The organism is Pseudomonas sp. MF4836, assembly GCF_002018875.1.
Taxonomy (GTDB): Bacteria; Pseudomonadota; Gammaproteobacteria; order Pseudomonadales; family Pseudomonadaceae; genus Aquipseudomonas.
Window position 1 is genome coordinate 1 of record NZ_MVOL01000021.1, and the last position, 81,437, is coordinate 81,437.

At 66.0% G+C, this 81,437-nt stretch carries 50 protein-coding genes and 1 tRNA gene; 29 read left to right on the top strand and 22 right to left on the bottom strand.

The annotated features are described in order from the left end of the window. The 3 genes from MF4836_RS32120 to MF4836_RS32130 all read left to right on the top strand — a co-directional run. Positions 1-12,054: non-ribosomal peptide synthetase (locus MF4836_RS32120; RefSeq protein ID WP_102047964.1), on the top strand; the 12,054-nt coding region annotated here is incomplete at its 5' end. 120 nt (positions 12,055-12,174) lie between these two features. Beyond that, on the top strand, positions 12,175-13,323 hold the full coding sequence (gene macA / locus MF4836_RS32125) for a macrolide transporter subunit MacA (protein WP_078473738.1): 1,149 nt from the start codon (positions 12,175-12,177) through the stop codon (positions 13,321-13,323). Position 13,324: 1 nt separating this feature from the next. After that, positions 13,325-15,283 carry a MacB family efflux pump subunit gene (locus tag MF4836_RS32130; protein WP_078473739.1) on the top strand — a complete coding sequence of 653 codons (1,959 nt, stop codon included), beginning with the start codon at positions 13,325-13,327 and terminating at the stop codon, positions 15,281-15,283. 22 nt (positions 15,284-15,305) lie between these two features. Here the strand turns inward: MF4836_RS32130 and MF4836_RS32135 are convergent, their stop codons facing one another. Together MF4836_RS32135 and MF4836_RS32140 are read right to left on the bottom strand one after the other, a co-directional pair. After that, on the bottom strand, positions 15,306-16,109 hold the full coding sequence (locus tag MF4836_RS32135) for a helix-turn-helix transcriptional regulator (protein ID WP_078473740.1): 804 nt from the start codon (positions 16,107-16,109) through the stop codon (positions 15,306-15,308). Between the two features lie 244 nt (positions 16,110-16,353). Further along, positions 16,354-17,304, bottom strand: coding sequence for a DUF1853 family protein (locus MF4836_RS32140; protein WP_078473741.1), 951 nt, complete (start codon positions 17,302-17,304; stop codon positions 16,354-16,356). Between the two features lie 104 nt (positions 17,305-17,408). Here MF4836_RS32140 and MF4836_RS32145 point away from each other — a divergent pair, with 104 nt between their 5' ends. From MF4836_RS32145 to MF4836_RS36005, 12 genes are all read left to right on the top strand, one after another. Next, entirely contained in the window at positions 17,409-18,299 is an 891-nt protein-coding gene (locus MF4836_RS32145; protein WP_020296082.1) for an NAD(+) kinase, read from the top strand. Then, on the top strand, positions 18,296-19,270 hold the full coding sequence (locus MF4836_RS32150; RefSeq protein WP_178103002.1) for a metallophosphoesterase: 975 nt from the start codon (positions 18,296-18,298) through the stop codon (positions 19,268-19,270). Before MF4836_RS32145 ends, MF4836_RS32150 begins: the two co-directional genes overlap by 4 nt. Beyond that, complete coding sequence (locus tag MF4836_RS32155) at positions 19,267-20,139, top strand: rhomboid family intramembrane serine protease (protein WP_078473743.1); 873 nt, start codon at positions 19,267-19,269, stop codon at positions 20,137-20,139. The genes MF4836_RS32150 and MF4836_RS32155 overlap by 4 nt, the downstream gene beginning before the upstream one ends. A gap of 16 nt (positions 20,140-20,155) precedes the next feature. Further along, positions 20,156-20,416, top strand: a complete 261-nt coding sequence (locus tag MF4836_RS32160; RefSeq protein ID WP_020296079.1) for a YeaC family protein — start codon at positions 20,156-20,158, stop codon at positions 20,414-20,416. Further along, entirely contained in the window at positions 20,413-21,243 is an 831-nt protein-coding gene (locus MF4836_RS32165; protein WP_078473744.1) for a DUF2797 domain-containing protein, read from the top strand. Before MF4836_RS32160 ends, MF4836_RS32165 begins: the two co-directional genes overlap by 4 nt. Before the next feature lie 13 nt (positions 21,244-21,256). After that, positions 21,257-23,920, top strand: a complete 2,664-nt coding sequence (gene pepN, locus MF4836_RS32170) for an aminopeptidase N (protein WP_078473745.1) — start codon at positions 21,257-21,259, stop codon at positions 23,918-23,920. 467 nt (positions 23,921-24,387) lie between these two features. Next, a complete protein-coding gene (locus MF4836_RS32175) occupies positions 24,388-25,467 on the top strand; it encodes a WD40/YVTN/BNR-like repeat-containing protein (protein WP_078473746.1) in 1,080 nt (359 codons plus the stop codon). A gap of 31 nt (positions 25,468-25,498) precedes the next feature. Continuing rightward, entirely contained in the window at positions 25,499-27,874 is a 2,376-nt protein-coding gene (locus tag MF4836_RS32180; RefSeq protein WP_078473747.1) for an efflux RND transporter permease subunit, read from the top strand. Positions 27,875-28,072: 198 nt separating this feature from the next. Continuing rightward, the gene (locus MF4836_RS32185) at positions 28,073-28,366 is read left to right on the top strand and encodes a DUF5629 family protein (RefSeq protein ID WP_078473748.1); all 294 of its coding nucleotides are present in this window, start codon (positions 28,073-28,075) and stop codon (positions 28,364-28,366) included. Then, complete coding sequence (locus MF4836_RS32190) at positions 28,353-29,528, top strand: lactonase family protein (RefSeq protein WP_078473749.1); 1,176 nt, start codon at positions 28,353-28,355, stop codon at positions 29,526-29,528. Before MF4836_RS32185 ends, MF4836_RS32190 begins: the two co-directional genes overlap by 14 nt. Positions 29,529-29,695: 167 nt before the next feature. Further along, positions 29,696-29,875: a hypothetical protein gene (locus MF4836_RS32195; RefSeq protein WP_078473750.1), complete on the top strand. Its 180-nt coding sequence runs from the start codon at positions 29,696-29,698 to the stop codon at positions 29,873-29,875. A 216-nt stretch (positions 29,876-30,091) separates the two neighbouring features. Continuing rightward, positions 30,092-30,217, top strand: coding sequence for a hypothetical protein (locus MF4836_RS36005; RefSeq protein WP_020296071.1), 126 nt, complete (start codon positions 30,092-30,094; stop codon positions 30,215-30,217). 52 nt (positions 30,218-30,269) lie between these two features. Here the strand turns inward: MF4836_RS36005 and MF4836_RS32200 are convergent, their stop codons facing one another. From MF4836_RS32200 to MF4836_RS32245, 10 genes are all read right to left on the bottom strand, one after another. After that, the gene (locus tag MF4836_RS32200) at positions 30,270-30,884 is read right to left on the bottom strand and encodes a glutathione S-transferase (protein WP_078473751.1); all 615 of its coding nucleotides are present in this window, start codon (positions 30,882-30,884) and stop codon (positions 30,270-30,272) included. Then, on the bottom strand, positions 30,881-34,525 hold the full coding sequence (locus tag MF4836_RS32205; RefSeq protein ID WP_078473752.1) for an AAA family ATPase: 3,645 nt from the start codon (positions 34,523-34,525) through the stop codon (positions 30,881-30,883). The genes MF4836_RS32200 and MF4836_RS32205 overlap by 4 nt, the downstream gene beginning before the upstream one ends. Further along, entirely contained in the window at positions 34,522-35,766 is a 1,245-nt protein-coding gene (locus tag MF4836_RS32210) for an exonuclease SbcCD subunit D C-terminal domain-containing protein (protein WP_078473753.1), read from the bottom strand. Before MF4836_RS32210 ends, MF4836_RS32205 begins: the two co-directional genes overlap by 4 nt. A 59-nt stretch (positions 35,767-35,825) precedes the next feature. Next, positions 35,826-37,469: a BatD family protein gene (locus tag MF4836_RS32215; protein WP_078473754.1), complete on the bottom strand. Its 1,644-nt coding sequence runs from the start codon at positions 37,467-37,469 to the stop codon at positions 35,826-35,828. Further along, positions 37,466-39,223, bottom strand: a complete 1,758-nt coding sequence (locus MF4836_RS32220; protein WP_078473779.1) for a tetratricopeptide repeat protein — start codon at positions 39,221-39,223, stop codon at positions 37,466-37,468. Before MF4836_RS32220 ends, MF4836_RS32215 begins: the two co-directional genes overlap by 4 nt. Then, positions 39,223-40,299 (bottom strand): vWA domain-containing protein, encoded by a 1,077-nt coding sequence (locus MF4836_RS32225; RefSeq protein ID WP_078473755.1) that lies wholly within the window; start codon positions 40,297-40,299, stop codon positions 39,223-39,225. The genes MF4836_RS32220 and MF4836_RS32225 overlap by 1 nt, the downstream gene beginning before the upstream one ends. Continuing rightward, positions 40,292-40,786: a DUF4381 domain-containing protein gene (locus MF4836_RS32230; protein WP_078473756.1), complete on the bottom strand. Its 495-nt coding sequence runs from the start codon at positions 40,784-40,786 to the stop codon at positions 40,292-40,294. Before MF4836_RS32230 ends, MF4836_RS32225 begins: the two co-directional genes overlap by 8 nt. Then, positions 40,783-41,730, bottom strand: coding sequence for a DUF58 domain-containing protein (locus tag MF4836_RS32235; RefSeq protein WP_020296063.1), 948 nt, complete (start codon positions 41,728-41,730; stop codon positions 40,783-40,785). The genes MF4836_RS32230 and MF4836_RS32235 overlap by 4 nt, the downstream gene beginning before the upstream one ends. Before the next feature lie 5 nt (positions 41,731-41,735). Then, on the bottom strand, positions 41,736-42,695 hold the full coding sequence (locus MF4836_RS32240) for an AAA family ATPase (RefSeq protein ID WP_003218556.1): 960 nt from the start codon (positions 42,693-42,695) through the stop codon (positions 41,736-41,738). Between the two features lie 221 nt (positions 42,696-42,916). Further along, positions 42,917-43,270, bottom strand: coding sequence for a hypothetical protein (locus MF4836_RS32245; RefSeq protein ID WP_078473757.1), 354 nt, complete (start codon positions 43,268-43,270; stop codon positions 42,917-42,919). 512 nt (positions 43,271-43,782) lie between these two features. On the opposite strand from MF4836_RS32245, the gene MF4836_RS32250 reads away from it, so the two are divergent. Further along, the gene (locus MF4836_RS32250) at positions 43,783-48,642 is read left to right on the top strand and encodes an NAD-glutamate dehydrogenase (protein ID WP_078473758.1); all 4,860 of its coding nucleotides are present in this window, start codon (positions 43,783-43,785) and stop codon (positions 48,640-48,642) included. Between the two features lie 101 nt (positions 48,643-48,743). On the opposite strand, the gene MF4836_RS32255 is transcribed toward MF4836_RS32250, so the two are convergent. The 3 genes from MF4836_RS32255 to MF4836_RS32265 form a co-directional block, all read right to left on the bottom strand. Then, on the bottom strand, positions 48,744-49,154 hold the full coding sequence (locus tag MF4836_RS32255) for a cupin domain-containing protein (RefSeq protein WP_078473759.1): 411 nt from the start codon (positions 49,152-49,154) through the stop codon (positions 48,744-48,746). Positions 49,155-49,252: 98 nt separating this feature from the next. Next, on the bottom strand, positions 49,253-50,686 hold the full coding sequence (pdxR, locus tag MF4836_RS32260) for a MocR-like pyridoxine biosynthesis transcription factor PdxR (protein WP_078473760.1): 1,434 nt from the start codon (positions 50,684-50,686) through the stop codon (positions 49,253-49,255). Positions 50,687-50,792: 106 nt separating this feature from the next. Beyond that, positions 50,793-51,104: a hypothetical protein gene (locus MF4836_RS32265; protein WP_078473761.1), complete on the bottom strand. Its 312-nt coding sequence runs from the start codon at positions 51,102-51,104 to the stop codon at positions 50,793-50,795. 244 nt (positions 51,105-51,348) lie between these two features. Between MF4836_RS32265 and MF4836_RS32270 the strand changes: the two genes are divergently transcribed. Genes MF4836_RS32270 through MF4836_RS32280 form a run of 3 tightly spaced genes read left to right on the top strand, consistent with a single transcriptional unit; the run spans position 51,349 to position 53,524 of the window. Then, on the top strand, positions 51,349-51,993 hold the full coding sequence (locus tag MF4836_RS32270) for a secretin and TonB N-terminal domain-containing protein (protein WP_078473780.1): 645 nt from the start codon (positions 51,349-51,351) through the stop codon (positions 51,991-51,993). Beyond that, positions 51,990-52,535: a sigma-70 family RNA polymerase sigma factor gene (locus MF4836_RS32275; RefSeq protein WP_020296056.1), complete on the top strand. Its 546-nt coding sequence runs from the start codon at positions 51,990-51,992 to the stop codon at positions 52,533-52,535. Before MF4836_RS32270 ends, MF4836_RS32275 begins: the two co-directional genes overlap by 4 nt. Positions 52,536-52,573: 38 nt before the next feature. Further along, on the top strand, positions 52,574-53,524 hold the full coding sequence (locus tag MF4836_RS32280; RefSeq protein WP_078473762.1) for a FecR family protein: 951 nt from the start codon (positions 52,574-52,576) through the stop codon (positions 53,522-53,524). A gap of 123 nt (positions 53,525-53,647) precedes the next feature. Here MF4836_RS32280 and MF4836_RS32285 read toward each other — a convergent pair whose 3' ends face one another. Then, the gene (locus tag MF4836_RS32285; RefSeq protein WP_078473763.1) at positions 53,648-54,271 is read right to left on the bottom strand and encodes a type II secretion system protein GspJ; all 624 of its coding nucleotides are present in this window, start codon (positions 54,269-54,271) and stop codon (positions 53,648-53,650) included. Then, complete coding sequence (gene gspH, locus MF4836_RS32290) at positions 54,268-54,729, bottom strand: type II secretion system minor pseudopilin GspH (RefSeq protein WP_078473764.1); 462 nt, start codon at positions 54,727-54,729, stop codon at positions 54,268-54,270. Before gspH ends, MF4836_RS32285 begins: the two co-directional genes overlap by 4 nt. Before the next feature lie 116 nt (positions 54,730-54,845). Between gspH and MF4836_RS32295 the strand changes: the two genes are divergently transcribed. After that, positions 54,846-55,277, top strand: a complete 432-nt coding sequence (locus tag MF4836_RS32295; protein WP_078473765.1) for a type II secretion system protein N — start codon at positions 54,846-54,848, stop codon at positions 55,275-55,277. Between the two features lie 6 nt (positions 55,278-55,283). Here MF4836_RS32295 and gspI read toward each other — a convergent pair whose 3' ends face one another. Continuing rightward, complete coding sequence (gene gspI, locus MF4836_RS32300) at positions 55,284-55,673, bottom strand: type II secretion system minor pseudopilin GspI (protein ID WP_078473766.1); 390 nt, start codon at positions 55,671-55,673, stop codon at positions 55,284-55,286. 148 nt (positions 55,674-55,821) lie between these two features. On the opposite strand from gspI, the gene gspG reads away from it, so the two are divergent. The 9 genes from gspG (at position 55,822) to MF4836_RS32345 (ending at position 78,497) form a co-directional block, all read left to right on the top strand. Further along, positions 55,822-56,271 carry a type II secretion system major pseudopilin GspG gene (gspG, locus tag MF4836_RS32305; RefSeq protein WP_078473767.1) on the top strand — a complete coding sequence of 150 codons (450 nt, stop codon included), beginning with the start codon at positions 55,822-55,824 and terminating at the stop codon, positions 56,269-56,271. Between the two features lie 8 nt (positions 56,272-56,279). Beyond that, positions 56,280-57,260, top strand: a complete 981-nt coding sequence (gene gspK, locus MF4836_RS32310; RefSeq protein WP_078473768.1) for a type II secretion system minor pseudopilin GspK — start codon at positions 56,280-56,282, stop codon at positions 57,258-57,260. Beyond that, a complete protein-coding gene (gspL, locus tag MF4836_RS32315; RefSeq protein ID WP_078473769.1) occupies positions 57,257-58,423 on the top strand; it encodes a type II secretion system protein GspL in 1,167 nt (388 codons plus the stop codon). The genes gspK and gspL overlap by 4 nt, the downstream gene beginning before the upstream one ends. Then, positions 58,416-58,982 carry a type II secretion system protein GspM gene (gene gspM / locus MF4836_RS32320; protein WP_078473770.1) on the top strand — a complete coding sequence of 189 codons (567 nt, stop codon included), beginning with the start codon at positions 58,416-58,418 and terminating at the stop codon, positions 58,980-58,982. Before gspL ends, gspM begins: the two co-directional genes overlap by 8 nt. Beyond that, complete coding sequence (gene gspD, locus MF4836_RS32325; protein ID WP_078473771.1) at positions 58,979-61,345, top strand: type II secretion system secretin GspD; 2,367 nt, start codon at positions 58,979-58,981, stop codon at positions 61,343-61,345. Before gspM ends, gspD begins: the two co-directional genes overlap by 4 nt. A 333-nt stretch (positions 61,346-61,678) precedes the next feature. Continuing rightward, positions 61,679-63,097: a type II secretion system ATPase GspE gene (gene gspE / locus MF4836_RS32330; RefSeq protein ID WP_078473772.1), complete on the top strand. Its 1,419-nt coding sequence runs from the start codon at positions 61,679-61,681 to the stop codon at positions 63,095-63,097. Next, complete coding sequence (gene gspF / locus MF4836_RS32335; protein ID WP_078473773.1) at positions 63,097-64,308, top strand: type II secretion system inner membrane protein GspF; 1,212 nt, start codon at positions 63,097-63,099, stop codon at positions 64,306-64,308. Before gspE ends, gspF begins: the two co-directional genes overlap by 1 nt. Positions 64,309-64,714: 406 nt before the next feature. Then, positions 64,715-65,932 carry a substrate-binding domain-containing protein gene (locus MF4836_RS32340; protein ID WP_078473774.1) on the top strand — a complete coding sequence of 406 codons (1,218 nt, stop codon included), beginning with the start codon at positions 64,715-64,717 and terminating at the stop codon, positions 65,930-65,932. Between the two features lie 187 nt (positions 65,933-66,119). Further along, positions 66,120-78,497: a filamentous hemagglutinin family protein gene (locus tag MF4836_RS32345; protein ID WP_078473775.1), complete on the top strand. Its 12,378-nt coding sequence runs from the start codon at positions 66,120-66,122 to the stop codon at positions 78,495-78,497. A 126-nt stretch (positions 78,498-78,623) separates the two neighbouring features. On the opposite strand, the gene MF4836_RS32350 is transcribed toward MF4836_RS32345, so the two are convergent. From MF4836_RS32350 to MF4836_RS32365, 4 genes are all read right to left on the bottom strand, one after another. Next, positions 78,624-79,070, bottom strand: a complete 447-nt coding sequence (locus tag MF4836_RS32350) for a DUF3806 domain-containing protein (protein ID WP_161955778.1) — start codon at positions 79,068-79,070, stop codon at positions 78,624-78,626. 199 nt (positions 79,071-79,269) lie between these two features. Further along, a tRNA-Gln gene (locus MF4836_RS32355) sits at positions 79,270-79,344 on the bottom strand. A gap of 131 nt (positions 79,345-79,475) precedes the next feature. Further along, positions 79,476-80,180: a hypothetical protein gene (locus MF4836_RS32360; RefSeq protein WP_078473777.1), complete on the bottom strand. Its 705-nt coding sequence runs from the start codon at positions 80,178-80,180 to the stop codon at positions 79,476-79,478. Then, the gene (locus MF4836_RS32365; RefSeq protein WP_078473778.1) at positions 80,177-81,319 is read right to left on the bottom strand and encodes an SGNH/GDSL hydrolase family protein; all 1,143 of its coding nucleotides are present in this window, start codon (positions 81,317-81,319) and stop codon (positions 80,177-80,179) included. The genes MF4836_RS32360 and MF4836_RS32365 overlap by 4 nt, the downstream gene beginning before the upstream one ends. Between the last annotated feature and the right edge of the window lie 118 nt (positions 81,320-81,437).

Below are 81,437 nucleotides of genomic sequence, written 5' to 3' on the forward strand. Positions count from 1 at the left end.
TGTGTTAGTGTCGTGGTCTGTTTCTTTGTTTTTTTTTTTTATGGTGCCGGCTGCGCGCGAGAGCTGGGGGGGGGGGAGGGTGGGCAGGGTCAGAGGTGTATAAGGGACAGCTTTATGCACGACCCCTTCAGCCGCGAGCCCCAGGCGCGCATGTACCGCAGCGGCGACCTGGCGCGCTGGCTGGCGGATGGCAGCCTGGAGTACCTGGGGCGTAATGACGATCAGGTCAAGGTGCGCGGCATGCGCATCGAGCTGGGGGAAATCGAAAACCGCCTCAACCAATTGCCCGGGGTACGCGAAGCGGTGGTGCTGGCCCGGGAAGATGAACCCGGCCAGCCACGGCTGGTGGCCTACTTCACCGAACAGCTGGCGGTCGAGGCGCTGGTGCCGGCCGAGTTGCGCAGCCACCTGCTGGCGCACCTGCCGGAGTACATGGTGCCGGTGGCCTATGTCAGGCTCGACGCATTGCCGCTGACCGCCAACGGCAAGCTGGACCGTCGGGCTCTGCCCAAACCCGACCGGGCGGCGACCTTCAGCCGCGGGTATGAGGCGCCCCAGGGCGAGCTCGAAAGCACCCTGGCGCAGATCTGGGCCGAGGTGCTGCAGGTGGAGCAGGTGGGACGCGGCGATCACTTTTTCGAGCTGGGCGGCCATTCATTGCTGGCGATGCGCATGGTGTCCCAGGTGCGCCTGCAACTGGGCGTGGAGCTGGCCCTGGGCGAGCTGTTTGCCAACCCCGAACTGGCGGCCGTGGCCCAGGTCCTGGCCCGGGCCGGACGCAGCGCGCTGCCACCGATACTGGCGGTGCCTCGGGACGCACCGCTGCCGCTGTCCTTTGCCCAGCAACGGCTGTGGTTTATCGGGCAGATGCAGGGGCTGGCGAGCGCCTACAACATTCCGGTGGCCCTGGGCCTGCGTGGGCGCCTGGATGCCGATGCGCTGCAACGGGCCCTGGCGCGGATCGTTGCGCGCCATGAAAGCCTGCGCAGCCGCTTTATCCTGGAACACGATGAGCCCCGGGTGCAGATCACCCCGGCCGAGGCCGGTTTCCAGTTGCATTACCAGGACCTGCGCGGCCAGCCGGCGGCGTTGCAGGAGCAGGTGCGGGGCCACGGCGCGCACGCCTTCGACCTGCAGCAGGGGCCACTGATTCGTGGGCAACTGCTGCACCTGGCAGACGAGCATCACGTGCTGCTGTTGGCCCTGCACCATATCGTCGCCGATGGCTGGTCGATGGGCGTGCTGACCCGGGAGCTGGTGGCGCTGTATGCGGCCTTCAGCCAGGGCCGGGACGACCCGTTGCCGCCCCTGGCCTTGCAGTACGGCGATTTTGCCCTGTGGCAACGGCGCTGGCTCAGCGGCGAGTTGCTGCTCAGGCAAAGTGCCTACTGGCAGCAGGCCCTGGCCGGCGCCCCGGCCTTGTTGCTGCTGCCCACCGACCGGCCCCGTCCGCCGCAGCAGGCGTATGCCGGGGGCTGTGTCGAGGTCGCGCTGGACCCGCAGTTGAGCGCCGGGCTGCAAGCCCTGAGCCAGCGCCATGGCTGCACCCTGTACATGACCCTGCTGGCAGGCTGGAGCCTGCTGCTGAGCAAGCTCTCGGGGCAGGACGACCTGGTGATCGGTTCGCCGGTGGCCAACCGCACACGGGCCGAGGTCGAAGGCCTGATCGGCCTGTTCGTCAACACCCTGGCGCTGCGCATCGAGGTGGCGCCGGAGCACAGCGTCGAGACGCTGCTGGCCCAGGTCAGGGATGTGACCCTGCAGGCCCAGGCCCATCAGGACCTGCCGTTCGAACAGGTGGTGGAGTTGACCCGGCCGCAGCGCAGCCTGTCCCACAGCCCGTTGTTCCAGAACATGCTGGCCTGGGACAGCGGCTCGGGCCCGGGCCTGGCCCAGGCCATGAGTGAATTGCATCTGCAGCTGGAAGCGGTCAGCGGCGGCGAGCACGTGGCCAAGTTCGACCTGAGCCTGACCCTGGGCCTGAGCGAGGGGCGGATTTGCGGTTCCCTGGTGTACGCCACGGCCTTGTTCGAGCACCGGACCCTTGAGCGTTACCTGGGGTATTTCGAGGTCGTGTTGCAGGCCATGGTGGCCAACGACCAGCGCCCCCTCGGGCAGATCAGCCTGCTCGACCCCGAGGCCCGGGCGCAGGTGCTGCACGGGTTCAACCCGGCACCGGTGGCGTTTGCCCAGGGGCAGACCCTGCATGGGCGGTTCGAGGCCCAGGCGGCACGCACCCCGCAAGCGCTGGCGTTGCAGGTCGGCGAGCAGCAACTGAGCTACCGCGAACTCAACGAGCGCGCCAACCAGTTGGCCCATCACCTGCGCGAACAGGGCGTGGGGCCGGATTCGCGGGTGGCGATCTGCGTCGAACGCGGGCTGGGCATGGTCGTCGGCCTGTTGGCGATCCTCAAGGCTGGTGGCGCTTACGTGCCCCTCGACCCGAGCCTCCCCGGGCAACGCCTGGCCTGGCTGCTGGAGGATTGCGCGCCGGCGGCGGTGCTGGTCGAGCCCGCCACGCTCGGCTTGCTGGGTGAGAGGGCGCTGCCGCTGATCAATCTCGATCAGCGCTGGCTGCAACCCTCGACCAACCCCCAGGTGCCCGGGCTGACCGCGCAGCACCTGGTGTATGTGATCTACACCTCGGGTTCCACCGGCTTGCCCAAGGGCGTGATGCTTGAGCACCACAGCCTGCTCAACCTGGTGGACTGGCATAACCAGGCTTTCGCCCAGGGCCCGGGCAGCCACACCAGCAGCGTCGCCGGTTTCGGCTTTGACGCCATGGCCTGGGAGGTCTGGCCGGCGCTGTGCGTCGGCGCCACCCTGCACCTGCCGCCGGCCGAGATCGGCAGCGGCAACCTCGATCAACTGCTGGACTGGTGGCGCGGGCAGCCGCTGGACGTCAGCTTCCTGCCGACCCCGGTGGCGGAATACGCCTTCGCCCAGGCGCTGGGCCACCCGACCCTGCGCACCCTGTTGATCGGCGGTGACCGCCTGCGCCAGTTCACCCGGGACCAGCGCTTCAAGGTGATCAACAACTACGGGCCGACCGAAGCCGCGGTGGTGGCGACCTCCGGTCCGATCGAGGCCGGAGGGCCGCTACACATCGGCACGCCCATCGCCAACGCCCGGGTGTACCTGCTGGATGAACAGCGGCGGCCGGTGCCGGTCGGCGTGGCCGGTGAGCTGTACGTCGGCGGGGCCGGGGTGGCGCGGGGTTACCTGCACCGTCCCGAGTTGACGGCCGAGCGCTTTGTCGACGACCCGTTCACGGCCACGACCGGCGCGCGCATGTACCGCAGCGGTGACCTGGCGCGCTGGCTGGCCGATGGCAGCCTCGACTACCTGGGGCGCAACGACGATCAGGTGAAGATCCGCGGGGTGCGCATCGAACTGGGCGAGATCGAAACCCGCCTCAACGCTTACCCGGGGATCAAGGAAGCGCTGCTGCTGGCCCGTGAAGACCAGCCCGGGCAGGCCCGGCTGGTGGCGTATTTCACCGCCCTTGACCCCAGCGCCGCGCCGCAGCCGGGCGAATTGCGCGGCCACCTGCTAAGCCATTTGCCGGAGTACATGGTGCCGGTGGCCTATGTGCGCCTGGACGCACTGCCGCTGACCGCCAACGGCAAGCTCGACCGGCGGGCCTTGCCGGCGCCGGACCTGGCGGCGCTGTTCAGCCGCGACTACGAGGCGCCGCAAGGCCCCCTGGAAATCGGGCTGGCGCAGATCTGGGCCGACTTGCTGCAGGTCGAGCGGGTCGGACGTCGCGATCACTTCTTCGAGCTGGGCGGGCATTCGCTGCTGGCGATGCGCATGGTGTCCCAGGTGCGCCTGCAACTGGGCCTGGAACTGGCCCTGAGCGACCTGTTTGCCAACCCGGAACTGGCCGCCGTGGCCCAGGCCCTGGCCCAGGCACAGCCCGACAGCCTGCCGCCGATTGTGGCGCAGAGCGCCGAGGGGCATTTGCCGTTGTCGTTCGCTCAGCAGCGCCTGTGGTTTCTGGCCCAGATCGAGGGCGCCGGCAGCGCCTACAACATTCCCCTGGGCCTGAGGCTGCGCGGGCCGCTGGACGTGGCCGCGCTGACTCAGGCCCTGGAAGGCATCGTGCGGCGCCACGAGGTCCTGCGCAGTCGCTTTGTGCAGGTCGAGGATCAGCCGCAGGTGTTGATTGCCGCCGCCGAGGGCCTGTTGAGCCTCGGCCGGCACGACTTGACGGCGGATCCCCAGGCCTTACAGGCCCTGGTGCAAGGCGAGGCGGCACAGCCATTTGACCTGGCCCGGGGGCCGCTGATTCGCGGGCACCTGGCGCAGCTCGGCGCCGAGCACCATGTGCTGCTGCTGACCCTGCACCACAGCGTCGCCGATGGCTGGTCGATGGGGGTGCTGACCCGTGAGCTGATGGCGTTGTACGCGGCCTTCAGCCAGGGCCAGGGCGACCCGTTGCCGCCTCTGGCGGTGCAGTACAGCGACTTTGCGCTCTGGCAGCGGCGCTGGCTCGGCGGTGAGCGCCTGCAGCAACAAAGCGCCTATTGGCAGCAGGCCCTGGCCGGTGCCCCGGCCTTGCTCAGCCTGCCCACTGACCGCCCGCGCCCTGCGCAGCAAAACTATGCCGGGGGCAGTGTCGAGCTGCGCCTCGACCCGGGCCTGACCGAGCAACTCAAGGCCCTGAGCCGACGCCACGGCAGCACCCTGTACATGACCTTGCTGGCCGGCTGGGGCGCCTTGCTCGGTCGCCTGGCCGGGCAGGCCGAGGTGGTGATCGGGTCCCCGGTGGCCAACCGCACGCGGGCCGAGGTCGAGGGGCTGATCGGCCTGTTCGTCAACACCCTGGCCCTGCGCATCGAGCTGCCGCCCGGGTTGAGCGTCGCGACCTTGCTGGCCCAGGTCAGGGACCGGGTCGTGCAAGCCCAGGAACACCAGGACCTGCCGTTCGAGCAGGTGGTGGAGATCACCCGGCCGCAGCGCAGCCTGTCCCACAGCCCGCTGTTCCAGAGCATGTTGTCCTGGGACGGCCAGCCCGGTGCCGCCCTGGCGCTGGATGCCCTGCAACTGGAGGTGCTGGAGGGCGGCGAGACCTTCGCCAAGTTCGACCTGGCCTTGCACCTGGGTGAAGCCCAGGGGCAGATTGTCGGCTCCCTGGTGTATGCCTCGGCCTTGTTCGATGGGAGCACCATCGAGCGCTATGCCGGTTACTTCCAGCGCCTGCTGCGGGCCATGGTCGCCGATGACCAGGGGCTGCTGGAGCAATTGCCGCTGCTTGAGCCGCACCAGCGCGAGCAATTGCTGGTGGGGTTCAACGCGACCCAGGTAGCGTTCGACCTGGAACAGAGCATCCACGGCCTGTTCGAGGCCCAGGTGCAACGCAGCCCCGATGCGCCGGCCCTGGTGGCCGAGGGCGGGCAGCTGAGCTATCGCCAGCTCAATGCCCGGGCCAACCAGTTGGCCCGGCACCTGCGCGAGCAAGGTGTGGGCCCGGATACGCGGGTGGCGATCTGCGTCGAGCGTGGGCTGGAGATGGTCATCGGTCTGCTGGCAATCCTTAAGGCCGGCGGCGGTTACGTGCCGATCGACCCAGGCTACCCGGCGGAACGCATCGCCTACATGCTTGCAGACAGCGCGCCGGTGGCCCTGTTGCTGCACGGCGCGACTAGGCACCTGCTGCCTGAGGTGGCGGCGCCGCTGATCGACCTCGATCAGCCGCTGTGGCATCACCAACCGCACGATGATCTAGCGGTGCCCGGGTCGAGCCCGCGCAACCTGGCGTACGTGATCTACACCTCCGGCTCTACCGGCCAACCCAAGGGCGTGATCAACGAACACCGGGCCCTGGTCAACCGCCTGCTGTGGATGCAGCAGGCCTACGGCCTGACGGCGGCGGACGCGGTGTTGCAGAAAACCCCGTTCAGCTTCGACGTCTCGGTGTGGGAGTTTTTCTGGCCGCTGATGACCGGTGCGCGGCTGGTCATGGCGCGCCCGGACGGGCACAAGGATCCGCTGTACCTGAGCCAGGTGATCCAGGCCGAGGGCATCAGCACCGTGCATTTTGTGCCGTCGATGCTCGATGTGTTCCTGGCCCAGGGCCAGGCCGCCCGTTGCACTGGACTGCTGCGGGTGATCTGCAGTGGCGAGGCGCTGCCGGGGAGCCTGGTGCGACGCTTCAAGGGCCAGTTGCCGGGCAGTGAGTTGCATAACCTGTATGGCCCGACCGAGGCTGCGGTAGACGTTAGCGCCTGGAACTGCGCCGGCCCCCTGGAGCAGACCCCGGACAACACGCCGATCGGCAAGCCGATCGCCAACACCTGCCTGTATGTGCTCGATGGGCAGTTGCAGCCGGTGCCGCTGGGGGTTACCGGTGAGCTGTATATCGGCGGGGTGCAGGTGGCGCGGGGTTACCTGAATCGGCCGCAACTCAACGCCGAGCGCTTTGTGCACGATCCTTTCAGCCGCGAACCCGAGGCGCGCCTGTACCGCACTGGGGATGTGGCCCGTTACCTGGCCGACGGCAACCTGGAGTACCTGGGGCGTAACGATGACCAGGTGAAAATCCGCGGCCTGCGCATCGAACTGGGGGAAATCCAGGCGCGCCTGACCCAGTTGCCCGGGATCAAGGAGGCGGTGGTCCTGGCCCGGGAGGACGCGCCGGGGGACAAGCGCCTGGTGGCTTATTGCACCACCGCTGACGCCAGCCAGCGGCTGGACATCGAACAACTGCGCAGCCAGTTGCTGCTGCACCTGCCGGAGTACATGGTGCCGGCGCTGTTCGTGCACCTGCAGGCCTTGCCCCTGAGCCCCAACGGCAAGCTTGAGCGCAAGGCCCTGCCGGCGCCGGGCCTGGAGTCGATGCAGGCGCGGCCTTATGAAGCGCCCATCGGCGCTACCGAAACCCTGTTGGCCGGGCTCTGGGCCGAGCTGCTGAATGTGCAGCGGGTCGGGCGCCATGACCACTTCTTCGAACTGGGCGGGCATTCGCTGCTGGCGATCACCCTGATCGGGCGCATGCGCCGGGCCGGGCTGACGGCGGATGTGCGGGTGCTGTTCGGCCAGCCGACCCTGGCGGCCCTGGCCGCGGCCGTGGGCGAAGGCCGCGAAGTCGAGGTGCCGGCCAACCTGATTGGCCCCGATTGCCCACGCATCACTCCACAATTGCTGCCGCTGTTGAACCTGGAGCAGGAGGCGATTGACCGGATCGTCGCCAACATCCCGGGCGGCGTGGCCAACGTGCAGGACATCTACCCCCTGGCGCCGCTCCAGGCGGGGATCCTGTATCACCATATCCTCTCCAGCCAGGGTGATCCGTACCTGCTCCAGGCGCAGTTCGCCTTTGACAGTCAGGAGCGGCTGCAGGCCTTTACCCAGGCCTTGCAGGCGGTGATCGAGCGCAACGATATCCTGCGCACCGTGGTGTTCTGGGACGGGCTCGAAGAGCCGGTGCAAGTGGTGCTGCGCCAGGCCGCGCTGCAGGTGCAGGAACTGCGGGTCAGGGCCAGCGGCGGCGAGGTGCTGGAGCAATTGCTGACCCGCTTCGACCCGCGGCATTTCCGCCTGGACCTGGCCCAGGCGCCGCTGCTGCGCCTGTACCACGCCTGGGACAAGCGTCAGCAGCGGGTGGTGGCCTTGCTGCTGTTTCATCACTTGGTCATGGACCATGTGGGCCTTGAGGTGTTGCAGCAGGAAGTCCAGGCCTGCCTGCTGGACCAGCGCGAGCAACTGGCGCCGGCGGTGCCGTACCGCAACTACGTGGCCCAGACCCGCCTGGGCATGGGCGAGCAGGAACACGAGGCGTTCTTTCGCGACATGCTCGGCGATATCGACGAACCGACCCTGCCGTTCGGCCTGGCCCAGGTCCAGGGTGACGGCCGGGATATCGAAGAAGCCCGCCTGGCATTGGGCGCACCCTTGAACCAGCGCCTGCGCAACCAGGCCCGGCAGTTGGGGGTGAGCGCCGCGAGCCTGGTGCACCTGGCCTGGGCCCAGGTGCTGGGCGCGGTCTCGGGCCAGGAGCACGCGGTGTTCGGCAGCGTGCTGTTTGGCCGGATGCAGGGCGGCGAGGGCGCCGAGCGGGCCCTGGGGGTGTTTATCAATACCTTGCCGCTGCGGGTCGACCTTGGCGAGCAAGGCGTCCGTGCCGCGGTGCTGGCGACCCATGCCCGGCTCGCCCGGTTGCTGGCCCATGAGCACGCGCCCCTGGCCCTGGCCCAGCGTTGCAGCGGGGTGGCGCCGCCGACCCCGTTGTTCAGCGCGCTGCTCAACTACCGCCACAGCGCGGTGGCGACGGCGCCATCGGCGGCGGCCGGGGCGGCCTGGCACGGCATGCATCTGCTCAAGGCCGAGGAGCGCAGCAACTACCTGCTGACCCTGAGCGTGGACGACCTGGGCAGTGACTTTGTACTCAGTGCCATGGCGGCTGCCGGCATCGGCGCGCAGCGGGTCTGCACCTATATGCAGACCGCCCTGGACAACCTGGTGCAGGCCCTGGAGCAGACGCCGCAGCAGGCCATCGGCCAGCTGTCGATTCTCTCGGCGCAGGAGCGCCAACAATTGCTGGTGCAGTTCAACGCCAGCGACCGCGACGTGCACCACGAACAGACCGTGCACCGGCTGTTCGAGGCCCAGGCCCAGACCAGTCCGCAGGCAGTGGCGGCGGTGCAGGGCGGGCAATCCATGAGCTACCACGAGCTCAACCGGCGGGCCAACCAGTTGGCGCACCGCTTGCTCGACCTGGGTGTGCAGCCGGGGGACAACGTGGCGCTGCTGCTGCCGCGTTCGTTTGAACTGTTGCTTGGCCAACTGGCGATCAACAAGTGCGCGGCGGTCTATGTGCCGCTGGACATCAACGCTCCGGCCGAGCGCCTGGGTTTTATGCTCGACGACTGCCAGGCGGTGCTGTTGCTGACCCGGGGCGAGCCGCTGCTGCAACACCCGGTGCCGCGCCTGGACCTGCTGCAAGCGGGCCTCGATGGCTGGCCGAGCCAGGACCCGCAGTTGCCGCAATCGTCCGAAGCGGTGGCGTACATCATGTACACCTCCGGCTCCACTGGCACCCCCAAGGGCGTGCTGGTGCCGCACCGCGCCATCGTGCGCCTGGTGCGCGACAACGGTTACGCCGATTTCAACCCCCTGGACCGGCTGGCGTTTGTCTCCAACCCGGCGTTCGACGCCAGCACCATGGAGGTCTGGGGCGCCTTGCTCAACGGTGGCCAGGTGCTGGTGATCGAGCATCAGACCCTGCTCGAACCCGAGGTCTTCGGCCGGGCCCTGGTGGACTCGGGGGCGACCGTGCTGTTTCTCACCACGTCGTTGTTCAACCAGTATGTGCAACTGATTCCCGAGGCCCTCAAGGGCCTGCGCATGCTGTTGTGCGGCGGTGAGCGCGCCGACCCGGGGGCCTTTCGCCGCTTGCTGGAGCAGGCCCCGGACCTGCGTCTGGTGCACTGCTACGGTCCTACCGAAACCACCACTTTTGCCACCACCTTTGAGGTTCGGGCGCTGGCGGCGGATGCCGACAGCGTGGCCGTGGGCGTGCCGATCGCCAACACCCGGGTGTATGTCCTGGATCGCAGCCGACAACCGGTGCCGCTGGGGGCGGTAGGGGAGATCTACATCGGCGGCCAGGGCGTGGCCAGGGGTTACCTGAACCGCCCGCAACTGACCGCCGAAAAGTTTGTGCACGACCCTTTTGTCGAGCAGCCCGGGCGCCTGATGTACCGCACCGGCGACCTGGGTCGCTGGCTGGGCGAGGGGCGGCTGGAGTGCATCGGTCGCAACGACGATCAGGTCAAGCTGCGGGGTTTCCGCATCGAACTGGGCGAAATCGAAACCCGGCTCGCCGCATGCCCCGGGGTCAGGGAAGCGGCGGTGCTGGTGCGCGAGGTCGGCCCGGGGGACAAGCGCCTGGTGGCCTATTACACCCGTCACGCCACGGCCGCCACGGCGGACAGCGAAGGGTTGCGCGTCGCATTGCAGAGCCAGTTGCCGGACTACATGGTGCCCGCGGCCTATGTGCTGCTCGAGCACCTGCCGCTGACCGCCAACGGCAAGCTGGACCGCAAGGCCCTGCCTGCGCCCGAGCTGCAAGCCCTGGCCGGACGGGCCTATGAGGCGCCGATCACGGCCCTGGAGCAGAGCCTGGCGCGGGTCTGGGCCGAGGTCCTGCACGTGCCGCAGGTCGGTCGCCATGACAGCTTTTTCGAGCTGGGCGGGCACTCGCTGCTGGCGATCCGCCTGCTCAACCGCATGCAGCAGGAAGGGTTGAAAGTGACCCTGGCCGAGTTGTTCCAGCATGCCAGCGTCGAGTCGATTGCCACCTTGCTCGGCCAGCGCACGGCAGTGCCGGACGACCAGCAGAGCGTGATCGAAGTGCGTGCCGGTGGCAGCCAGCCGCCGTTGTTCCTGGTGCATGAGTTCAGCGGCATGGACCTGTACTTCCCGGTGCTGGGGCGGCATATCGAGGGCGATTTCCCGATCTACGGCTTGCCCGGGATCGCCTTGCAGTACCCGCAATTGCACACCCTGGAGGGCCTGGCCGCGCGCCTGGTACGGCTGATCCGCTCGGTGCAGGCCGAGGGGCCGTACCGCCTGGCCGGTTGGTCGTTTGGCGGGGTGCTGGCGTATGAGGTCGCCCTGCAATTGCAGGGGCAGGACCAGGTGGTGCAGTTCCTTGGCCTGATCGACAGCTACATGCCGCGCCTGACCGATCAGGGCAAGGCCCGCTGGAATGGGCCGCACGCCCTCAAGCGTCACCTGCTGCTGCAATGCGAAAGCCACTGGACGGTCCAGGGTGTGCCCGGCGAGGCGGCCCTGGAGCGGGTCCGGCAGTTGGGCATGGAGCTTGAACAGCATGACTTTGCTTCACTGCTCCAGGCCTGCCGTGAGCGCCAGGTGCTCAACCCGCAGTTGCTGGAAACCCCGGCCAGCGACCTGGAACGCTTCCTGGCGCGGGAAGTGGCCCACGGGCATGCCATGGCCCATTACGCCCTGCATCCGATCGCGCTGCCGGTGCATCTGTTCTGTGCCCGGGAACGCCCGACCGAGCTGGCGCGGCGCAGTACCAGCCTGGGCTGGGGCGACGTCCTGGGGCCGCGCTTGCAGGCGGTCAGTGTGCCGGGAGATCACCTGAGCATGATGCAGGCGCCCCATGTCCAGACCCTGGGGCAGGCGATCAGTGCGGCCATGGCGGCCGCGGCCCCCGAGGCTTTGGCGCCGCACCAGCCGCTGCTGAGTATCCAGACCGGTCGCCCCGGGCAGGCACCGATTTTCTGCGTGCCGGGGGCAGGCGATAGCGTGACCGGATTTATCGGCCTGACCGATGCCCTGGGGCCGGACTGGCCGCTGTTCGGCCTGCAGCCACGGGGCCTGGATGGGCAATGGCCGCCCCACAGTCAGGTGGAGAGCGCTGCCGAGCACGGGCTGTCGGCGCTGGAGCAAGTGTGTCCGGAGGGGCCGCTGCATCTGGTCGGCCATTCCTTCGGCGGCTGGGTGGCCTATGCCCTGGCCGCCCGCCTGCAGGCCCGCGGGCGCACGGTGGCGTCCCTGACCCTGATCGACAGCGAAGCGCCCGGCGGCAATGGCGGGGTGGCCAGGCCGTACACCGCGACGGCGGTCCTGGAGCGCCTGATCGAGGCCTTGCAGCTGGCGTCGGGCAAATCCCTGGGCATCGAGCCGGTGGCGTTTGCCGCCGCAGACGACCCGACCCAACTGCGCCTGCTGCACGCGGGCATGGTGCGGGTCGGCCAGCTGTCGCCCCGTTCAACCCCCGAGGCGATCTACGGCACGGTGCGCACCTTTGGCGCGGCGCTGCGCACGGTCTATCAGCCGCACCTGCTGTACCGGGGGCCGGTGCGCCTGGTGCTGGCCGAGGACCCGGCCCTGGACAGCGCCAGCAACCTGCTGGAGCAGGAGGCGATGATCCGCGGCTGGCGCCAGTACGTCGAACCGCTGTCGGTGTGGCATGGCCCGGGCAACCATTTCAGCATCCTCAAGGCGCCCGACGTCTACAGCCTTGCGGCCTGGTGGCATGAAGGGCTGGCGCTGGCGGTGGGCGAGGGGGTGTCGTGAGGCGCTGACCCGGGACCGGCGCGGAGCCGGTTGATTGATCGGGGGCGGCACGCAGGGTCGCCCCCTTGGACAAGGCCCCGGCTACGGCCGGATCTGCCCTCAACGCATTTGTGGTCATCTATGGAAAAGTCGAAGTTGCGTAACGTGGGCCTGGGACTGGCGCTGGTGGTGGCGGCCGGGTTGGTGTTCTACACCGTGCAGGCGCCGGCCGAACCGCCGCAGTACCTGGTGGCCAAGGTCGAGCGCGGGGATATTGAAAACGCGGTGCTGGCCACCGGGTTGCTCGAAGGCATCAAGCAGGTGGATGTCGGGGCCCAGGTCTCCGGGCAGTTGAAGTCGCTCAAGGTCAAGCTCGGGGACAAGGTGAAAAAGGGCCAGTGGCTGGCAGAAATCGACCCGCTGGTGTTGCAGAACACCCTGCGCCAGGCCCTGGTCGACGAGGAGAACCTGCAAGCCCAGCGTCGGGCCACGGCGGCCCAGCTCAAGCAGACCAAGTCGATCTACGAGCGCTACAACGACTTGCAGGCCGACGCCTCGATCTCGCGCCAGGACTTCGAGACCGCCGAGTCCAACTACGAGGTCCAGCGCGCCAACCTGCTGTCGCTGGACGCGCAGATCAAGAGTGCGCATATCCAGATCGATACGGCCCGGGTCAACCTGGCCTATACCCGGATCGTCGCGCCCATCGACGGCGACGTGGTGGGCATCGTCACCCAGGAAGGCCAGACCGTGATCGCCCAGCAACTGGCGCCGGTCCTGCTCAAACTGGCGGACCTGGACACCATGACGGTCAAGGCCCAGGTCTCGGAAGCCGATGTGATCCACATCACCCCGGGGCAAAAGGTCTACTTCACCATCCTCGGTGAAGATCGGCGTTACTACGGCGAGCTGCGCGGCACGGAACCGGCGCCGCAGAACTTCCTCGACACCCAGGCCGCGGGCACCGCGAAGCAGAGCAGCGCGGTGTTCTACAACGCACTGTTCGATGTGCCCAACCCCGACCACCGCCTGCGCATTGCGATGACCGCCCAGGTGCGCATCGTGCTCGACACTGCCCAGGCGGTGCTGATGGTGCCGGTGGCGGCCCTCGGCCCGCGCAACGCCGATGGCAGCTTTCCGGTACGGGTGCTGGACGCCAAGGGCCATGCCCAGCAACGCAACGTGCAGACCGGGATCAACAACAACGTCAAGGTGCAGATCAGGGACGGGCTGGTCGAAGGTGACAAGGTGGTGATCGGCGATCCGGTATCCGCTGTGGCGGGGGCCTGACATGAGCCAGCCACTGTTGCAGCTCAAGGGCATCACCCGCAGTTTCGTGGCCGGTGAAAAAGCCTTTGTCGCCCTGAAGAACATCGACCTGACCATCAACGCCGGGGAAATGGTGGCCATTACCGGCGCCTCGGGCTCGGGCAAGTCGACCCTGATGAATATCCTCGGCTGCCTGGACTACGCCACGGCCGGCAGCTACCAGGTCAACGGCCGGGAAACCCGCGACCTGGACAACCAGGAACTGGCCGAACTGCGGCGTGACTACTTCGGCTTTATCTTCCAGCGCTACCACCTGCTGCCGCACCTGAGCGCCCTGCACAACGTCGAGATGCCGGCGATCTACGCCGGCACCCCGGAGAGCCAGCGCCATCAGCGGGCCACCGAGTTGCTCGGGCGCCTGGGCCTGTCGGGGCATTTGCTGCATCGCCCCAACCAGCTGTCCGGCGGCCAGCAACAGCGGGTGAGTATTGCCCGGGCCCTGATGAATGGCGGCGAGGTCATCCTGGCCGACGAACCCACCGGTGCCCTCGATACCACCAGCGGCAAGGAGGTGATGAACATCCTGCTGGAACTGCATGCCGCCGGGCACACGGTGATCATCGTCACCCATGACCCGAAGGTGGCGGCCAACGCCGAGCGCATCATCGAGGTCCGCGATGGCGAGATCATCAGCGATTGCAGGCACCCGCGCCCCGGGCCGGAGCTGCCGGAAGTACCGGCATTGCGCCTCAAGCCGGCGGGCACCCGGCGCCTGGTGGCCAGCCTCGGCCTGTTCAAGGAAGCCTTCGGCATGGCCTGGGTGGCGCTGGTGTCGCACCGCATGCGGACCTTGCTGACCATGCTCGGGATCATCATCGGCATCACCTCGGTGGTCTCAATCGTGGCCATCGGTGAAGGCGCCAAGCGCTATGTGCTCAAGGACATCCAGGCCATCGGCAGCAACACCATCGATGTGTTTCCCGGGGCCAGTTTCGGCGACAGCCGCGCCGCCGCCATCGAAACCCTGATGCCGGCCGATGCGACGGCCCTCAACCAGTTGTATTACGTCGACAGCGCGACCCCGGTGGTGGGGCGCAACCTGCTGCTGCGCTATCGCAATGTGGATGTCAACGCCACGGTCAATGGCGTCAGCGACCGCTACTTCCAGGTGCGTGGCCTGAAGATGCAGGCCGGCATCGCCTTCAGCGAAAGCGATGCGCGGCGCCAGGCCCAGGTGGTGGTGATCGACGACAACACCCGCAGCCGCCTGTTCGGCGCCGGGGTCGACCCCCTGGGTCAGGTGATCCTGGTGGGTTCGCTGCCGTGCACGGTGATCGGGGTGACGGCGGCGACCAAGAACATCTTCTCCGCGGCCAACACCCTGAGCGTCTGGGTGCCCTATGAAACCGCCGCCGGACGCCTGCTGGGCCAGCGCCACCTGGACAGCATCAGCGTGCGGATCAAGGACGGCCAGCCGAGCAAAGTTGTGGAGGACAACGTGACTCAGGTCATGTTGCAGCGCCACGGCACCAAGGACTTCTTCACCAACAACCTGGACAGCATCATGAAAACCGTGGACAAGACCAGCCGCTCCCTGGCCTTGCTGCTGTCGCTGATTGCCTTGATTTCGCTGCTGGTGGGCGGCATCGGGGTGATGAACATCATGCTGGTATCGGTGACCGAACGGACCCGGGAAATCGGCATTCGCATGGCGGTGGGGGCGCGGCAGTCGGACATTCGCCAGCAGTTCCTGGTGGAGGCGGTGATGGTCTGCCTGATAGGCGGGGCGATCGGCATCGGTCTGTCGTTCGCCATCGGCTACCTGTTTTCACTGTTGGTCAAGGAATGGCAGATGGTGTTTTCCCTGGGCTCGATCGTCACCGCGTTTGCCTGTTCCACGCTGATCGGCATCGTCTTCGGCTTTGTGCCGGCCCGTAATGCCGCGCGCCTGGACCCCATCGAGGCCCTGGCGCGGGATTGAGCCGAAGCGGCCCGGCCTGATCCTAGGCCAGGCCGCGAGCGGCGCAGGGGGGCGTGGCCTCATCGCCGGAGTACATCCAGCGCAGCAGCGAATTGCGGCCACTGATGCCCATCTTGATCGAGGCGCGCTTGAGGTAGCTTTCCACGGTGTTGACCTTGAGCCGGAACTGTTCCGCCAACTCCGGCGCGGTACGTCCGGCGAGCAGGCCGATGCAGACTTCCGTCTCCCGGTTCGACAGGCTCAGGCCCGATTGCTCCAGGCGTTCGGCAAAGCGCTGGCGCAGGTTTTCCAGGCCCTGGACCTTGGTCGTCGTTACCGGGCCCGCCTGGGAGGTGCTGCTGACGGGTTGCAGGGCGCTGATATGGGTTTCCACCATGGGCAGCAGCAGTGACGAGAAATCCTGGAGGATGATGCGTTCCTGGGCGGAAAAGTTCGGTGCGTGGGCGCAGCGGTACACCGAGATCACGTAGCGGTAGGCGTCGCGGTGACTGCTCAGGTGCATCTGTGCACTGGCCACCCCGGGCCGGGCAGGCGTGGCCTCGCGGTGCGCCGCTGCGGCGAAGCTGTCGCAGAGAGGCTGGTGGCTGCGTCGGTCGTACACCGTCGCGGCCAGCCATCCGGGCTCGCAGGTGTCGCCGGCGTCATTGGCGGCGCTGGCGTTGCGGCCGTGGGAAGGCGCTTCAGAGGCCACCGGTAGGCGCCGGATGTGGGTCGCGTCGACCGCCAGCTGAGTCAATATCAGGGCATGCAGCATGCGGGGGAAGTTGCGGCTGCCGGTGCTGGCGATGACCTTGCCAATGTGGGGGAACAGCAGTTGTGAGTTCATTGGTTCATCCATGAGTCCAGGTGGCGGCGTCATTGCCTTTATAACCATGAGTTTTAAGAGGATGTCCTGACCCCTTGATCGAGCACGATAGTGAGTGCAGCCCTCGTATCCTAGTACAGGGTTTCGCGGTCGTTTGCTGCTGCAGCATAAATATGGACGAATGACCTGAGGCGGGCGTTAAGCCCCACTCAGCCGGGGGCGGGCGTGGGCCAAAGGGGGTGATCAATGGACGGGTGGCCGCCGCTCAAGCCTGCCCCGGCACGTTTGGCCACAGGTCGGCCACCAGGAACAGGCGCTCGGCTTCTTCCCAATGGGCCGGGGCTTTCTGCGTCAGGCGCACCAGCAATTGCGCCGGAGCATGGGGGTCGAGCTCGGCCAGCCAGTGTTCGAGCTGGGCCGGGCTCCAGGTCTGCTCGTCGGGGTAATGGGCCGGCGCCAGCCAGGCATGGCGCGGCAAGGGTTGCCAGCGCCCGGGTGGGCTCTGGGCCAGGAATGCCGGCCAGTCATGTTGGTGCAGCCAGCGCCCGTGCAGGTGCCGGGGGTGGGCGCCCAGCGGCGGATGGGCATGGCCGGGCCAGGGGTAGAGCAGGTAGCCGCCCAGCCACAGGTGGGCGCTGAAATGGGTGATGTCCAGGGCGGTCAGTACATCGAGGCTTTCCGGGCGGGCTGAAATCGGCAACTGGTGTTCGCACAAATGGGCCAGCTTGCGGTCCAGGCGGTCATGGCAGCCCGGGCCCAGCCACTGGGCGCTGTCTTCGCCGTTGCCGGCCTGCGGCCCGAGGTACAGCTTGATCGCCAGTTCCAGGTGATGCACGCCATCGCGGTCGCGCAGCAGCATGTCCAGCTCGCCCAGGGTGTGCCCGGCACGGCGGATCGGCAGGTTGGCCGCGAGCAGCTCGACCCCCGGGGCATGGCGCACCGCGAATTGCCACAAGCGTTCGTAGTACAGGCCCAGGCGCCGGGTGGTGGCCAGGGCCAGCCAATGTTCCAGGGCGCGGTGGTCCTGGTCGAGTTGGCGCAGCCAGTGGGCCAGCAGTTCGGGCGCCTGCACCCAGTCGCTGCCGGCCAGTGGATGACGCTGGGGCCAGGGCGTGTGTTCGAGCATGGGCGGGGCGAGGATGACCCAGGCCAGGTCGCGCACCGCGGGGTGGCGCAACTGGCGGGGGAGGTCGAGCAAGCCGGGAAACAGGATCATTCTGCGAGCATAGCTCCTCGGAGGGTGGCTGAAAGGATTTTGTCTATGGCCGGCTTTCGCCCATAATCCCTCTTTTGCCCGCCCCAGAACCCTGCAGGAGCCCCATGGAGCAATTTCGCAATATCGGCATTATCGGTCGCCTGGGCAGTTCGCAGGTGCTTGACACAGTTCGCCGACTGAAAAGGTTTCTGCTCGAACGCCACCTGCACGTGATCCTCGAGGACACCATCGCCGACGTGCTGCCAGGCCACGGCCTGCAGACCTCGTCGCGCAAAATGCTCGGTGAAGTCTGCGACATGGTGATCGTGGTCGGCGGCGACGGCAGCCTGCTTGGCGCCGCCCGCGCCCTGGCCCGGCACAACACGCCGGTGCTGGGGATCAACCGCGGCAGCCTGGGCTTTTTGACCGATATTCGCCCGGACGAGCTGGAGATCAAGGTCGCCGAGGTGCTGGACGGCCACTACCTGGTGGAGAACCGCTTCCTGCTTCAGGCCGAAGTCCGCCGTCACGCCGAGGCCATCGGTCAGGGCGACGCGCTGAATGACGTGGTGCTGCACCCGGGCAAGTCGACGCGGATGATCGAATTCGAAATCTACATCGATGGCCAGTTCGTCTGCAGTCAGAAGGCCGACGGCCTGATCGTCGCCACGCCGACCGGTTCCACGGCCTATGCGCTGTCGGCCGGCGGGCCGATCATGCATCCCAAGCTCGATGCCATTGTGATTGTGCCGATGTACCCCCATACCTTGTCAGGCCGGCCAATTGTGGTCGATGGCAACAGTGAGCTGAAAATCGTCGTGTCCAAAGATATGCAGATCTATCCGCAAGTCTCCTGTGACGGGCAGAACCACTTTACCTGTGCGCCCGGCGACACCGTCACGGTCAGCAAGAAGGCGCAGAAGCTGCGCCTGATCCATCCGCTGGACCACAACTACTACGAGGTTTGCCGGACCAAACTCGGCTGGGGCAGCCGGCTGGGTGGTGGAGGCGACTGATGCTCGATCCCGCGCGAAGTTACGACCTGATCGGCGACGTGCACGGGTGCGCCCTGACCCTTGAGCACTTGCTCGACCGGCTCGGTTACCACAGGCAGGGTGGCGTCTGGCGGCACCCGTCACGCATGGCGGTGTTCCTCGGCGACATCATCGACCGCGGCCCGCGAATCCGCGAAGCGCTGCATATCGTCCACGACATGGTCGAGGCCGGCCAGGCGCTGTGCATCATGGGCAACCATGAATTCAACGCCCTGGGCTGGAGCACCCCGGCGCCTGCGGGCAGCGGCAAGCAGTTCGTGCGCGAGCACACGCCGCGCCACGCGCGCCTGCTCAGCGAGACCCTGAACCAGTTCGAGCAGCACCCCGGCGACTGGCATGACTTCCTCGGCTGGTTTTACAAGCTGCCGCTGTTCGTCGATGCCGGGCGTTTTCGCGTGGTGCACGCCTGCTGGGATGCGGGGCTGATTGCGCCCCTGCGCGCGCAGTACCCCAACGGCTGCATCGACGAGGTGTTCCTCCAGGCCTCGGCGCTCCCCGACAGCTTCGCCAGCCTGGCCTTCGACCGCCTGCTGCGTGGCACCGACATGCGCCTGCCCCATGGCCAGACCATGACCAGCGGCGATGGCCTGACCCGTTCGTTCTTTCGCACCAAGTTCTGGGAAGACGACCCGCAGACCTACGGCGACATCGTGTTTCAGCCCGATGCGCTGCCGGAGCCGGTGGCCTGCATGCCGCTGTCCTCCAGTGAAAAAAGCAACCTGTTGCGCTACGCCAGCGACGAGCCGTTGCTGTTCGTCGGCCACTACTGGCGCAGCGGCAAACCGGCGCCGTTGCGCGCCAACCTGGCGTGCCTGGACTACAGTGCCGTGCTCTACGGCAAGCTGGTGGCCTATCGCCTGGACCAGGAAACCCGCCTGGATCCACATAAATTCGTCTGGGTCGATGTTGAGCGGCCGGAGGCTCTGGGATGAGTGCTGTTGCAGTATTGCGTCTGCCGCTGGCGGTGGATTTGAGCGGTTTTGTCACCTTGCTTCAGCGTATGCAGGTGCCGCACCGGGTCAGCGAAGAGGCGGGCGAGCAGGTACTGTGGGTGCCGGATTCGATCAGTGCCGATGTGCGTGCGTTGTACGAGCGCTTTCCCGGCGGCGACCCCGAGCAGCAGCTGGACCTGCCGCAAGTGCCGACCGCTGGCGCGCGCCCGGGCTTCAAGGAACAGTTGCGCCGCAGCCCGATGACCGCCCTGGTGCTGCTGGCGAGCCTGATCGTGTGCGCGGTGACCCTGTTGGGCGACAACCTGGACACCCTGCGCTGGCTGACCTTTCTCGAGTTTCGCGTCACCGGCGACTACATCCAGTTCACGCCTCTGGCCGACAGCCTGGCAGCGGGGCAGTGGTGGCGTCTGGTGACGCCGATGCTGATCCACTTCGGTTTCCTGCACATCGCCATGAACGGCATGTGGTACTGGGAGCTGGGGCGGCGCATCGAGTTGCGCCAGGGCAGCATCAACCTGCTGGGCCTGACCCTGCTGTTCAGCCTGGTGTCGAACTTCGCCCAATACTATTTCAGCGGCCCGACCCTGTTCGGCGGCCTGTCCGGGGTCCTGTACGGTCTGCTCGGGCATTGCTGGATCTATCAATTGCTGGCGCCCAACCCGATCTATCGCCTGCCGCGCGGCGTGCTGGTGATGATGCTGGTGTGGTTGCTGCTGTGCCTGTCCGGGCTGGTCTCGATGATCGGTTTCGGGGAAATCGCCAATGCCGCCCACGTCGGCGGGTTGCTCGTCGGATGCCTCACAGGTTTGTTGGGTGGCTTGTATGGCCGCCGTAAACTGGCCCTTTAATGCTGGAGACCGTTGCATGTCCTCTTTTGTAGAAATGATCGAAAACATCACCCCGGAGATCTACCAGAGCCTCAAGCTCGCGGTGGAAATCGGCAAATGGTCCGACGGCCGCAAGCTCACCGCCGAGCAGCGTGAACTGTCGTTGCAGGCGGTCATCGCCTGGGAAATGCAGAACCTGCCCGAGGAAGAGCGGACCGGCTACATGGGGCCGCAGGAATGCTCCTCGAAGTCGGCGCCGGTGCCGAACATCCTGTTCAAGTCGGATGCCATCCATTGATTGAGATTGGCCGCGGTGCAATCAGCAAGATGTCGGCGCGCCTTGACGGGCCGAACGTTCAATACGCCTTTCGCCTGGGCGAGCAGGAGGTGCCGGTCAACCCGATGATCGGCACCCAGGTCCGCCTGGAGTTCCTCGGGGCGATCCACTGCTCCCATTGCGGACGCAAGACCAAGACCAGTTTCAGCCAGGGTTACTGCTACCCGTGCATGACCAAGCTGGCCCAGTGCGACCTGTGCATCATGAGCCCGGAGCGTTGCCACTACGACGCCGGCACGTGCCGCGATCCGTCCTGGGGCGAGCAATTCTGCATGACCGACCACGTGGTCTATCTGGCCAACTCCTCGGGGGTCAAGGTCGGCATCACCCGCGCCACCCAGCTGCCGACCCGCTGGCTGGACCAGGGCGCGAGCCAGGCGCTGCCGATCATGCGCGTAGCCACCCGCCAGCAATCGGGCTTCGTCGAAGACCTGCTGCGCAGCCAGGTGGCCGACAAGACCAACTGGCGCGCCCTGCTCAAGGGCGACGCACCCGCCGTCGACCTGGTGGCCGTGCGCGAACAGTTATTCGCCTCCTGCGCCGAGGGCCTGCAAGGTTTGCAGGAACGCTTCGGGCTGCAGGCGATCCAAGCGCTGAGCGATGTACAGCCGTTGGAAATCCGTTACCCGGTCGAGCAGTACCCGGCCAAGATCGTCAGCTTCAACCTGGACAAGAACCCGATTGCCGAAGGCACGTTGCTGGGGATCAAGGGCCAATACCTGATCTTCGACACCGGCGTGATCAATATTCGTAAATACACGGCCTATCAGCTCGCCGTGCATCAGTAGAAGGATTCGAACCATGCGCACCGATCAACCGAAGATGATTTACCTGAAGGACTATCAGGCGCCCGAGTACCTGATCGACGAGACGCACCTGACCTTCGAGTTGTTCGAGGACCACAGCCTGGTCCATGCGCAACTGGTGATGCGGCGCAACCCGGCACGCGGCGCCGGTCTGCCGCCGCTGGTGCTGGACGGCCAGTTGCTGGAGTTGCTGTCGGTCAGCCTGGGCGATCGCGAACTGAGCGCCGCCGACTACCAGCTCGACGACAGCCACCTGACCCTGCAACCGACGGCCGAGCGCTTCACTGTCGACACCAGCGTGCGCATTCATCCGGAAACCAACACTGCCCTGGAAGGCCTGTACAAATCCGGCGGCATGTTCTGCACCCAGTGCGAGGCCGAAGGCTTTCGCAAGATCACCTATTACCTCGATCGCCCGGACGTGATGAGCACGTTCACCACCACCGTGTCGGCCGAGCAGCACAGCTACCCGGTGCTGCTGTCCAACGGCAACCCGATTGCCAGTGGCCCCGGCGAAGACGGCCGGCACTGGGCGACCTGGGAAGACCCGTTCATGAAGCCGGCCTACCTGTTCGCCCTGGTGGCCGGTGACCTGTGGTGCGTCGAAGACAGCTTCACCACCATGAGCCAGCGCAACGTGGCGCTGCGCATTTATGTCGAGCCGGAAAACATCGACAAGTGCCAGCACGCCATGAACAGCCTGAAGAAATCCATGCGCTGGGATGAAGAGACCTACGGTCGCGAGTACGACCTCGACATCTTCATGATCGTGGCGGTCAATGACTTCAACATGGGTGCCATGGAGAACAAGGGCCTCAATATCTTCAACTCCAGCGCCGTGCTGGCCCGCGCCGAAACCGCGACCGACGCTGCGCACCAGCGGGTCGAGGCGATCGTCGCCCACGAATACTTCCACAACTGGTCGGGCAACCGCGTGACCTGCCGCGACTGGTTCCAGCTGTCGCTCAAGGAAGGTTTTACCGTGTTCCGCGATGCCGGGTTCTCCTCGGACATGAACTCGCCGACAGTCAAGCGCATCCAGGATGTGGCGTACCTGCGGACCCACCAGTTCGCCGAAGACGGCGGCCCCATGGCCCATGCCGTGCGTCCGGAAAGCTTTATCGAGATTTCCAACTTCTACACCCTGACCGTGTACGAGAAGGGCTCGGAAGTCGTCGGCATGATCCGCACCCTGGTGGGCGCCGAGGGCTTTCGCAAGGGCAGCGACCTGTATTTCGAGCGCCACGATGGCCAAGCCGTGACCTGCGATGACTTCATCAAGGCCATGGAAGATGCCAACGCCGTCGACCTGACCCAGTTCAAGCGCTGGTACAGCCAGGCCGGCACACCACGCCTGGCCGTCAGCGAAGCCTATGACCCGGCGGCCAAGACCTACAGCCTGACCTTCCGCCAGAGCTGCCCGGCGACCCCGGACAAGGTCGAGAAACTGCCGTTTGTGATTCCCGTGGCCCTGGGCCTGCTCGATAGCACCGGTGCCGACATCGCCCTGCGCCTGGTCGGTGAAGCCACCGCCCAGGGCACGTCCCGTGTGTTGTCGGTGACCGAGGCCGAGCAGACTTTTACCTTCGTCGACATCGCCGAACAGCCGTTGCCGTCGCTGCTGCGGGGCTTCTCGGCCCCGGTGAAGCTGAGCTTCCCCTACAGCCGCGACCAGTTGATGTTCCTCATGCAACACGACAGCGACGGTTTCAACCGTTGGGACGCCGGCCAGCAATTGTCGGTGCAGGTGTTGCAGGAGCTGATCGCTCAGCAGCAGAAGGGCGAAGCCCTGGCGATGGACCCGCGCCTGGTCACGGCGCTGCGCAGCGTATTGACCGACGACAGCCTGGATCAGGCCATGGTCGCGGAAATGCTCTCGCTGCCGGGCGAGGCCTACCTCACCGAAATCAGCGAAGTGGCCGACGTCGAGGCCATCCACGCCGCCCGCGAATTTGCCCGCCGGCAGTTGGCCGATGAGCTGTTCGAGCCTTTGTGGCAGCGTTATCAGACCAATCGCGAAGTGTCCAAACGCACGCCTTATGTGGCCGAGGCGGAACATTTCGCCCGACGTGCTTTGCAGAACATTGCCCTGTCGTACGTGATGGTCAGCCGCAAGCCGGAATTCCTGGTGCCGGCGGCGGCCAAGGAGCAGTTCGAGCACGCCGATAACATGACCGAACGCCTGACCGCACTGGCGGTGCTGGTCAATTCCCCTTACGAGGAAGAAAAGGCCTGGGCCCTGGAACTGTTCGCCGAGAACTTCAAGGACAACCCGCTGGTCATGGATCAATGGTTCAGCGTCCAGGCCGCCAGCGGTCTGCCGGGTGGCCTGGCGCGGGTCAAGGCGCTGATGCAGCACCCGGCGTTCAACATCAAGAACCCGAACAAGGTGCGGGCGCTGATCGGTGCTTTCGCCGGGCAGAACCTGATCAACTTCCATGCGGCGGATGGTTCCGGCTACCGCTTCCTGGCGGACCTGGTGATCGAGCTCAACGCCTTCAACCCGCAGATCGCCTCGCGCCAGCTGGCGCCGCTGACCCGCTGGCGCAAATACGACAGTGCCCGCCAGGCACTGATGAAAGCCGAACTGGAGCGCATCCGCGCCTCGGGCGAACTGTCCAGCGACGTGTTTGAAGTCGTGAGCAAAAGCCTGGCCTGATCGGTTGACACCGCAAGCCCCGCCCGGTCGCCCCGGGCGGGGCTTTTTCATGCCGCAAGATCCAAGCCCGCCGTCGCCGCTGCCGAGGCACGAGGCTGCGCTGGCCCTGATGAGCGCCGCTGTTCACCAGGCATATCAACAGTGCTGCAGATGACCAGCGTCCGAACGCGGCCCGAGCCTGGCGACAGCGGCTACAGATAACCTCTGCAAATTATCCGGCGGCTTGTGTTTATCAGGGCGACGAATGGCAGGCCATTCAGCTATCGTCTCATCGCCTCGAGTTAACAAAAGATAACGCGGTGTCGATTGTCAGACCTTTCCAAAGCCCGATAGGATAGATCTGCTTCCGAAGGGGCTCTAGATTGCAGGTTTCAGGACGGTATCCGGGATCAGTCAATCGTCAGGCACGCCCTGCGCGGCGCCCTTAAAGGTTGAATGACCTAACAATAATAATGGGGGAAAGGTCTATGAGTGAGCCTGTCATGGGTGTGGGTTGTTGCCGCCCGCCGGCCTTACGCAGATTCGCGTTGCTGGCTACAGCGCTCTCGCTGTTGGGGGTTGCCGCGTTGTCGGTCCCCGTCCAGGCTGCCGATACGGCGGCAGTCGCTGTTGCGACAACCGATGCCGCCGCTGCTGCGGTCTATTCCACCGAGTCGGCCAAGGCTGCCAAAAGCCTGATGCTCGACGTCGTGCACGCCGGCAAACGCCTGGTGGCGGTCGGCGATCGTGGGCACATTCTCTATTCCGACGACCAGGGCCAGACCTGGACCCAGGCCAAGGTGCCGACCCGGCAACTGCTGACGGCGGTGTACTTCGTCGACGACAAGCTGGGCTGGGCCGTCGGCCACGATGCGCAGATCCTCGCCAGCACAGACGGTGGCGCCACCTGGATCAAACAATTCGAAGACCTCAAGCGTGAAGCGCCGTTGCTCGACGTCTGGTTCAAGGACGCCAGCACCGGCTTTGCCGTGGGTGCCTACGGCGCCTTGCTGGAAACCACCGATGGCGGCCAGCACTGGGAAGACGCCAGCGAGCGCCTGGACAACGAAGACCAGTACCACCTCAACGCGATTGCCGCGGTGAAGGACGCGGGGCTGGTGATTGTCGGCGAGCAGGGCAGCCTGTTTCGTTCCGCCGACTGGGGCCAGACCTGGGAGCGCCTCGAAGGCCCGTACCACGGCTCGCTGTTCGGCGTGATCGGCACCGCCGAAGCCAATACCCTGCTGATCTACGGCTTGCGCGGCAACCTGTACCGTTCCACCGACTTCGGCAGCACCTGGGACCAGGTCGAGCTCAACGCCGCCCGTGGCGCCCTGGAGTTCGGCCTGTCGGGCGCGACCCTGCTCGACGACGGCACCCTGGTGATCGTCGGCAACGGCGGCAGTGTGGTGCAAAGCCATGACCACGGCCTGACCTTCAGCGTCTTCAACCGTCCCGACCGCATCTCCTTGTCGGCGGTGACGGCCGCGGGCGACGGCAATTTGATTCTGGTGGGGCAGGGTGGCGTACGCACGACCTCGCCGACAGGCGCTGAGCTGAGCAAATGAGCCGGGCACATAATAAGAAGGCGGGGACATCATGAGCAGTCATCATCAAGACAAGGCGACGTTTCTCGAGCGCCTGATTTTCAACAACCGCCCGGCAGTGATCCTGATTTGCCTGGTGGTGAGTATTTTCCTGTTCTGGCAGGCGACGCTGATCCGGCCGTCCACCAGCTTTGAAAAAATGATCCCGCTCAAGCATCCCTTCATTGAAAAAATGATGGAGCACCGCAACGACCTGGCGAACCTGGGCAACACCGTGCGCATTTCGGTGGAGGCCAAGGACGGTGACATCTTCAGCAAGGAGTACATGGAGACCCTGCGGCAAATCAACGACGAGGTGTTCTACATCTCCGGCGTCGATCGCTCGGGCCTCAAGTCGCTGTGGAGCCCCAGCGTGCGCTGGACCGAAGTCACCGAAGAGGGGTTTGCCGGCGGTGAGGTGATCCCGCAGAGCTACGACGGTTCGGCCGACAGCCTGGAGCAGTTGCGCAATAACGTGCTCAAGTCCGGGCAGGTCGGGCGCCTGGTGTCCAACGACTTCAAGTCGAGCATCGTCGACATTCCGCTTCTGGAGTCCTACCCGGACCCGCAGGACCAGGGCAAGTTGCTGGCCCTGGACTACCAGAAGTTCTCCCACGAGCTGGAAGACAAGATCCGCAACAAGTTCGAGGCGCAGAACCCCAATGTGAAGATCCACATCGTCGGTTTCGCCAAGAAAGTCGGCGACCTGATCGATGGCCTGATCATGGTGGTGATGTTCTTCGGCATCGCCTTCGTCATCACCCTGGTGCTGCTGTACTGGTTCACCTGGTGCATCCGCAGCACCATCGCGGTACTGATCACCACCCTGGTGGCGGTGGTCTGGCAGTTGGGGTTGATGCACGCCTTCGGTTTCGGGCTGGACCCGTATTCGATGCTGGTGCCGTTCCTGATCTTCGCCATCGGCATTTCCCACGGGGTGCAGAAGATCAACGGCATCGCCCTGCAATCCAGCGGGGCGGATAACGCCCTGACGGCGGCCAGGCGAACGTTCCGCCAACTGTTCCTGCCGGGGATGATCGCGATCCTGGCCGACGCGGTGGGCTTTATCACGTTGCTGATCATCGATATCGGGGTGATCCGCGAGCTGGCCATCGGCGCGTCGATCGGCGTGGCGGTGATTGTGTTCACCAACCTGATTCTGTTGCCGGTGGCGATTTCCTATGTCGGCATCAGCAAGCGGGCGATCGAACGCAGCAAGAAAGACGCGACCCGCGAGCATTCGTTCTGGCGCCTGCTGTCGAACTTCGCCAGCCCGAAAGTCGCACCGGTGTCCATCGCCCTGGCCCTGGTGGCCTTCGGTGGCGGCCTCTGGTACAGCCAGAACCTGAAGATCGGCGATCTCGACCAGGGCGCGCCGGAGCTGCGTCCGGACTCGCGCTACAACAAAGACAACAGCTTCATCATCAATAATTACTCCACCAGCTCCGACGTCCTGGTGGTGATGGTCAAGACTGCCGCCGAAGGCTGTTCGCGCTACGAGGCCATGGCGCCGATCGACGAGCTGATGTGGAAGATGCAGAACACCGAGGGCGTGCAGTCGGCGATCTCCCTGGTGACCGTGTCCAAGCAGATGATCAAGGGCATGAACGAAGGCAACCTGAAATGGGAAACCCTGTCGCGCAACCCGGACGTACTCAACAACTCCATCTCCCGTGCCGATGGTCTGTACAACAACAACTGCTCATTGGCGCCGGTCCTGATCTTCCTCAATGACCACAAGGCCGCGACCCTCGACCGGGCGGTGCATGCGGTGCAGGAGTTCGCCAACGAGCACAACAAGGACGGCCTGGAGTTCCTGCTGGCTGCGGGGAACGCCGGTATCGAAGCCGCGACCAACGAAGTGATCAAGGAGTCGGAGCTGATCATCCTGATCCTGGTGTACATCTGCGTCGCCACCATGTGCATGATCACCTTCCGCTCTTGGGCGGCGACCCTGTGCATTGTGCTGCCACTGGTGCTGACCTCGGTGCTGGGCAACGCGCTGATGGCGTTCATGGGCATCGGGGTCAAGGTGGCGACCCTGCCGGTGGTAGCGCTCGGGGTGGGGATCGGGGTCGACTACGGCATCTATATCTACAGCCGCCTGGAAAGCTTCCTGCGCGCCGGCCTGCCGCTGCAAGAGGCCTACTACCAGACGCTGAAATCCACCGGCAAGGCCGTGCTCTTCACCGGCCTGTGCCTGGCCATTGGCGTGGCGACCTGGATCTTCTCGGCAATCAAGTTCCAGGCCGACATGGGCTTGATGCTGACCTTCATGCTGCTGTGGAACATGTTCGGCGCGCTGTGGCTGCTGCCGGCGCTGGCACGCTTCCTGATCAAACCGGAGAAACTGGCCGGGCAGAAGGGCAACTCGCTGTTCGCCCACTGACGGCCCGCCGTCCAACAAGCCGCAACCCAGGTTGCGGCTTTTTTATGCCTCTAGTGCGGCCCATGTCCACCTGACACGCCACGGCGTTCATTCCAGCCAGCGCAGCCTCGCGGGCTCGGCAGCGGCTACAGCTTCGCGCGACTCTTTTAGGTCGGCCGGGGTCTGAGCAGCTATCATTGCGGCTTTCCCTTTTGATGATTGACTGCCATGACCGCTACCTTGCTCACCGCCCTTGAAACCTGCGACATGCTGGAGATCGACGGCCTGCATGCCTTTGATTTCTCCCTCGACGACCAGCAGTTGCTGATCGAATGCATGGACGGCCGGGCGGCCAAGCGCTGGAACTTCAGCCTGGCCCAGGTGCAGGCCGCAACCTTCGATGAGACCTTGCAAAGCTGGACCATCCTTGGCGATTCCGGCGAGCACCGCCTGGTGTGCATGAGCGCGTTCACTGCCCGCGATGATGAGGAAGAGCACGATGAAGATGCGTAATTTCTGGCCTCTGCTGATGGCCGGCAGTGTCGGCGCCATGGGCGTCCAGGCGGCGCCTGTGGACAGCCACGAACTGTTGGTCGGTTCCTACACCCAGGGCACCAGCGAAGGGATCTACCGCCTGCAGTTCGACAGCAGCACCGGGCAGATCGCGGCCAAGGCGCTGCAAGTGGTGAAGAGCGCCAACCCGTCCTGGCTGACACTGTCCCGGGACCAGAAACTGCTGTTTGCGGTCAATGAAAACGGCCCCGGCCAGGCCGATCCGGTGGGCCGGGTCAGCAGCTTTCGCCTCGACCCCAAGAGCCACCAGCTGCACCTGATCAATCAGGTGCAAAGCCTGGGCAATGAACCCACCCATTCCAGCCTCAGCGCCGATGGCCGTTACCTGTTCGTCGGCAACTACTCGGTGAGCGAAGACCCGGGCGGCAGCCTGGCGGTATTGCCGGTCAGCCCCGAGGGCAAGCTGTCGCCGCCGGTGCAACTGAGCAGCCACCCGGCGAGTCGGGTCAATCCGGAGCGTCAGGTTTCGGCCCACGTGCATTCCGTGGTGTCAGCCCCTGACGGGCAATTTGTCTTCGCCAATGACCTGGGCGCCGACAAGATCTTCGTCTACCGCTACGACCCCAAGGCCAACCCCGAGCTACCGCTGACCGCCGCCAAGCCGGCCTTCGTCAGCCTGCCGCCGGGCAGCGGCCCGCGCCATCTGCTATTCAGCGCCGATGGCAAGCACGCTTACCTGAGCATGGAAATGAGTGCCCAGGTCGCGGTGTTCGATTACCAGGCCGGGCAGTTGACCCAGCGCCAACTGGTCGACCTGGCCGCCGAGCAGCCGCCTGAGAAGCGCGCCGGTGCAGCCCTGCATGCCTCGGCGGACGGCAAGTTCCTGTATGTCAGCAATCGCGGCACCGCCAATGAGTTGCTGGTATTCGCCATCGACCCGGCCAGCGGCCAGCTCAAGGAGCTGCAACGGCGCTCGGTCGAGGGCGACCATCCACGGGAGTTCAGCCTCGATCCCAGTGGCAAGTTCGTCTTGATCGCCAACCAGAAAAGCAACCAGATCGTGGTCGTCGAGCGCGACCCGAACACCGGCCTGCTGGGTAAAACCGTGCAGAAACTGGCGTTCGATGCCCCCAGCGACATCAAGTTCCTGGTGCGTCAATAGGCCGCAGGCCCCGGTTTACGGGGCCTGCCTCCTTGTATTAATCCCACTGATATCCGCTACTTGTGCAATGAATTTCAACGCGCCCACCCTCGGGCGTAGTTTTGCTTCACCGCCCGGGCTCAACCGCCATACGGGAAGTCAACCAACTGCATCCGAGGGTTACCGCCATGAACTTCAATCTCTTCTCCGTGATCGCCGCTTCCGCCATCTCCGCCACCGTGGCCTTGCCTGCCAGCGCCAGCTCCGAGGTCAGCAGCAAACAGTCGCGCACCAACACCTACACCCAGAAATACCTGCAACAGAGCGCCAACTTCTACGCCGCCCTGGACCACAAGACCCAGCACTGAGCGTTCAACCACCCCTGTTTTCAAGCAGCGTATGCAGGAGCGAAGTCATTGGCTCCCCCTCGGTCACTCGGCGGGGTCAGCAGTGATGTCGCTCTTGCATCACGTGTTTGCGACACGCGAGCCTGGGGCCGGGAAATAGTCTTGGTAATGTCATATCGCCATATGTTTAAATTTGACGCTAACTTTTTGACTCTTTCCCAGCAAAGGATCGACAGCATGGTCATGCGTCTGGCAGTGGTACTTCTGTTTCTCTATTCCACCCCGATCGTCTCGGCGGCGCAGCCGGTCGAAGGCGAACCGGAAGCCTCACGCGAGCGCATGCTGAGTCTGTTGCAGGACTGAGTCTGCGCCGGACCTGCCAGGGCGCCCGTGATATCACCGGCGCCGGGGTCAATCAGCTTGGCTTGGCCATCGCCGCCACGAACAGTTCCGAGTCCAGGATCCGCCGCAGCCAATCCTGCAGGCGCGGGTAGGGCGCCTGGGCAAACCATTCGCGGTCGACATGGGCGAACTGGCGCACAAAAGGCACCAGGGCTGCGTCTGCCAGGCTCATGTGCTCGGCCAGCAGGTAGTCGCGCTCGCTCAATAACCGTTCCAGCCGCTGCAAAAACAGTTCGCCCTGAGCGCGGTAGTGCGCCATGGACTCCTGCGGATGGCGCTCGGGGTATTTGTAGCGATTGAGCCAGTGCTTGAAGCCCTGATCGTTGTCGCTGATCAGCGCCGCCATGGCCTCCTGTGCCGCCGGGTCCTGGCGCAGCAACCAATCCTGCGGGTCGTGCCGGGCCAGGGCCCAGCGCATGATGTCCAGGCTCTCATCGATCACCTGGCCTTGCACCTCCAGCACCGGCACCGTGCCTTTGCTCGACAGCGCGAGCATCTGCGCCGGCTTGGCCTTGAGGCTGACTTCGACGATGTCCACTGTCACTGCGCAGTAGCGCAGCGCCAGGCGGGCACGCATGGCGTAGGGGCAGCGGCGAAAGGAGTAGAGGGTCGCGGCGGCCTGACTCATTTGACCTCCAGGGTGCTCAGGCCGTTGCCTTGTCGGCGGACCTGGATCTGCACCGGAATTCGTTCGTGCATTTCCTGCACGTGGGAAATCACCGCCACCTTGCGCCCCTGGGCCTGCAAGCCATCCAGGGCGTCCATCGCCAGTTGCAGGGATTCCGGGTCGAGGCTGCCGAAGCCCTCGTCGATAAACAGCGATTCGATCTTCAGCGTGCTCGATGCCATGGACGCCAGGCCCAGGGCCAGTGCCAGGGACACGAGGAAGGTCTCGCCACCGGACAGCGAGTGCACCGAGCGCAGTTCATCGCCCATTTCCGTGTCCAGCACCAGCAGGCCAAGCATGCTGCCACCGCGTTTCAGGCGGTAGCGGCGCACCAGTTGCCGCAGCTGGGCATTGGCGTGGTGCACCAGCAGGTCGAGGTTGTAGGCCTGGGCGATCTTGCGGAAGGTGTCGCCGGTGGCCGAGCCGATCAGGGCGTTGAGGCGCGCCCAGCGCTGCCATTCGTTGTAGGCGTCGCTGATGCGCTGGCCCAGGGCCTGGTTGGCATCCTGGCGGCGTTGGTCTTCGCTCTGCTGCGCGCGCAGTTCCGCCACCTGCTGTTCGCTGGCCAGGGCCTCCTGCTGCAAGGCCTCCAGGGCCTGGGTCAATTCCTCGGCCGCGAGGTTGCCGTTGTGCTGGGCCTGATGCTGTTCCAGGCGCTGCTGACGTTCCTGCAGCAATACCCTGGCCTGCTCGATGGCCTTGTCATTGGCTTGCAGGCGCTGACGCAACTGCTGGACCTGTGGTTCATCCAGAGCCAGCAGTTGCTGTAACCCCTCGTCATCGAGTTCGGGATGCCCGGCGCGCCAGTGTTGGATGCTGGCAGCCAGTTGTTGCTGTTCATCCTCCAGAGCCAGTCGCCGTTCTTCGCGGGCCTTGAGTTCGGCGCCGAGCTGGATCAGTTGCTGATGCAGGTCCTGGAGTTGCTGCTGGGCTGTGGCCTGGGCGCTGCGAGCCTGCTCCACGGCCTGATCCACGTGTTGTTGCCAGTGCTCGGCGCTGCTGTGTTGCCCCAGCAGCTCAGCGAGTTTGTGCTGGCAAGCCTGCTGCTGGGCGCTGAGCCCGGCGAACTGCTGCTGGGCGTCTGCCAGTTGCTGCTGACGGGTCAACTGGCGGTCCTGTTCTTTCTCCAGGGTCAGTTGGCGCTGTTGCTGTTCCTCGGCCTCGTCCTTGTGCTCGCGCAACTGCTCGATGCGTTGCAGCACCTGCTGGTCCAGCTGCACAAAGGTGTTGGCCGGGTCGCGGCGCAGGCCGTCGAGGACCTCGGCCGGCAGCAACTGATTGAAACTGGCCAGTTCTTCTTCCAGGCGCTGTTGGTCGGCGCCCAGTTGCTCCTGCTGTTTGTGCAGGTGCTGGGTCGCCTGCTGGCTGGCTTCGACGGCGAGCTGCAATTGCTGTTGCAGGCGTGCTGCGTCTTTTTGCAGGGTCAGCAGGGCACCCTGGCGGCTTTCATCCTGGGTGATGCTCTGCTGTAACTGCTCCAGTTGCTGATGCAGCCAGGCGTCCCGTCTGGCCGGGTCCTGGTCCAGCAGGCTGGCGCTCTGCGGGTGGGCTTGCAGGCTTGGGGCCAGGGCCTGTTGCTGGACCGCCAGTTGCTCCTGCTGTTGCAGAAACTCTTTCTGCTGGGCGATCAGGCCCTGGACCTGGGCCCGCAGTTCGTTGAGTTGCTCCTTGAGGCCATCCACGGTCTTGCGCGCGTTGGCCTCTTCGCTTTCGTCGTGGCGGCCGAGGCTCTGCAACAGGGCTTCGGGCTGGTGATAGGGGTGTTCGGCGCTGCCGCACACCGGGCACGGCTGGTCATCCTGCAACTGCCCGCGCAGCTCTTCGACACTGGCGCTGCGGGCCAGCCGCTGGCGCTCGAGCAGGGCCTGAGTGACGCTCAGGGTCTGCTCAGCCACCGTCAGCTCGGCCTTGGCCTGCAAGCCGACCTTGTTCAGTTCTTCGCGCTGGGTGGCCACTGTCTGCTGCTTGTCCAGCAGGGCCTGGCCGCGCTGGTCCAGTTCCTGCTGCTGGGCCCAAAGCCGTGCCAGGTCCTCGATGGCGCGCTGTTGCTTGCGGTTGTCCTTGAGCAGGCCGTCCAGCAGTTCGATCTGCTCGGCCACGGCCTGGGGTTCGGCGCCGGCTTCGCGGTAGAGCAGTTCCAGGTGCGCACGCTGCTCGCTCAAGTGTTGGGCGGCGGTATTGGATTGCTGTTCCAGGGCCGGCAGTTCTGCTTGGCCCTGGTTCAGGCGATTGCCGATCAGCATCAGCTGCTGCAAGCGTTCGCGGTAGACATTCCAGGCCTCGCCCAGGGGCGCGAGGGCGGCGCTTTGCGCCAGTTGCCCGGCGATTCGCTCCAGGCGCTCGCCCACCAGGCGCTGTTGTTCCAGCAGGTGCACAATGTTCTGCTGGCCTTCCACGCTTGCCGTTTCGGCGCGGCTCTGCTGTTGCCCGGCATCCTCCAGGCTCTGGCTCAGGCGGCTCAGGTTGCCCTGTTCGGCAAAGGCTTCGCGCAGCAACGGCACGCTGTCGCTGTGCTGGCTCTGGGCCTGGGCCAGGGCGGCGCCGGCATCCAGCAGCTGCTGTTGCAGCTGTTCGTGCCGCTGTTGCAGGTCGATCTGCTGCGCGGCCTGTTGCCCGATCTGCTGGCGTAGCGGTTCCAGGGCCTGGCTCAGTTCAGCCTGACGCAGAAACTGATGCCGCTGCGGCGCCAGGTGTTCCAGGCGCTGCAGGCGCAGGCGTTCCGGGGCCAGGGTTAGCCCCTCGTGCTCGGCGGCTTGCAACTGCTCGCTGGCGCTGTGCTGCGCCTCTTGCCACTGCCGCAGTTCCTTGAGCCAGGTGTTCTGCTGTTCTAACTGCCTGAGTTGGGCCTGCTGGGTCTTGAGCTGTTGCTGGGCGTCGTTGAAGCGCCGATCCAGCTCGGCCCGGGCCTCGGGCTCCAGGGGAACGATGCCGCTGGCCTGGGCCTTGAGCTCCTTGTGTACCTCTTCAGCTTCTTTGCTTTTGCTGTAGGCGCGCCGCCCCAGTTGGCTGTAGATCGCGGTGTTGGTGAGCTTCTCCAGCAATTCGCTGCGGTCCTTGTCATCGGCCTTGAGGAAGGCGCTGAACTCGCTCTGGGCCAGCATCACCGCGCGGGTGAACTGCTCGAAGTTGAGCCCGAGCTTGGCTTCGATCAGTTGCTTGTATTCGCTTTTGCTCTGGTTGCTCAGCAGCTGTTCCTGGTCCAGGTCCGTCAGGCTCTGGCGGCTGCCCTGCAACTTGCCGTTGGCCTTGTCCCGAGCGCGGTTGGCTTCCCAGCGCGCGCGGTAGCGACGGCCGTCGATGCCGACAAAGTCGACCTCGGCATAACCGCTGCCGGTGCCACGGCGCAGCAGGGTACGCGGGTCGCTGGTGAGGATCTCGCTGTCGACCTCCGGGACCTTGGTCTCGCGCCCGATATTGCTCAGGCGCGGCACGGCGCCGAACAGGGCCAGGCACAGGGCGTCGAGCAGGGTGCTCTTGCCGGCACCAGTAGGGCCGGTGATGGCGAACAGGCCGGCGCTGGCCAGGGGCTCGGCGGTGAAGTCGATCTCGAACGGGCCGGCCAGGGAGGCCAGGTTTTTCAGGCGGATGGCAAGAATCTTCATGGTTGTTCGGTCTCCATCTGCACGTCCTGCAGCAGCACCGCGAAGTCCTTGAGGGTCTGTTCGTCGACCTCGCTGCCGTAGTTGTCGTGCCAGGCGCGGCTGAACAGCTCCTGGGGGCTGAGCTGGTCGAGTTCGATCAGTTGCGCGCCGTCCTCGCTGCTGTCGCCGGTACGGTTGCCGGCGTATTCGGCGGCGATCCGCACCAGGCGCACGGCCTTGTTCTGCAGGGCGGTTTCCACTTGCTGGCGCAGGTCGGGCTGGGGTTCGTCGAGCCGTATCCGCACTTCCAGCCAGGGCTGGCGCTGTTCGTCGGCCAGCAGGTCGATGTCCGGCAGTTGCCCCAGTTGCAGCAGGATCTCGGCCAGTGGCGCCGGGCCCAGGCGTTGCAGGTGCACGGCGCGGGGAATCAGCCTGGGTTCGACGCTGACCAGGGTCTCGCCGTCCAGGCGCACGTCGAGGATCTGGTGCTTGTAGTCGATCTCCGAGAACGACAGCGGGATCGGCGAACCGCTGTAGCGGATGCGCTCTTCGCCGTTGACCTTTTGCGGTTTGTGCAAATGGCCGAGGGCGACGTAGCTGATGCTTGGGCCGAACAGGCTGGCGGGTAGGGCTTCGGCGTTGCCGATGATCAGGCTGCGCTCGGAGTCTTCCGAGATCGAGCCGCCGGCCATGTGCGCGTGGCTGATGGCGATCAGGGCCTGGCCCGGTTCGCGCTTGGCCTCGGCGGCGGCAATCAGGCGTGCATGCACCTGGCCGATGCCCTTGAGGTAGTCGTCGCCCAGTTGTGCGCCGGTGACTTCGGCCGGGCGCAAAAAAGGCAGCGCCAGGCACCAGCCGCCAATCGCGCCGCTGGCGTCGGGCAATGGCAGCAGCAGGCGTTCGGCGTCGAGCTGGCCGTCATCCAGCCATAGCACCCGGCCCAGGGCGTGGGTGCGCAGGCGCCGCATCAAGGGCGCGGGCAGTTCGATGCGAGCCCCGGAGTCGTGGTTGCCGGCGATCATCACGATGGTCAGCAGCGGCTGCTGTTCGTGGGCGCTGACGATAAAGTCGTACAGGCCTTCCTGGGCTTTGACCGGCGGGTTGACGGTGTCGAAGATATCGCCGGCGATCAGCAGCACATCGGGCTGCTCCTGCTTGAGCTGGCGCAGCAGCCAGTCGAGAAAGCTGGAATGTTCGAAGTCGCGTTCCTGGCCGTGGAGGTTCTGCCCCAGGTGCCAGTCGGAGGTGTGGAACAGTCGCAAAATAAGCTCCAGAAAGCAGCGGCAAGCTTGTAGCTAGAAGCTCAAAGCTTGCCGCGGCCCTACTTAGGGTAAAGGGGCGGCAGGCTGCTGGTGTCGGCCACCGGGGCCTGGACCCGCTCATTGATGGGGATGGTGCGAATCGCGCGCCACAGTTCTTCGCCTTGCCAGTATTGGCCGGTTTCGCTGTAGAGCGCGCCGTTGAGGCCGTCGAGGGCGTCGGACAGCGGCACGAAGCGTGCGGCCATGTCGGCCAGGGTTTCCGGTTGCTGGCGAGCCCAGGCATCCAGGGCCTGGCGGGTGGCCTGAGGGTCGTTGGCCAGGCTCGCGCGTTTCAGGTCGTCGAGCAGCGTGCGCGGGCTGGGCCCGGTTTGCGCCGCCCGCAGGATCGCCGGTTGCCAGCGGGCGCGCCACCACAGGCCGAAGCCGATCAGGGTGGTGCAGGCCAGCAGCAGTGTGCTCAGTTGCCAGGCCCAGAGGCTGGAATTGTCGACGCTGCTGCTCGGTGTCGGGTTGCCGGCCGGGGTGTCCACCACCAGGCTCGGGTTGTTCGCCACGTGCAGGGTGCGGGCGGGCAGGGTGCTGCGTTCCAGGTGGTCTTCAAAGGTGTTCCACCACACCACTTCCACCGCCGGCAGTTCAATGCTGCCGCTGCGGTTGGGCACCAGGGCCTGGCTGTCTTCGCGAATGCCGATCAGCCCGCGCTCGCTGTTCTGGTTGCTCAACTGCGGCTGGTCCGGGTAGCTGCGCAGGCCGCTGACTTCACTGCTGGGCAGGGGCGGCAGTTGCGAGCTGGACAGGCCTTCGGCGCGCAGGGTCAGGCTGCGGGTCACCGAGTCGCCGACCTGCAGATTGTCCGGCTCCGGGTTCCAGCTTTCGCTCAGGCTCAGGCTGCGGGCCGGCAGCCAGGGAGCGTCGGCCGGGTAGGCGGCGGGCTTGGCCTTGACCGACAGCGGCATTTCGGCGGAGCTGACGTGGATCAGCTTGCCCGGCTTGGGCCCCAAGGGCGCCGGCTCCTGGCTTGGCTTGACGTCGACCATGGTCGCGCTGAAGGTCTGCGCCGGGATCAGCAGCGCGCCGCTGTGTTGCGGGTAGATGGCGTAGCGCATCTCGATCACGCCGTGGCGCACGCCATTGATGACCTTCTCGAAGGTGCGCTGCTCGCCCAGCTGTTCGACTCGGGCGTCGCCGATCTGCAACGGGGTCAGGCTGCTGTCGTCGTACAGCGCCACCGAATGGTAAATGTGCAGGGTCAACAGGGCCTGGGCCTGCACGTAGACGCTGTCCTGGTCGAGGCTGACGTCGATGAACACCGGCTCCATGCGGCTGTCGGGCAGTTGCGCAGCGCTCTCGATCACCTGCAGGGTGATCGGCTGGCTCTGCACCTCGCCCAGTTGCAGGGCCGGGATCAGCACGGTGCCGGTCTGGCGTGGCAGCAGGGTGATGATCCAGCGCGTGGTGGCGCGGCTTTCATCGCTCAGGGTGGTCAACTGGTTGACCTGGCGCGTGCCGCGCACCTCGAACGACGGCTCCAGCGGCGCCAGGTCGGGTTTGCCGAACAGGGTGACGTCGTTGGACTCCAGGGTCAGCTCCACGGTTTCTCCGGAGTTCACCCGGCTGCGGTCGACACTGGCGACCAGCCCGGCGCCCTGGGCCAGGGAGGCCCAGAGAAAGAAGGTGAGCAAGAGGGCGGTGAAGCGGGTCATCGAGTTTTTCCCTGATCCTGATGTTGTTGCTGTTCGTACCAGAATTTGCGCCGCAGCAATTCGCCGGGGTCGTCCGGAATCTTGCGCAGCCATTGCTCTAATGCCTGCCTGCGCTCGCCGTCCAGGGTCTCTGCACCGGCGCGCAGGGGTGGTGTTGTGGTGCGCTCGTCACCCAGTTCGGAACCCGGCACATCGGACTGCCCGGACTGGGCCTGGGTGTCCGCAGGTTGCTCTTCGTCTCCCTGGCCATTGCCCGCAGGCGGGTTCTGCCCCTGGTTTTCGTGCTCGCCGGGTGCCTGGGAGCCCTGGTTGGCAGCGCCCGATTGCGCCGAGGTGCCGGTTTCGTCGCCGTCGCCAGGCTGCTCCTTGTCCGGGACCTCGGGGGTGGTCACCTGTTGTTCTTGCAGCAGGCTTTCGACCAGGGCCTTGTTCTGCAGCGCCGGTTGCAGGTCGGGCTGCAACTCCAGGGCCTGTTCGTAGGCGTCCACCGCGGCCTCCAGCTCACCGCTGCGGGCCAGGGCGTTGCCACGATTGTAGTGGGCGCGGGCGTCGCTGCCTTCGGCAAAGCGCTGAGCGGCAGCGGCGTAGTCGCCGGCCTCATACAGGGCCACGCCTTGCCATTGCAGGTCCTGGAAGTGCCGCGCCGCGTCGGCGGGGCGTTGCTGTTGCAACAGGCGCTGGCCTTGCTGGTCGGGCCGCAGCCACAGGTCGTTGAACTCGAAGGCGTAGCTGGGCTGCGGCAGCATGAACAGCAGCGGCAGGCAGAACAGCCAGCCACGGCGCCCGGCGCAGGCCGCCAGCAACAACAGCGGCAACAGCAGCCAGTAACCCTGGTCGGCCCATGTGTCGAGTTGCAGGGTCTGGCCGTCGTCGCGCAGGTTGCGCGGGCCACCCAGCAGGCCCAGGCCGCGCAAGTCATTGTCATCCAGGCGCACCTGGCGATAACGCCCGCCGAGGTCGCCGAGGAAGCTTTTCAGACTCGGGCTGTCGAGGCGCGAAACCAGGATCGCGCCCTGGTCATCCTTGAGCAGGCTGCCGTTTTCCTGGGTTACCGGTGCACCGTCACGGCTGCCGATCCCCAGCATCAATAGTTGCGGTGCACGGCCACCCAGGGCCTGGCGGATGCCTTGGCGTTCCTGTTCGCTGAGGGACGAGGCGATCAACAGGATCCGGCCCTGGCCCAGGGCGCCCTGGTCCAGCAGTTGCAGGGCCTTGTGCACCGCGAGGTCGGCGCGCTGGCCGGCCTCGGGCATGATCGACGGCTTGAGCGCTTCGAGCAGGTTGCGGCTGGTGGCCAGGTCGTCCGACAGCGGCACCAGGGTGTGGGCACTGCCGGCGTAGACCACGATGGCGGTCTGCGCGTCGCTGCGCAGTTGCAGCAGGTCCAGCAGCTTGCGCCGCGCCTGTTCGAGGCGGTTGGGCGGCACGTCGCTGGCAAGCATTTGCGGCGTCAGCTCCAGCAGCACCACCAGCGGGTCGGCGGGCTTCTGGCTGATTTGCTCCACACGCTGCCAGCTGGGGCCGAGCAGTGCCAGGACCGCGATCAGCCACGCCAGGCCGAGCACCACCCAGGGCATTTTGCTCTCACGGCCGTTGCCGCCGCTGAGCAGGGCAGCATGGAAGGCCGGTGGCAGGATCATCTGCCAGCGCCCGGCGCGTTTTTGCCGATGCCAGAGGTGCCACAGCAGCCAGCCGAGCGGCAGCAACAGCAGCAGCCAGGCGGGGCGGAACCAGTGCGGCCAGAGCGCGGCGATCATCGACGCCTCCGCAGGCGCAGGCGTTTGAGACGCTCGCGCCAGTCATGGGCCGGTTGCAGGAAGTGCGCCTTGGTGAAGAACCGTTGCAGCGGGTTCTCCGGCCAGCGCTCGCGCACCACCAGCAGCATGCTGAAAATCAGCGCCAGGGCCAGCGGCCAGCTATAGAGTGCCTGGGCCGGGCGCGCCTGGGTCGGCTGCTGGGCCACGGGCTCCAGTTGGTCGAGGGTTTCCTTGATGGCTTGCAGCTCCTGGCCGTCGCGGGCGCGGAAGTAGCGGCCGCCGGTGACTGTGGCGATTTCCTTGAGGGCCGGCTCGTCCAGGTCGAGGCTCGGGTTCAGCCCCAGCAGGCCCTGGGTGCCGCTTTGCTCGGGGTCGGCGCCGATGCCGATCGGGTAGATTTTCACCCCTTCTTCAGCGGCCAGGCGCGCAGCGGTCAGGGGGTCGATTTCGCCGCCGTTGTTGGCGCCGTCGGTCACCAGGATCAGCACCCGGCTTTGCGCCGGGCGTTGGCGCAGGCGTTTCAAGGCCAGGCCGATGGCATCGCCGATGGCGGTGTTTTTACCGGCGATGCCGATCTTCGCTTCATCCAGCCAGATGCGCACCGTGCGGCGGTCGAAGGTCAGTGGCGCCTGCAGGTAAGCCTTGCTGCCGAACAGGATCAGGCCCACGCGGTCGCCTTCGCGGCCTTCGAGAAAGTCCCCCAGAAGGTGCTGCACCAGGCTCAGGCGGCTGACGTCTTCGTCCAGCCACTGCATATCGGGGAAGTCCATGGAGCCGGATACGTCCACCGCCACCAGCAGGTCGCGACCGCTGGCCGCCACCGGCAGGGGTTCGCCCAGCCATTGGGGACGGGCCGCAGCCAGCAGCAGCAACAGCCACAGCAGGATGAACGGTGCCTGCTGGCGCCAGGCCGGCAGGTTGGCCCGGGCCCGGCGCCGGGCCAGGCCTTCGAGTTCGGTGAGGAAGCTGATCTTCAGCGCCGGCTCGCCGCTGTCGGCCACCGGCAGCAGCACCCGCAGCAGCCACGGCAGTGGCAACAGGGCAAAGACCCAGGGCCAGGCGAACTCAAACATGGTTGCGGATCCAGGTGTCGACCGCCTGGGTCAGGCCGGCGATGGCTTTGTCGTCGAGCTTGCACTCGGGCTTGTAGGCGCCTTCCACCAGCACCATCCAGCGCGTCAGCCCCGCAGCCGGGCAGCGGTTGTCGAGAAACGCCAGCCATTTGCGGCCGTTCAGGGTATGGCTCTGGCTGTAGGGGTAGTGGTTGCGGCACAAGCGCTTGAGCAGCGCATTGAGCTGTTGCAGCCAGGCCCCGGCCGGTGCGCCGTCGTAGGGCTTGGGCAGCAGCGCCAGTTCGGCCAGGGCCGCCAGGCGCACCGGGTCCAGGGGCAGTTCGGCGCGCACGATGGGGCGCTTGCGCGGCCACCAGCGTTTGAGCCGCCACAGGCCGAACCCCAGCAACGGCAGCAGCACCAGCAGCAGCCACCAGCCCGGGGCGGGCGGCCAGAAGCCGATGGCGGGCGGGGCCATCAAGGGCTGCAGTTGTTCGAGGCTGCTCATCGGGATTTACCCGGGCGTTGCGGGTTCAGGTATTCGCGCAGTTGTTCGACCATCTCGCTCTGGGTGCTCAGAGGCATCAGCAGCACCCGCAGCTTTTGCGCCAGCAGCTCCCAACGGGCGATGCGCGCCTCACTCATGGCGCGGTAGGCCTGGCGCAGGTCGTAATTCAGGGTGTCGAGCTCCAGCTGCGCACCACGCTCGGCAAAGCGCAGCAGGCCGGCGGCGGGCAGGGCGTGGTCGAGGGGATCGGACAGCGGCATCAGCAGCAGGTCGCAATGGCGTGAAAGCAGGCTCAGCTGTTGTTCGGCGGCGTCGGACAGGGCGCGCTCGTCGCAGATCACGATCACCAGGCTGCCCGGGCGCAGGACTTCGCGGCCACGGCGCAGGGCGGTGCCCAGGGCATCGCGCTCGGGTTCGGTCTCGGTGTGCAGCGACTGGTTGACCCGCACCAGGCGGTTGAGCAGCTGCAACAGGCTCTGTTTGCTGCGGCGCGGCTTGATTTCGTAGTGTTCGTCATCGCCGAACACCAGGCCGCCGACCCGGTCGTTGTGACCCAGGGCGGCCCAGCCGATCAGGCTCGCGGCCTGGGCGGCGAGCACCGATTTGAACATCAGCCCGGAACCGAAGAACAACCGGCGACTTTGCTCGACCATGATGAAAATCGGCCGTTCGCGTTCTTCATGGAACAGCTTGGTGTGCGGTTCCTGGGTGCGCGCCGTCACGCGCCAGTCGATGGTGCGCACGTCGTCGCCGGCCTGGTAGACCCGCACCTGATCGAAGTCGACCCCGCGTCCACGGAGTTTCGAGTGGTGCAGGCCGATCAGCGGGCTGCGTTGGCTCGGGGTCGAGAACAGCTGCACTTCGCGCACCCGATGGCGCATCTCGATCAGCTCGGCGAGGCTGATGCGGATGCCGGGTTCGGCGGTCTTGGGGCTCGGGCTCATGGGGGTCAAGCGACGGCAACGACGTCGAGAATACGCTGGACCACCCGGTCCTGGTCGATGCCTGCGGCTTCGGCTTCAAAGGACAGGATGATGCGGTGGCGCAATACGTCGAACAGCACGGCCTGGATATCTTCCGGGCTGACGAAGTCGCGCCCGGCCAGCCAGGCATGGGCCCGGGCGCAGCGGTCGAGGGCAATCGAGCCCCGGGGGCTGGCGCCGTAGGCGATCCACTCGGCCATCTCCGGGTCGAACTTGGCCGGGGTGCGGGTCGCCATGACCAGTTGCACCAGGTATTCCTCCACGGCGTCGGCCATGTACAGGCCGAGGATTTCCTTGCGCGCGGCGAAGATCGCCTGCTGGCTGACCCGGCGTTCGGGCTTGGTTTCGCCGTTCAGGGCTTCGCCACGGGCCTGTTGCAGGATGCGGCGTTCGACGGCGGCGTCGGGAAAGCCGATTTTCACGTGCATCAGGAAGCGGTCGAGCTGGGCTTCGGGCAGGGGGTAGGTGCCTTCCTGCTCGATGGGGTTCTGGGTCGCCATCACCAGAAACAGGGGCGACAGCTCATAGGTGCTGCGCCCGACACTGACCTGGCGCTCGGCCATGGCCTCCAGCAGGGCCGACTGGACCTTGGCCGGGGCGCGGTTGATTTCGTCGGCCAGCACCAGGTTGTGGAAGATCGGGCCCTGCTGGAACACGAAGCTGCCGGTTTCCGGGCGATAGATCTCGGTGCCGGTGATGTCGGCCGGCAACAGGTCAGGGGTGAACTGGATACGATGGAACTGCGCTTCAATGCCTTCGGCCAACTCTTTGATGGCCTTGGTCTTGGCCAGGCCTGGCGCACCCTCGACCAACATGTGACCGTCGGCGAGGAGGGCGATGAGCAGGCGCTCGATGAGTTTTTCCTGGCCGAGAATCTGCGTTGAAAGAAAGGTTCGCAGCGCAAGCAGCGCTTCACGATGTTCCATCGATGACTGTTCCTGGAGAGGGAGAGCCCGGGTGTTCGAGTAACGCCGGGGCTGGGGGCGATACTTTAATCCATAGCAGGGGGTGCCGACTAACGGGGAAATCCGGAATTGCCGATTTAGTCGAAAAAATCAGCCCGTAGCGCTGTAGCCGCTGCCGCAGGCTGCGCAGGCCGGGGAGGGCGATACAGGTTTGTCCCACACCCTCCCGGCGGCCACAGGGCTTACAGCTGGCTTATATAGGTGCCGGTGCCCTTGAGGATGTTTTGCAGGGTCAGTTCGACTTCGGCGAGGTCGCTGGCGGCGGTGGCGTGGTGGATTTCCAGGTGGTCGTCGCCGTTGAGGGCGTCGGCGTCGGCCGCGGCGATTTCGATCAGCAGGCGGGTCGGGCTCAGGGTGACTTTCACCCCGTCCAGGGTCGAAGGCTCACCGTCGAGGGTGATTTCCAGCTCGTCCTCATCCGGGTAGCGGCTCATCAGAAACATGTCGCCCTGGCTGCTGTGGCAGCAGAGCATGGCCATGTTGTCTTCTTCGTCATCGCAGGGGTTGGCGATCAAATGGGCGGTGGTCAGTTGCATGGGGCTGTTCCTGAAGAGTGGCTGCACGGACCCACAGCGGGGCAGGCAAAGTGCAATTCTGCCAGCCCTGGGGAATTTCTGCTGGTTTGCGTGTCTGAGAACAGGTCGTGACCGCAGTCGCCCTGGCGGGTCATTTCTGGTACGCCAGTACCCCGAAAACCAGGTTCAGGCCACGGTTCGGCCCGCTGGCTGCTAGTGTTGTGCGGGGTGCGGCGCGTCGGGTGCGTGCCAATGACCGAATATGTCGCAGCATCGCAAGCAGCGGCCTTGCCGCACTCGTTAAGCTGCGCAACGGATGGACACCTGTAAAGGCATTGTGCGCGTGATGCGTCAGTCGTTTTTGCAGATGCCCATCGCAGCGAAGGTGAATGTGACCCGAGTGTCCCGTCCAGCTTCACCACCTTGTCATCCTGCAACCTCTGCCCGAGATCAGGAGCAGGGTGACGCTTGACCCCGCAAGGGGATTGCACGCGACGCTTCCATCAATAACAAGCCCAAGCGGAGTACCACAGATGGCGTTCTTCACCGCAGCCAGCAAAGCCGACTTCCAGCACCAACTGCAAGCGGCACTGGCGCAGCACATCAGTGAACAGGCACTGCCACAAGTGGCGCTGTTCGCTGAACAATTCTTCGGCATCATTTCCCTGGACGAACTCACCCAGCGTCGGTTGTCCGACCTGGCGGGCTGCACCTTGTCAGCCTGGCGCCTGCTTGAGCGCTTCGATCACGCGCAACCGCAAGTGCGCGTCTACAACCCCGACTACGAACGCCACGGCTGGCAGTCGACCCACACCGCGGTCGAGGTCCTGCACCATGACCTGCCGTTCCTGGTCGACTCGGTGCGTACCGAGCTCAACCGTCGCGGCTACAGCATCCATACCCTGCAAACCACCGTGCTCAGCGTGCGTCGCGGCAGCAAGGGCGAGTTGCTGGAAATCCTGCCCAAGGGCACCCACGGCGAAGGCATCCAGCAAGAATCGCTGATGTACCTGGAAATCGACCGTTGCTCCAACGCCGCCGAGCTCAATGTACTGAGCAAGGAACTGGAGCAGGTGCTGGGTGAAGTGCGCGTCGCAGTGGCCGACTTTGAACCGATGAAGGTCAAGGTCCAGGAACTGATCGACGGCATCGACAACAGCAAGTTCGCCATCGCGGCGGACGAAAAGACCGAAATCAAGAGCTTCCTGGAATGGCTGGTGGGCAACCACTTCACCTTCCTCGGCTATGAAGAATTTGTGGTTCGCGAAGAGCAGGACGGCGGTCATATCGAATATGACCCCAACTCGTTCCTCGGCCTGACCAAGCTGCTGCGCGCCGGCCTCACCGCCGACGACCTGCGCATCGAAGACTACGCCGTCAACTACCTGCGCGAACCGACTCCGCTGTCGTTCGCCAAGGCCGCGCACCCAAGCCGCGTGCACCGTCCGGCCTACCCGGACTACGTGTCGATCCGCCAGATCGATGCCGACGGCAAAGTGGTCAAGGAATGCCGTTTCATGGGCCTGTACACCTCGTCGGTGTACGGCGAAAGCGTGCGGGTCATCCCGTACATCCGGCGCAAGGTGGAAATCGTCGAGCAGCGCTCGGGCTTCCAGGCCAAGGCCCACTTGGGCAAGGAACTGGCCCAGGTCCTCGAAGTACTGCCCCGTGACGACCTGTTCCAGACCCCGGTCGACGAACTGTTCAGCACCGTGATGTCCATCGTGCAGATCCAGGAACGCAACAAGATCCGCGTGTTCCTGCGCAAAGACCCCTACGGTCGTTTCTGCTACTGCCTGGCCTATGTGCCGCGCGACATCTACTCCACCGAAGTGCGGCAGAAGATCCAGCAAGTGCTGATGGATCGCCTGCAAGCCTCGGATTGCGAGTTCTGGACCTTCTTCTCCGAGTCGGTACTGGCCCGCGTCCAACTGATTCTGCGGGTCGACCCGAAGAACCGCATCGACATCGACCCGCTGCTGCTGGAAAAAGAAGTGGTCCAGGCCTGCCGCAGCTGGCAGGACGACTACGCCAGCCTGGTGGTCGAAAGCTTCGGCGAGGCCCACGGCACCAATGTGCTGGCGGACTTCCCGAAAGGCTTCCCGGCCGGCTACCGCGAGCGCTTCGCTGCGCACTCGGCCGTGGTCGACATGCAACACCTGCTGAGCCTGACCGAAGCCAACCCGCTGGTGATGAGCTTCTACCAGCCCCTGGGCCAGGTCTCGGGCCAGCGCGAGCTGCACTGCAAGCTGTACCACGCCGACACCCCGCTGGCGCTGTCCGACGTGCTGCCGATCCTGGAAAACCTCGGCCTGCGCGTGCTGGGCGAGTTCCCGTATCGCCTGCGTCACAACAACGGCCGTGAGTTCTGGATCCACGACTTCGCCTTTACCGCTGCCGAAGGCCTGGACCTGGATATCCAGCAGCTCAACGACACGCTGCAGGACGCCTTTGTCCACATCGTGCGTGGCGATGCCGAGAACGATGCCTTCAACCGCCTGGTGCTGACGGCCGGCCTGCCATGGCGCGACGTCGCGCTGCTGCGTGCCTACGCCCGTTACCTGAAGCAGATCCGCCTGGGCTTCGACCTGGGTTACATCGCCAGCACCCTGAACAACCACACCGACATCGCCCGCGAGTTGACCCGGTTGTTCAAGACCCGTTTCTACCTGGCGCGCAAGCTCACCAGCGACGACCTGGAAGACAAGCAGCAGCGCCTGGAACAAGCGATCCTCACCGCCCTGGACGACGTTCAGGTGCTCAACGAAGACCGCATCCTGCGTCGCTACCTGGACCTGATCAAGGCCACCCTGCGTACCAACTTCTACCAGACCGACGCCAACGGCCAGAACAAGTCGTACTTCAGCTTCAAGTTCAACCCGCACGCGATTCCAGAGCTGCCGAAACCGGTGCCGAAGTTCGAGATATTCGTCTACTCGCCACGGGTTGAAGGCGTGCACCTGCGCTTCGGCAATGTGGCGCGTGGCGGCCTGCGCTGGTCCGACCGTGAAGAAGACTTCCGTACCGAAGTCCTGGGCCTTGTAAAAGCCCAGCAAGTGAAGAACTCGGTGATCGTGCCGGTCGGCGCCAAGGGCGGCTTCCTGCCGCGTCGCCTGCCACTGGGCGGCAGCCGGGACGAGATCGCGGCCGAGGGCATCGCCTGCTACCGCATCTTCATCTCCGGCCTGCTGGACATCACCGACAACCTGAAAGACGGCGCCCTGGTGCCACCGGCCAACGTGGTGCGTCACGACAATGATGACCCGTACCTGGTGGTCGCGGCCGACAAAGGCACCGCAACCTTCTCCGACATCGCCAACGGCATCGCCATCGACTACGGCTTCTGGCTGGGTGATGCGTTCGCTTCCGGTGGTTCGGCCGGTTACGACCACAAGAAAATGGGCATCACCGCCAAGGGCGCGTGGGTCGGCGTGCAGCGCCACTTCCGCGAGCGTGGCATCAACGTCCAGGAAGACAGCATCACCGTGGTCGGTGTCGGCGACATGGCCGGTGACGTGTTCGGCAACGGCTTGCTGATGTCCGACAAGCTGCAACTGGTGGCCGCATTCAACCACCTGCACATCTTTATCGACCCGAACCCAACGCCGGCCAACAGCTTCGTCGAGCGTCAGCGCTTGTTCGACCTGCCGCGTTCGGCCTGGACCGACTACGACACCAGCATCATGTCCGAAGGCGGCGGTATCTTCTCGCGCAGCGCGAAGAGCATTGCCATCTCGCCACAGATGAAAGAACGCTTCGACATCCAGGCCGACAAGCTGACCCCGACCGAACTGCTCAATGCCTTGCTCAAGGCACCGGTGGACCTGTTGTGGAACGGTGGTATCGGCACCTACGTCAAGGCCAGCACCGAAAGCCACGCCGATGTCGGCGACAAGGCCAACGATGCACTGCGGGTCAACGGTAACGAGCTGCGCTGCAAGGTAGTGGGTGAGGGCGGCAACCTCGGCATGACCCAGCTGGGTCGTGTGGAGTTCGGCCTCAATGGCGGCGGTTCCAACACCGACTTCATCGACAACGCCGGTGGCGTGGACTGTTCCGACCACGAAGTGAACATCAAGATCCTGCTCAACGAAGTGGTGCAGGCCGGCGACATGACCGACAAGCAGCGCAACCAGCTGCTGGCGAGCATGACCGACGAAGTCGGCAGCCTGGTGTTGGGCAACAACTACAAGCAGACCCAGGCCCTGTCCCTGGCCGCGCGCCGTGCCTACGAGCGTGCTGCCGAGTACAAGCGCCTGATGAGCGACCTGGAAGGCCGGGGCAAGCTGGACCGCGCCATCGAGTACCTGCCGACCGAGGAGCAGCTCACCGAGCGCGCCGCGGCGGGCAAGGGCCTGACCCGTCCAGAGCTGTCGGTGCTGATCTCCTACAGCAAGATCGACCTCAAGGAAGCACTGCTCAAGTCCCTGGTACCGGATGACGACTACCTGACCCGTGACATGGAGACCGCGTTCCCGCCAAGCCTGGTGGCCAAGTTCTCCGAAGCCATGCGTCGTCACCGCCTGAAGCGCGAAATCGTCAGCACCCAGATCGCCAACGACCTGGTCAACCACATGGGCATCACCTTCGTGCAGCGCTTGAAGGAGTCCACCGGCATGAGCCCGGCGAACGTGGCCGGTGCTTACGTGATCGTGCGTGACATCTTCCACCTCCCGCACTGGTTCCGTCAGATCGAAGCCCTGGACCACCAGGTTTCGGCTGAAGTGCAGTTGGCATTGATGGATGAGCTGATGCGCCTGGGCCGTCGTGCCACGCGCTGGTTCCTGCGCAGCCGTCGCAACGAGCAGGATGCAGCGCGCGACGTCGCCCACTTCGGTCCGCACCTGGCGGCGTTGGGCCTCAAGCTCGACGAACTGCTGGAAGGCCCGACCCGCGAAGGCTGGCAGAACCGTTATCAGGCGTATGTCGAAGCCGGTGTGCCGGAGTTGCTGGCGCGCATGGTTGCAGGCACCACTCACCTGTACACCCTGCTGCCGATCATCGAAGCCGCTGACGTCACTGGTCAGAGCGCCGCCGATGTGGCCAAGGCCTACTTCGCCGTGGGCAGCGCCCTGGACCTGCCGTGGTACCTGCAGCAGATCAGCGATCTGCCAGTGGGCAACAACTGGCAGGCCCAGGCCCGCGAAGCCTTCCGCGACGACGTGGACTGGCAGCAACGGGCGATCACCATCAAGGTTCTGCAAATGGCCGATGCGCCGCAAGACATGGAAGCCCGCGTGGCCCTGTGGCTGGAGCAGAACGCGAGCATGGCCGATCGCTGGCGCGCCATGATGGTGGAAATCCGTGCCGCAGTCGGCACTGACTACGCCATGTACGCGGTGGCCAACCGGGAACTGCTGGACCTGGCACTGAGCGGTCAATCGAGCCTGTAACGGCCTGATCGAGCGTTAACCCAAAAAGCCCCGTATCGCGAGATACGGGGCTTTTTCATTGCACTCGATAATGGCAACGCCCAACCCCACCATCCCCGCCGCTACTTCTCCAACGGCGTCAACACCGCGTCCTGCTCATCCATCAACATGAACACTAAGAGCTTCGCCGGCTCGGTCTGGCTGGCATTGCTCGACACCGGATGCCGCGAACCGGCAGGCTCGAACCAGGACTGCCCGGCCTTGTAGGTTATCGCCGGCTGGTCATTGACCCGCGAAGTGATCGCGCCATGCAGCACATAAGCCATGGCCGCGCCGGCATGCCGATGGGGCACCGTGGCCTGGCCCGGGGCGTAGTCCACGGTCAGCATCAGGGCTTTCTTTCCAGGCATATTGCTCAGGGCCTGTTCCTGGAGAATCGCCAGCTTTTCCTGGCCGTACACCGGTTCATGGGCGGCGGCGCACAGGGAGGTCAGCAGCGCCAGGGCGGCGAGGGCAGCGGTCAATGGGTTCATGGTCGGGTTCTCGTGCTCAATGAAAAGACCGACCCAGACTAATCCCGCTCAGCGCCCCGACCTATGGCCAATCCCGGCAAAGAACGGCAGACCACTGCTCAGGCGATCTGCCGCAGGATGTCGCGCACCTGGTCCAGGGCCGGATCGATGTCCAGGGTTTCAATGGCGCCAAACCCGATGAACAGCCCGCTTCTGACCGGCGTGTCGTTGAAGAAACCGTCCAGGGAGTACAGCCCGATCCCGGCCTGTTTCGCCCGCTCCAGCAGCAACGGCAGGTTCACCGGCACCTTGCACAAGGCCGCCATATGGAAGCCGGCGGTGGAGGGAATGGCTTGCAGCCAGGGCGAAAGGTCGCCGTCGAGGCGCTGCAGGATACGCTCGCGGCGCCCGGCATAGACCGTGTGGCAGCGGCGGATATGCTTGAGCAGGCAGCCATCGCTGATGAACTTGGCCAGGGCCCACTGCGCCAGGGTCGAGGTGTGGCAGTCGGTCAGGTGTTTGGCTCGCACCACCGCGCCGATGATCGCCGGCGGCAGCACCCCATAGCCCAGGCGCAGCTGCGGCAGCATGGTCTTGGAAAAGGTCCCGACGTAGGCCACCACCCCATGGCTGTCCAGGCTTTGCAGCGAGTCGGTGGGCCGTCCTTCGTAGCGAAACTCGCAGTCGTAATCGTCCTCGATGACAATCGCCCCCAGTTGCTGCGCCCGCTGCAACAGGGCCTCGCGCCGTGCCTGGCTCATGGGCATGCCCAAGGGGAACTGGTGCGACGGGGTGACGTAAATCAGCCGCACGCCATCGGGGATCAACGCCACCTGCAACCCTTGCTCATCCACCGGGACCCCGATCACCGTCGCGCCCTGGGCACTGAACAGCATGCGCGCCGGGCTGTAGCCGGGGTCTTCCATGGCCACCAGGCTGCCGGGTTCGAGCACCACCCGGGCGATCAGGTCCAGGGCCTGTTGCGCACCGTTGCAAATCACAATGTCGTGCTCGGTACAGACCACGCCCCGGGAAAACGCCACGTGCCCGGCGATGGCGCTGCGCAGGGCCGGCAAGCCCTCCGGCTGGCTGTAGAACCCGCCGTGTTCGGCCATGCGCCGCAGGGCTTCCTGGGTGCAGCGCCGCCATTCCTCCTGGGGAAACTGATTGCGCCGGGTCGCGCCGCCGATGAATTCATAGCGCGCGGTGCTTTCCAGGGAGGGGTGGCGCAGGGGCCAGGGCAGGTTCTGCCATTTCTCCAGGTTGGCGGCGCAGGCCAGGTCCTGGGCCGCCTGTTTGCGTTCGACCTTGACCGCCCGGGCATTGACGAAGGTGCCACGGCCGATCTTGCCGATCAGCAGGTTGTCGTAGGTCAGCAGGGCATAGGTGTCGGACACGGTCTTGCGTGAAATGCCCAGTTGTTGCGCCAACAGGCGGCTGGGGGGCAACTGGGCCCCGGCGGCCAGGCGCCCGGATTCGATGGCGCTGCGCAGTTGCTGGTAGAGCTGGTCGGCCAGGTCCTTGCGGCCGTTGATGACGACATGCAGTTCCATCGATACATCCTGAGCAAGGCAATGGACGCAAGGTTACTCCCATGCCCGCAGCGGGTGTAGCGCCGCAGCCAGCCTGGCGCTCGCGGCGATGGCATTGTGCTGTGTCTTATGGCCGTTGCGGCTTCACCGAGGTGCCGAAGGTATTGCCCATGCGCACGCTGGTGGCGGCCGGGGTCGATAGGCCGATCTGGTTCGGCGGGCGTTTCTCGACCGGCACGGTCTGCGCCGGCTGGTTGTGCTGCGCGGCCTTGGCGGCGTCCGGGGTGCCGCCCATCTGCTGGCTCAGGCAGCCGTAGTCCGGCGCCTTGTAACCGCCGACGCTGACGTCGACGCAGCCGGTGGCGGGCTCTTCGGCCTGGGTGGCGAAGGGCAGGGCGGCGCACAGCAACAGGCTGGCGAGGGTCGGAAACAGCTTCATCTGGGCCTCCTGGCGGGCCCGAAGGAGTGGGCCGGTATGGGACCTGAGTGTAGTGCAGGGGCCCTGGGCCAAAGGTGATGTTTTTTTTGCTATCACCGTAACATCAGATTCATAAACTGGCCTCAGGATGACGGTTTTCAGGGACGCGTCAGCCGTGCAGCGATGCAGAGCAGAGGTCGAGCGGCGGTCTTGGGTGCACGCACGTTTCGCGGGCTGTTGCCTGGCGGTGCTGCTGGGCCTGGCCATGCCCGGCCTGCTGCGGGCCGAGCCATTGGGGCCGCCGCAGATCGACTCACCGCAGTTGCTGGCGCTGGACCTGCCGACGCAAAACCTGGCGGACGCCCTGGAAGCTTTCAGTCGTTCGACCGGGATGGCGGTGCTGGTGGACCGCGAGTTGACCCGGGGCCGGCGCTCGATTGGGGTGCACGGTCGTTACAGCGCGCGCGAAGCCTTGGGCCTGTTGCTCACCGGCAGCGGCCTGGTGGCGCGTTATGCCCGCAGCGATGCGTTCACCCTGCAGGTGCCCGAGGCCAGTCAGCCACTGTCACCCAAGGGGCCACGTGCGGCACGGATCAACAGCAGCTACGCCACGGCGTTGCAGCAGGCGATCGAGCGCAGCCTGTGCCGCTCGCCATTGACCCGCCCGGGCAGTTTCCGGGCGCTGGTGCAGGTCTGGATCGGCCCTGACGGCAGCATTGAGCACAGCCGCCTGGTCAGTTCCACGGGTGATGTCCAGCGCGATGAAGCGCTGGTCCGCAGCCTGGGCAGTACCCGGGTCGAACGCCTGGCGCCGAGTTCGTTGCGCCAGCCGCTGACCTTACTTTTGATGCCGGACACCACAGGAACACGCATGGAATGCACAGCACGGGAAGGAGCTTCCGGGGTATGAAAAATACCGGGCACAGTCCGATGGTCAGGTTGTTCTTGACCTCCTACGAGGATTTCAAGGTGCGTCTGCGCCGACGCCTGGGCTCGGAGGACCTGGCCAACGATGTCCTCCACGAAACCTACCTGCGGGTCGACCGCATGGAGGTCCCGCCGAACCTGCTGCAACCCAATGCCTACCTGTACCGCATGGCCCTGAACATTGCCGCCGACCGGCGCCAGTCCGATGCCCGGCTGTTGACCGGCAGCGAAGTCGAAGAGCTGTTGCAGGTGGCCGATGAAGCCCAGGATCCGTCGCGGGTGGTAGGCGGCCAGAAAGAAATCCAGACCCTGCTCAAGGCCCTCTACGAACTGCCGGCGCGGCGGCGCAAGATTTTTATCGCGGCGCGCCTGGAAGAAGCGCCGCACCTGGAAATCTCCCAGCGCTTCGGCATTTCCACGCGCATGGTGGAGAAGGAACTCAAGGCCGCCCTGGGGCACTGCGCCTTGCGCCTGGAAAGAAAAGTCATCCAGCGGTTCGGTCCCGGGGCCGGAAAACCGTCTTAGTCAACGAGTCCCTGATTAATCCGTGAGTATTTGCGCGCTTGAATATTTTTAGCATTTCCACTGCTCGGGATACGCCAGACAGCCGACTGCACAGCGAGGCCCGCGACTGGCTGCTGCTCCTGACCTCGGGCCAGGCCACCGTGGCCGACGCCAGGGCCTTGCGCCAATGGTGCGCGCAGAGCCCGGAGCATGCCCGGGCCTTCGAGCAGGCCAAGGCCCTGTGGCAGCAGTTGGCGCCCGCCGCCGAGCACTGGCAGCAGGCGACGCAGCCCCGGCGTTTCGGGCGGCGGGCGTTCCTGGGTGGGGCGATTGCTGCCTCGGCGGCCTTGTTTATGGTGCGGCTCACGGTGCCCGGCGGTTTTGCCGGGTTGACGGCCGACTACCGCACCGAGGTCGGTGAGCAACGGCGAGTCGAACTGGCCGAGGGCGTCAGCCTCGAACTCAACACTCAGACCCGCATCAACCGCCGGGCATTGGCCGAGGGCGAGCAGGGCATCGAGTTGCTGCAGGGCGAAGTCGAGGTCCTGGCCCAGGCTGCGCGGCCGCTCAAGGTCCAGGCTGGCGCCGGCTGGCTGAGCGCGACAAGGGCGCGCTTCAACGTGCGCAACACCGACAGCCGGGTCTGCGTGACCTGCATCGAAGGTTCGGTGGCGGTGGCGGTGGGTGGACGCAGCATGGCGTTGGAGGCGGGCCGCCAACTGATCTACGACGCCCAGGGCATCGGCCAACCGCAGGTGGTGGACACCCAGGCGGTGGTTGCCTGGCGCGAGCAGGTCCTGGTGTTCGACAACGCCAGCCTCAACACCGTGATCGATGAGATCAACCGCTATCGCCCGGGGATGCTGGTGCTGCTCAACGCCGAGTTGGGCAAGCGCAAGGTCCAGGCACGCTTCAGCCTCAACCAGCTGGCCGGCGTGGCCCTGCTGATCCGCGACGCCTACGGCGCCAAATGCACTGAACTGCCGGGCGGCGTGGTCCTGCTCAGTTAGGCCCTGTAGCCGCTGCCGAAGGCTCGGGCCGCGCTGTCCCTCCAACCCATGCATTCCTTCCGGATGTATCCCGGCGCCCATACGGGCCAGCGTCCGCCCGAGCCTGGTGGCAGCGGCTACAGGTTATTGCAGGGGGCCGAGCACTTGTCGGTAGCGTTCCACGCCTTGGGGTGTCTGGCGCACCAGGCTGATTTCCAGGCCGGGTGGGTTGTCCTGGCGATTGCCGCTGAGTTGTCGCCAGCCTTTGTCGGGGTCCCAGACCCGAAGTTGCAGGTCGCTGACCTGGCTCAGCACCGCCACCGCCTGTTTCGGCGCGGGCAGGGGGTAGCGGTCGCCGGCGGGGGCGGCGGCGCGGTACAGGGTGTCGCCCTTGAGCCACCAACGCACCCGTTGCAGGCCGGCACCCGGGACCGCCGCGCTGCGGATCAGGTCCAGGCGAAAGCCCTTGCTGTCCGAGCTGCGCACACTCAGGGCCGGTGGCGCGGCGGGCCGTGGCGGGTCTTCCCGAGGTTCGGCCGAGGCCTGTTCGGGTTCCGCCAGTTCGATCCCGGCCCGCAGGCTGATGTCGCGCTGCAACTGGTTCAAGGCGCGCAACAAGGCTTCAGTCTGCTCGGTGCTGGCCTGCAGATGACGGTCGGCGCGGGTCACGCTGTCCAGCCCGCGCCAGGCAATCAGGCTGACCAGCGCCATGAGCATGATCGCCACCATTACTTCGATCAGGGTAAACCCCTGCTGCGTCCGCTTCATGGCTGGTTCACCAGCCGCAACCGGCCATCCGCGTCGCGTTGCAGGCCGAGGCTGTGCTGCCCGTCGGACAGCACCAGGCGCAACGGCGGGTTGATCCACTCGGCGTCCAGCACCAGGGTTTGCCGGGGCTCGATGCGCACCTGCATCGGCGTGCTGTCCCAGGGCCGTGCATGCAATTGCGGGTCGCCCGCGAAGTGCTCCAGCCCCTGGCCATCGGCGCTGCGCCGGCTGAAGCCATAGCCTTTGGCGTCCGCGCGCCAGGTGATCGGGCGCCCATCGACCCGTGCCTCGGCCTGGGCCATTTGCAGCAACTGGCTCAAGCGCTCGGCATCCTTGCGCAGCTGTTGCAGCGGGTCGGGCTTGATGCTCAGGCCGATAGCCGCACTGGCGATGCCGATGATCACCAGCACCACCATCAGCTCGATCAGGGTGAAGCCCTGTTGCTTGAGGTTGTTCATGTTCGCGCTCCCTTGCGTCGATCCGATGCTGCACGGCGAAGATGATGGGCGTGTGAAATAAAAACGTGAGAATTGGCCTGTAGGCTGTCGGCACGGACAATCAGGAGGTCCCATCCATGGCATTCGCCCATCGTATTTCAGCTGCGCACGCGGTCCAGGGCCTGGCCTTGCTGGCCGCCCTGGCCGGGGTTGCGACCTGGTCATCATTGCTGCTCACCTCCGCCGAGTCCCACACCCCGCCCGTGGCGCCCCAGGTGCGGGCGGAGCGCAACGACAACCCGGCGCTGCAGTGGTTTTCCAATCACCCGGCGCCGGTGCAGATCAAGGTCTCCGGGGTACTCAGCGGGGCCCATGGCGCGGTGGCGATCCTCAGCCTCAACGACGGCCCGCCACGCAGTTTCATGCAGGGCGAGCGCCTGAGCCAGGGCGTGCGCCTGGCGGCGATCGAAGGCGATGCGGTGCTGATCGAGCGTGGTGGCGAAACCACGCGCCTGAGCCTGCCCAAGCCAGCGGAGCCGCCGGCCTTGCCGATTCTCACCCGGCCCTAGAGCGGCCTAGGGCAACTTCTTCAGCAGTGCGCGGCCCACCAGGGTTTCCAGGCGCGCCAGGGGCGGTCCGTCTTGGCGCCGGTCCAGCACCTGCACGCTGACCTTGAACAGCCGCGCCTGCGGCCCTTGGCTGATGACCTGTTCGCAACGCAATTGCAGGCGGCCCTGGTCGCACTCGAACACCTGGCTGCCCAGGCTCGGGCGGCCCTCCAGGCGCACTTCGGCGAGGCGGCTCTGGGCGGCCAGCATGGCGATGGATTTGTCCCGCAACAGGCCGTTGCTCTGGGTCATGACCCCGGCCACGCGCACGGCCGCCGACATGGCCACGGCGATGATCGCCAGCGCCACCAGCACTTCGATCAGGGTAAAGCCTTGCTCATTACGCGGGTGTGGCATGGCGTGCTCGGGCCGGGAAACAGGCCCGCAGACTAGCCTTCGGGCTTGACCGATTGGCGACCGAAACACCCGAGGATTTTCAATACCACTGACATATCTTCTTGCAACACTGCGCGACGAATCCGCAATCAAGCCAAGGAATGTCGAGATGGATATCGCGCACTTCACGTCCCCGCCCCGAGGCCCTCGCGGCCAGCGTGGCTTCACCCTGATCGAGATCATGGTAGTGGTGGTCATTCTCGGGATCCTGGCGGCCATGGTGGTGCCCAAGGTCCTTGACCGGCCGGACCAGGCGCGGGCCACGGCGGCGAAGCAGGACATTGGCGGGTTGATGCAGGCGCTGAAACTCTACCGCCTCGACCACGGCAGCTACCCGAACATGACCCAGGGCCTGAAGGTGCTGGCAGAGCGCCCGGCCGACGCCAAAAACAGCAACTGGCGCTCTTACCTGGAGCGCCTGCCCAACGACCCCTGGGGCCGGCCTTATCACTACCTCAACCCGGGCGCCAACGGTGAGGTCGACGTGTTTTCCCTGGGGGCCGACGGGCAACCCGATGGCGACGGTGTGAATGCCGATATCGGCTCCTGGCAGCTGTAAGGGCGACCATGAAAACCCATTCGCCGAAGCCGGCGAAGCAGCGCGGCATGGCGATTATCAGTGCCTTGCTGATTGCTGCCGTGGTCGCGGTCATCGCCGGAGGCATGCTCACCCGGCAGACCCTGTTCACCCGCACCCTGGAGGCCGAGCAACTGCGGATCCAGGGCAACTGGCAGTTGCAGGGCAGCCTGGAACTGAGCCGCCAACTGCTGTGGGAGGCGCGCCAGCACGAGGTCCTGACCCGCCTCGATCAGGCATGGGCCCAGCCTCTGGGCGGGATCCAGGCGAGCAACCTTGGCGGCGTGTTCGAGGGTCGGCTGGAGGATGAGCAGGGCAAGTTCAACCTGCGCAACCTGGTGCTCAATCAGCAGCCGGACGCCGCCCAATTGCAGAACTTCCAGCGCCTGTGCGCGCTGCTCGGCATCGACGCCAACCTTGGCCGACGCATCAGCCAGCGAGTGATCGCCTCCTATGACCTGCTGCCTGAGCGGCTGGCTCCAGTGCCGGTGAAGAACGGCTTCGACAGCGGCCGTGAAACCTCACCGGGCAGTGCCGCGCGCCTGCTGCCGGCCAGACAGCCGATGCTGCGCAGCCTGGATGACCTGCGGGGCCTGGAAGGGCTGGATGAACGCCGGCTGAAGCAGCTGGCGGCCTATATCAGCCTGTTGCCGAGCAACACCTGGGTCAACGGCAACACCGCCAGTGCCGAGGTGCTCAGCGCAGTGGTGCCGGGCCTGGGTTTGCCCCAGGCCCGGGCTCTGGTGGCCGAGCGTGACGGCGGTCGTTGGTTTATCAACCGCGGGGACTTTTTCAACCGCCTGCGTTTAAAGGGGCTGGCCCTGGACCAGGTCCAGGTGGGGATCACCAGTGAGTGGTTTCAGCTCAATGGGCAGGTTCGCCGCGAGCAGCGCCGGCTGCATCTTCAGGCGCTGTTGCATCGGCCCGAAGACCGCCTGCCACAGGTGATCTGGTCGCGGGTGGGGGCATGAGCCGGTTGCGGGTCGCCTTGCCGGCCCTGGAACACCTGAGCGCCGAAAGCCTGGTGCAGTTTGCCTGGCTGGACCGCGCCGGACAGGTCAGCCGTGAGGGCCAGGGCAGCCTGGCGCAACTGGGGCTGGCACACAAGGCGCTGGCGCTGGAGTGCTTCCTGCACCCCCAGGACAGCCTGCTGACCAGCCTCGAATTGCCGCTGTTGCCGACGGCCAAGGTCGCGGCGGCGGTGAATTGCGCGGCCCAGGCGCTGATCCTCGGGCCGTTGCAGGAGATGCATGTGGCCCACGGCCCCCGCGAGAGCAATGGCCTGGTGCAGATTGCCTGGCTGGCCAAGGTGCGCCTGGCCCACCTGGGTCGGGTCCTGGCCCAGGTGCAGCTGAAGGTGCGCGGCCTGTACCCGGCGCCCTATGCCCTGGCGCTGCCGCCCCCTGGACGGCTGACGGTGGCCCTGGCGGCGGAGCATTTGTTGTTGCGCCACAGCCTGCAACAGGGCGCGGTGCATCCCTTGGGCCAGCAGGCACTGCAGGACCTGCTGGCCTCGGGCGCCGAGTTGCAGTGGGTCGGCGAGGGCGCTCCGGCAACGGCGCAGGCGCTGGGCACGGCACAACGCTGGAGCGGCGCGGCACCGACCTGGGGCCTGCACGGCGGGCTCGACGCGCCCCGTGTCGGCGCGGCCGGCTGGGGCCGGGCGCTGGCGTGCGGCGCCCTGGCCGTGGCGATCTGGGCCCTGGGCCTGAACCTGTACGCGGCACGACAGGCCGAAGAGGGTCAGCGGCTCAAGGCGCAGATGAGCCAGCGGGTGAAACAGGCCTTCCCCGAATTGCCGGTGATTCTCAACCCGTTGCAACAGGCCCGCCAGCAATTGGCCGCTCGCCAGAGCGGCACGGCGGCTGACCCCGGGCAACGCTTTGCCAGCCTGTTGCAACTGGCGGGCAAGGCCATGCCGTTTATAGTCGGCGGCGTACAGCAACTGGAGTTCGAGCAAGGGCGCCTGCACCTGAGGCTGTCGAACGATAGCCAGCAGGGCGCGCCAGGCGACTGGCAAGCGGCCTTGACCCAGGCCGGTTTTGCCGCCGTTCGCGATGAACACGGCTGGACCCTGGGTCCCCTGGCCGAGTCCGCCGAGGCCACGGCTGCCAAGGAGGCCGCGGATGAGTAAGCGCGCGTTGGCCCCGTATCGATTGCGCTGGCAGCGCCTGCGAAGCCAGGCCGAACAGCTGTGGAGCGGCCTGGCGCTGCGGGAGAAGCGCCTGCTGGCGGGCATGGGCCTGGGGCTGTCCGGCCTGCTGCTGTGGATGCTGCTGATCCAGCCGGCGCTGGCCAGGATCGATTACTGGCAAACCGAAACCCCCAAGCTGCGGGCCCAGGCCGAAGCCTTGCATGTGCTGCTGCAAGAGGTCGCCAGCGACCCGCGGCCAACCCCCGGCGCGGACCTGGAACCGGCGTTGCGCCAGGCCCTGGACAGTGCCGGGCTCAAGGACCGTTATCAATTGCAGGCCCCCGATGCTGCGGTACCCGGCAGTTGGCGCCTGACCTTTCAAGAGGCCCCGGCGGATGCCGTGGTCGGCTGGCTGCTGGGTAGCCCCCGGCAATTTTCCCTGGAGGTGTCCGAGGCTCGCCTGCAACGCGCAGGCGCGGCCCAGGCCGAAGATTCGGCCGGCACATTGTCCGGAACCGTTCGCATGGATCAGGCGCTTGGCGCTAAGGAAGCTTCATGAAGTGGTCAGGCTCCAATACCGCGCGCTGTCGCAAGGCCGCGCCCCTGCTATTGCTCGCCCTGGGAGCGTGCAGCAACACCCAGTCGCCGACACCGCCGCCCTTGCTGGTGGACAGTGAACTGGGCCAACCCCTGGCCGATACCCGACGCAGCGGCGACGCCTTGCTCGACCGCCAGCGCCCGGCCAGCAGCCTGGAGCCGCGGCCAAGGGTGCAGCACCCGGTGACCAACAGCGCCCGTGGCCACGCCGCCAATACCCGTGGCAGCGCAGCGCGCAACCCCCTGGGTGAGCAGCCGGTGCAGCTGAACTTTGTCGAGGCCGATATCCAGGCCGTGGTGCGGGCGTTGTCCCGCTCCACCGGCCAGCAGTTCCTGGTGGACCCGCGGGTCAAAGGCACTTTGACCCTGGTCAGCGAGGGGCAGGTGCCGGCTCATCAGGCCTATGCCATGTTGCTCGCGGCGCTGCGCATGCAGGGCTTCAGCGTGGTGGATGTGGGCGGCGTGGCCCAGGTGGTGCCCGAGGCCGATGCCAAGCTGCTGGGCGGGCCGATCTACAGCGCCGACAAACCCGCGGGCAACGGCATGTTGACCCGGACTTTTCGCCTGCAATATGAGAACGCGGTGAACCTGATCCCGGTGCTGCGCCCGATCGTTTCGCCGAATAATCCGATCAACGCCTACCCGGGCAATAACAGCATCGTCGTCACCGACTATGCGGAAAACCTGCAACGGGTGGCGCAGATTATCGACGGCATCGACACCCCGAGCGCCATCGATACCGATGTGGTGGCGGTGCAAAACGGCATCGCGGTCGATATCGCGGCCATGGTGGCCGAACTCCTGGAAAATCAGGGCGGCGACCAGACGCAAAAAATCAACGTGATCGGCGACCCACGCTCCAACTCGATCATCATCCGCGCCGGCAGCCCGGAACGGACCGAACTGGCACGCAACCTGATCTACAAACTGGACAACGCCCAAAGCAACCCCAGCAACCTGCACGTGGTCTACCTGCGCAACGCCCAGGCCGGCAAATTGGCCCAGGCTCTGCGCGGCTTGCTGACCGGTGAAAGCGACGGCGGTGGCAACGACAATGCCCGTTCGATGCTGAGCGGCATGGGCGGCTCCGGACAAAGCGCCCAGGGCAGCAGCCAGAACAGCAGCGGCACACCCACCGCCAGCGGCAACCTCAATGGCAGCACAGGCAGCAGCGGCTATGCCCAGGGCGCCAGTGCCGCCAGCACCCAGGGCAGCAGCACGACCCAGAGCGACCAGAACACCGCGTTCAGCGCAGGCGGCGTAACCATCCAGGCCGACGCCACCACCAACACCTTGCTGATTTCCGCGCCGGACCCGCTGTACCGCAACCTGCGGGAAGTGATCGACATGCTCGACCAGCGCCGGGCCCAGGTGGTGATCGAAAGCCTGATCGTCGAAGTCAACGAAGACGATGCCAGCGAGTTCGGCGTGCAATGGCAGGCCGGCAATTTGGCCGGCACTGGTGGTTTCGGCGGGGTCAACCTGGGGGGGAGCGGGCTCAACGGCACACCCACCAGCAAGACCAGCATCGATGTCTTGCCCAAAGGCCTGAACATCGGCCTGGTCAACGGCACGGTGGATATTCCGGGGATAGGCAAAGTGCTGGACCTCAAGGTTTTGGCCCGGGCCCTGAAAAGCAAAGGCGGGACCAATGTGCTGTCGACGCCCAACCTGCTGACCCTGGATAACGAGGCAGCGAGCATTTTTGTCGGGCAGACCATTCCCTTTGTCACCGGCAGCTATGTGACCGGAGGCGGCGGCACCAGCAATAACCCGTTCCAGACCGTACAGCGCGAAGAAGTGGGGTTGAAGCTGAATGTGCGGCCGCAGATTTCCGAAGGCGGCACGGTGAAACTGGATATCTACCAGGAAGTCAGCAGCGTCGATCAGCGCGCTTCGGTGGATGCCGGCACTGTCACCAACAAACGCGCAATCGATACCAGCATCCTCCTGGATGACGGGCAGATCATGGTCCTCGGCGGCCTGCTACAAGACGGCTACAGCCAGAGCAACGACGCCGTGCCCTGGCTGTCGAATATCCCCGGGCTTGGTGCGTTGTTTCGCAATGAAAAACGCAGCGTCAACAAAACCAATCTGATGGTGTTTTTACGGCCCTACATCATCCGCGACAGCGGAGCGGGGCGCAGTATCACCCTGAACCGCTACGACTTCATGCGCCGCGCCCAAGGTGGCCTGCAGCCGGAAAGAAGCTGGGCCATGCCGGATATGCAGGCACCGCAATTGCCCTCGGTAGAGAAGGGCATCCCCGGCGCAACCCCAGCGGCCCAAGGGCCCAGGGCCGTGATCAGGGCGGTGCCGCAATGATTCGGTGCCAACACCCAGGCCGGCCGGAAGGCCGCCGCGCTCTTGATTTTGATCTGCAGCGCCCCGTCAAACCAAGATGGCCGAACGCAGGCAGTGAGCCGTGGGTAACCCGGCAGGACGCCGGGTTAGCCGCGCTGGGCCAAGGATCAATGCCGGAGCGAGGGCATGCCGAGCCTAGGCGAGGTACCCAGTGGTGGGGCAAGAGCCCTTTGGTTACTTTGGGCTGGGCCGGCATTCCGGCTTTTCCAAAGTGACCCGCCGTAAGGGCGGAACCAATACCAGCCCACCCCCCAACAACGGATCTGCCCCCGATCTAAATCCAGCGGAGCCCACATGACCCAACTCCCCTACGCCTGGGCCAAATCCCACCGCATCCTCCTGCGCCAAAGCGAGGCGGGCGCCATACTCCTGGTCTGCCCCTCAACCCCCGGCTGGTCAATCAACGAAGCCCAACGCCAATTCGGCCCCAGCCCCATCGAACACATCCGCGATGACGAACTCGATGGCCTGCTGGCCAGCGCCTACGCCGACACCGGCAGCGCCGCCGCCGTGGTGGGCGCCGCCGAAAACGAAGTCGATCTCGATCGCCTCATGCAAGACATCCCGGAAATCACCGACCTGCTCGACACCCAGGACGGCGCCCCGGTGATCCGCATGATCAACGCCTTGCTGACCCAGGCCGCCCGCGACGAAGCCAGCGACATCCACATCGAACCTTACGAAACCCATTCCGTGGTGCGCTACCGCGTCGACGGCACCCTGCGCGATGTCGTGTCGCCGCGCAAAGCCCTGCACGGCGCCCTGGTCTCACGGATCAAGATCATGGCCCAACTCGACATCGCCGAAAAACGCCTGCCCCAGGACGGCCGCATCGCCCTGCGCGTGGCCGGGCGCCCCATCGATATCCGCGTCTCCACCGTGCCAACCGGCCATGGCGAACGGGTGGTGATGCGCCTGCTGGACAAACAGGCCGGGCGCCTGCAACTGGAAACCCTGGGCATGGACCCAGAGGTGCTGGCCCGACTCGACAGCCTGATCCGCCAGCCCCACGGCATCGTGCTGGTCACCGGCCCCACCGGCAGCGGCAAAACCACCAGCCTGTATGCCGCTCTGGCCCGGCTCGACGCCAGCACCAGCAATATCCTCACCGTCGAGGATCCGGTGGAATACGACCTGCCCGGTATCAGCCAGATCCAGGTCAACGCCAAGATCGACATGACCTTCGCCCTGGCCCTGCGGGCCATCCTGCGCCAGGACCCGGACATCATCATGATCGGCGAAATCCGCGACCTGGAGACCGCGCAGATAGCAGTGCAAGCCTCGCTGACCGGGCACTTGGTGCTGGCAACCTTGCACACCAACGATGCCGTGTCGGCCGTCAATCGCCTGATCGACATGGGGGTCGAACCCTTTCTTCTCGCCTCATCAATGCTCGGAGTCCTCGCCCAGCGTCTGGTGCGCCGCCTGTGCTCGCAGTGCAAGGAAGAGGACCCGACGGCCCCCGGCACCTGGCGCCCACAAGGGTGCGCCGCGTGCAATCACACTGGCTACAGCGGCCGCACCGGGATCCATGAGTTGTTTTGCATCGACGACGATATTCGCACCCTGATTCACCAGGGCGCCGGCGAGCAGGCCCTCAAGGCCGCTGCCCGTAAAGCCGGAATGCTGAGCATGCGCGAGGATGGCGAGCGCTGGGTGCGCAGCGGTGCCACCGCGCCGGAAGAAATCCTTCGCGTAACCCGGGACGCCTGATGAATCGCTATCGCTACGAAGCCGCCGACGCCAGCGGCAAGATCGAGTCCGGGCATCTGGAGGCCGACAGCCAGAGTGCGGCGTTTACCAACCTGCGTGGCCGTGGCCTGACGGCGCTGATGGTGCAACTGGACAGCCATCAGGGAACCAATGGGGCAGGGGGCCTGTTCAGCGCCAAGCTTTCAGACAACGACCTGGCCTGGGCCACCCGCCAATTGGCCAGCCTGCTGGGAGCCAGTCTGCCCCTGGAAGCCGCGCTCAGCGCCACGGTGGAGCAGGCCGAGCGCAAACATATCGCCCAGACCCTGAGCGCGGTGCGCGCCGATGTGCGCAGTGGCATGCGCCTGGCCGAGGCTCTGGCGGCGCGGCCCCGGGACTTTCCGGAGATTTACCGGGCGTTGATTGCCGCGGGGGAGGAGTCCGGCGACCTGGCCCAGGTCATGGAGCGTTTGGCGGACTACATCGAAGAACGCAACAACCTGCGGGGCAAGATTCTCACCGCCTTTATCTACCCCGGGGTGGTGGGGCTGGTGTCGATCGGCATCGTGATTTTCCTGCTCAGCTACGTGGTGCCCCAGGTGGTCAGCGCGTTTTCCCAGGCGCGCCAGGACCTGCCGGGCCTGACCCTGGCCATGCTCAACGCCAGTGACTTTATTCGCAGTTGGGGCTGGTTGTGTTTCAGCCTGTTGGCAGGCGGTTTCTGGGCGTGGCGCCTGTACCTGCGCAACCCCGCCGCACGCCTGAGCTGGCACAGCCGGATCCTGCGCCTGCCGCTGATCGGGCGTTTTGTGCTGGGCCTGAATACCGCCCGTTTTGCCTCGACCCTGGCGATTCTCGGCGGCGCCGGGGTGCCGTTGCTCAGGGCCCTGGAAGCCGCTCGGCAAACCCTGTCCAACGACCGCCTGAGCCTGAGCGTCAGCGATGCCACGGCCAAGGTGCGTGAGGGCGTCAACCTGGCGGCGGCGTTACGGGTGGAAAAGGTCTTTCCGCCGGTGCTGATCCACCTGATCGCCAGCGGGGAGAAGACCGGCGCCTTGCCGCCGATGCTGGAGCGCGCGGCGCAGACCCTGTCGCGGGATATCGAACGCCGCGCCATGGGCATGACCGCGTTGCTGGAGCCGCTGATGATCGTGGTCATGGGCGCGGTGGTGCTGGTGATCGTCATGGCGATCCTGCTGCCGATCATCGAGATCAACCAACTGGTGACCTGAGTAAGGTCACCCGGTTTTTATCTGCGGCATGGGGTCAGGCCCGAAATTTTTTCACTGCTGTGCCAGCGCTCCCGACTCCGGGCAGGCGGGTTCTCGGGTTCGTTGTTCTGTCATGTGTCGGGCCCGGCTTCAACAGCGCTGCCGGCTCCCGCCGAGGCCCGCTGAACTCTCGCGCTCACCTGCCTGGCGTGCCCCCGCAAAACCCTGCTGAACACCCGAGAATCCTGGGCAAAAACCCGCAGCTCCTCCCGAGGTTTTTTCCTTTATCTGTCACCGGAAGCTGCGAACTTCTCTACCCATGGCCTCACCCCTCAAGCCCTCTGGATCAAGGCTGCGGACCGGAGCGCCATGGCGTCATGCAAGAGCCATCTACCCCACGTACGAACACGATGAAAGGAGCTTCTTCATGTTTAAGCGCAACGTTCTCGCAGCATCCCTGACCCTCGCGGCCCTGTGCTCGGCCCAGGCTGCACTGGCAGACATCAACGGCGGCGGTGCAACCCTGCCACAACCGCTGTACCAGACTGCGGGCGTACTGACCGCCGGTTTCGCGCCCTACATCGGCGTCGGCAGCGGCAACGGCAAATCGGCCTTCCTGAACAACGACTACACCAAGTTCGTGGCCGGCACCACTGGCAAGAACGTGCACTGGGCGGGCAGCGATTCCAAACTCTCCGCGGCTGAACTGAGCGGCTACGTGACGGCTCACAACACTGCCTGGGGTCCGTTGATCCAGGTGCCTTCGGTGGCCACTTCGGTTGCCATTCCTTTCCGCAAAAGCGGCGCCAACGCCGTTGACCTGAGCGTCAACGAACTGTGCGGTGTGTTCTCTGGTCGTGTGAACCAGTGGGATCAGATCACCGGCTCCGGTCGTACTGGCCCGATCACTGTGGTCTACCGCAGCGAGAGCAGCGGCACCACCGAACTGTTCACCCGTTTCCTCAACGCCAAGTGCGCTGAAACCGGCGCCTTCGCCGTCACCACGACCTTCGCCAGCAGCTACTCGGGCGGCCTGCCAGCCGGTGCTGTGGCCGCTACCGGTAGCCAGGGCGTGATGACTGCGCTGAACGACACCACCGTTGCTGAGGGTCGTATCACTTACATGAGCCCGGATTTCGCCGCCACCACCCTGGCCGGTCTGGACGACGCCACCAAAGTGGCCCGCGTGGGCAAAGATGTGGCGAAAAACATCGTCGGCCTGTCGCCTGCACCGGCCAACGTCTCGGCTGCAATCAACGCCGTAGCCGTACCGGCCACTGCTGATCGTGCCAACCCGAACGCCTGGGTTCCGGTCTTCACTTCCCAGGCTCAGATCGACCTCAACCCAACCGACCCGAGCCTCAAGCTCTACCCAACCACCGGCTACCCGATCCTGGGCTTCACCAACCTGATCTTCAGCCAGTGCTACTTCAACCAGGATCAAAGCAACCAAGTGCGTGATTTCTTCACTCGCCACTACGGTGCCGCAGCGGCCACCAACAACGACGCCGCCATCACCGCCAACCGTTTCGTACCGCTGCCAGCTGCCTGGAAAGCCGCTGTACGCAGCAGCTTCCTGACCGCCACCAGCGACCAAAGCATCGGCAAAAGCAACATCTGCAACGGCATCGGTCGTCCGCTGTAACCCTCGCTTCACTGTCGCGCAGTACCCGATCAGCAACGGCCCAGGCCGTTGCTGATTTTTTGCTTGGGGCGCCTTGAGGCCTCAAAGATGAATTTTCCATGACAAGCGTTCGGTCGCAGCCCGCGCCAACGGCCTATTGCCTGAAGCGTCGTGCTCCCGTGGGCGTCATAACAAAGGATGAGTCGTAATGGTTCGCTGCAAACCACCGGTCAAACCCCAAGCCCAAGGCCACGATGGCCAGGCAATCCTGCGGCTCAAGCCCCTGGCCCATGCCATCGCCTTGCTGCTGATGGCCGGCAGTGCCCATGGCGCCACGGCGTTCAGTTCCGGTTGGTTTGCTGCCAAGGGCGCGTCCCAGGCGGCCACGGCCGCGCGCACCGGGGGCCAGGTGCCGGGCATGCCGCCGCCGTTGTCCCAGCAGACCCGGGCCAACCAGCAGTTGCAGCGTTCCCTGAGCAACCTCAACACCAGTGTCGCGGCCATTGCCGCCCAGCAAGCGGCCCAGGCGGCCGGGCGCCAGGCCGCGTTCGGCCGGGTGACCACGGTGCCCGACGGCCTCGGCGAAGGCGGGCTCAAGGTCGACAACAGCCTGACCCAGGGCTGGACCAACGCCAAAGGCCCGGTGCAGACCCAGGCCGGCGGCCAGACTACGGTGACCATCGAGCAGACGGCCGACAAGGCGATCCTCAACTGGGAGACCTTCAACGTCGGGCGCAACACCACGGTCGACTTCCAGCAGCAGTCGAGCTGGGCCGTGCTCAACCGGGTCAACGACCCCAATGCCCGGCCCAGCGAGATCCAGGGCCAGATCAAGGGCGCGGGCACGGTGATGATCATGAACCGCAACGGGGTGATCTTCAGCGGCAGCAGCCAGGTCAACGTGCGCAACCTGGTGGCCGCGGCCGCCAGCATCAGCGATGACCAGTTCACCCAGCACGGACTGTACGTGGACACCAACGGCACCCTGCCGACCTTTACCGATGCCGCCGGCAAGGTCGAGGTGCAGCGCGGGGCGCTGATCCAGACCCACAGCCCGGCGACGTCCACCGACGCCGGTGGCTACGCCTTGCTGCTGGGTTCGGAAGTGGAGAACGCCGGCACCCTGATCACCGCCAAGGGCCAGACCACCCTCGCGGCCGGTGACAGTTTTTACATCCGGCGTGGCGTGGGCACCAGCGGCAACCAGCATTCCACCACCCGGGGCAACGAAGTGGCGACCAGCCTCAACCCCGGCAGCAGTGCCGGCAAGGTCACCAACACCGGCCTGATCATGGCGTCCACCGGCGATATCACCCTGACCGGGCACCAGGTGCAGCAAAACGGCGTGGCCCTGGCCAGCACCTCGGTGGACACCCGCGGCACGATTCACTTGCTCAATTCGGCCAGCGACAGCACCGGCAGCGTGACCCTGGGGCAGGGCAGCACCACCGCGATCCTGCTCGACAGCAGTGGCAGCAGTGCCCTGGACAGCCAGCGCAACAATGGCCTGATCAACCTCGACGGCACCCCGACCAACCTGATCACTGGCCAGTTCAATAACCTCAGCAGCATCAGCGACCGCACCGATCAGTCCCGGATCGAAATCGTCAGCGGTGGCCATGTGGATTTCCAGAGCGGCTCCATCACCCTGGCCACCGGCGGCCAGGTGGCGGTGACGGCGGGCCAGCGCAGCCTGGTGCGCGACGGCGCAACTATCGATGTGTCCGGCGCCGTCGGGGTCAAGGTGGCGATGGAATCCAACACCATCAAGATCAACGTCCAGGGCAACGAGCAGCGCGACTCGGCGGGCAACCGCGATAACGGCCAACTGATCAACAACGATGTCTGGGTCGACCTGCGGGAGCTGGTGTTCGTCCCGGCCGGTACCAATGGCTACGCCACCGACCGCTGGTACACCGCCGGCGGCCTGCTGGAGGTGGGCGGCTACCTCGGTACCCAGGGCCATACAGTCGGTGAGTGGATGGCCCAGGGCGGCACCCTGACCTTTACCGGCAAGGACGTGGTGACCCAGTCCGGTGCCCAGTTGAACCTCTCCGGCGGCACCGTCGACGTGCAAGGCGGGTATATCCAGCAAAGCTGGCTCAAGGGTCCCAATGGCCAGCTGTACGAGCTGTCGCGGGCACCGGGGGACATTCTCTACACCGGGCTCTACAAGGGGTATGAAGACATCAGCGCGCGCTGGAACCGCAACGACTACTACTACAACCCGCTGATCGCCCAGCAACGGCGCTACGAGGCCGGCTACACCATCGGCCGCGACGCCGGCAAGCTGGTGATCGGCACCCGCAACGCCGTGCTCGAAGGCCAGTTGATCAGCGACGTATTCAAGGGCGAGCGCCAGACCCAGGCGCCCAACGTCAACCTCGACGGCTACCAGCAATCCCACAAGGCCGCTGCCCAGCGGGCGCAGTTGATCATTGGCAACTACACGCCGATCTACAACAAGGCCAGCGGCACCCTGCGCTACGCCCTGAGCCCGAGCGTGGACCAGGTGCTGATCGAGGCCAACACGCAGAAGATCGCCGACGGCCTGGACCTCACCAGCGCCTTGCCGGCCGATCGCCAAGGGCAGTTGGTGCTGGACAGCGACCAGCTCAACGGCTTCCAGCTGGGGGCGATCAAGGTCGGTGCGCGGCAGCAGATCCAGGTCAACAGTGGGCTGAAGGTGGCCGACGGCGGCGATATCACCCTGTTCGGACCCCAGGTCCAGATCAACGCCGACCTCACCGCCCATGGCGGCCGGATCAATGCCGGCAACGTCTTGAACCAGGTGGATGTAAACCGTGGTTTTGTGCTCGGTGACGTGATCCTCGCACCCATCGGCGCTGCCCAGCCCCGGGTCGATGTGGCGACCGGGGTCAAGCTCGATGTCTCCGGACGCTGGACCAACCTCGCCCTTGATCCGCAGGCCAGCGAGGGGCTGGCCTTTATCAACGGCGGTAAGCTGTCGCTGCGCAGCAGCGGCGACCTGAACCTGGCCAGCGGCACCCGGCTGGATGTCACGTCCGGTGCGAGCATCGGTTACGACGGCAAGACCAGTGGCGGCAAGGGCGGTGATCTGACCCTGGCGGCCGATGGCTCGCTGGACCTTGGCAGCGAGCTGCTCGGCTACGGGGTCAACGGCGGCGGCACCCTGGCGCTGCAGGCGCACAAGGTGCTGATCGGCGACACCGGCGCCGCGCCTGTGGCCGGCACCCTGCAACTGGCCGGGGACTTCTTCGACAAGGGCTTTTCCGCCTACGACATCACCGGCAATGAAGGCCTGATTGTCGCCGACGGCGCCCGGGTCGACGTCAACCAGCCGCTGTACCGCCTGGGCGCCGAGGCCAGCACCCGCCCCACCGGCAGCGCGCCGGCCAGCGTGCTGCAAAGCTGGCTGCCGGAGCTGTACCAGCAGGACCCGGCCAAAGGTGTGCTGACTCAGCGCCGTGGCGCCAGCCTGACCCTGAGCGCCGGCACGCAATACGCCACCGCCGCCCAGTTGGCGACCACCGCCCTGAGCGTTGGCCAGGGTGCGGTGATCACGGTCGACCCGGGGCAGGCGATCAACCTGCGCAGCGTCGGCCAGTTGACCGTCAATGGCACCCTCAATGCCTGGGGTGGCCGCGTCAGCCTCGGCGGCCTGACGACGGCCAGTGGCGAGGCGGCCAACGCCACCGGCCACGGGCGTTCGATCTGGGTCGGCGAGCAGGCGCTGATCGATGTCGCGGCCCGGGCGGTGAGCGCGGTGGACAACCGTGGCCGCAGTTACGGGCAGGTGCGCAATGGCGGCACGATTGCCATCGGCGGCGAGATCGACCTGGCCACCGGCATCGCCAAGGCCAGCGATCTGTTCGTGGTGGTGCGCGAAGGCGCGCGGCTGGAGGCTTCCGGCGCCCAGGCGGCCCTGGATATACCGGGGCAGGGCCGGGTGCAGGTGGCCAGCAATGGCGGCAGCATCAGCTTCGCCTCCAACAACGGCCTGTACCTGGACGGCAGCTTTGCGGCCCGGGCCGGAGGCGCCGGCGCGGCGGGCGGCAGCCTGTCCCTGGCCCTGGAAAGCCCGTACTACATCAAGAATGCGCTGACCGACCGGGTGCTCAAGCCCCGGGAACTGGTGCTCGGCCAGGTGCACCAACCGAGCACGCTGCCGGCGACCGCCGAAGACGCGGCCGCCAGCCTGGAGTACGGCCATGGCCGCCTCGGGGTGGACCAGGTCAGCGCCGGTGGTTTCGACAGTCTGGCGCTGCTGAGCAACGGTCTGCTCAGTTTCGATGGCGATGTCTCGCTGCATATGGGCCAGAGCCTGCGCCTGTACAGCAGCGCCCTGAACCTCAGCGAGAACGCCGCGGCCCACTCGCGGGTCGAGTTGTCGGCGCCCTACCTGTTGCTGGCCGGGATCCTCGCGCCACTGGAAGCCAAGGATCAGTATGAGCATCCGGTGCTCGGCGGAACGCCGTCACAGCGGCCGACCCAGGCGCAGTTCAGCGCCAGTGGCAACCTGATCGACGTGCGCGGCAGTGTGGTGTTCGGCAGCCTGGGCAGCCTGCGACAGGCCAATGGCAGCCAGCAGGTTGTCGAGCGCCGTGGCTTCGATGATGTGCAACTGACCAGCCAGGGCGACCTGCGCTTCCTCGCCGGTGCCGGCGCCGATGTGATCGCCAAGGGCATCAGCACCCAGTTGCTGACCCACGGCGACATGACCCTGCGGGCGGCGCAACTGTACCCGGCCACCGAAGTCGGGGCCCGAGTGCTGGCTGGTTACGTGGGGGCCGGCAATGGCCTGCTGCTGAACTTCGACCCCGCACGGACCCTGACCATCGGCCGCAGCGGCAATGCCGAGCTGGCCGTGCCTTATTCGGCCTTCGGCCGCCTGCAATTGGGCGCGGCAATTATCAAGCAGGGCGGGGTGCTGCGCGCGCCCCTGGGCCTGATCGAAATCGGCAACCTGGGGGCGACCCGGGTCGAGTTGCTGCCCGGCAGCGTGACCTCGGTCAGCGGCAAGGGCCTGGTGCTGCCTTATGGCGGCACGGTCGACGGCCAGCTCTACAAGTACAACGGCAAGAATGTGACCTTCCTTGGCCAGGGAGCGCTGGTGAATGAAAACAGCGACCTGAGCGTGGGGGTGATCCTCGGCGGCCAGTCGGTGAAGGTGCTGCCCGAGGCCACGGTGGATCTGTCCGGCGGTGGTGAGTTGCTGGGGGCCGGGTTTATCTCCGGGCGTGGCGGTTCCACCGATGCCCGCTACAGCCCGTTGGTGCAGATTGGCGCCAATGGCGGCTTTGTCCTGCCGGGCCTGGGCACCAACCCGATCTACGCGATCGTGCCCGGGGTGCAGCCGGGCTATGCGCCGGTGGCGGCGGAAGGTGGGGCGGTGGACCCGATGATCGGCCAGCAGATCAGCATCGGCGCCGGAGTGCCGGGCCTGGCGGCAGGCACCTACACCTTGATGCCGTCGACCTACGCCCTGATGCCGGGGGCGTTCCGGGTCGAGATCAACGGCCTGGCCGGGCTCGGCAGCGAAGGCACGGCGCAGCAGCTGCGCAATGGCTCCTGGTCAACCGCCGGGCGCCTGTCCGTGGCCCATACCGGGATCGGCAACAGTGTGGCCAGCCAGGTGATCCTGACCCCGGCCGAGACCTTGCGTCGTTACTCCCAATACAACGAAACCGGTTATGCGCAGTTCGCCCTGGCCGACGCGGCCAAGCTCGGGGTGCCGCGGCCGCTGTTGCCGGTGGATGCCAAGACCCTGAAGCTGGCCCTGTACGCGGGCGCCGGGGCCGAGGCGTTTTCCTTCGAGGGCATTGGCCGCTTCGAGGCGGCTGCCGGTGGCTACGGTGGCACGGTGGCGGTGCTGAATTCGGGTTTTGGCGGTATTGAAGTGGTGAAAGCCGGAAACGCCGCCAGCAGCGGCTTCGGCGGCGTGACCCTGGATGACCGGAGCCTGAACGCATTGGGCGCGGCGCGCCTGATGCTCGGCGGCCTGACCCTGGTCAAGTACGGTCAGGGCGGCAACTACATCACCCTGGCGAGTGGCACCAACGCCATGTCGGGCTCGATCACCTTGCGCCAGGGCGCGAGCCTGGCCGCGCCCGAGGTGTTTCTGGTGGCGGGCAACGGCCAGATCGTCCTCGAACAAGGCGCGTCGATCAACAGCATCGGCCGCGGCCGGGCCAGCTACGACGCCCGGGATGGGTTTATCTACCAGATGAGCAACCTGCTGGCGGTGTCCAACGGCCTGCTCAACGTCATCGGCCAGACCCAGGCCGGCGGCCAGGTCAGCGGCGGCATCCAGGTCGGCGCTTGCACCAACGCCCCGTGCAGCGGGCAGACCGCGCTGTATTCCGAGGGCAGTATCGTCGCCCTGACCGACAACACCTTCGAGCTGGGAGACCAGGTGCGCTACGGCACCCGGCACCTCAACCTGGGCCTGAGCAGCGTCAACGTCGGCAGCCCCGAGGCCCTGGCTGCGGCCGCGGCCAGTGGCCGCCTGCCGACCGGCATGACCCTCAACCAGCAGTTGCTGGACCGCTTGCTGCGCGGCGACACCCAGTTCGGCGCGCCGGCCCTGGAGACCCTGCAACTCTCGGCCCGGGACAGCTTCAACTTCTACGGCAGCACGGCCCTGGACACCTATGACCCACTGACCGGCAAGTCGCTGCTGAGCAACCTGCTGCTGTCGAGCCCGGCCATCTACGGCTCGGGCAGCGCCAGCGACGTGGCGAGCATTCACACCGCCAACCTGATCTGGCAGGGCACGGATACGCCTGCCGGCGCGGTGGTGGCCGGTGGCGCCGGCACGGGCAGCGGGCGCCTGGATATCCAGGCCGAGCGCATCGAGTTCGGTTATGGCGCCTTCGCCCAGCCCAGCACGATCAAGAGCTTCGATCGCCTGGCCCTGGGCTTTGGCAGCGTCAACCTGAGTGCCAGCGAGCGCATCACCGCCAACCACAAGGGCAGCCTGGCGGTCTACCAAAGCCAGGGTGCCTATGAAACCGGCAAGGGCTTCCAGTACAGCGGCGGCAACCTGAATATCCTCACGCCGTTGCTGACCGGTGCCGCCGGTTCGGTGAATCGCATCACCGCCGGGGGCGCGATTGATGTGGCGGCAACGGGCGTTACCCCGGGCACGGCTGACGGCCAGGGCGCCGAGCTGGCGTTGCAGGGCGACAGCATCCGCCTGGCCAGCGCCGTGGTGCTGCCCAGCGGCAAGGTGACCCTGGGCGCGCGGGGCGATGTGCTGCTGACCGACGCCGCGCTGATCGATGTGGCCGGGCGCGCCATCGCTTTCAACGATCTGACCAAATATGGCTGGGGCGGCGACGTGCTGCTGCAGAGCCGCGCCGGCAACGTGCTACAGGCGGCGGGTTCGACCATTGACCTGTCGGCCAGGAACAACCAGGCCGGCAAGCTGCAAGCCATCGCCCTGGACCCGGGCGCGGGTGGCGTCGACCTGCAAGGACGGATCCTCGCCGGCAGCAGCGGCTATTACGATGCCGGTGGCAGCCTGATGCCGTACGCGGCGGGCGGCGTCGAGATCCAGGCCCAGCACCTGGGGGCCGGCGCGAGCCTCGACCAGCAGTTCGCCGCGCTCAACCAGCGGCTGAACGAAGGCCAGGTGTTTGGTGCCCGCAGTTTCCAGCTCAAGCAGGGTGACCTGACCATCGGCAATGGCCTCAAGGCCGGCAGGATCAGCGTCTCCCTGGACAACGGCAGCCTGCGGGTCAACGGCCTGGTGGACGCCAGCGGCGAACGGGTCGGCAGCATCAACCTGGCCGCCAGGAACGGCCTGACCCTGGACGGCAGCGCAGTGCTCGACGCCCATGGCAGCCGGCTGCGGGTCGACAGCTACGGCAAGATCATCGACTCGCCCAACCGCGCCATGGTGGTGCTCAGCTCCGGCCAGGGCCAGTTGACCCTGGCCGACGGCGTGCGTATCGACCTGCGCCATGGCACCGAGGTTGCGCTCGGCACGGCCCCCGGCGCCAACGACGGTCGCAGCCGCGGCACCCTGGAGCTGAATGCGCCACGGCTGATCAAGCCCGATCAGAGCAGCGACGACATTGCCATCGACGCCCATGGCCAGCTGGATATCCAGGGTGCACGCTCGATTGCGGTCAACGGCATGATCAGCTACGACGACGCCCGGGAAGGCACCGATACCAGCGCCAGTGGCCGCCCATACCAGGTGATCGATGAGGATTACCTGAAGCAGAAACATGCGCTGAGCGTGCTGTTTATCAACGCGGCGAAGAACAACAGCGACCTGATGCAGAACAAACTCGCCGGCCTGAACAATGCCACCTACGCCGATGCCTTCCATTTGCGCCCGGGGGTGGAGATCATCAGCAAGACCGCCGACGGCGACCTGGTGGTGCAGGGCGATATCGACCTGTCGCAGTTTCGCTACGCCAGCGTCAACCCGCACACCGAGCAGACCCAGGTGTACGGCTCCGGTGAGGTGGGCAGCCTGACCTTGCGCGCCGGTGGCGACCTGAACATCTACGGCAGCATCAACGACGGCTTTGCGCCGCCACCGCCCACCGACGATGACACGGGCTGGATTCTGCGGGCCGGCCTCGACTTCACCGGCAGCGACATCGTGGTGCCGGGCACGGGCGTGACCCTGGCCGACGGCACGCTGTTCCCCGGCGGCAGCACCCTGAACTACGACCTGCCGATCCGCGGCCTGATGCTGCCGGCCGGCAGCCGCCTGCCAGTCGCCGCGACCCTGGCCCAGGAGCTGTTCCTGCCGGCGGGTACGGTGCTGGCGGCGGCGGTGCGCGATGCCGACGGCAAGGTGCTGTTCACCGCCGGCTCCTTGCTCGGCCACGACCAGACCCTGGCCGTGGGCAGTGTGCTGGACGCCGGCACCTTGCTGGTCGTCAACACCCGGGTCGGGGCCATGACCTGGCCCAAGGGCGTGCCGCTGCCAGGCCAGGCCGGGAGCCGGGCGGTGGTCACCCTCGATGGCAGCCGGCTGCTGCCGCGCGGGGCGCTGATCCCGTCCGGCACCGACATCAAGCTGCCGGCCGGGGTCGAGTCGGTGCAGTTGCGGCCCGAGGTGGCAGGGCGCCAGGGCAAGCTGTGGGCCATCGCGCCGATGCTGGCCGAGGGTTCCCAGTCCTGGTCGCTGCGCCTGGTGGCGGGTGCCGATACCCAGGCCGCCGACAGCCGTCTGCTGCAAACCCAGGCTCGGGCCGGCGATCTGCATCTGGCGGACAGTCACTACGGGATGTACGGCCAGCCGGAGTTTGTCTGGACCGAAGAGGGTTCGCTGGACTTCTTTGGCGACGACAGCATGGTGGGGCTGCCGATCGACTTCGTCGAACTGCAATACCCGGGGCTTTGCGACGATACGCCCAGTTATTGCCAGGTCGGCAGTGGCTATACCCTGGTCGCCAGCAGCACCCGCCCCAGCGTGGTGCGTACCGGTGCCGCCGACCTGGAGCTGCTGGCGGCGGGCAACCTGAGCATGGACTCGCTGTTCGGCGTCTACACCGCCGGCACTTCCTCGACCCAGACCTCTGCCAGCGACCCCTACAACCTGGCGCGCTCAGGCAGCGGCGGCAAGGTCCTGAAGAACCTCGCCGGCGGCTATGAAGCCCTGGTCGACGGCGGCACCCAGAGCCTGTACCGCGCCTGGTACCCGGAAGGCGGCGGCAACCTGCGGATCAAGGCCGGCGGCGACCTGAGCGGCAATATCGTCGACCTCCCGAGCCAGAGCCCCAACGGTCGCCCGGTGGGGTCGGACATGGGCCATGACTCGAGCAATGTCGGCAACTGGCTCTGGCGCCAGGGCAACGACGCCGGTGCTGGCCAGGCGCGGGACACGGCCTGGTGGATCAACTTCGGGACCTACACCGCCAACAGCGTGTCCGGTGCCGACCAGATGGTAGGTTTTACCGGCTTCGGCACCCTGGGCGGTGGCAACCTGGAGGTTGAGGTCGGTGGCGATGCCGGGGTGCTCGCACCGCTGGCGGCGGCGGATTTCGCCGGCTACGCCAACCGCCGCAGCCAGGGCCTGATCCTGGCCGTCGGCAGCACCGGGCGCCTGGCGGCCGATGGCAGTCGGCAAGTGACCGGTGGCGGCGATCTGAACCTGCGGGTGGGCGGTGCCCTGAACCCTTATCGCCAGTACGGGGCCGGTGCGTTCAACGGCGCGCTGGTGGACCTGCGCGGCCATGTGCAAGTGAGCGGCAGCGCCCTGGGCAGCCTGGAGCTGCATTACGGCGCCCGGGCGGTGGACCAGAGCTCCAGCGAAATCCGCGCCTTTGACTTCCAGCGCGCGACCCTGGCGGCCGCCTCGGGCGGTCTGACCCTGGTGCCGGGGGACGCCACGTTCAACCTGTCGACCCGTGGCGACCTGGTGCTGCAGACCGTGGCCGACCCGGGTCGGGCGACCCTGGTCAATGGCTGGAGTTATCAGAGCCCCGCTGGCACCTGGGGCGTCGGCCAGAGCTGGTTCACCCTGTGGACCGAGCGCACCGCGGTCGATCTGTTTTCCGCCGGGGGCAACCTTACGCCCATGAACGACGGCAGCCCCACCGATATGGCGACGGTGTACCCGGCCACCCTGAGGGCGGTCGCTGCCAGCGGCAGTCTGTATTACGGGCACTCCAGGCAGTTTTCGGCAGGCGCGAACAACGTCCCGGCGGCCCTGGTACTGGCGCCGTCGCTCAATGGCCAACTGCAGTTGCTGGCCGGCGACTCGATCTACGGCGGGGACCTGACGGTGAGCCGCTCCAGCGCCGCGGCGCGGGTCCTGGCCACCCCGCAGCACCCGGCCTATATCGTGACCACAGACAACCTCACGGGCGCGCCCATCGTCGGCCGCGGCAATCTGCCCAGTGACGGCAACCGGGCCCGTGGCGGGACCTTTCCGTTGTTCGCCTTCGGCCCCAACAGTGCTTCCACCGAGTGGGGCAGCGCCGCCGAACCGGCACGCTTCTATGCCGTCAATGGCGACTTGATGGGGGTCAGCAGCGGCCGGGCGATCACCATGACCTCCACCACCGACTCGCGCTTCGGGCAAACCTTCTACGAGGGCGGTGGGCCGGTACGGATGCTGGCCGGGCGCGATATCGTCAGCAGCGGCACGCCCATGAACGGCAGCACTGGCGGCGACTTCAACTTCGGTGCCTATACCCTGGTGGGCAACCTGTTTATCCATAACGACCCGACCGATATCTCCATCGCCAGTGCCGGGCGCGACATCCTCTACAGCAACTTCAGGGTCGCCGGTCCCGGCACCCTGGAGCTGACGGCGGGGCGCACTATCCTGATGGAGGACAAGGTCAGCGTCATCAGCCTCGGCGGCGTGGCACCCGGTGACAGCCGCCCCGGGTCGAGCATCGTGATGCAGGCCGGCGTCGGTCCCAACGGCCCGGACTACCAGCGCTTCGTGCAGGCCTACCTCGACCCGGCCAACCTGGCCCAGCCCGGGGAAAGCCTGGGCGCCGGCAAGGTGGCCAAGACCTATGAGGGCGAGTTGCAGGCCTGGCTGGCCGGGCGCTTCGGTTTTGTCGGCGACAGCACCCAGGCCCGGGCCTATTACGCGGCGCTGCCGGCGGAGCAGCAGCGGGTGTTTGCCCGGGAGGTGTATTTCGCCGAACTCAAGGCTGGCGGGCGCGAGTACACCCAGGAAGGCGGCCTGCGCCAGGGCAGCTATGCCCGGGGGCGCACGGCGATTGCGGCGTTGTTCCCGCAGACCGATGTGGCCGGCAACCCCATCCGCTACCAGGGCGATATCACCCTGTTCGGCGGCGCCGGGGTGCACACCGATTTTGGTGGCTCGATCCAGATGCTGACCCCCGGCGGCAACCAGACCTTCGGCATCGAAGGCGCGGCGCCACCGGCGTCGGCCGGGGTCATCACCCAGGGCGCGGGGGATATCCAGCTGTATTCCCTGGGCAGCATCCTGCTCGGCCAGAGCCGGATCATGACCACCTTTGGCGGCTCGATCATGGGCTGGTCGGCGGCCGGCGACATCAACGCCGGGCGCGGTTCCAAGACCACCGTGGTCTATACGCCGCCCAAGCGGGTGTACGACACCTGGGGCAACGTCGGCCTGTCGCCGTCGGTGCCGAGCACCGGGGCCGGGATCGCCACCCTCAACCCGATCCCGGAAGTCGCGGCCGGCGACATCGACCTGATCGCGCCCCTGGGCACCATCGATGCCGGCGAGGCGGGGATCCGCGTGTCGGGCAATATCAACATCGCCGCGCTGCGGGTGGTCAATGCGGCGAACATCCAGACCCAGGGCAAGTCGTCCGGGGTGCCGGTGTCGGCGGCGGTCAATACCGGGGCCATGAGCTCGGCCAGTTCGGCGGGCGCTGCGGCTTCCCAGGCTGCTGAAGACGCTGCGCGCAACCAGCAGGCGGCGGCGAAACAGGGGCGGGCGTCAATCGTTACCGTCGAGGTCCTGGGCTTTGGCTCCGAACCGCTGCAACGCGGTCGCGAAGACGCCAGCCGCGCCCCGGGCTACAACCCCGACAGCCCGGTGCAAGTGCTGGGCGCCGGGCCCTTGAGCGACCAGGCACGGGCGCGCCTGACCGATGAGGAACGTGGGCAGCTGACGTTATAGGGTTGTTCTCGTAGTACGTTCGGGGGCGATCGCTGATCGCCCCTTTTTTTTGCCGGTCGCCCCGCCACGACCTATGCCGCGCCGCGTACGCAACCGCAGTTCGGGCTGATCAGCGCGGGTGGCTGCTCACTGGTATTCATGGCTCTGGGTTTCAATGAACTCCTTGAGCCAGTGGGCGATGTGTTCGACGTCGATGGGCTCGCCCTGCCTGACGCGTTTCAGCAGCAGGCCAGTCACGCCGATCTGCAGGGTGGTCTGCCGGTAGCGCAGGACCGGATCGACGCCGTACTCATCGCTGACCAGGGCCCAGGCCAGGCCGGGCACTTGCGCCAGCAGTGCGTCGCCCAGCGCGATGCCCATGGCCTCCCAGGCCTGGACGTCGGAATCCTCCAGGGTCTGGCTGGCGACCATCTGCTGCAACAGGGCGAAATCGGCGCCGGTGCCGTTCAGGGAGGCGCCTGGGAACTGCTGGGCAATCCGCTCGCCGAGCTGGGCGCGCAAGCCGTGCATCGTGGCCAGCAGGTCGCCAGGGATAGGGCCGAAGGTCGCCGTGGCGGGTTGGGAATTCGACATCAGAAAGCTCCATGGGGTGGTGTCGTGGGGCGCTACTATCGGATTTTTTCGAGCCGATTTCCAGAGTGCAGACGCAGCTTGGCCGTGGTAGGCGAGGCGAGGTGACTGATGGAGGAGATCGTTGTGTGGGCCGGCATCGGAGCGCGGCTCAAGCCGAGTATCGGCTGCGGGATAACGGGTGGATAACCCTTGAAGAAAATGGCAGGGGCGGCTGGATTTGAACCAACGCATGGCAGGATCAAAACCTGCTGCCTTACCGCTTGGCGACGCCCCTGTAGCTGTTGCGACGTTGCTTGCTGTCACTGCAGGCCGTGGAGGCCCCTGTGCAAGAACGCGCGGAAATTTATCAATATTTATCGCGTATGGGAAGTGAAAGTTGAAAAAAATAGTTTTTAAAACAGCGGCTTACTCAGGTACTGGGCCCCCGGCTATATAAGCGGCCTGGGTGTCCTTCAGGGGCCGGGCAATGTCCAGCGCATGGCGGATGGCCCGCAGCTCATCGCCCGCCAGGCGCTTGCGGCCCAGGTCGCAGGTGCTGGAGCCCGGGTCCATATGCAGTGAAAACAGCCCGGTCAGTTGCTCGCCATCGTCTTCCAGGAGCATCTCCATATAGGTTTCATGGGGTGCGCTGGCGGTCAGGTAGATCAATCCCGCAACCTCGGCGCGGCCGCACACGCGCACCTCATCCCAACTCAACCGGGTGCCGCGCGCGGTGCCTACCTGGGGCAGGTGCCAGGCGTCCGGGACGGGCGGCAGTGCACGCAGGACAGGCAACAGTGCCTCGCAGGCAAGCACCTCGAATTCATAGCGGTACTTGCCATGCAACATGCCGTGGGCGTTTGCCGCGCCGGGCAGCGCGCGGATAACCCTGGCCCGCAGCAGGTGACTCAGGGCGATTTCCGAAGGTTGTTCGCTCCAGCCGTTGAGGTCGGAGACCGGCGGGCACCAGATCAGTTGCAGGGTTTCACCGGGCGTCAGGTGGGCCTGCCAATCGAAGGCTGCCAGGGTGTTTTGCCCCACGGCCGGCAGCAGGTCGCGCAGGTACAGGGTCGGTGCGCCGTAGTCGATGCCCAGGTCGGTGGCCCAGAACAGGGGCAGGTAGGTATTCATGGGGCGGTTCCGGTTGCGGTTTTTTCGAGCGCCAGCGGGCCGTTTGTGCCGAACGCGATCCTGGCGAAGCGCTGGCCGATCCGCTGGTGCGCGGCATCGTCCGGGTGCAACTGATCAGGCAGCGGCAAATCGGCAAAATCCTCGGCGCCGTACAGCTGCAGGCCGTCGAGATAATGCAGGTTCGGGTCGTCGGCCCGGCGTTGCTCGACGATGCGCTGCAGTTCCTGGCGGATGCGGATCAGGGTCAACTTGCCGGTCTGGGCTTCTGCGGGGTCACCCGACGCACGAAACAGCACCTTGCCCGCTGCCAGGGCCTGGCTATCAAAAGCGCCGGGGCCGGGGGTGTGTTCATGAATCGGGCAATAGAGCGGTGAAATCAGCAGCAGCGGGGTGTGCGGGTGCCCGTCACGCAGGGTGTCGGGAAAACCGTGCACCGCCGGGATAAAGGCTCGCAGGCGCATCAGGTCGGCGTTCACCAGATTGATCCCGAGCTTGACGCTGATCAGGTCGGCGGCGATGCCGCCCATGCTGCGCGCGGTGAAGGGGTCGAGCAGGGCGTTGCCGGCCAGGCCGAGGTTGTACAGCTCCACCTGGCCAAGGCGGGCCGCCAGCGCCGGCCAGATCGAGGTCGGGCTGGCGGCATTGGAACCGTTGCTGATGGAGCTGCCGTGGTGCAGCCAGACCGGGCGCCCCGTGGCCTCGGGCACCGCCAGCGGGGCGTTGCTGCGCAGGGCCTGGAGCCAACTGGTTTCGTTATAGGGCAGCCAGATTTCCACGGTCTTGTCCCGCGCCGGCAGGCCGGCAAAACCCAGGGTGGCGACCGGCCCCGAGGTGCACGTCTGCGCACCCGTGGCCAGGTCGATGCGCACCTGGTCACCGCCCTGGGCGCTGCACTGGTGCAGCAACTGTCCATCCACCCACAGGTCATAGACCCCCAGCGGCCGGGGCGGTGCGCCGCTATACAGGTAGCGGATCGGCACTACATCCAGCTCGATCTCGGTGGCCTCGGTTTGCAGCACCAGGCGCACCCCGCAGGGTTGGGCTTCGGCCCGGGCGAACTGCGGGTCCGCGCATTGCGCCCGGGCCCAGGCGGGCAGGCGGTGGGGCAACAGGCCCTGTTCGCCGGCTTCCAGCTCCACTGCACCCGTCCCTTACACCCATCTGACGCTGCCGACGCACCACCCTGTGTCGATCCCGGGGGTCGCCGTCAACAGAAAACAAAAAATACGACACCGACCACGATCGAAGACCACACGA

Coding starts and splice junctions, on each gene's coding strand:
- macA (WP_078473738.1), top strand. CDS start 12,175: ATGGAAAAGTCGAAGTTGCGTAACGTGGGCCTGGGACTGGCGCTGGTG.
- MF4836_RS32130 (WP_078473739.1), top strand. CDS start 13,325: ATGAGCCAGCCACTGTTGCAGCTCAAGGGCATCACCCGCAGTTTCGTG.
- MF4836_RS32135 (WP_078473740.1), bottom strand. CDS start 16,109: ATGAACTCACAACTGCTGTTCCCCCACATTGGCAAGGTCATCGCCAGC.
- MF4836_RS32140 (WP_078473741.1), bottom strand. CDS start 17,304: ATGATCCTGTTTCCCGGCTTGCTCGACCTCCCCCGCCAGTTGCGCCAC.
- MF4836_RS32145 (WP_020296082.1), top strand. CDS start 17,409: ATGGAGCAATTTCGCAATATCGGCATTATCGGTCGCCTGGGCAGTTCG.
- MF4836_RS32155 (WP_078473743.1), top strand. CDS start 19,267: ATGAGTGCTGTTGCAGTATTGCGTCTGCCGCTGGCGGTGGATTTGAGC.
- MF4836_RS32160 (WP_020296079.1), top strand. CDS start 20,156: ATGTCCTCTTTTGTAGAAATGATCGAAAACATCACCCCGGAGATCTAC.
- pepN (WP_078473745.1), top strand. CDS start 21,257: ATGCGCACCGATCAACCGAAGATGATTTACCTGAAGGACTATCAGGCG.
- MF4836_RS32175 (WP_078473746.1), top strand. CDS start 24,388: ATGAGTGAGCCTGTCATGGGTGTGGGTTGTTGCCGCCCGCCGGCCTTA.
- MF4836_RS32180 (WP_078473747.1), top strand. CDS start 25,499: ATGAGCAGTCATCATCAAGACAAGGCGACGTTTCTCGAGCGCCTGATT.
- MF4836_RS32190 (WP_078473749.1), top strand. CDS start 28,353: ATGAAGATGCGTAATTTCTGGCCTCTGCTGATGGCCGGCAGTGTCGGC.
- MF4836_RS32195 (WP_078473750.1), top strand. CDS start 29,696: ATGAACTTCAATCTCTTCTCCGTGATCGCCGCTTCCGCCATCTCCGCC.
- MF4836_RS36005 (WP_020296071.1), top strand. CDS start 30,092: ATGGTCATGCGTCTGGCAGTGGTACTTCTGTTTCTCTATTCCACCCCG.
- MF4836_RS32200 (WP_078473751.1), bottom strand. CDS start 30,884: ATGAGTCAGGCCGCCGCGACCCTCTACTCCTTTCGCCGCTGCCCCTAC.
- MF4836_RS32205 (WP_078473752.1), bottom strand. CDS start 34,525: ATGAAGATTCTTGCCATCCGCCTGAAAAACCTGGCCTCCCTGGCCGGC.
- MF4836_RS32215 (WP_078473754.1), bottom strand. CDS start 37,469: ATGACCCGCTTCACCGCCCTCTTGCTCACCTTCTTTCTCTGGGCCTCC.
- MF4836_RS32225 (WP_078473755.1), bottom strand. CDS start 40,299: ATGTTTGAGTTCGCCTGGCCCTGGGTCTTTGCCCTGTTGCCACTGCCG.
- MF4836_RS32230 (WP_078473756.1), bottom strand. CDS start 40,786: ATGAGCAGCCTCGAACAACTGCAGCCCTTGATGGCCCCGCCCGCCATC.
- MF4836_RS32235 (WP_020296063.1), bottom strand. CDS start 41,730: ATGAGCCCGAGCCCCAAGACCGCCGAACCCGGCATCCGCATCAGCCTC.
- MF4836_RS32240 (WP_003218556.1), bottom strand. CDS start 42,695: ATGGAACATCGTGAAGCGCTGCTTGCGCTGCGAACCTTTCTTTCAACG.
- MF4836_RS32245 (WP_078473757.1), bottom strand. CDS start 43,270: ATGCAACTGACCACCGCCCATTTGATCGCCAACCCCTGCGATGACGAA.
- MF4836_RS32250 (WP_078473758.1), top strand. CDS start 43,783: ATGGCGTTCTTCACCGCAGCCAGCAAAGCCGACTTCCAGCACCAACTG.
- MF4836_RS32255 (WP_078473759.1), bottom strand. CDS start 49,154: ATGAACCCATTGACCGCTGCCCTCGCCGCCCTGGCGCTGCTGACCTCC.
- pdxR (WP_078473760.1), bottom strand. CDS start 50,686: ATGGAACTGCATGTCGTCATCAACGGCCGCAAGGACCTGGCCGACCAG.
- MF4836_RS32265 (WP_078473761.1), bottom strand. CDS start 51,104: ATGAAGCTGTTTCCGACCCTCGCCAGCCTGTTGCTGTGCGCCGCCCTG.
- MF4836_RS32270 (WP_078473780.1), top strand. CDS start 51,349: ATGCCCGGCCTGCTGCGGGCCGAGCCATTGGGGCCGCCGCAGATCGAC.
- MF4836_RS32275 (WP_020296056.1), top strand. CDS start 51,990: ATGAAAAATACCGGGCACAGTCCGATGGTCAGGTTGTTCTTGACCTCC.
- MF4836_RS32285 (WP_078473763.1), bottom strand. CDS start 54,271: ATGAAGCGGACGCAGCAGGGGTTTACCCTGATCGAAGTAATGGTGGCG.
- gspH (WP_078473764.1), bottom strand. CDS start 54,729: ATGAACAACCTCAAGCAACAGGGCTTCACCCTGATCGAGCTGATGGTG.
- MF4836_RS32295 (WP_078473765.1), top strand. CDS start 54,846: ATGGCATTCGCCCATCGTATTTCAGCTGCGCACGCGGTCCAGGGCCTG.
- gspI (WP_078473766.1), bottom strand. CDS start 55,673: ATGCCACACCCGCGTAATGAGCAAGGCTTTACCCTGATCGAAGTGCTG.
- gspG (WP_078473767.1), top strand. CDS start 55,822: ATGGATATCGCGCACTTCACGTCCCCGCCCCGAGGCCCTCGCGGCCAG.
- gspK (WP_078473768.1), top strand. CDS start 56,280: ATGAAAACCCATTCGCCGAAGCCGGCGAAGCAGCGCGGCATGGCGATT.
- gspL (WP_078473769.1), top strand. CDS start 57,257: ATGAGCCGGTTGCGGGTCGCCTTGCCGGCCCTGGAACACCTGAGCGCC.
- gspM (WP_078473770.1), top strand. CDS start 58,416: ATGAGTAAGCGCGCGTTGGCCCCGTATCGATTGCGCTGGCAGCGCCTG.
- gspD (WP_078473771.1), top strand. CDS start 58,979: ATGAAGTGGTCAGGCTCCAATACCGCGCGCTGTCGCAAGGCCGCGCCC.
- gspE (WP_078473772.1), top strand. CDS start 61,679: ATGACCCAACTCCCCTACGCCTGGGCCAAATCCCACCGCATCCTCCTG.
- gspF (WP_078473773.1), top strand. CDS start 63,097: ATGAATCGCTATCGCTACGAAGCCGCCGACGCCAGCGGCAAGATCGAG.
- MF4836_RS32340 (WP_078473774.1), top strand. CDS start 64,715: ATGTTTAAGCGCAACGTTCTCGCAGCATCCCTGACCCTCGCGGCCCTG.
- MF4836_RS32345 (WP_078473775.1), top strand. CDS start 66,120: ATGGTTCGCTGCAAACCACCGGTCAAACCCCAAGCCCAAGGCCACGAT.
- MF4836_RS32350 (WP_161955778.1), bottom strand. CDS start 79,070: ATGTCGAATTCCCAACCCGCCACGGCGACCTTCGGCCCTATCCCTGGC.
- MF4836_RS32360 (WP_078473777.1), bottom strand. CDS start 80,180: ATGAATACCTACCTGCCCCTGTTCTGGGCCACCGACCTGGGCATCGAC.